Genomic DNA, 115,343 nt, shown 5'->3' with positions numbered 1-115,343 from the left:
GCCCGCTTCCATTTCCACCGCCGCCTGCACACGGTGGATTTCGACGCCGGCTATGCGCGCTTCATCGACGACCGCGACGACCAGCCGCACGACATCCACTTCGATACGCCCCTGGTCGGCGCCGACGGCGCCGGCTCGGCGCTGCGCGCGGCGATGAACCGCAAGTCGCCGCTGGGCGAACGCACCGAGTTCCTCGACCACTCCTACAAGGAGCTGGAGATCCCGCCCGGTGTCGACAACGGCTTCAGGATCGAAGCCAACGCACTGCATATCTGGCCGCGCGGCCGCTACATGTGCATCGCCCTGCCCAACGACGAAGGCACCTTCACCGTCACCCTGTTCCTGCCCAACGAGGGCGATCCGAGTTTCGCCACGGTGCGCAGCGGCGCCGAGGCCGAGGCTCTGTTCGCGCGCGAGTTCGCCGACGCGCTGCCGCTGATCCCGCACCTGCGCCGCGACTGGGAACAACACCCGCCCGGCCTGCTCGGCACCCTGCACCTTGACCGCTGGCACCTGGGCGGCAAGGCGGTGCTGCTCGGCGACGCCGCGCACGCGATGGTGCCGTTCCACGGCCAGGGCATGAACTGCGCGTTCGAGGACTGCATCGCGCTGGCGGACCTGCTGGAAAGGCACGAGGATCCCGCGCGGGCCTTCGCCGCCTTCGAGGCCGAGCGCAAGCCCAACGCCGCGGCGATCCAGCAGATGGCGCTGGACAACTACCTGGAGATGCGCGACCACGTCGCCGACCCGGTCTTCCTGCTGCAGCGCGAACTGGAACAGGAACTGCAGCGGCGCTGGCCCACGCGCTTCGTGCCGCACTACACCATGGTCACCTTCCTGCACACGCCGTACGCGGTGGCGCTGGAACGCACGCGGCTGCAGCAACGCATCCTCGCCGCGGCCAGCGCCGGCCACGCCACGCTGGAGCATATCGACTGGGCCGCGCTGGAGGACATCATCCAGGCGCAGTTGCCGGTGCTGGAAGGAGCGTACTGATGACCCGTGCCCGACAGGCAACGACGCCGTCGCCACGACCGGCGAAAACCACTGGCCGACGGTAAGACACCCATGCCCGATACCTTCCTGTTCTACGACCTCGAGACCTTCGGCCAGGATCCGCGCCGCACCCGCATCGCGCAGTTCGCCGCGGTGCGTACCGACGCGCAGCTGCAGGCCATCGAGGAGCCGGTCAGCTTCTTCGTCAGGCCGGCCAACGACCTGCTGCCCTCGCCCATCGCCACGCTGATCACCGGCATCACGCCGCAGTGCGCGCTGGCCGAGGGCGTGAGCGAGGCCGAGGCCTTCGCCCGCATCGCCGAGCTGATGGCGCGCCCGCAGACCTGCACGCTGGGCTACAACACGCTGCGCTTCGACGACGAGTTCGTCCGCCACGGCCTGTTCCGCAATTTCTTCGACCCCTACGAGCGCGAGTGGCGCGGCGGCAACTCGCGCTGGGATTTGCTGGACATGCTGCGGCTGGTGCATGCGCTGCGCCCGGACGGCATCGTCTGGCCGCAGCGCGAGGACGGCGCTACTTCGTTCAAGCTCGAGCACCTGGCCCTGGCCAACGACGTGCGCCAAGGCGATGCGCACGAGGCGCTGTCCGACGTGCATGCCACCATCGGCATGGCGCGGAAGTTCCGGCAGGCGCAGCCGCGCATGTGGGACTACGCGCTGAAGCTGCGCGACAAGCGTTTCGTCGCCAGCCTGCTGGACATGGTGGCGATGCAGCCGGCGCTGCACATCTCGATGCGCTACCCCGCCAGCCGCCTGTGCGCGGCACCGGTACTGCCGCTGGCCACGCACCCGCACATCGGCAACCGGGTCATCGTGTTCGACCTGGACAGCGACCCGCAGGCGCTGCTGGACCTGTCCGTGGAGGAGATCACGCAGCGCCTGTATACCCGCGCCGCCGACCTGCCCGAAGGCCAGCAGCGCATCCCGCTCAAGGAAGTGCACCTGAACAAGGTGCCGGCGCTGGTGGCCTGGAACCACCTGCGCGCCCCCGATTTCGAGCGGCTGGGCATCGACCCGGCGGCCGTGGAGGCGCGCGCCGCGCAGCTGCGCGCGCATGGGCCCGAACTGGCCGAGAAGGTACGCCGGGTGTTCGCCCGCGAGCGTCCGGCCGAGGGCCCGCCCGATCCCGACGGCGCGCTGTACGACGGTTTCCTCGCCGAGGGCGACCGCGCGCAGCTGGCGCGCGTGCGCACCTGCCCGCCCGACGCGCTGGCCGGGATGGAAGCGAACTTCCGCGACCCGCGCCTGCCGGAGCTGCTGTTCCGCTACCGCGCGCGCAACCATCCGCACACGCTGGATGCCGGCGAACGGGCGCGCTGGGACGACTACCGCCATCGCCGCTTCACCACGCCGGGCATGGCCGAACAGACGATGGACGAATACCTGGCGCAGATCAGCACGCTGCGCGGCGAACACCACGACAATCCCGCCTCGCTGGCCCTGCTCGATGCACTGGAGCAGTGGCGCCACACCCTGCAGGAAACGCCATGACCGCCTATTTCAGCGACGCCAGTTTCAAGTTCCTGCGCGGCCTCGCCCGCCACAACGAGAAGCCCTGGTTCGCAGAACACAAGCACCAGTACGAAGAACACGTGCGGCAGCCGTTCCTGCGCCTGATCGCCGACCTGCAACCGGACCTGGCGCAGGTCAGCGCGCATTTCCGCGCCGACCCGCGCACCGTCGGCGGCTCGCTGTTCCGCATCTACCGCGACTCGCGCTTCTCCAATGACAAGACCCCGTACAAGACCTGGCAGGGCGCACGCCTGTTCCATGAGCGCCGCAAGCAGGTGCCGGCGCCGTCGTACTACATCCACCTGGCGCCTGGCGAGAGTTTCGTCGGTGCCGGCATCTGGCATCCAGAGCCGGACACGCAGCGCCGCATCCGCCAGTTCATCTTCGACAATCCCGGCAGCTGGAAGGCCGCCGCGCATGCGCCGGCCACGCGCCGGCGCTACGAATTCGAGACCAGCGAAAAGCTGGTGCGCGCGCCACGCGGCTTCCCCGCCGATTTCGAATGCATCGACGACCTCAAGCATCGCAACTGGGTGCTGTGGCGCCCGCTGGACGATGCAGTCATGACCGGTCCGCGCCTGCGCCAGACGCTCGCCACCGACCTTGCCGCGCTGGGGCCGTTCGTCGATTACCTCTGCGCGGCGCTGGACCTGGAATTCTGAGGCGACCGGGTTCACGCCGGCCCGCCGGATTTGCGGCACCCTAGCCGGCAGTCGCCCAACGGAGCCGCCGCCATGGCCGCCATCCATCACCAGATCTGGATCGACGCACCGCTGGCCACCGTCCACGCCGGCCTGGCCACGGCCGGAGGCCTCGGCCGCTGGTGGATTCCCCATGCCAGCAGCGTGATCGACGGTGCCAGCGTGCTCAGCCACAACCCCGGGCCGGCGCATGGCGTGGTGGCGATGCAGGTACTCGACGCCCCCGAACGCTGCGTGCGCTGGGAAGTCATCAGCCGCCACCCGGCGCAGAGCCCGGCCTCGGCCTGGACCGGCACCGAGATCCGCTTCGAGCTGTCGCGCCGCGCCAGCCCCGGCGCCTGGCGCGGCCTGCCGCATGAAGGCGAACCGATGACGGTAGTGGAATTCCATCACCTGGGCTGGAACCCGGACAGCGAATTCCTGGGCTTCTGCAGCCAGGCCTGGGCCGAAACCCTGGTGATGCTGCGGCGCTGGGCCGAATCCCATCCCGAACTGCCGGTCTGAGCCGCGGAGCATGCGCATGAAGAAATGGCTGCTCCCGGCCTTCGCCGCGCTGCTGGTACTACTCGCCGCCTACGTCGCCGCTGGCCCCTGGCTGGCGATCCACGGCATCGGCAAGGCAATCGAACAGCGCGACGCGGCGCGTCTTTCGCGCTACGTCGATTTCCCCGCGCTGCGGGTCAACCTCAAGGCGCGGCTCGACGACCAGCTGGTGCGACGGGCCGGCAGCGACCTGCAGTCCAGCCTATTCGGGGTCGTGGCGCTGGGCGTGGCCGGCCGCCTGACCGGCGCGGCAGTGGACGTAATGGTCACGCCCGCCGGCATCGCCGCCCTGCTGCAGGGCCATGGCGTGTGGAAACGCGCCACCGGCGATACCGCCGACGGCGACACCTGGGGCCCGCCGGCGCCCGCGCGGCCGTTGCAGGGCGCGCGCGGGCGCTACGAATCGCTGTCGCGCTTCACCGCCACCCGGCGACTCGACGGCGGCGGCGAAGTAGTTTTCGTGCTGACCCGGCAGGGCCTGCGCTGGCGCCTTACCGACATCGTGTTGCCATCGGGCGACGCATCCGGCTGAGGACGCCGCGCTCGAAACCGGCACCGGCCGCGGCAGGCGCCGGCCCTGTCTCAGGCGATAAGCCGCTGCGGCTCCTCCAGCGTGCTTGCGGCCAGGAACGCTTCCAGCGAATCGTCCATCGCCTCCATCCACGGCGTGTGGTGCGGCGGCGCCAGCGTGCCGGTCAGCACCGAACGGTAGCTGCGGTTGCGGTAGCCGAGGATGTCGTCCTTCTTGTCGCGCTTCCATTGCTTGAACAGCGTCGCCACCGCTTCGACATCGAAGTCAGGATAGTCGCTGGCGCCGAGCAGGTCGCGCACGTAGGCGGTCTGGAAATCGATGTCGTCGTCGGCATTCCGGCAGGCTTCCTCGCGTTCCAGCCAGGCCCGGCTGTCGGCGCGCATCGCCGCCTCGTCCGGCAGCTCCATCGTGCCGAGGATCGCATCGCGCGCGCACCAGGCCTGCGCATCGAACATGTTGAAGGTGTAGTACTGGTCCTGCATGCCCAGGTACATCAGTTTCGGGTTGTCGATCCAGAACACGCCCTTGTACAGGTCGCCCGGATACAGCCGGTTGCGGGTACGCAGGGTCAGCGCGTCGGGCAGGAACGGGAAATGATGCTGGTAGCCGGTGCACAGGATGATCGCGTCCACGTCCCGGCTGCTGCCGTCAGCGAAATGCGCGGTATTGCCGTCCACCCGCAGCAGCAATGGCTTCTCGTCGAACGCGTCCGGCCAGTCGTAGCCCATCGGTACGCTGCGGTAGCTGAAGGTCACCGAACGCGCGCCGTACTTGTGGCATTGCGTGCCGATGTCCTCGGCCGAGTAGCTGCTGCCCACCAGCAGCAGGTCCTTGCCAGCGAACTCGCAGGCATCGCGGAAATCGTGCGCGTGCAGCACGCGTCCCGGGAAACGTTCCAGCCCCTCGAAGAACGGCGCGTTGGGCGTGGAGAAATGCCCGGTGGCGACGATCACGCGGTCGAATTCCTCGCTGACCAGTTCGTCCTTCTCCAGGTCGCGCACGCTGACGGTGAACCGGCCGCTCTGCTCCGAGTACTCCACCCATTGCACCGCCATCCTGAAGCGGATCTGGTCGCGCACGCCGCTCTTCTCGATGCGGCCCATGATGTAGTCGCGCAGCACCGCGCGCGGCGGGTACGAGGCGATCGGGCGGCCGAAGTGCTCCTCGAAACCGTAGTCGGCGAATTCCAGGGCTTCCTTCGGCCCGTTGGACCAGAGATAGCGGTACATGCTGCCGTGCACGGGTTCGCCATAGGCGTCCAGTCCCGTGCGCCACGTGTAGTTCCACATTCCCCCGAGGTCGGACTGCTTTTCATAGCAGACGATCTCCGGCACGTGTGCTCCGGCCCTGCGGGCGGATTCGAAGGCACGCAGTTGCGCCAGGCCACTGGGGCCGGCGCCAAGGATGGCGATACGCATGGTCATTCGGGTTGTTTCTCCTGTGTAGCCGTCGCCGCGCTGGACGCGACGACACTGCGCAAGGGCGCGTTATGCGCCGCGCGGGAGAAACAGCCGTTCAGTCCCACGCAGCGCGCGAAACACCCGGTGGCCGCCAGCAGGCGGCCATGGCGAGAGGATGGGAAGGCGCAGACGCCACCGGCCGGGGAACATGCCCCGCCCCTTCGTCACCGGGTGGGTGCTGTGCGGGGGGATCTGCCGCATTCGTGCAGACCAGGATGCGGCGAAGCGCCGCCGGGAATAACCCGCGAAAGCGTTTCCATCCTAATGTGATGCACCTGAAACGGCAACCGCGTGTACCGTGTCGACCATGGCCGGACACGGATCCGCCGCGACGCCATCGCCTGCATCGCCCAACGCCGTCCAGCACCGGGGATGCCCGCCATCCACCGCTGCGGCGGAACGATGTTCCTGCCATTCATCGCGCGCCGCCATGCGCCCGGCCCGAATTCCCCCGGTCAAACGGAGCCCCGGATGAGAACACTCAGGATCATCGAACACATCTCGCTGGATGGGGTGATCCAGCATTCAGCCGACGAAAGCGGATTCCCTTTCAGCGACTGGAGCGCGCCCTACCGGACGCCGGCTGGCCGCGAGGAAATCACCCTGGCCCATGGCAGCGGCTTCGATCTGCTGCTGGGACGGCGCACCTATGACATCTGGTCGGACTTCTGGCCACAGGCACCGCACGGCGCGCTGGCCGACAATCTCAACGCTGCGACCAAATACGTCGCCACCCATCGCCCGGCAAGCCTGGCATGGGGGCCGGCCGAAGGCATCGGGCCGGACATCCTCACCGACATCCGCCGCATCAAGTCCCAGGGTGTCCGCCCGCTGATCCTGTCGGGCAGCTCCACGCTCACATCGCCCCTGCTCGAACACGCGCTCGTGGACGAGGTACTGCTGGTCGTCTATCCGCTGCTGCTCGGCACCGGCAAGCGTTTCTTCGCGGACGGAACCCCGGCATGTACGTTCGAGCTGGCCGACTCGAAGGCGCTGCCGTCCGGCGTCGTCCTCAACAACTATCGGGTGGTCGGGCCATTGAAAGCCGGCAAACGCGGTGTCACCGGGTAATGCGCGCGGACACGGCCACCGGGCCTGATCGATGCGCTGCACGCCCACGTCGCCAAGCCTGCGTGAAGCCGCTCGTTCCCGCATGGTGCTAGCATGCCCATGCAGGCGATGCCTGCCACGCGCGCTCCGCGCAGCCGCCAAGGCAGTTGCCCGCTCCGCTCTCCTTTCCCTGCGCCATCGGCACCGGCTATCCGGACGGCCGCTCAATGGGAGCATCCTGTGCCCGCACGTTCGGTCTGCAAACCGGCAACGCGCCCGCGGTATCCCCTCCACATCCGCCCCGGCAGGCACCCGCTGGCCGCGGCCCGCCTGGTCCGCAAGCGGGTAACCACGGCGCGCGCCACGCCGTGCCACACGCAGCGAGGCATGCGTTGAAACCGTCCACCTGCCAGACGCCCACCGCTGTCCACTGCACGTCTTGCGATGCGGTGTGCTGCCGCCTGACGGTGGTACTGGGCAGCGAGGACAGCGTGCCTGCGCACCTGACCACGCGCCTGCATGGCCTGCCGGTCATGGCCCGCGATCCGGAGGGCTGGTGCGTGGCACTGGATGGGCAGAGGATGAATTGCCGGATCTATGCAAGCCGACCGGCGGTATGCAGATCCTTCGTCATGGGCGGCCCCTACTGCAAGGCCGTCCGCGAGGAATACGCGCATCCGGGAAGCCGCACCATTGAATCGACACTTGCATGAGGAATAAAGATGAGCACCATCCGCAAGTCAGGCATCGCAGCCCCCAGAAGAACCGGTTCGAGCTTCGCCAGCCCACCCCAGCAGGGCCCGCTGACCGGTGAGCGCATCGCCGAGGACCTGGTCGCATTCGGCAAGGCCGGGGGAAAGATCGAGGTACTCGGCAACACCCCCTTGCGTGGCAAGGCTCAAGCCGTGAAACCCGCCCCGACCGATCGCGGTGGCAAGGCGGTACCGGCAACCGCCGATACTCCCCCGGAAAAAGCCTGATCCTTCCCCTCCCCAACGGACGACAACTTTGGCCAAGATCAATTATTCATTCGAGAAACGCCAGCGCGAGCTGGCCAAGAAGAAACAGAAAGAAGAGAAGCTCGCCAGGAAGCGCACCGGACAGGGCACATCGACGACCGATGCCGCCGACCGCCCTGCATCCACCTCGTGAGGCATCGACCGCACCCATGCACCACATGCATGGGTGCCGCCATCGGCATCAATGCGGGATCGGCAATCGATACGTGGCCGCGCCGCGCTGATTGTTGATGGCGCGCATCCTGTACGCCACTTCGGACGGCTGCGCGGCGAGATGATCCTGCCGCTCTTTCAGTCACGCCGATCCAAGACATCCGGTCTGCAGCAGCGTTCACCACGCCTGCCGGACCGGAGATGGAAGCGATACGCAGGATTCCGCCAGCATGGTCATGCGGGCGGGAATCACGAGTTCTCCCCGTCATCTTCAACGTTGCATGCGGCCCTGCGGTCCAATGAAAAAGCCCGGCTCGAAGCCGGGCTTTTTCATCAAGCGATAGCCGGTCGGATCAGACCACGCGGACCTGGTCGGCCTGCATACCCTTCTGGCCCTTCACCGCCACGTAGGTGACCTTCTGGCCTTCCTGCAGCGACTTGAAGCCGGACGATTCGATCGAACGGAAGTGGACGAACAGGTCTTCGCCGCCGCCATCCTGGGTGATGAAGCCAAAACCCTTGGCGTCGTTGAACCACTTCACGGTACCGGACTGGGACTGGGACATTTCAATGCTCCTTGTTACGGATGAAGCCGCATTCGCGGCAGGGACGCTGATTTCAAGGAGAATTGAGAAGCGGGTGCAACAGTGTAGAGAAGGTATCTACAGCATCGGGCCACGATTCAAGGTGACCCTTGTAATTCAGCCCGTGCACCGTAGAGACTTTCCGCGCGCAAAGCAAATGCAGGCCGGGCCGCGATTCAGTTTGGGCTGCCGATGCCGGCGCAGCTGCGTTTTCCAACGCGTCGCCGGATCGTCGAACACTTCATGATCCGACACACCCCGCCCTTCCCGGCGATGCCCATGTCCGCCCCGCTGGCGTCAGCGGCAATCCGTCGACACGCTGTTGGCAGCGCGGCGCGGCGGAGCAGATACGGGGGCCTCCGCCGCCCGGCCGCAATGACCTGGCCGCCATACCGGCCGTGTACGCCACGGCATGCGTGAAACCACACATCGCCCGACGCATCGCTCAAGCCACCGCGGCCCTGCAGGCGGCCAGCGAAGGGGGACTGGCGGGCCACGCAGCGCGCCATGGGATCGAGCCCTTCAGCGCGCCGCCCGTTGCCAAGCCGCGGCCAATCGCCTGAATCCAGCCCGCAGCTGCCCGCGCGCCCCCCAGGGCAACGCCGCCAGCGCCGCATCGACCGGCCCCGGTTGCGGCCTGCCGTTCCAGGCGATAGCGACCTTGTTGCTCATGTCCGGTTCGTCCAGTTTCAGCACGTTGCCATGGAAACTGCGGCGCAGCCGCGCAAGGTGCGCGCGGGTGTCGGTGTCGTAAAGATTGCTGGCCATGACGCCGTCGGCGCCGAGCGCGGCGCGGCAGTCGTCGTAGAACGCCTGCGTGGACAGCGCCGCGGGGATCCCCTGCGCGTCGTAGGCGTCGAGCAGCAGCAGGTCGAAACAACCGCGATGACCGCGCAGCCAGCGTGCGCCGTCGACGCATTCGACATGCAGGCGCGCGTCGTCCGCCGGGATCTGGAATTCGCCGCGCAGGGCGATCACATCCGCATCATTCTCCGCCACGTCGATGCGCGCCGAGGGCAGATGCAGGTGGCAGAACTTGGTCTGGGCCCCGCCCCCCAGCCCGATGATGCCGATGCGGCGCGGATCCGGATGCAGCCACAGCGCGGCGAGCATGGTGCGGGTATAGCCCACGTGCAGCCGCTGCGGGAACCAGCGCGACATGCGCGTCTGGGTGACGTCGCCATGGAACTGCAGTTCCACATGCCGCCAGGTACGGCGGACGTGGGCGCCTACCCCGCCGCTCATTCCACGCGGTCGGCGTTGGCGATGCCGTGCGGCACGTGCCCGGCGGCGACGCTGTGATGCTGGCGGGCGCTGTCGATGTTGTGCTGGGAATCGTCGAAGAAGATGTCCGCGCCGAACGCTTCCAGGAACGGCCCCTTGTGGCGTCCGCCGAGGAACAGCGCCTCGTCCAGGCGCACGCCCCACTCGCGCAGGGTGCGGATCACCCGCTCGTGCGCCGGCGCCGAACGCGCGGTGACCAGCGCGGTGCGGATAGGCGCCTCCTCGCCCGCCGGGAACGCGGCCTGCAGCGCATGCAGGGCTGACAGGAAGCTGCGGAACGGCCCGCCGCTGAGCGGCTCGTGCGCGTTCTCGCGCTCGTGCCGTCCGAAAGCCTCCACGCCCTGCTCGCGTGAGATGCGCTCGCCCTCGTCGCCGAAAATCACCGCGTCGCCATCGAAGGCGATGCGCAGTTGCGTCGACGGGCGCCCGGTATCGGTGGCAGCGGCGGCGGCGGACACCTCGCCGGCGCCGCGCGGCAGGATGGTGGCCGCGGCGATGCCATGCACCAGCGCGCGCCGCACCGATTCGGGGTTCGCCGACAGGAACAGGTCGGTGCCGAACGGCTTGACGTAGGGCCAGGTCGGCTCGCCGGCGGTGAAGGTGGCGCGCACGATGCCCAGGCCGTAGTGCTGGATGGAATTGAAGATGCGCAGCCCGGTATCGGCCGAATTGCGCGAGAGCAGGATCACTTCCACCCGCGGCGTTTCCGTCGGCGTGCCACCGTTCAGGGCCAGCAGCTTGCGCACCACCGGGAAGGCCACGCCGGGCTTGAGGATGTCGTCCTCGTGCTCGCGCTGATAGGCCGCGTAGGCCTCCACGCCCTCGCTTTCGAACAGCGCATGCCCCTCTTCGAGGTCGAACAGGGCGCGCGAAGTCACCGCGACGGTGAGCAGTCTGGGAGTGTTGTCGCCCATGGATGGACCTGACAGGAAAAGCGGGGGGATGGGAGCCAGTCTAACCGGAAGCCCCGCTGCCGATGGCAGCCTCCGCAGAAGCGCCTCAGGTGTCGACGGACGTCACCGACAGAACCCCGTCGCCACCGGTGTCGCTTGTACGGAGCCCTCGCTTTGCGCTCAGAACTCGAACTGCTCGCTGAGGATGCGCTCTTCCAGGTTGTGTTCGGGATCGAACAGCAGAGTCACCCGCCGCTCGCGCGACTCGCGGATGGTCACTTCCACCACGTCGCGGGTCTCGTGCGAATCGGCGGTGACGCTGACCGGCCGCTTGTAGGGGTCGAGCACGCGGAAGCGCACCTCGGTCTCGGCCTTGAGGATGGCGCCGCGCCAGCGCCGCGGGCGGTACGGCGCAAGCGGCGTCAACGCGATGGTGTTCGAGCCCAGCGGCAGGATCGGCCCGTGCGCCGAGTAGTTGTAGGCGGTGCTGCCGGCGGGCGTTGAGACCAGCACGCCGTCGCAGATCAGTTCCTCCACGCGCTGCTGGCCGTTGAGGTCGATGCCGATATGCGCCGCCTGCCGCGTCTGCCGCAGCATCGACACGTCGTTGTAGGCCAGCGAGCCGACCGTGGTGCCCGACTCGGTGCGCGCGATCATCTCCAGCGGGCGCAGGTGCGCTGGTTCGGCCTGCGCCAGCCGCTGCGGCAGGTCGTCTTCGCGGTGGTGGTTCATCAGGAAACCGACCGTCCCCAGCTTCATGCCGAACACCGGTTTGCCCATGCCGCCGAAGCGGTGCAGCGTCTGCAGCATGAAGCCGTCGCCGCCCAGCGGGCACAGCACGTCGGCATCGTCGGGCGCATGGTCGCCGTAACGCGCGGCCAGCCGCTCGCGGGCCTGCTGCGCGGCCTCGACGGTGCTGGCGAGAAAGGCGATGCGGGGGGACATGGCCATCGTCGGTTGCTGGAAGGATTGCCGAGGATAACCCGCAACGGCGAACGCTGCCGCGGCACTCCAGCGCATGCTATCGATCCCGAACGCGGGCAAGCCACACGGCCAGAGCGCCCTCGCCTTCCGCCCCGCAGGAGCGGCTTCAGTCGCGATTGCCGCTGCACTACGCCCGGAAAGCACTCGCGGCTGAATCCGCTCCTGCAGCCGAAAGCACCGCGGCCAAGGCCGCTCCCACCGCAACGACCGTTGCTTTCGCAGGAGCGGCCTTGGCCGCGATGTTGTATCCAGCAGGTGCCTACCACCGGTCGGCCCCCTCTGCCATCCTTCTGGAGCAGAGCCCCCCTTTGTTAAGGGGGGCACGGCGACAGCCGCGGGGATAGGCAAACCGAGGGCGGTGCCGAAAGCCTGCATCGCAGGCTTTCGGGTCGGGCCGGTTTCACCGGCCCGACCACGGGGTCAAACCCCGTGTGCCGCCAGCTGGCCCAGGCGCTGCACCGCGACAGAGACGGTCGGGTAGTCCAGCGTCTTCTGCTCGGCCAGCTCGGCCAGCATCGCCAGGGTGAAGCGCAGGCCGCTGTCCTCGCGGCCCAGCCAGGCGGCGACCTTGGCCTCGGCACTGGCGCCCTTCATCGACAGCACCTGGCCGGCGAGGTTGCGCTGGTGCGCGGCCAGCTCGTCGCGCAGCACGCCGCGGGCAACGGCGTGCCAGCGGCCGTTGACCTCCAGCGCGTCGATCTGCTCGAACAGCCACGGCATCTGCAGGGCTTCGCCCAGGCGGAAGTGGACCTTGGACACGTCCACCGGCTTGAGCTTGCGGGTGCGGGCCAGTTCGATGATGTCGAACGCCGGTTCCAGGAACTGCAGCTCGGACAGCTGCTGCGCCAGCGCCGCCGGCAGGCCCTTTTCCTTCCACTGCTTGACGCTGGCCTCGTAGGCCGGGCGCTGCGAATCCGGCAGCACGCCCGAGGCGATGCGGATGTCGTTGAACGGCCCCTGGTAGCGTTCGACCGCGGCGGTGATGCCCGGCATCGCGCCCGGACGGTTCAGCAGCCAGCGCACGAACGCACGCTGCAGCTTCCAGATCACTTCCAGCGCGTCGACCTGCACGGCCTCCGGCAGGGTGCCGTCCAGCGCGTCGATCTGCGTCCACAGCGCGCGCGCGTCCAGCGTCTCGCGGCTGATGGTGTAGGCCTTGGCGACCTCGGCCACGCTGCGGCCGGTATCTTCCTGCATGCGCATCAGGAAGGTGGCGCCCATGCGGTTGATGGTCTGGTTGGTCACCGCGGTGGCGATGATCTCGCGCTTCAGGCGGTGGCCGTTCATCGCGTCGGCGTACTTCTTCTGCAGCGGCTGCGGGAAGTAGCGCAGCAGCTCCTTGGACAGGTACGGATCTTCCGGGATGTCCGATTCCAGCAGCTGCTGGAAGGCGACGATCTTGGAGTAGGACAGGATCACCGACAGTTCCGGACGGGTCAGCCCCTGGCCGCGCAGCTTGCGCGCGGACAGCTCGGCGTCGGACGGCAGGAACTCGATCTGGCGGTCGAGCAGGCCCTGCTGCTCCAGCGTGCGGATGAAATGCTGCTTGGAACCCAGGCGCTTGACGCTCATCCGCTCCATCAGGCTGATGGCCTGGTTCTGGCGGTAGTTGTCCATCAGCACCAGCCCGGCGACCTCGTCGGTCATCGAGGCCAGCAGCTTGTTGCGCTGCTCGACGGTGAGCTTCTTGGCGCGCACCACGTCGTTGAGCAGGATCTTGATGTTGACTTCGTGGTCGGAGGTATCGACGCCGGCGGAGTTGTCGATGAAGTCGGTGTTGAGCAGCACGCCGTTCTGCGCGGCTTCGATGCGGCCCAGCTGGGTCATGCCCAGGTTGCCGCCCTCGCCCACGATCCTGCAGCGCAGCTCGCCGCCGTTGACGCGCAGGCCGCTGTTGGCGCGGTCGCCGACTTCGGCGTTGGTCTCGCTGGCCGCCTTGACGTAGGTACCGATGCCGCCGTTCCACACCAGGTCCACCGGTGCCTTCAGCGCGGCGTTGATCAGGTCGGTCGGGGTCATCGACTTGATGCCGGCGTCGATGCCCAGCGCCTCGCGCACCTGCGGGGTGATCTCGATCGACTTGAGCGAGCGGGCATAGATGCCGCCGCCCTTGCTGATCAGCTTGGCGTTGTAGTCCGCCCAGCTCGAGCGCGGCAGTTCGAACAGGCGCTGGCGCTCCTTGAACGAGCTGGCCGCCACCGGGGTCGGGTCGAGGAAGATGTGGCGGTGGTCGAAGGCGCAGACCAGCTGCACATGCTCGGACAGCAGCATGCCGTTGCCGAACACGTCGCCGGACATGTCGCCGATGCCGACGCAGGTGAAGTCCTGCTTCTGGCAGTTGCGGCCCAGCGCACGGAAGTGGCGCTTGACCGACTCCCACGCGCCGCGCGCGGTGATGCCCATGCCCTTGTGGCTGTAGCCGACCGAGCCACCCGAAGCGAACGCATCGTCCATCCAGAAGCCATGGGCCCGGGCGATGCCGTTGGCGATGTCGGAGAAGGTCGCGGTGCCCTTGTCGGCGGCGACCACCAGGTACGGATCGTCCTGGTCATGGCGCACCACGCCTACCGGCGCCACGATCTTGTTGCCCACGATGTTGTCGGTGATGTCCAGCAGGCCGTTGATGAAGCGCTTGTAGCAGGCCACGCCTTCGGCGAACCATGCGTCGCGGTCGAGCGCCGGATCCGGCAGCTGCTTGGCGAAGAAACCGCCCTTGGAGCCGACCGGCACGATCACCGTGTTCTTCACCATCTGCGCCTTGACCAGGCCCAGCACCTCGGTACGGAAATCCTCGCGGCGGTCGGACCAGCGCAGGCCACCACGGGCCACGGCGCCGAAGCGCAGGTGGGTGCCTTCCACGCGCGGGCCGCACACCCAGATTTCGCGGTACGGGCGCGGCTTGGGCGCATCCGGCACCTTGGCGGCGTCGAACTTGAAGCTGATGTAGTCGGCCGGGCCGCCGTCGGCGCGCACGCCGTCCTTGCGCTGCATGTAATAGCTGGTGCGCAGGGTGGCTTCGATCGCGCCGATGAAGCTGCGCAGGATGCGGTCCTCGTCCAGGCTCGACACGCCGTCCAGCAGCTTGACCAGGGCGTCGTGCACCAGCGCCATGCGCGCGTCACGGTTGCCGCCGCGCGCCTTGACCAGGCCCTCGAGCAGCTTGACGGTGGCGGCGTCGCCGCCGGCCAGCGCCTTGAACTGCGCCAGCTGCGCGTCGGCGGTGGCCTTGTCGGTGGCCGGCGCCGGGTCGAAGCGGGCTTCGAACAGCTCCACGATCAGGCGCGCCAGCAGCGGATAGCGGTTGAAGGTGCCTTCGACGTAGGCCTGCGAGAACGGCACGCCGATCTGCAGCAGGTACTTGCAGTAGCCGCGCAGCATCGCCACCTGGCGCCAGTCCAGGCCGGTGGCCAGCACCAGGCGGTTGAAGCCGTCGTTCTCGGCCTCGCCGTGCCATACACGGGCGAAGGCATCGGCGAAGGCCGCGCTGGCGGCAGCCGCGTCGATGGCGCCGACGGTCGATTCGACCTCGAAGTCCTGCACGTAGACCGGCGCGTCGTCCACCATCAGGCGGTACGGACGTTCGGCGATCACGCGCAGGCCCATGTTCTCCATCATCGGCAGCACGTCGGACAGCGGGATGTCCTTGAGCTGGCGGTACAGCTTCATGCGCAGGCCATCGGCACCGTCGCGGTGGATCGGCTGCAGGCTCAGGCGCAGGTCGTCCGGGCCGGTCAGCGCGTCGAGCTGGGCCACGTCGGCGGCGGCGATCTCGGCGCTGGAGTCCTCGATGTAGCCGGCCGGCAGTGCCTTGCCGATGCGCGAGGCGATGCGCAGGCCTTCGCTTTCACCATGGCTGGCGACCAGCGCCTCACGCAGGTCGTCCTGCCAGTTGCGCAGGGCATGGGCCAGGCGCTTCTCCAGGCCCTCGGTGTCCAGGTCCAGGCTCTGCCCGGCCTTCGGGCGCACGATCAGGTGCAGCTGCGCCAGCGGCGAGTCGCCCAGCACCACGCTGGAATCGACGTATTCGCCCTGCAGCGCGTCGCGCAGCAGGGCCTCGATGCGCAGGCGCACATCGGTGTTGAAGCGCTCGCGCGGCAGGAACACCAGCGCGGAGATGAAGCGGCTGAACTTGTCGCGGCGCAGGAACAGGCGGCTGCGCACGCGCTCCTGCAGGCCGAGCACGCCCATCGCGGTGCGGAACAGTTCGTCCTCGCTGGACTGGAACAGCTCCTCGCGCGGCAGCGATTCGAGGATGTGGCGCAGCGCCTTGCCGCTGTGGCTGGACGGGCTCAGGCCCGAACGCTTCATCACGTTCTCGTAGCGCTGGCGCACCAGCGGGATTTCCCACGGGCGGCGGTTGTAGGCGCTGGAGGTGAACAGGCCCAGGAAGCGCTGTTCGCCGACGATCCTGCCCTTGGCGTCGAACTCCAGAATGCCGATGTAATCCATGTAGCCGCCGCGGTGGATGCGCGAACGGGCATTGGTCTTGGTCAGGATCAGCGCGTCGGTCAGGCCGCTGGTGGTGTTCAGGCCCTGCGCCGCCAGCCCCTTGACCGGACGCGCCACCGAGGTGTCCTTGCCGCGCATCAGCCCCAGGCCGGTGCCGTTCTGCGCGGCCAGCACGTCTTCCTTGCCCTGCTTGCCGACCTTGTATTCGCGGTAGCCGAAGAAGGTGAAATGGTTGTCCGCGGCCCAGCGCAGGAATTCCTGCGCCTCATGGCGCGACTCCTCGCTCACCGGCAGCGTGCGCTTGCCCAGGTCGTCGGCCAGGGCCAGCGCCTTGTCGCGCATCGGCTCCCAGTCCTTGACGATGGCGCGCACTTCTTCCAGCGCCTCGTTCACGCGCTTGGCCACCGCGTCCATCGCTTCGGCCGGCTGGCGGTCGATCTCCAGCAGCATCACCGACTCCGGCGAACCCTCGCCGACGCCGGCCAGCTTGCCGGCCTTGTCGCGGCCGAGCGCGATCACCGGATGGCCCAGCACGTGCACGCCAACGCCCATGTCGGCCAGCGCCAGCGAGACGGTATCCACCAGGAACGGCATGTCGTCGTTGACGATCTGCAGCACGGTGTGGGCCGACTCCCAGCCGTCCGTCTTCAGGACCGGGTTGAACACGCGCACGTTGGCCTTGCCCGGCTTGCGCACGCGGGCGAACTCCAGCATGCCGGCGGCCAGTGCCGCCCAGTCCTCGGCGCGATGCGCGTTGAACTCATCGGCTTCCATGCGCTTGTAGAAGGCCGAGGCGAATGCCACCGCCTGGGCCTGTGCCGCGGCGGGGTAACGCTTGCGCAAAGCCGCGAAAACCGGCTCCAGGGACAGGCCGGCCTCGGAAACACTCTGCTTGGCAGCCGGTTGGGATTTCGTTTTTGCGGACTTGGCAGCGTTGTTTTGCGATTTCATGGTTGAGCTTTCAGTGGGCTCCTGGGGAGGCGCGATTGTAGCCCCCGCTGTCCGAAGAGCATTGTTGCAGGGCCGCAATCAGGCTTTGCAAAAACCCTTCAAAACAAGCCCAACCAACTGTTTTAAAAAAGGTTTTCACCAAGAAGACCGTTCGCTGTCGATGCTCGGGAACAGCAGCGGGAAGCGCCTTTCCGCGCTGCTTTACCAATTGTGAACTGGACGGTATAGTCCAAACCGTGCACCCCGAGCCCCTCCAATACGCGCCTGCCGAGGCACGCGACCAGCGCGTGTTCGATGCCGTGCGCGAACTGCTGGCGACCCAGGGCATGCACCTGAGCATGGACGCGGTGGCCGCGCATGTGGGCTGCTCCAAGCAGACCCTCTACAGCCGCTACGGCAGCAAGCGCGAACTGCTCAGCCTGGCGATGCGCCAGCACGTCAGCATCGCCGCCGCGCCGCTGGCCAGTGGCGACGAGCGTCCGCTGCGCGGGATATTGCTGGATTTCGCCCTGCGCTACCTGGAGAACCGCAACCAGCCGCGCAGCCGCCAGGCCGCGCAGCTGATCGCCAGCGGCGCCCAGGAGTTCCGCGAGGAAGCCCGCGCGCTCTACCACAGCAGCGCCGATGCCCTGCGCGAACAGCTGGCTGAATGGATGCGAACCGAGATGGCCCGCGGTCGCGTCATCCATGACGATCCGCATTTCATGGCCGAAATGCTAATAAGCATGATCGCCGGTCAGGATTTCGAACGACAACGCTTCCATGCCCCCCACCGCGACGACCCGAAGGTGCGCCGCCGGTGGGCCGAATTCGCCGTCGATGCCTTCCTGCGCGCCTTCCCGGCGCCGCCGGCCGGCATCCCCGGCACTCGTTGAAAACAACCCCCGGAGTTTCCCCGATGACCTCCCCGCTCCGCATCCTCGCCCTCACCGGCGCCCTGGCCCTGGGCCTGACCGCCTGCAAGAAGCCCCAGGAACAGGCCGCTCCGCCGCCGCCGGATGTCGGTGTCGTCGAGGCCAGGCCGCAGACCCTGCCGCTGCAGCGCGAACTGGTCGGCCGGCTGTCGCCGTTCCGCTCGGCCGACGTGCGCGCGCGGGTATCCGGCGTGCTGCTCAAGCGCGCCTATGAGGAAGGCAGCGCGGTGAAGGAAGGCCAGCTGCTGTTCCAGATCGACCCGGCGCCGCTGCGCGCCTCGCTGGCCTCGGCCGAAGCGGCGCTGGCCTCGGCCCGCGCCAGCTACGCCAACGCCAGGACCACCGCCGAGCGCGCGCGCTCGCTGGCGCCGCAGAGCTACGTGTCCAAGTCCGACCTGGACAACGCCGAGGCCACCGAGCGCACTGCCGCCGCCGCCGTGCAGCAGGCGCAGGCCGCGGTCACCACCGCCCGCATCAGCCTGGGCTACGCCAATGTCACCGCGCCCATCGCCGGCGTGGCCGGCAAGCAGCAGGTGACCGAAGGCGCGCTGGTCGGCCAGGGCGAGGCGACCCTGCTGACCACCGTCGACCAGATCGACCCGCTGTACGTCAATTTCTCGATGACCGCCGACGAACTGAGCGCACTGCGCGCCGCCCAGGCCAAGGGCGCGGTGGCACTGGCCGGCGACGGCAAGACCACCGTGCAGGTCGACCTGCCCGACGGCACGCCGTACACCCATGAGGGCACGCTGGACTTCTCGGCGACCACGGTCGACCCCGCCACCGGCGCGGTTTCGCTGCGCGCGCAGCTGCCCAACCCCGAGCGCACCCTGCTGCCGGGCTCGTTCGTCAGCTTCAAGGCCAACCTGGGCGAGCGCAACAACGCGTTCCTGATCCCGCAGCAGGCCGTGCTGCGCGACACCCGCGGCGGCTACGTGCTGGTCGTGGGCGGCGACGGCAACGTGGCGCGCAAGGACGTGGCGCTGGACAGCCAGCAGAACGGCAACTGGCTGGTGTCCTCCGGCCTGGCCGCCGGCGACAAGGTCATCGTCTCGGGCGTGCAGAAGGTCAAGGAAGGCGCGCCGGCCAAGCCCTCGCCGTGGCAGCCGGCCGCCACCAAGCCCGCGGCCGCCGCGCCGGCGCCGGCCAAGTAAGGGAAACGGGAACCCGTCATGCCTAAATTCTTCATCGAACACCCGGTATTCGCCTGGGTGGTGGCCATCCTGATCTCGCTGGGCGGCGTGATCTCGATCCTCAACCTGGGCGTGGAGTCCTACCCCAGCGTCGCCCCGCCGCAGGTCACGGTAAGCGCCACCTACCCCGGCGCCAGCGCCTCCACCGCCGAGAAGTCGGTCACCCAGGTGATCGAGCAGCAGCTGACCGGCATCGACAACCTGGTCTATTTCAGTTCGTCCTCGTCCTCGACCGGCCGCGTCAGCATCACCCTGACCTTCGACAGCGGCACCAATGCCGACATCGCCCAGGTGCAGGTGCAGAACAAGGTGGCGCTGGCCACCCCGCGTCTGCCCGCCGAAGTGACCAAGCAGGGCGTCGTGGTGGCCAAGGCCAACGCCGGCTTCCTGATGGCCATCGGCGTGCGCTCGGACGACGGCTCGGTGGACCGCGACGCGCTCAACGACATCGTCGGCGCGCGCGTGCTCGACCAGATCTCGCGCGTGCCCGGCGTCGGCAGCACCCAGCAGTTCGGCTCCGAGTACGCCATGCGCATCTGGCTCAACCCGGAGAAGCTGCAGGGCTACCACCTGTCGGCCACCGACGTGTACAACGCCATCGGCACCCAGAACCTGCAATTCGCCGCCGGTTCGGTGGGCGGCGACCCGGCGCCGAACGGCCAGGCCTTCACCGCCACCGTCGCCGCCGAAGGCCGCTACAGCACGCCCGAGGAGTTCGAGAACACCATCCTGCGGGCCAACGCCGACGGCAGCGTGGTGCGGCTGAAGGACGTGGCCAGCGTCGCCTTCGGCGCGTCCAACTACGGTTTCGACACCCGCTACAACGGCAAGCCGGTGGCCGCGTTCGCGGTGCAGCTGCTGCCCGGCGCCAACGCCCTGGACGTGTCCAAGGCGGTGCGCGCCAAGATGGACGACCTCGCCCCCAGCTTCCCGGCGGGCGTGAGCTGGTTCACCCCGTTCGACAGCACCACCTTCGTCAACATCTCGATCAAGGAAGTGATCCACACGCTGGTGGAAGCCATCATCCTGGTGTTCCTGGTGATGCTGATCTTCCTGCAGAACTTCCGCGCCACGATCATCCCCACCCTGGTCATCCCGGTGGCCCTGCTCGGCACCTTCATGGGCATGCTGGCGATCGGCTTCACCATCAACCAGCTGACCCTGTTCGCGATGGTGCTGGCGATCGGCATCGTGGTGGACGACGCGATCGTGGTGATCGAGAACGTCGAACGCATCATGAGCGAGGAAAAGCTCGACCCGAAGCCGGCCACGCAGAAGGCGATGGGCCAGATCACCGGCGCGGTGGTGGCCATCACCGTGGTGCTGGCGGCGGTGTTCATCCCCAGCGCCATGCAGCCCGGCGCCTCGGGCGAGATCTACAAGCAGTTCGCGCTGACCATCGCCATGTCCATGGGCTTCTCGGCGCTGCTGGCGCTGAGCTTCACCCCGGCGCTGTGCGCGGCCTTCCTCAAGCCGACCCACAACGACAACCCGAACTGGGTCTACCGCACCTTCAACAAGTACTACGGCAAGCTCGAGAAGGGCTATGTCGGCACCGTCGGCGGCGTCATCAGGCACAGCCCGCGCTGGCTGATGGTGTTCGCGCTGCTCGTGGTGCTGTGCGGCTTCCTGTTCACCCGCCTGCCCGGCAGCTTCCTGCCGGAAGAGGACCAGGGCTATGCGCTGGCCATCGTGCAGCTGCCGCCGGGCGCGACCAAGGGCCGCACCACCGTGGTGTTCGACCAGCTGTACGGCATGATGAAGGACGACCCGTCCTTCGAAGGCATGATGCAGGTCACCGGCTTCAGCTTCGTCGGTTCGGGCGAGAACGTCGGCATGGCCTTCATCCGCCTCAAGGACTGGGCCGCGCGCAGCGAGACCGCGCCGGAATTCATCCAGAAGATGAACGGCAAGGCCTTCGTCGGCATCAAGGACGCACAGGTGTTCTTCGTCAACCTGCCGACGGTGCAGGGCCTGGGCCAGTTCGGCGGCTTCGACATGTGGCTGCAGGACCGTGCCGGCGCCGGCCAGGATGCGCTGATGGAAGCGCGCAACACCCTGCTCGGCGCGGCGATGAGCGACAAATCGCTGGTCGCGGTGCGCCCCAACACGCTGGAGAACTCGCCGCAGCTTCAGCTGAAGGTCGACCGCGTGCAGGCCCAGGCCATGGGCGTGTCGGTCAATGACGTCTACACCGCGATCCAGATGATGCTGGCGCCGGTCTACGTCAACGACTTCTTCTACGGCGGGCGCATCAAGCGCGTGAACATGCAGGCCGACGCCGCCTACCGCACCGGTCCCGAATCGCTGCGCAGCTACTACGTGCCCAGCTCGCTGAGCACGGACGCCGACGGCCAGCGCTCGATGATCCCGCTCAGCACGGTGGTCAAGTCCGAGTGGATCTACGCACCGCCCGCGCTGAGCCGCTACAACGGCTACTCGGCGGTGAACATCGTCGGCTCGCCGGCGCCCGGCGGCAGCTCCGGCCAGGCGATGGCGACCATGGAGAACCTGGTCCACAACGACCTGCCCAACGGCTTCGGCTACGACTGGAGCGGCATGTCCTACCAGGAAATCCTGGCCGGCAACGCCGCCACCCTGCTGATGGTGCTGTCGGTGGTAGTGGTGTTCCTGTGCCTGGCCGCGCTGTACGAGAGCTGGTCGATCCCGGTCTCGGTGCTGCTGGTGGTGCCGGTCGGCATCCTCGGCGCGGTGGTGTTCTCGATGCTGCGCAGCCTGCCCAACGACCTGTACTTCAAGATCGGCATGGTGACGGTGATCGGCCTGGCGGCGAAGAACGCGATCCTGATCGTGGAATTCGCCGTGGAGCAGCGCGCCGCCGGCAAGACCCTGCGCGAGGCCGCCATCGAAGCGGCGCACCTGCGCTTCCGCCCGATCCTGATGACCTCGTTCGCGTTCATCCTGGGCGTGCTGCCGATGGCCATCTCCACCGGCGCCGGCGCCAACGCCCGCCACTCGCTGGGCACCGGCGTCATCGGCGGCATGCTGTTCGCCACCGTCATTGGCGTGCTGCTGATCCCGCTATTCTTCGTCACCGTGCGCCGCGTGCTCGGCGACAAGCTGGACGAACAATCCAAGCAGTTCATCGAGCAGCACAAGGTGCGTACGGTGCAGCAGGATCGCTGATCCCGCTGCGCGGACCGCAACGACGAAGCCCCGGCATTGCCGGGGCTTCGTTTTATGCCTTCTGCCATTGGGAGAAGGGTGACCCGAAGGGACGGATGAGGGTACGGGCCAAGCCGCGTGCGGCCAGACATCGGCCGGGGCTTCGCCCCCTGCTTCAACCAACCCGCGCTCCGCGCTCGGGCCTTGCGCTGGCGCAAGGGCGTCCGAGGGGCGACGAACCGATGGTTCGCGGACTGCCCCTCACCCCGCAGGGAGAGGGGCGTGAAGCACTCAACGCACGCCGGTCTCGTTGCGGGCGATGACCAGGCGCTGGATCTCGCTGGTGCCTTCGTAGATCTCGGTGATCTTGGCGTCGCGGAAGTAGCGCTCCAGCGGCATTTCCTTCGAGTACCCCATGCCGCCGTGGATCTGCACGGCCTGGTGGGCGATCCACATCGCCGCCTCCGAGGCGGTCAGCTTGGCCACCGCGGCCTCGGTGGAGAAGCGCTTGCCCTGGGCCTTGGTCCAGGCCGCACGCAGGGTCAGCAGCAACGCCGCGTCCAGCTTGCACTTCATGTCGGCGATCTTGGCCTGGATCATCTGGAAGCTGCCGATCGGCGCGCCGAAGGACTTGCGCTCGCGCACATAGGCCAGTGACGCCTCGTAGGCCGCGCGGGCGATGCCCACCGCCTGCGAGGCGATACCGATGCGGCCGGAGTCGAGCAGGCTCATGGCGATCTTGAAGCCCTGCCCCTCCGCGCCGATCACGTCCTCGGCGCGGGCCACGTAGTCCTGGAACTCGATTTCGCAGGTGGCCGAGGCGCGCACGCCCAGCTTGGGCTCGGTCTTGCCGCGGCCGAAGCCGGCACGGGTGGTGTCGATCATGAAGGCGGTGATGCCGCGTGCGCCCTGCGACGGGTCGGTCATGGCGAACAGCACGATGTAGCGCGCCACCGGACCGGAGGTGATCCAGCTCTTCTGGCCGTTGATCAGGTAGGAACCATCGGCCTGCTTCACCGCGCGGCAGCGCATGGCGGTGGCGTCGGAACCGGACTGCGATTCGGTCAGGGCGAAGGCGCCGATCTCGCGACCCTCGGCGATCGCGCGCACGTACAGCTGCTTCTGCTCCTCGCTGCCATGGCTGAGCACCGCGTTGCAGAACAGCGAGTTGTTGACCGACATGATGGTCGCGTGCGCGGCATCGGCGGCGGAGACCTCGACGATCGCCAGCACGCTGGACACCGGGTCCATGCCGGCGCCGCCGTACTCGACCGGCACCTCGATGCCCATCAGGCCGTTCTCGCCGAGCAGGCGGATGTTCTCCAGCGGGTATTCGCCGGTCGCATCGTGGTGCTCGGCGCTGGGGCCGATCTTCTCTTGGGCGATGCGGCGGGCGACATCCTGCAGCATCAGTTGTTCGTCGGAAAAGCTGAAATCCACTGCACCCCTCCCAGGGCGTTACGAAGTTGCGATTGTAACTGTTGAGGCCGGAAACATAGGGGGAGCAGCCAGGAACATGGTGAATGCGGACGCCGTCGCCATCCGGCAGCAACGCCGTTCCCAACGGGTTGCCGGGTCCTACCCCGGGGGGCCTGCGCCTTGACCCTGCCGCGCCGCAGCAGCAGAATATCTCTCTATCTCGATAGGTAGATATTTATGGATCTGGAAGACTGGTCGACCCGCCTGAAGGTGTTCGCCGACGCCACCCGCGTGCGCCTGCTGACGCTGCTGGAGCAGGAGGAGCTGACCGTGGCCGAGCTGTCGGCCATCACCACGCTGGCGCAGCCGCGCGTGTCCACCCACCTGGCCCGCCTGAAGGAAGCCGGGCTGGTGCGCGACCGCCGCGCCGGCGTGTCGGCCTACTACCGCTTCGACGAGGCCGCGCTGGATCCGGCGCAGCGCGCATTGTGGCATGCGCTGAGCAACGGCAGCGACGATCCGCTGCTGCGCCAGGACGCCGAGCGCGTGCCCTCCGTACTGGCGATGCGCGCCGCCGACCAGAACTGGGCCGACAGCGTGGCCGGCGACATGGAGCGCCACTACTCCCCGGGCCGCACCTGGGAAGCGCTGGCGCGCAGCGCGCTGCCGCTGCTGGAGACCGGCGACGTGCTCGACATCGCCTCCGGCGATGGCGTGCTGGCCGAGCTGCTGGCCCCGCACGCGCAACGCTACGTCTGCGTCGACACCAGCGCGCGCGTGGTCGCCGCGGCCAGCGAGCGCCTGCGCAAGCTGCCCAATGTCGAAGTGCGCGAGGGCGACATGCACAAGCTGCCGTTCGACGACGGCAGCTTCGACCTGGTGGTGCTGATGCACGCCCTCACCTACGCCAGCAACCCGGCCAAGGCGGTGGCCGAAGGCGCGCGCGTGCTGCGCCCCGGCGGACGGCTGATGCTGTGCAGCCTCGCCCGCCACGAGCACAAGGCGGCGGTGGAGGCCTATGGCCACGTCAACCTCGGCTTCACCGGCAAGGACCTGCGCAGGTTCGTCGAGAAGGCCGGGCTGGAGGTATCCAGCCTGGAAACCGTCACCCGCGAGAAGCGCCCGCCGCATTTCGAGGTGATCTCGCTGATCGCCCACCGGCCCTGAAGCCTGGCGCGCACGCCTCCCTCTCCTCCCCGATTCCACGTCACGGTCCGCCCATGCACGCCCTCCCCTGGCTCCACCCCGAACGCGTCGCCAAGCTGCTGCGCGCCCTCGAGCAGCGCATCCTGGTCATCGACGGCGCCATGGGCACGATGATCCAGCGCCATGGGCTGGAGGAAGACGACTACCGCGGGCAGCGTTTCGCGCAGGGCTACGACAGCCTGCCGGCGGGCGACGGCCACGTGCACGGCCCCGGCTGCGGCCATGCCGGCCACGACCTCAAGGGCAACAACGACCTGCTGCTGCTGACCCGGCCGGAGATCATCGCCGGCATCCACACCGCCTACCTGGAAGCCGGCGCCGACCTGGTGGAGACCAATACCTTCAACGCCACCTCGGTCAGCCAGGCCGACTACCACCTGCAGCACCTGGTCTACGAACTGAACAAGGCCGGCGCGCAGGTGGCACGGCAGTGCTGCGACGCCGTCGAGGCGACGACACCGGACAGGCCGCGCTTCGTGATCGGCGTGCTCGGCCCGACCAGCCGCACCGCCTCGATCAGCCCCAACGTCAACGACCCGGGTTTCCGCAACACCAGCTTCGACGAACTGCGCACGACCTACCGCGAGGCCATCGACGGCCTGATCGACGGCGGCGCCGATACGCTGATGGTGGAAACCATCTTCGATACGCTCAACGCCAAGGCCGCGCTGTTCGCCATCGAGGAGGCCTTCGACGCGCGCGGCGCGCGCCTGCCGGTGATGATTTCCGGCACCATCACCGACGCTTCCGGGCGCACTTTGTCCGGGCAGACCGCCGAAGCCTTCTACGCCTCGGTCGCGCACGGCCAGCCGCTGTCGATCGGCTTCAACTGCGCACTCGGTGCGACCGACATGCGTCCGCACGTGGAAACGCTGGCGCAGGTGTCCAGCGGCTACGTCAGCGCCCATCCCAACGCCGGCCTGCCCAATGCGTTCGGCGAGTACGACGAGACGCCGGAGGAAATGGCCGCCACGCTGAAGGAGTTCGCCACCTCCGGCCTGCTGAACCTGGTCGGCGGCTGCTGCGGCACCACCCCGGCGCACATCAAGGCCATCGCCGAAGCGGTGGCCGGCGTGCCGCCGCGCGCATTGCCGCAGGCGCAGGAGCAGGCCGCATGAGCGCCACGCCCTACACCCGCCTGTCCGGCCTGGAACCGCTGGTCATCACCCCGGACCTGCTGTTCATCAACGTCGGCGAGCGCACCAACGTCACCGGCAGCGCGCAGTTCAAGAAGCTGATCAAGGAAGACCGCTATGAGGAAGCAGTGGACGTGGCGCGCCAGCAGGTCGCCAGCGGCGCGCAGATCCTCGACGTCAACATGGACGAGGGCCTGATCGACTCCGAGAAGGCGATGACCCGCTTCCTCAACCTGATCATGTCCGAGCCGGACATCGCCCGCATCCCGGTGATGGTGGATTCGTCGAAGTGGAGCGTGATCGAGGCCGGCCTGAAATGCCTGCAGGGCAAGAGCGTGGTCAATTCGATCTCGCTCAAGGAGGGCGAAGCGGCCTTCATCGAACACGCCAGGCTGGTGCGCCGCTACGGCGCCGCCGCGGTGGTGATGGCCTTTGACGAGGATGGCCAGGCCGACACCTGCGCGCGCAAGGTGGAAATCTGCACCCGTGCCTACCGCATCCTCGTCGAGCAGGTCGGCTTCCCGCCGCAGGACATCATCTTCGACCCGAACATCTTCGCCGTCGCCACCGGCATCGAGGAGCACGACAACTACGCGGTGGACTTCATCGAGGCCACCCGCATCATCAAGCGCACGCTGCCGCACTGCCATGTGTCCGGCGGCGTGTCCAACGTGTCGTTCTCCTTCCGCGGCAACGAGACCGTGCGCCAGGCGATCCATTCGGTGTTCCTGTACCACGCCATCAAGGCCGGCATGGACATGGGCATCGTCAACGCCGGCGCGCTGCCGATCTACGACCAGCTCGACCCGGAACTGCGCGAACGCGTGGAGGACGTGATCCTCAACCGCCGCAGGGACGGCACCGAGCGCCTGCTGGAAATCGCCGAACGCTACAAGGGCAGGAAGGGCGAGAAGAAGACCGAAGACCTGGGCTGGCGCCAGAAGCCGGTGCGCGAACGCCTGGCGCATGCGCTGGTGCAGGGGCTGGACGCATGGGTGGAGGAAGACACCGAGGAAGCGCGGCAGCAGGCCGCGCGGCCGCTGGACGTGATCGAAGGCCCGTTGATGGACGGCATGAACGTGGTCGGCGACCTCTTCGGCGCCGGCAAGATGTTCCTGCCGCAGGTGGTCAAGTCGGCGCGGGTGATGAAGAAGGCGGTGGCCTACCTGCTGCCCTTCATCGAGGCCGAGAAACTGCGCACCGGCGACGTCGGCAAGAGCAACGGCAAAATCGTCATGGCCACGGTCAAGGGCGACGTGCACGACATCGGCAAGAACATCGTCGGCGTGGTCCTGGCCTGCAACAACTTCGAGGTGATCGACCTGGGCGTGATGGTGCCGGCGCAGAAGATCATCGACACCGCGCTGGCCGAGAACGCCGACCTGATCGGCGTATCCGGCCTGATCACCCCGTCGCTGGAAGAAATGAGCCACGTCGCCCGCGAGATGCAGCGGCAGAACCTGAGCATCCCGCTGATGATCGGCGGCGCCACCACCTCGCGCGCGCACACTGCGCTGAAGATCGATCCGCACTACAAGTCGCCGACGATCTGGGTGAAGGACGCCTCGCGCGCGGTCGGCGTGGCCCAGTCGCTGATTTCAGACGAACTGCGCGGCCCGTTCGTCGCCGCCAACGAGGCCGACTACGCCGATATCCGCCAGCGCCACCGCAACCGCGGCGACGCCAAGCGGCTGGTGTCGCTGGAGCACGCGCGCGGCCAGCGCTTCACCTGCGACTGGGCGCAGTACACGCCGCCTGCGCCGAAGCGGCCGGGCCTGCACGTGTTCGACGACTGGCCGCTGGACGACCTGCTGCCGTTCATCGACTGGTCGCCGTTCTTCAGTGCCTGGGAACTGGCCGGCAAATTCCCGGCGATCCTGACCGACGAGATCGTCGGCCCGCAGGCCAGCGAGCTGTACGCGGATGCGCAGGCGCTGCTGGAGCGGATCACCAGGGAAAAGTGGCTGACGGCCAAGGCGGTGTTCGCGCTGTGGCCGGCCAACAGCCGCGGCGATGACGTGGTCATCCAGCATGGCGGCGAATCCACCACCCTGCACTTCCTGCGCCAGCAGGTCGACAAACCCGCCGAACGCCCCGACTTCTGCCTGGCCGACTTCATCGCCCCGGAAGACAGCGGCAAGCAGGACTGGATCGGCGGTTTCGCGGTCACCGCCGGGCTCGGCATCGAGCCGCACCTGGAGCGCTTCCGCACCGAGTTCGACGACTACAACGCGATCCTGCTCAAGGCGCTGGCCGACCGCCTGGCCGAAGCGCTGGCCGAGCGCCTGCACCATCGCGTGCGCACCGAATACTGGGGCTATGCCGCGGACGAGACGCTGGACAACGAGGCGCTGATCGCCGAGCAGTACGCCGGGATCCGCCCCGCGCCCGGCTATCCGGCCTGCCCGGAACACAGCGAGAAGCGCAGGCTGTTCGACCTGCTCGATGCCGAACGCAACGCCGGCATGATCCTGACCGAAGGCTTCGCGATGCTGCCGGCGGCAGCGGTGTCCGGCTACTACTTCAGCCATCCGCAGAGCCAGTACTTCGTGGTCGGCCGCGTATCCAAGGAACAGGTCGCCGACTACGCGCGGCGCAAGGGCGTGGACCGGGCGCAGGCGGAGAGGTGGCTGGCTTCGAACCTCGACTACGACCCGGAATGAAAGCCGCGGCGCTGCGGTGACATCCAGGCGCGCGGCGACGCGCTGCACGAACCGGCACCCTGCTCCTCCCGGCGCGGCTTTCAATCCGGGGCACGATCCCGGATGAGGACCGCCGCGGGGAGTGACGTCACGCTCGCGTGCGCTGCATGTGAGCGGCGCTCCGCGCGGCGCGATCGGCCAGCAACGAGGATGCGGCCCGGCGTGAAGGCCGCCGCCGCATGCGGCCAGGCCCCGGCAGGCAACGATATCGACTCGACTTCCATCCGGCTCCACTGCGCGGGCCGGCGCCAGCCATCGGCCAGTGCCGGGGCGAATGGCCCCCATCGCGATACTTCATTTCCGGTGGACGGATGCCGCGCCTATCGTGGCAGCCCCCATCCTTCCCCACGAAGCCGCCATGGTCGAGCAACTCTTCATCAACGCCGTCGGCCCCGACGGCCAGCCCCTGGAACTGGCCGTCGCCGACGGTCGTTTCGCCGCCATCGGCCCGGACCTGCCGCGCACCGAAGGCGCGGCACTGGTCGACCTGGGCGGCCAGCTGGTGCTGCCGGGCTTCGTCGATGGCCACATCCACCTGGACAAGAGCTTCGTCGGCGACCGCTGGCACCCGCATCGTCCGGCGCAGACCCTGCGCGAGCGCCTGGCCATCGAGAAGCAGGAGCTGGCGGCCGCGCCCTCCATCGTCGAGCGCGCCGATGCGCTGGTCGCGCAGGCCGCCGCATTCGGCACCGTGGCGATGCGCAGCCATGTCGATGTCGACGCGACCACCGGCCTGGACAACCTGCACGCGGTGAACGCGGTGCACGAACGCTGGCGCGGCATCGTCGATATCGAACTGGTCGCGTTCCCGCAGGCCGGCGTGATGTCCTGCCCCGGCACGGCCGAGGTACTGGAGGCGGCGATGCGCCAAGGCGCGCAGGTGGTCGGCGGCATCGACCCGGATACGCTCGACGGCGACAGCAAGGGCCAGCTCGACGTGGTGTTCGGCATCGCCGAGCGCCATGGCGCTAAGGTCGACATCCACCTGCACGAGCCCGGCCTGGGCGGCATCGAGCAGTTGCGGCGCATCGCCGAACGCACCCGCGCGCTCAGCATGGAGGGGCGCGTGGCGGTCAGCCATGCCTATTCGCTGGGCGAGGTGGACGAGGCGCAGGTGGACCGCATCGCCGCCGTGCTGGCCGATGCCGGCGTGGCGATCATGACCAACGCCCCGGGCGACCGTCCGTTCCCGCCGGTGCGCCGGCTGCGCGCGGCCGGCGTGGAGGTGTTCATGGGCAACGACAACATCCGCGACGCATGGTGGCCCTACGGCAACGGCGACATGCTGCAGCGGGCGATGCTGCTCGGCTACCGCTCCGGTTTCCATACCGACGAGGACCTGTGCATGGCGCTGAAGATGGCCACCGGCGCCAGCGCGCGCGTGATCGGCCTGCAGGGCTATGGCCTGGCCGCGGGCAACGAGGCCACCTTCCTGGTGCTCGACGCGCCCAACGCCGCGGCCGCGGTGGCCGGGGTTCCATGCCGTCGCCGCATCGTCCGCCGCGGCCGGTTCGTGCAGGACGCCGTTTGATCGATTCCGTGGGAACCAGCGCGCCGGTTTCTGCCGATGCGGGGGTGGCGCCCCGCATCGGGTTTTCCCGGCAGCCCCTGCGCAGGCCATCCCCGCAGCTGCGACGGATGGCCGGACATCACCGATCCGGTTTCCGTGGGTGCTGGCCGCTGCCGCGCCACGCGGTGCGAGCCGCGAGCGGCGGTTCTTCCGCATCAATCACGATGGCGCTTCGCCGGGAATGCCCCGGTCACCACTGAGACCGTTTCTACACCTGCGACTGGCCCAGCATCTCCACCAGCATGTCGGCCAGCACCCGTACCTCCGGGTCGGCCGATGACCGCATCAGGATCACCAGTTCGATGCTGTCGATCTCCGGCAAGCCGCTTTCCGCGCCCAGCACCACATGCGCCGGCGTCACCGTACGCGCCGGCAGCAGGCTGATGCCCAGGCCGTCGGCTACCGCCGCCTGAATGCCCCCCAGGCTGGAACTGGTGAAGCTGATGCGCCAGCGCCGGCCCAGCGCCTCGATCGCGTCGATCATATCGTCGCGGTACAGCCCGCGCGGCGGGAAGGCCACCAGCGGCACCGGATCGAGCGCGAACGCCGGGCTGGACGCGCTGTCGATCCAGCGCATCGGCTCGGGCCAGCAGGCCAGCGCCTCGCGGCTGCCGCGGCGCTGCTTGACCAGCACCAGGTCCAGTTCGCCGCGGTCGTAGCCCTCGGCCAGGGCGCGGCTCAGGCCGCTGCTCACTTCCAGCTTCACCCGCGGGTGCAGCCGACTGAAATCGGCCAGCAGGTGCGTGGTGCGGCCGCCGGCGAAATCCTCCGGCACGCCGAGGCGCAGGGTGGTGGCCACGCCCGCGCCGGACAGCGCCTCGCCCAGTTCCTCGTTCAGCGCCAGCAGGCGCCGCGCATAGCCCAGCACGGTCTCGCCGGTGTCGGTGGGGCGTACATCGCGCACCCCGCGGTCGAGCAGGCGATGCCCGGCCAGTTCCTCCAGCCGCCGCACCTTCTGGCTGATGGTGGACTGGGTGGAATGCAGGCGCGCCGCCGCCGCGGTGAAGCTGCCGCAATCGGCCACCGTCACCAACGCGCGCAGCAGGTCGAGGTCGAACAGCGCTCTATTCGATTTTGGACTGATATCCATCGTTACATTTCATTTCTGGATGGAAGAGACGGCTTGTAGCATCGACACCAGCCGGGCGCAAACGTCCGCCACCGCGATGCGCTCCACAGGCGCATCCGCACGCCGCAGAAATCAGGAGGCAGGCGATGTCCGCTCGACATTGGATCACCGCGCAGGTACTGGCCACGGCCATGCTGGCATCCTGCTCCGCCGGCGCCAGCGATCCTGCTCTGGCGCGGCAGTTGTTCCAGGCCGCCGAGACCGGCGACACGGAAGCGGTACGTGCCCTGCTCGCACAGGGCGCCGACACCCGCGCCCGCGACGCAAGGGGCCGCACGCCGCTGCTGGTGGCCGTCCACCGGCGGCAGACCGAAGCGGCGCGGGCCTTGATCGACGCCGGCGCCGACGTCAACGCCAAGGACGCGATCGACGACAGCGCCTATCTGTATGCCGGCGCCAGCGGCCAGCTCGACATCCTGCGGATGACCCTGGCCCACGGCGCCGATCCGCGCAGCACCAACCGCTATGGCGGCACCGCGCTGATCCCGGCTGCCGAACGCGGCCACGTGGAAACCGTACGCACGTTGATCGACGCCGGCGTCGACGTGGACCACGTCAACCGCCTCGGTTGGACCGCCCTGCTGGAGGCCATCATCCTCGGCGACGGCGGCACCCGCCACCAGGACATCGTGCGCCTGCTGATCGATGCCGGTGCCGACGTGAATCTCGCCGATGGCGAAGGCGTCGCGCCGCTGCGGCATGCCCGCCAGCGTCGGCAGACCGCCATCGAACGCATGCTGGCCGCCGCCGGCGCCCGCTGATCCCCTTTCTCCGTTGTGCGGCCCGCCGCACGCCACTGGAACCCACCGATGAAAACCACGCTTTCCCTCGCCCTGTCCTCCCTGCTCGTGCTGGCGCCGCCGGCGCTGGCCGCACGCTCGAATGCCGACGTCCTGGTCCGCCACGCCACCGTCGTCGACGTCGAGCACGGCCGTACCCTGCCCGGCCAGGCCGTGGCGATCCGCGGCGACGAGATCGTGGCGGTGGGCGAGGACAAGGCGCTGGCCAGGCAGTGGCGCGCCGCCACGACCGTCGACGCCAAGGATCACTACCTGATCCCCGGCCTGTGGGACATGCACGTGCACTTCGGCGGCGGCCCGGCGCTGGTCGAGGAAAACAAGGCGCTGCTGCCGCTGTACGTGGCGCACGGCATCACCACCGTGCGCGATGCCTCCGGCGACCTGCCCGGACAGGTGCTGTCCTGGCGCGGGCAGATCGCCAGGGGCGAACTGTTCGGCCCGCAGCTGTTCACCTCCGGTGCCAAGATCGAAGGCATCGCCCCGGTGTGGAAGGGCACCATCGAGGTCGGCGACAAGGCCGGCGTCGATGCGGCGCTGGACCGCGAACAGCGCGACAAGGTCGATTTCGTCAAGATCACCGACAGCACGCTGAAGCCGGAACTGTTCCTGTACGCGGTGTCCGAGGCGAAGAAGCGCGGACTGCGCACCTCCGGCCACATCCCGATGGCACTGACCGTCGGCCAGGCCGTGGATGCCGGCATCAGCTCGATCGAGCACCTGGACTATGCGTTCCAGGCCGGCATTCCGGACGAGGCGAAGATCACCGCCGATCTGGCCGCCGGCCGCATCGACCGCGCCGAGGCCAGCCGCCTGCTGCATACCGGTTTCGACCGCGACACCGCGATGGCCGCCTACCGCCGCTTCGCCGAACTCGGCGTGGCGGTCACCCCCACGCTCGACGGCGGCCGCATTCTCAGCTTCCTCGACGCCGAACCGCACGACAACGATGCGTACCTGGCCTACATCGGCCCGGGCCTGCGCAAGACCTACGCATGGCGCGTGGAGCGCGCGGCCAAGGCCACGCCGGAGCAGATCCAGGCACGCCACGAACGCTATGCGCAGGTCGCCTCGGTGCTGCCGATGCTGCAGGAGGCCGGAGTGCGCATCATGGCCGGAACCGACGCCGGCTTCCTCAACTCCTACAACTACCCCGGCATCGGCCTGCACAACGAACTGTCGCTGTATGTGCGCGAAGGCCTGACCCCGCAGCAGGCACTGGTCGCGGCCACCCGCAACGGCCCGGCCTGGTTCGGCAGGCTGGACCGCTACGGTGCGGTCCAAGCCGGCAAGGCCGCCGACCTGGTGCTGCTGGAGCGCAATCCGCTGTTGGACATCAACGCGACCCGCGCGATCGACACCGTGGTGATGCGCGGCAAGGTCTACGACCGCGCCGCGCTGGACGCGATGCTGGCCGAGACCAAGGCCAGGGTCGCCGCCTGGAACGCCGAAGCGACGCCCTGATCTCCCGCACCACCGTATCTTCCCCTTGCGGTGGAGCCATGCTCCGCCGCTTTTTTACGCCTGCGAGGCACAAGCCGGGGCGCTCCCGGTACAGCCCCAGCGGGGCGTTGCCCCGCTCTACAAGGCGGGCAGGTTCTGTAGCGCCGGGCGAAGCCCGGCGGGGGCATTCCCGGTACAGCTCCAGCGGGGCGTTGCCCCGCTCTACAAGGCGGGCAGGTTCTGTAGCGCCGGGCGAAGCCCGGCGGGGGCATTCCCGGTACAGCTCCAGCGGGGCGTTGCCCCGCTCTACAGGGCGGCAGGTTTTGTAGCGCCGGGCGACGCCCGGCGGGGGCATTCCCGGTACAGCTCCAGCGGGGCGCTGCTCCGCTCTACAAGATCGCGGTGCCTTCCTTGATGGAACGCACCGGGCACAATATGCGCCCCCGCTTCTGCGCTCCGTGCGCTCCCCATGACTTCCCCAACCACACCGCAACCGCCGGTCCCCGTCGCCCGGTTATCCAGCTTCTATTTCTTCTACTACGCCGCCCTGGGCGCGTTCACGCCGTACTGGAGCCTGTACCTGCAGTCGCGCGGCATGGGCGTGACCGCGATCAGCGTGATGATGAGCCTGTGGTATGCGACCCGCGTGGTCGCGCCCAGCACCTGGACCTCGCTGGCGGCGGTATCGCCGCGCCCGATCCGCTGGCTGCGCATCGGCTGCGTGCTGACCGTCGCCAGCTTCGCCGGCTTCCTGCTGCCGCAGCCGCAATGGACGCTGTATGCGGTGATGGTCGGCTTCTGCTTCTTCTACAACGCGGTGATGCCGCAGTTCGAATCCATCACCCTCACCCACCTGGGCAGCGACAGCCATCGCTACGGCATGATCCGGGTATGGGGTTCGCTGGGCTTCATCGCGGTGGTGACCTCGTTCGGCTGGGTGATCGAGCGGCACGGCGCCGGCCTGCTGCCGTGGCTGATGCTGCCGCTGTTCGTGCTGATGAGCGGCGCTTCCTTCCTCAACCGCTATGCGCGCCACGTCGGCACCCATGCCGCGCACGTGCAGGGCTTCTGGGCGATCGTGCGGCGGCCGCCGGTGCTGGCGTTCTTCATCGCCGCCTTCCTCGAGCAGCTCTCGTTCGGGCCGTACTACACGTTCTTCTCGCTGTATATGGACCAGCACGGCTACAGCACCTCGCTGCTGGGCCTGATGTGGACCGTGGGCGTGGTGTTCGAGGTGGCGGTGTTCTTCCTGATCGCCGGCTTCTTCAAGCGCTGGGATGCCAGCTGGCTGCTGATCATCTCCATGGCCAGCGCCGCGCTGCGCTGGTGGGCAACCGCCCTGTGGCCGGAAAACATCCCGGTGATGCTGGTGGCCCAGGCCACCCACTGCCTGGGCTTCGCCGCGTTCTTCGCCTCGGCGATGCAGCTGCTGGCGCGCTATTTCCCCGGCAACCTCAATGGGCACGGCCAGGGGCTGTTCTATGGGTTCTCGTCGGGACTGGGCGGCGTGCTCGGCGCGCTGATCGCCGGGCAGCTGTGGCGTTTCGGCGACGGCCGGGCCGCCTTCATCGCCGGCGGCTGTTTCGCCCTGGCCGGAGCGGTGATTGCGTTTTGTTTCGTGCCGGAAAGGCCGAAAGCAAGGAAACAGTGAAGCAGGACGAGCAAGGACGAAAAAGAAAAAAGCCGTCATTCCCGCGCAGGCGGAAATGACGGCGTTGGGCTTTGCGAGGACATCAGCAGCCTTGCTGCTTCCGCCCGCCATTCGTTGCTCGTTCCCCGCCTCTCCCTACCAGACCAGATCGTCCGGCACCTGGTACATCGGGTCGGCGTAGGGATCGGCCTCGGCAGGTGCGTCGGGATCGATCTTCAGCGCCACGGCCGGGGCGAAGACCGCCTCCGCCTCGGCCAGCAGTTCGGCCGTCACCAGCAGGTAGCGCCCGTTCTGCTGCAGCACGCCCAGTTGCCCGGCATTGAGCGCCTTGAGCTGGTCGGCGGTGACGTAGATGCGCTTGATCTTGCCGCCATAGGGAAAGTGGCGGGCGATGTCGGCGTCGGCGACGTTCAGCGCCTTGTCCTTGAGCAGTTCGTCCAGCCTGGCCTTCGCCTCGCGGCGCAGGCGCGCTTCTTCCTGCTTCTGGCGCTCGGCCTCGATGCGCTCGTCCTTCTCCCTCTGCGCGCGGATCGCATAGGCCTTGGCCAGGTCGATGTCTTCCTGCGAGCGTGGCTTGCGCGGGCCCTGCGGGCCAGCATGCGCGGGCTTGTTGCCGTGCGCGGGCTTGCCGGCATGGCCGGGTTTGTTGCCGGGTTTGTTGCCGGCCTGCGGACGGGCCTGCCCCGGCTTGCCCTGCGGGCGGCCGTCGCGGCGGGTTTCGGGCTTGCGCTCCGGTTTGGGCGCGGGCTTGAAGCCCAGCCCGAGGAGCTGATCGCGGAGAGTGTCGCTCATGCTTGCGGTACGTCGTATCAGTAGTGCGGGGGCGGCGGTTCGTTCGCCGGGTCGGAGGCGTTGAGCGCATTGCGGACCTTGCCCAGGTCTTCGAGCAGCACGCGCAGCACGTCGGCGTTGCGGCTGCCCTGCATGCGCGCGTCGGCCAGGGCCTCGCTCAGCTCGGCCAGCGCGTGTTCCTGGAAGGACACGCGCATTTCAAGTTCCACCAGGCGTTCTTCCAGGGCCTGTTCGCGGGCGCTCGGCAGCAGGTCAGACATGCAGGGAACGCCCCCGGCCGATGCCGTAATAAGCCAGTCCGGCCGCCTCGATCTCGCCCGGGTCGTACAGGTTGCGGCCGTCGAACACCACCGCATCGCCCAGGGCCTGGCGGATGCGCGCGAAATCGGGGCTGCGGAACTGCTTCCACTCGGTGACCACGACCAGCGCGTCGGCGCCTTCCAGCGCATCGAACGCCGATTCGCAGAACACCAGGTCGCTGCGCTCGCCGAAGATGCGGCGCGCCTCGTGCATCGCTTCCGGATCGTAGGCGCGCACCCGCGCGCCGGCTTCCCACAGCTGCGCCAGCAGGCGGCGACTGGAGGCTTCGCGCATGTCGTCGGTATTGGGCTTGAAGGCCAGCCCCCACACGGCGAAGGTCTTGCCGCGCACGCCCTCGTCCTCGCCACGGTCGTAGTGGCGCTGGACCAGTTCGAACAGGTGCCCCTTCTGCGCCTCGTTCACCGCTTCCACGGCGTCGAGCAGGCGCGGGGTGTGGCCGTGCTGCAGGGCGGTGCGGGCCAGCGCCTGCACGTCCTTGGGGAAGCACGAGCCGCCGTAGCCGGCGCCGGGGTAGATGAAGTGCCAGCCGATGCGCGGGTCCGAACCGATGCCCTGGCGGACCTGCTCGATGTCGGCGCCGACACGCTCGGCGATGTTGGCGATTTCGTTCATGAACGAAATCTTGGTCGCCAGCATCGCATTGGCGGCGTACTTGGTCAGCTCTGCCGAACGCACGTCCATTTCCACCACGCGGTCGTGGTTGCGGTTGAACGGCGCGTACAGGCGGCGCATCACCGCCACCGGTTCCTCGCTGGCTGCGCCGATGATGATGCGGTCCGGGCGCATGCAGTCGGCCACCGCATCGCCTTCCTTGAGGAACTCGGGGTTGGAAACCACCTCGAAGGCGATCTCCACGCCGCGCGCGGCCAGCTCCTCGGCGATCGCCGCGCGCACCTTGTCGGCGGTGCCCACCGGCACCGTCGACTTGTTGACCACCACGGTCGGCACCTGCAGGTGCCGGCCGATGGTGCGGGCCACGGCCAGCACGTACTGCAGGTCGGCGCTGCCGTCCTCGTCGGGCGGCGTGCCCACCGCGATGAAAACCACCTGCCCATGCGCGATCGCGGTTGCCGCGTCGGTGGTGAAGGCCAGCCGCGAAGCGGCATGGTTGGCCTTGACCATCGGTTCCAGCCCCGGCTCGTAGATCGGGATGATGCCCCGGTTCAGGCCATCGACCTTGGCCTGGTCGATGTCGACGCAGACCACGTCGTGGCCCACCTCGGCCAGGCAGGTCCCGGTGACGAGTCCGACATAGCCGGTACCGAAAATCGCAACGCGCATGGGTGCAGTGGCTCCGTGGCGGTTACTGCAGGATGCCCAGCAGCTCGACGTCGAAGGTCAGCGTCGCATCCGGGCCGATCGGGCCGCCCGGGGTGCCGTTGCTGCCGTAGGCCAGTTCGGACGGAACCCAGAAGCGGTACTTGGAACCGACCGGCATCAGCGCCACGCCCTCGGTCCAGCCCTTGATCACCTGGTCCAGGCCGAAATCGGCCGGCTGGCCGCGCTCGTAGCTGCTGTCGAACGGCGTGCCGTCCAGCAGCTTGCCTTCGTAGTTCACGCGCACGCGGCTGCTCGCCATCGGGCGCTCGCCGCTGCCGGCGCGCAGCACCTGGTACTGCAGGCCCGAGGCGGTGGTGACCACGCCCGGCTGGGCCTTGTTCTTGGCCAGGAAAGCGTTGCCTTCCTCGCGGTTCTTGCCGGCGGCGGCGGCCTGCTTGGCGGTGCTGAAGGCCTGCAGCGTGGACTGCGCCTGCTGGCGGTCCATCAGCGGCGTGCCCTTGGCGAAGATCGTGGCGATGGCCTGGAAAGTCGCGTCCAGGTCGATCTCGCCCTTGATCGGCGCCAGCGACGGGCCGACGGCATAGCTGCCCAGCATCAGGCCGACCTTTTCGCGGTCCACCGCCGGCGGCTGGCTGCCCGGCGCCATGCCCGGCACCTGCTGGCCGGAACGGGCCATCATCGCGATGCGCAGGGCCTGGTCGGTCTTCTGCGCCTCTTCCTGCGACAGCAGCGGCTGGCCGCCGGCGAAGGCGTTCTCCACTGCGCGGCGCAGCGCGGCGACGTCGACTTCCGAGGCGATGGGTTCGAACGAACTGGCGACGTCCACGCCGATGGCGTAGCCGATCTTTTCACGTTCCGAGGTCAAAACGGACTTCTCCTTGGTGGCCGCGGGGGCGGCAGGTTGTTGCGCGATCACGGCCGCAGGGACCGCCATCGCCAGAATCAGAAGCGACGCCACGGCGCCGCGCTTTCCCATCTTCATTCGCTGCTTTCCTGGAAGTGAACAGACGCCGCCATCGGCGCGAGGGGCGTCATTGTCGCATGCGCACCGGCGATGTCGAGGCGGTGCGCCGAGGCGCCGGTCAATGGTGGTTCGGCACCGGCCTGGCGAGTTCGCGCTCGATCGCCGCGCGCAGCTCCGGGTCGTCCGGGCGCACCTTGCTGGCGAACTGCGCCACCACCCGCCCGTCGCGCGATACCAGGTATTTATGGAAGTTCCAGCCCGGCGCGACGCCGGTCAGGCGGGTGAGGTCCTGGTACAGCGGCGTGGCCTCCGGGCCGATGACGTGCACCTTCTGGAACATGGGGAATTTCACCCCGTAAGTCAGCGTGCAGAACTCCTGGATCTCGGTCTCGCTGCCCGGCTCCTGGCCCTTGAAGTCGTTGGACGGGAAGCCCAGCACCGAGAAACCGCGCCCGGCAAGCTCCTGGTGCAGGGCCTCCAGCCCCTCGTACTGCGGCGTGTAGCCGCACTTGGAGGCGGTGTTGACCACCAGCAGCACCTTGCCGCCGTATTCGCGGTTCAGGTTTACCGGCTCCTTTCCGGCCAGCGGACGGTAGTCGCGATCCAGCAAGGCACCGTCGGCGGCGCTGGCCGCGCCCACCATCGACATGGCAAACGCCATTCCAATCAAATAGTTGCGAATGGACATCGGGATTCTCCTGGGTGTGGGCCGGCGTCGCTCGAAGACTAGGCCATCAGTTGGGTTACAGGGGAGTTGCATGTCGGCGTGTCGGTGTTATAGTTGCATACAACACCAGCCACCCTACACAGGGGGACCGCCATGAACCGAAGCCACCAACGACATCTTTTCCCGGCACTCACCGCTGCCGGCACGCTGTTGCTGATCGGTTGCACGCTGTCCCTGCCTGCCGGCCGTGGCCCGGTCCAGGATTATGCCGCCGGGACCACCGGCGAAGAGCAGGAGGCCAACGCGCAGGAGAAGACCAGGCGCCCCGTCCGGCGGATGCGGACCAGCCTCTCCCTGCCCTACTTCTCATTCGCACAGTCGCTGAATCCACGGAGCTGACCATGAGCGATATCCAGTGGAGCGATGGCGCTCCCATCTACCGCCAGCTGAAGGATCGCGTCATCGCGATGATGCTGGACGGCATCATCAAGCCGGGCGACGCCCTGCCCTCGGTGCGCCAGGTGGCCGCCGAGTACCAGTTGAACCCGATCACGGTCTCGCGCGCCTACCAGGAACTGGCCGATGAGAACCTGGTCGAGAAGCGCCGCGGCCTGGGCATGTTCATGACCGAGGAAGCCGCGCGCAAGCTGCGCGGCAGCGAGCGCGACCGTTTTCTCAACGAAGAGTGGCCCGGCGTGCTGGAACGCATCCAGCGCCTGGGCCTGACCTTGGAAGATCTGCTGCCACCGGGGACCACACCATGAATGCCGCCGTCGAAGCCGTCGTTTCCGCTCACAACCTGCGCAAGGTCTACAAGCAGAAGCCGGCACTGGACAACACCAGCTTCACCATCGCGCCGGGCCGCATCGTCGGCCTGATCGGCCCCAACGGCGCCGGCAAGACCACCGCGCTCAAGGCCCTGCTCGGCCTGACCTCGTTCGAGGGCGAACTGCGCGTGCTCGGCATGGATCCGCGCGCCCAGCGCAACGCGCTGATGAACGATGTGTGCTTCATCGCCGACGTGGCGGTGCTGCCGCGCTGGATCCGGGTCAAGGAGGCCATCGACTTCGTCGCCGGCGTGCACCCGCGCTTCGACCGCGCCCGCTGCGAGCGCTTCCTGGCCAACACCAAGCTGCAGCCGAAGCAGCGCGTGTCCGAGCTGTCCAAGGGCATGGTGGTGCAGTTGCACCTGGCGCTGGTGATGGCCATCGACGCGCGCGTGCTGGTGCTGGACGAGCCGACCCTGGGCCTGGACATCCTCTACCGCAAGGAGTTCTACCAGCGCCTGCTGGAAGACTACTTCGACGAGCAGAAGACGATCATCGTCACCACCCACCAGGTCGAGGAGATCGAGCACATCCTCACCGACGTGCTGTTCATCCGCGACGGGAAGATCGTGCTCAGCGCCGACATGGAAAGCGTGTCCGAACGCTATACCGAGCTGCTGGCCTCGGCCGACACCCTGCAGGCCGCGCGCGAACTGGGCCCCATCGACGAGCGTTCGCTGCCGTTCGGCAAGACCGTGCTGCTCTACGACGGCGCCGACCGCAGCCAGCTCGATGCCCTGGGCGAAACCCGCAACCCCGGCCTCGCCGATCTGTTCGTGGCCATCATGAAGGGAACCTACGCATGAACGCCGTCCATCACATCACCCCGCTGGGCAAGTTCAAGTGGCTGCTCAAGCGCGAATACTGGGAAAACCGCGGCGGCTTCCTGCGCGCGCCGCTGGTGGCCGGCGGCATCTCCCTGCTGCTGTCGCTGATGGCGATCATCGCCGGCCTGTTCGCCGCCCATCGCGCCGCCAACAATGGCGACCTGCACATCAACGGCGTCAACGTCAACGGCCTGGACCTGGGCATGCTGACCCAGCAGATGACGCCGGCGGACATGGTCAAGTTCGGCGAGGGCATGAACGTCACCCTGCTGCTGAGTTCGGCGTGGCCGTTCATCACCCTGGCCTTCGTGGTGTTCTTCTACTGCCTGGGCGCGCTGTACGACGACCGCCGCGACCGCAGCGTGCTGTTCTGGAAGTCGATGCCGGTCTCCGACACGCAGACGGTGCTGTCCAAGCTGGTCGGCGCGCTGGTCATCGCCCCGCTGCTGGCGGTCGCCGCCGCCATCGTGACGATGTTCGGCTTCATGATCATCATCAGCCTGGTGGTGCTGTTCCACGGCGGCAACCCGATCACCCTGATCTGGGCCTCGTCCAACCCGTTCTCGATCGCCGCCAGCCACCTGGCCTGGATCCCGGTCTATGCGCTGTGGGCGCTGCCCACCGCCGGCTGGCTGATGCTGTGCTCGGCCTGGGCCAGGAGCAAGCCGTTCCTGTGGGCGGTGATGCTGCCGGTGTTCGCCGGGGTCATCGTCAGCTGGTTCGACCTGATGAAGCTGTCCGGCCTCAACAACGGCTGGTTCTGGGGACACGTGGTCGGCCGCCTGCTGCTCAGCGCCACGCCGGGCATCGAACTGGCCTACCGCAGCCCCACGCCCAATGGCGAGTCGGTGAATTCGATGCTGCATGGCTTCTCGCCCAGCGTGCAGCTGGCCGGCCTGGCCAACCCCGAGCTCTGGATCGGCGTGGTGGTCGGCGCCCTGTTCATCGCCGCCGCGATCTGGCTGCGCCAGCGCCGCGACGAAATCTGACCGCCCTGCCTGTCCCACCGCGATTTCGAGGAAACCCGATGGACATCAAGCACGCAACGATCAAGCCCCTGCTGTTCGCCCTGGCGCTGCTGCCGGGCCTGGCCCTGGCCGACGAGCACTGCAAGTTCAGCCAGCCCAAGGCGCTGGAACTGGAACTGGCCGGCGTCAAGGCCGTGGTGTTCGAGGTCAACAGCCACGACCTGAAGCTGCAGGCATCGCCCGGCGCCCGCGCCGCGCTGTCCGGCCGCGCCTGCGCCTCCAGCCAGGACCTGCTCGGCCAGCTGTCGCTCACCCAGGAAAAGGCCGGCGACAAGCTCGTCGTCCGCCTGCAGCGCGAGAACCGCGGCATCAACTTCGGCTTCGGCTCGAACTACGCGTGGCTGGACATCGGCGGCACGCTGCCGGACGACATCCTGGTCCAGCTCAAGGTCGGTTCCGGCGACGCCACGCTCAGCGGCGCGCAGGCGATGAGCGCCGACGTCGGCTCCGGCGACGTGAAGGCGCGCGACATCAAGGGACTGGCCACCGCCGCGGTCGGCTCCGGCGACATCGAACTGGACAACGTGGGCGCCCTGCACGTGGTCTCGATCGGCTCGGGCGATGTCCGCGTCGACGGCGTGCGTGGCGATGCCAGGGTCGGCAGCATCGGCTCGGGCGACCTGGAACTGCACGAAGTGCAGGGCAACGTGGACATCGCCAGCATCGGCTCGGGCGACGTCGACGTCGGTGCCGTCCGCGGCGCGGTGAGCCTGGGCACGCTGGGCTCGGGCGATCTGCGCGTGCGCGCTGCCGGCAGCCTGCGGGTGCAGCGCACCGGCAGCGGTTCGGTCGACCATTCGGGCATCCGCGGCGCGGTCGAACTGCCCCGCAAGCACTGATTCCTCCCTCCTTGCCAGCAACGGAAGCACTCACATGAAAACGCTCAAAGCCCCCCTGTTCGCGCTGATGCTGTGCCTGCCGCTGCTTGCCTGCGGCAACCGTCCGCAGGCAAGTAACGATGCCGGCGGCGACACCAGCCTCGGCCAGAAGGTCCGCGAAGCCACCGACAAGGCGCGCAAGGAAATGGCCGTGAAGAACATTAGCGTTTCCAGCGACAACGGCGTCAAGGTCGAGATCTCGCCCGCCGGCGACCTGCTGATCGATGGCAAGGCGGTCGCCGTCGACGATGCCCAGCGCAAGCTGCTGCTGCAGTACCGCGGGCAGGTGATGCAGGTGGCCGAGGCCGGCATCGAGATCGGCGTACAGGGCGCCAACCTCGGCGTCCGTGCCGCCGGCGAAGCGCTCAAGGGCATCCTGTCCGGCGACACCGACCAGATCGAGAAGCGGATCGACGCCGAGGCGAAGAAGCTGGAGGAAAGCGCCACGAAGATCTGCGACCGCCTGCCGGCGATGCTTGCCACCCAGCAGCAGCTGGCCGCCGCCATCCCCGAATTCAAGCCTTACGCGAAGATGGACCAGAGCGACATCGATGAATGCCGCAAGGGCCACGTGACGATGCGCTGACCGTCACTGGCGGCGGGGGCGGTAGAATCGCCGCTCCCCCGCCGTACCGTTCCGCCACGCCATGAAGAAACTGCTGCTGCCCCTCCTGCTGGCCTGCATCGCCGCCGTCGCCGGTTGCGGCGACCGTGAGCAGTACGCCGCCCACCGCGCCGAGCGCAGCAAGCCGAAGATGGAAGTGGGGGCCACCATGGTGTCGGTGCGGCGCGCGCCCTACCCGAACCTGGACATCCTGCCCGACGGCAGGCTGCGCGTGGACGACATCGAGATTCCGCTCGACGAGGGCCAGCGCGAACTGCTGCAGACCAGCTTCGTCAAGCTGCAGATCCTGCGCCAGAACACGCTGACCGAGGCGACCGCACCGGCCGATGCCAGCGGCCGCACCGTACCGCTGGAAGTACCGGCGGGCGAAACGCCGTTCCCGCCGGACCTGGCCCAGCGCATTCCCGAATTCAAGGAATACGCCGAAGCGCTGGCCAACCCGCGCGCACTGCGCTGATTCCGCGCCCCAGGCGCGCGGCGCTGACCGTCAGGGTACGCGCCGCGTCCGGCCGGCTCCGCTAGGCGCCCCCCAGGGTGGCGAACAGCAGGGCCGCGAGCGACGCCAACCAGGAAATGCCTACGTAGAACCGTAGTTCCTGGGCACTCAGGGACGCAGCAAACCAATCGAACAGGAAGAAGGATTTCCATCCTTCCAGGGTGTCGGCACCGTCCGTGAAGACCACCCAGAAGCAGAACGCCGTATAGAGCCCGAAAACCAGAAACGCCATGAATCCCCCTGTCTTCCGTGGCGGTTGAACTCCCGTTTACCACACCGCGTCCCCACGATGGCGCCCGGCGCGATCCCACGCGCTGCCGGGCGATGGATCCGGGATGGGAAATCAATGGTCGTGGATGCCGCCCCGCGTCAATGCGGCCGGGTCCAGCAGGCGTTTCAGTTCCGCTTCCGGCAGGCCGCTGTCCTCGCAGGCCACCTCCAGCACCGGGCGCTGTTCCTTGTAGGCGCGCTTGGCGATGGCCGCGGCCTTCTCGTAGCCGATGATCGGATTGAGCGCGGTCACCAGGATCGGATTGCGCGCCAGCGCCTCGCGCACCCGCTCCTGCCTGACCACCAGGCCGGCGAACACCTTGTCGGCCAGCAGGTTCATCACGCTGGACAGCAGCTGGATCGAATCGAGCAGGTTGGCCGCGATCAGCGGCAGCGCCACGTTCAGCTGGAAATTGCCGGTCTGCCCGGCCACCGTGATCGCAGTGTGGTGGCCGATCACCTGCGCCGCCGCCATCACCGTCGCTTCCGGGATCACCGGGTTGACCTTGCCCGGCATGATCGAGCTGCCCGGCTGCAGCGCCGGCAGCTCGACCTCGCCCAAGCCCGCCAACGGCCCGGAATTCATCCAGCGCAGGTCGTTGGCGATCTTGATCAGCGCCACCGCCAGCGCGTTGAGCTGGCCGGACAGTTCCACCGCATCGTCCTGCGCGGCCAGTCCCTCGAACTTGTTCTGGGCGCTTTCGAACTTGGTTCCCGTCGCAGCCGAGAGCGCACGCGCCACCTTGCCGCCGAAGCGCGGATCGGCGTTGATGCCGGTGCCGATCGCGGTGCCGCCCAGCGGCAACCGGCGCAGCCGCTTCAACGCGTCCTCGATGCGGCCCTGCGCCGATTCCAGCTGCGCCGACCAGGCGCCGAACTCCTGGGCGAAGGTCAGCGGCATCGCATCCATCAGGTGGGTGCGACCGGTCTTGACCACCTTGCCCAGGCCGCGCCCGCGCTTGTCGATGGTCCGGCGCAGGTGCCTGAGCGCAGGCAGCAGCTTTTCCACCGTTTCCAGCTGCGCCGAGACGCGGATGGCGGTGGGGATCACATCGTTGGAACTCTGCCCGAGATTGACGTGGTCATTGGGATGCACCGGGGTCTTGCCCGCCTTGCCGGCGCCCGCTTTCATCCGCCGCGACGCGAGCGTGGCGATGACCTCGTTGGCGTTCATGTTCGACGAGGTGCCCGAGCCGGTCTGGTAGACGTCGATGGGGAAATGCGCATCGTGCCCGCCATCGGCCACCTCCAGCGCCGCCGCGCGGATCGCCCGGCCCACGCCCTTGGGCAACAGCCCCAGCCCGACATTGACCTCGGCGGCGCTGGCCTTGATCAGCCCCAGCGCGCGGATGAAGGCCCGCGGCATGCGCTGCCCGGACACCGGGAAATTCTGCACCGCGCGCTGGGTCTGCGCGCCCCACAGCGCCTCGGCCGGCACCTGCAGTTCGCCCATGCTGTCGTGTTCGATCCTGAAGCTCTTGCTCATCGTTCAACTCCACATTGTGTTTCGTACAGGGAAGTCGCAGCTGGCGGCGGCTGGCGATGCCGCACCACCATACCGCCGATGGCACCCTGCCGCGCACGCGGCCGTCATCGGCTAGACTCGGGCATCCGCATTTCCCTGCCTTCCCGCACACATGGGCGACGACCCCGACGGCTGTTGCGGCCGGACATTTCCCGGCCCCCGCTGCACCCTCCCTTCCACGATCCGCCATGACGGAGGGGAACCGTGATCGGCAACCTTGCCCTGCTGGCCGTGGCCCTGCTGCTGGTCCTGCTCAACGGCTTCTTCGTCGCCGCCGAGTTCGCCCTGGTCAAGCTGCGCCACACCCAGGCGCAGGGGCTGGCCGAGCACCATGGCTGGCGCGGCCGCCTGCTGCTGAACGTGCACGGCCACCTCGACGCCTACCTGTCGGCCTGCCAGCTCGGCATCACCCTGGCGTCGCTGGGGCTGGGCTGGGTCGGCGAACCGGCGTTCGCGCACCTGCTGCAGCCGCTGTTCGACCTGCTCGGCCTGGCGCCGGAAGCCGCGCGCCTGACCAGCTTCGTCATCGCCTTCAGCGTGATCTCGTTCCTGCACATCGTGCTCGGCGAACTGGCGCCCAAGTCGATGGCGATCCGCCGCCCGGAGCGGATGTCGCTGTGGACCGCGGCGCCGCTGTACCTGTTCTACTGGGCGATGTACCCGGCGATCTGGCTGCTCAACAACAGCGCCAACCTGCTGCTGCGGGCGCTGGGCTGGGGCGACGTCGAGCATGCCTCGCACCGCTATTCGCGCGAGGAGCTGAAGCTGATCCTCGGCGGCCAGCAGCGCAGCGGCGGCGACCACGAACTGGCGCTGATGAGCCATGCGCTGGAGCTGCCCGAACTGGTCGCCGGCGACCTGATGCGCTCGGCCGACCACCTGCACAGCTTCCGCGACGGCATGGACCTGCAGGCGGTGCTGGCCGGGTTCGCCGCCAGCCGCTACAGCCGTTACCCCTGGTTCGCCGCCGACGGCGAGCAGGTGCGCGGCATCCTGCACATGAAGGACCTGCTGGTGGAACTGGCGCGCGGCAATCCACGCCCGGACCCGCTCCCGCTGCTGCGCCCGGCCAACCTGATCGCGCTGGAAACCCCGGTGCCGCAGGTGCTGGAACGCTTCCGCACCGGCACCACCCACCTGGCCCTGTGCGTGGACGAGCACGGCCGCATCCTCGGCTACTTCACCCTGGAAGACCTGCTGGAAGTGGTGGTGGGCGATATCGAGGACGAGCATCCCCATGCCGTCGGGGACGCCCCGACCCGGGGCGCCGACGGCAGCGTGCTGGTCGCCGGTTCGACCTCGATCTTCCGGCTGGAACGCCTGCTCGGCCGCGACCTGGCCGCGCCCGCGCACGTCAACTCGGTCGGCGGGCTGATCCTGCACCAGCTGCAGCGCCTGCCCGAGGAAGGCGAGGCGCAGGACATCGACGGCTACCGTTTCACGGTGCGCCGCATGGCCGGGCACCGCATCCAGGCGGTCACGGTGGAACGGCTCCCGGCCCCGGACGGCGCGGCGGCGTAGAATACGCGCCCCTGCCCCTGCGCCAGCCTGCCCCTCATGACCGATCCGTCCCGTCCAGAAGCCGCCCTGCTCGCCCTGTCCCCGCTCGATGGCCGCTATGCCGGCAAGGTCGACGGGCTGCGCCCGATCTTCTCCGAGTACGGCCTGATCAAGGCACGGGTGAAGGTCGAGATCGAATGGCTGCTGGCGCTGGCCGCCGAGCCGGGCATCGGCGAACTGGCCGACTTCTCCGCCGCCGGCAAGGCCCGGCTGCGCGCCCTGGCCGACGGTTTCTCGGTGGCCGACGCCGCCCGCGTCAAGGACATCGAGCGCACCACCAACCATGACGTCAAGGCGGTGGAATACTTCATCAAGGAACGGCTCAAGGACGACGCCGAGCTCGCGCCGGCGCTGGAATTCGTGCACTTCGCCTGCACCAGCGAGGACATCAACAACCTGTCCTACGGCCTGATGCTGGCGCAGGCACGCAGCCAGGTGCTGCTGCCGACGCTGGAAGGCATCGCCGCCTCGCTGCGCCGGCTGGCGCATGAGCAGGCCGCGCAGCCGATGCTCTCGCGCACCCACGGCCAGACCGCCTCGCCGACCACGCTGGGCAAGGAGGTCGCCAACGTCGTCGCCCGCCTGGAGCGGCAGATCCGCCAGATCGGCGCGGTCGAGCTGACCGGCAAGATCAATGGCGCGGTGGGCAACTACAACGCGCACGTGGTGTCCTATCCGGACATCGACTGGCCGGCCTTCGCCGAAACCTTCGTCACCTCGCTGGGGCTGGTGTTCAACCCCTACACCACCCAGATCGAGCCGCACGACAACGTCGCCGAGATCGGAGATGCGACGCGCCGCGCCAACACCATCCTGATCGACCTGGCCCGCGACATCTGGGGCTATGTCTCGCTGGGCTACTTCAAGCAGAAGCTCAAGGAAGGCGAAGTCGGTTCCTCGACCATGCCGCACAAGGTCAACCCGATCGACTTCGAGAACGCCGAGGGCAACTTCGGCATCGCCAACGCGCTGTTCGAGCACTTCAGCGCCAAGCTGCCGATCAGCCGCTGGCAGCGCGACCTGACCGACTCCACCGTGCTGCGCGCGCTGGGCACCGCCTTCGGCCATACCCAGGTGGCGCTGGAGTCGCTGGCCAAGGGCCTGGGCAAGCTGGAAGTGAACCCGCAGCGCCTGGACGCCGACCTCGACGCGGCCTGGGAAGTGCTGGCCGAAGCCGTGCAGACGGTGATGCGCCGCCATGGCCTGCCCAACCCGTACGAACAGCTCAAGGCCCTGACCCGCGGGCAGGGCATCACCGCCGATTCGATGCGCGGGTTCATCGAATCGCTGGACCTGCCCGCCGACGCCAAGCAGCGCCTGCGCGAGCTCACCCCGGGCGGCTACGCCGGCCTGGCCGCCGGGCTGGCCAAGGCGATCTGACGCCGGAGCACGCAATCGCAGGATGCGCACCGGTAGTGGGCGGCCCTGGCCTGCAGGCACTGCCGGCCTTCCATCCGGCCCCTGGATTCACCCGGCAACGGCAGGCGCAGGCTTCGCCGTTGCCGCATCAAGCGATGGCATCGCGCCGGTCCGCCGCCGGCGGCGCGGGACCGGCCCGTGCATCGCCGTCGGTGACACCCGGATGCTCCGTGGCCGGCGTGACACAAGCCCCCGTATATCCCGGCCCCTGCGATCGCCCGTGGCCGCGGCCAGCGCGATTTCGCCCTGTCCGACCGTCCGGCGCCCTCGCGCGCTTCGCGCGACCGCAGCCCGGCCGGGCGCGTCCATCCACGCGAACAAGCGACGCCGCCGCCGTCTGCGCCGCTGCCCCGACGGGCCGCAACTGGAACAATCGCCGCCAATCGTGTAGAAAAGCCCGGTTGCGGTACCGCCACCGGCGGTAACCAGCTTTGCCGGGCAGGACGCAAGGGCCTGCAAGACGAAGCGCCAAGACAGCCACTCCCGGCGGGGTGGCTGTCTTGGCGCTTTTTTCATGCCCAGGTTTTCAACAGGGGGATTCATGGGTGCTGTCGAAACATCGCGGATGCTGCATCGGCGGGAACCGGCCATCGAGGCGGACCGGCTGTTCCTGTTGATGCTGGCGCTCCTGGGCTCGGCGGCACTGGCCCAGGCACTGCATTCGGGCAGGTGGGCCATGTTCCTGGCGCTCTGCCTTCCGGCGGCCGGATTGGCCGCGCTCCAGGCATGGCATGCACCGGGAACCCGGCGCGTGCGCGCCGCGATCGCCACGGCGCTGATACTGGCGCTGGCAACGCTGGCCGCCGACCACCCCGCCCTGGCGTATTCCGGCGAGCTGGCCGTCATCGCCCTGCTGCTGTCCTACCGCGACTGGTTGCCGGTGGCGCTGGCGGCGGCCGTCGCCCTCCTCTTCCAGCTGCCGATCCTCCGGGCGGAGGCGCATGGCGCGGCCATCGCCGCGCTCCCGCACATGGCATCGACCGCGGTGCTGGCCGCATTCGCCTGCGTGATCGCCATGCGGCTGCGCAGGCTCGATCCATGGACGCCCCCGTCCTCAAGCCAGACGCCCGCCACGCCTCCCGCGACCGATGACGCCGCCGCCAGCGGCTTCCATGTGGAGACCGCGCTGTGCGCCCTGCGCACCGGCATGATGATCGCCGACCCGGACCACCTCATCGTCTACGCCAACCAGGCCGTCATCGCGATCCTGCGCAACCAGCGGCAGGAACTGCTCAAGGCCTTTCCCGGCTTCGACCCCGATCGGCTGATCGGCGCCAGCATCCACTGCTTCCATCGCGATCCGGCGCGCATCCGCGCCCTGCTGGACACGCTCGACGGCACCCATTCCGGGCGCATCCATATCGGCGAGGCGCACTTCAGCCTGAACGTCACGCCGATGATCGACGCCGGCGGCCAGCGCCGCGGCTTCGTGGTCGAATGGCACGACCGCACCGCCGAGACCCGGATGGAGCACGACATCGCCGCCATCATCGATGCCGCCGCGCACGGCCGGCTGGACCAGCGCCTGCACGCGACCGGCGGCTCCGGCCTGATGGCCCGCCTGGCCGAGGGCGTCAACCGCCTGCTCGACGCCACGTCGGAGAGCGCCGATGAAATGCGCCGGCTGCTGTCCGCGCTGTCGCGCGGCGACCTCGGCCGGCGCATCACCCGCGACTTCGAGGGCGTGTTCGGGCAGATGAAGACCGATGCCAACGCCACCGCCGAACAACTGGCCGGCATCGTCGCCGGCATCCAGCAGTCGGCGGACAGCATCTCGGCCGCGGCGACGGGCATCGCCAGCGGCAACGACGAACTGTCCGCGCGTACCGAGCGGCAGGCGGCGACGCTGCGCGAGGCCGCCGCGTCGATGGAGCTGCTCACCGCCACCATCCGCGACAACGCCGAGTCCGCCCATCACGCCAGCCAACTGGCCGAAGGCGCCGCGGCGGTCGCCCGCCAGGGAGGCCGGGTGGTGGACGACGTCGTGCTCACCATGCAGGCCATCGAAAGCGCGTCGAGGAAGATCGGCGAGATCATCGGCGTGATCGACGGCATCGCCTTCCAGACCAACATCCTGGCGCTCAACGCCGCGGTGGAGGCCGCCCGCGCCGGCGACAGCGGCCGCGGCTTCGCCGTGGTCGCCGCCGAGGTGCGGACGTTGGCGCAGCGCTCGGCCACCGCCGCGAAGGAGATAAAAGGCCTGATCGGCGATTCGGTCGACAAGGTCGCCGACGGCTCGGCCCTGGTCGGCAAGGCGCGCGGCACGATGACCGAGATCGTGTCTTCGGTGCAGCGGGTCACCGCCCTCACCGCCGAGATCTCCGCCGCTTCGCGCGAACAGAGCGCCGGTATCGGGCAGGTCAACCAGACCATCGCGCAGATGGACCGGAGCACACGGCAGAATGCGCAGCTGGTGCAGGAGACCAGCCAGGCCACCCACGACATGGAACACCAGGCCGGCATGCTGGCCCGCGCGGCGGCGAGATTCCAGCTGGCCGGCCCGGCGGACGCTCCGCGCACGGCAGGCGACGCGCGGGCCACGGCATGACGAACCTGGCATCCGCACGGCGGCACGCGATGGCCAGGCCATTCACCAGAACATGGAACAGGAAGGGATGTTGAACATGCTCCACACCACAGCGGGCGATCCGGCGAACCCGGGACCGGACGCCACGCGCGCGGCGCTCCCGGCGGCACCAATGACAGGAATGCGGCATGGCCCGGATCATCTGCACTGACCCCGGCCTGGCCACGCGGCTGCGGCTGCTCCTCGCCGATGCGGACGAGGCGGAGGTCATCAACCAGAGCTGCGACTGCGAGCAGGCGCCGCTGTGCCGCTGGCTCGATCCCGACCCGCTGGGCCCCAGCGGACAGGTGCAGGCCGCGCTGTACGAGGCGATCGAAACGCTGGAACGCAGCAGGCATGCCTTCCGTTCCCGCGAAATGGGGCAACTGCGGCAACGCCTGACCCGCCTGCTGGAGGACCTGGCAGGAGCTGCATGACCCGCCCGGGTGCCGCGCATGGCGCGGACCCGCTTTGCCGGGCAGGACGCACGGGCCTGCAAGACGAAGCGCTACGGCAGCCGTTCCGGACGGAGCGGCCGCCGTGGCGCTTTTTCCATGCCCGTCTTCAACGCAAGAGGAAACCATGGGTGCCGTCGAAACACTGCAGGAACTGATGCGGCGCATCGGCCTGGAACAGGCTGAAATAGCCGAGCGCTACCGCCTGCTGGAATGGCGGGACGAGGATGCGCGGCGCCTCAACCAGGCCGCCGGACGCATGTCCGCCGCGCAGGCCGGATTCATCGAGAAGCTCTACCGCCACCTCGACGATTTCCCCGCGCCCGCCGCGCTGCTGGGCGACCAGACCACCGTGCACCGGTTGAAACAGCGGCAGCTGGAGTACTACCAGCGCCTCTGGCAGGGGCCGTACGACCACGACTATGTCGACAACCGCCTGCGCATCGGCCTGATCCACCATATCAACGGCGTCGAGCTGAAGTGGTACCTGGGCGCGTACCGTTTGTACCTGGAACAGATGCTGGTGCCGCTGTGCGGCGAGGGCGACGACGCGCGGCTGTTCTCCAGCCTGCTCAAGGCCGTGTTCTTCGACATGACCCTGGCCATCGACACCTACAGCGCCGCCCAGCGCAAGGCGCTGGAAGACAGCGAGGCGCGCTTCGCGCGCGCCCTGCGCGGCGCCCATGACGGCATCTGGGACTGGCATCCCGGTCCGGACACGCTGTACGTGTCCGAGCGCTGGGCCGAGATGATCGGGCTGGACCGCGCAAGCCTGGGCCAGACCAGCGACGCCTGGTTTTCGCGCGTCCATCCCGACGACCTGCCCGGCCTGCACCGCGCCATCAATGCGCACCTGCATGCCGAGTCGGACTCGATCCACCACGAATACCGCATCCGCTGCCGCAACGGCGAATGGCGATGGGTACTGAGCCGCGGCGTGGCCGAGGCCGACCGCGACGGCCAGCTGCGCATCACCGGCTCGCAGAGCGACATCGGCCGGCGCAAGGCCATCGAGCAGCAGCTGTACCACGCCGCCCGCCACGATCCGCTGACCGGGCTGGCCAACCGCCTGCGCCTGGACGAACTGCTCCTGCACACCCAGCGCCAATTGCACGAAACCGGCAGCGGCCAGGCCGCCGTGCTGTTCATCGACCTGGATCGCTTCAAACTGATCAACGACAGTTTCGGCCACCTGTTCGGCGATGACGTGCTGGTCGAAGTCGGCCGCAGGCTCGCGCAATGCCTGCGCGCGGACGACCACCTGTTCCGGTTCGGCGGCGACGAGTTCGTGGTGCTGCTCACCGACCTCGGCCCCGGCACGCAGGCCGAACACGTCGCCCAGCGCATCCTCGAACGGCTGCACCAGCCGATGCGCCTGGACGAACGCACCCTGGTGGTCAACGCCAGCATCGGCATCGCCAGCCTGCAGGCCAGCATCGACCTGCACGACGCGCTGCAGGCCGCCGATCTCGCCCTGCACCTGGCCAAACAGGCCGGCAAGGCCCAGTTCGCCCATTACAGCGCGGGGCTGCAGGCCAGCGCGCAGCGCCAGCTGGAACTGGAAAGCGCGCTGGGCCAGGCGCTGGGACGCGACGAATTCGTGCTGCATTACCAGCCGATCCACAGCCTCGACCCGGAAGACCCGCGGATGGTCGGGGTCGAGGCGCTGCTGCGCTGGCGCCACGACGGCCGGCTGGTGCCGCCGCTGGAGTTCATCCCCTCGCTGGAGGAATCGGGCGAAATCGTCCAGGTCGGCGACTGGGTGCTGCGCGAGGCCTGCCGGCAGACCCGCGCGTGGCAGCAGGCCGGGCATCGCCACCTCTACTGCTCGGTCAACCTGTCCCGGCGCCAGCTGCAGCAGGACGATTTCGTCGACCGGCTGGTCTGCATCCTGGATGCCACCGGCCTGCCGCCCGCCAGCCTGGTACTGGAGATCACCGAGACCCACCTGATGCAGGACAGCAACGCGACCCTGGGCGCGCTGCGCCAGCTGGCCGCGCTGGGCGTGCGCCTGGCGCTGGACGACTTCGGCACCGGTTATTCGTCGCTTGGCTACCTGAAACGGTTCCCGCTGCACATGCTGAAGATCGACAAGAGTTTCATCGGCGGGCTGCCCGGGGACGCCGAACTGGCCGTGATCAGCCGCGCCATCATCGGCCTGGGCCACAGCCTGGGGCTGGCGGTGGTCGCCGAAGGCGTCGAGCATGCGCAGCACCTGGAGTTCCTGCGCAGCGAAGGCTGCCTGCTGGCGCAGGGCTTCGGCTTCAGCCCGCCCTGCCCGGCCGCGGTGCTGGAACGCCTGCTCGATGGCGCGCCCGTGCCGGTGCCGCCGCCCGGCGGCCCCGCGGCGGCGCTAGGCGCTTCACCGGCGGCTGGGCGACAATGACGCTTCCGTCGGCTACCCACGCCGCCCCCGTTTTCCAATGGTATTGCGCGCGATGAAAAAGACCTCTTCCTCCCTGCCCATCGAGACCAGGACCAGCGCCCGCCATCCGCTCGGCATGCCCGCCGAGCGTTTCCTGCGCGACTACTGGCAGAAGCGCCCGCTGCTGATCCGCGGCGCTTTCCCGGATTTCCAGACCCCGGTGATGCCCGAAGACCTGGCCGGGCTGGCCTGCGAGGAAGGCGCGCTGGCGCGCCTGGTCACCCATGACCGCGCCACCGACGGCTGGAGCCTGCGCACCGGCCCGTTCCAGGAAGAGGACTTCCCGGGCATGCCCGACCACGACTGGACCCTGCTGGTGCAGGACGTGGACAAGTGGGACCCGGACGTGCGCGCCCTGATCGAGCACTTCAGCTTCCTGCCGCGCTGGCGCATGGACGATGTGATGATCAGCTTCGCCGCCACCGGCGGCTCGGTCGGCGCCCACGTCGACCAGTACGACGTGTTCCTGCTGCAGGCCCACGGCCACCGCCGCTGGCAGATCGACGCCAGCGAGTCGACCAAGGGCAAGCGCCCGCCGCTGGATTTCCGCCCCGACGTCGAACTGAAACTGCTGCGGAAGTTCAAGCCGACCCACGACTGGGTGCTGGAACCGGGCGACATGCTGTACCTGCCGCCGAACGTGCCGCACCACGGCGTGGCCGAAGACCCGTGCCTGACCTTCTCCTTCGGCATGCGCGCGCCGTCCTCGGCCGAGCTGATCAGCGACTGGCTGGACGACCTGGTAGCCGACGCCGACGAGGCCATCCGCTACCAGGACCCGGACCTGAAGCTGCCGGAAGACCCCAACGAGATCGATGCGGCGGCGATGAAGCGGGTGGTCGCCGCGCTCAACGCGCTGCGCATGAACGACCCGGACCGCCTCGGCGACTGGTTCGGCCGCTTCATCACCACCTACCGCGCCGCCGGCGACATCCTGCCCTCGCAGGCGCCGCCCGCCCCCGCCGAGGTCGAGACCGTGCTGGAGGAAGGCGGCCTGCTCGAGCGCCACCCGTGGGCGCGGCTGGCCTGGCGCCGCGCCACCCGCGGCGCCGCGCTGTACAGCAGCGGCCATGCCTTCCAGCTGCCGGTCAAGGACGCGCAGGGCCTGGCCGCCGCCGAGCGGATCGACGCGGTCATGTTCCGCAGACTGTCGGCCAAGGGCCGCAGCGCCGTGCTGGAACTGCTGGCCGGCGGCCATTACCAGCTGCTCGATGCCGAGACCCTGGCGGCGATGCAGGCCGAGCAGGACGCGCTCGAGGTCATGGAGGAAGAGTTCGACGCCGGTTTCGACGACGAAGCCGACGCCCCGGAACTCGAAATCGAGGTGTTCGAATACGCCCAGGCCGGCGAAGGCGAGCCGGCCAGCGGCGCCATCGACACCGTGCAGGTGAACGAGGAAGGCGTCGAGGTCGTGGTGATCTGCGACGACGGCGACGACGAGGACAGCCCCTCGGCATGACGTCCGCGGCGTTCCACGTCGAGGCGGCCGACTATGCCGTGCAGCACGCGCTGCTGCACGGCGTGCGCCATGCCGTGTTCGTCGGCGAACAGCAGGTGCCGCCCGAACTGGAGACCGACGAGCTGGACCCGCTCAGCCACCACGTCGTGGCGCTGGATGCCGATGGCCACGCCATCGGCACCGGCCGGCTGACGCCGCAGCGGCGCATCGGCCGCATGGCGGTCCTGTCCGGCTGGCGTGGCCAGGGCGTGGGCGAGGCGCTGTTGCAGGCGCTGGTGGCCGAGGCCGCCAGCCGCGGCTGGGGCGAGGTCTCCCTGCATGCCCAGGTCCATGCCCGCGATTTCTATGCACGCAACGGGTTCCTGCCGGAGGGCGCGGAGTTCGAGGAAGCCGGGATCGCCCACCAGACCATGCGCCGCCGCATGGACGGTGCCATGCGCGTGCAGGCGGCGGACCAGGTCGAGGCGGCGCTGTCGGCCGTGATCCACCGCGCCCGGCGCCGGCTGCTGCTGGGCTGCCGCGGCGGCGATGCCGCGCTGCTCGGCCAACCGGCCGTGCTGCAGGCGCTGCGCCGCTTCGCTACCGCACGCCACGACAAGCAGGCGCTGGTGCTGCTGCATGACGGCGACCCCACGACCCTGCCCCCGGCCCTGCTCGCGCTCGTCCAGCGCCTGCCCAGCGTGTTCCAGCTGCGCCAGCCGGCGGACCCGGCCGGACAGGCGCCGGCACCCGCCTGCGCGGTCAACGACAACGACGACTGCTACTTTCGTCCAATGGGCGAACGCGTCGAAGGCGAGCTGTCGCTGGACATGCCGGCCCGCGCCCGCCAGCAGGACGCGCTGTTCCAGCGCGCCTGGGACGATGCACGCGACTGCGAAGCGCTCAGGACACTCGGCATCTGAGCGCTGTCGGGCCGGGACAAGGCATGGCCCGACGTTAACCCAGTGGACAGAGTGTGTGCCCCTTCCTGTCCCCGCGAGGGTATAATTCAGGGGTTTCATCACGCCCGCGCGGCGTCCTGCTGCAAGGTCCCGCCGGTTCCAGAAGCCATACCCCACAAGCGAATCCGACTCTCCATCGTGGACAATCTCCTGAAGCAGTTTGCGCAGTCATCGCAACTCGCCGGCGGCAACGCCTCCTACATCGAGGATCTGTACGAGCAGTACCTCGTCTCCCCGGACAGTGTGGACCCCAAATGGAAGTCCTATTTCGATGGCTTCAAGGGCCGCGAAGCAGGTGATGTCCCGCATTCCGCCGTCATCGCCCACATCGCCGAGGCCGGCCGCAACGCATCCAGCGCCGCGGCCAATGCCGGCGGCGGCGACGAGCGCGAGCGCAACGTCGGACGCCTGATCACCGCCTACCGCTCGCGCGGCCATCTCGGCGCCAATCTCGACCCGCTGGGCCTGACCCCGCCGGTCAACCCGCCCGACCTCAGCCTGCCGTTCCACAACCTCAGCGATGCCGACCTCAACGACGAGTTCAGCACCGGTGGCGTGGGCGGCCAGCCGCGCATGAAGCTGCGCGACCTGCTGGCGCGCCTGAAGGCGACCTACACCGGCTCCATCGGCGCCGAGTTCATGTACATCGCCGAAGTCGAGCAGCGCCAGTGGCTGTACAAGCGCCTGGAACAGGCCGGCGGCAACTACAACCTCGATGCCGGCACCCAGCGCCGCACGCTCGAGCGCCTGACCGCCGCCGAGGGCCTGGAACGCTACCTGCACACCAAGTACGTTGGCCAGAAGCGCTTCTCGCTGGAAGGCGGCGATTCGCTGATCCCCATGATGGACACCATCATCCGCGACGCTGGCAAGGATGGCGTCAAGGACGTGGTGATCGGCATGGCCCACCGCGGCCGCCTGAACGTGCTGGTCAACACCCTGGGCAAGAACCCGCGCAAGCTGTTCGACGAGTTCGAAGGCAAGTTCGAGCACGACGACCGCGCCGTTGCCGGTGACGTGAAGTACCACATGGGCTTCTCGGCCGACGTCGCCAGCGATGGCGGTCCGGTGCACCTGGCCCTGGCCTTCAACCCGTCGCACCTGGAAATCGCCGACCCGGTGGTCGCCGGTTCGGTGCGCTCGCGCCAGGAACGCCGCAACGACACCGCGCGCAAGCAGGTGATGCCGATCCTGATCCACGGCGACGCCGCCTTCGCCGGCCAGGGCGTGGTGATGGAGCTGTTCCAGATGTCGCAGGCCCGCGGTTTCACCGTGGGCGGCACCGTACACATCGTCATCAACAACCAGGTGGGCTTCACCACCTCCAACCGCGACGACTCGCGCTCGACCCTGTACTGCACCGACATCGCCAAGATGGTCGCGGCCCCGGTCCTGCACGTGAACGGCGACGATCCGGAAGCGGTGGTGTTCGCCGCCAAGCTGGCCTACGACTTCCGCCAGCAGTTCCACAAGGACGTCGTGATCGACCTGGTCTGCTACCGCCGCTGGGGCCACAACGAGGCCGACGAGCCGGCGATCACCCAGCCGCTGATGTACCAGGTGATCCGCAAGCACAAGACCACCCGCGAGCTCTACGCCGAGCAGCTGGAAGCGGCGGGCGTGATCGCCGCCGGCGCCGGCAAGGAAATGGTCGACGCCTACCGCGAAAAGCTGGATTCGGGCGAAGTCACCACCGAGCTGGCCGTGGTCGAGAAGACCCCGACCACCAGCAAGATGTACGTGGATTGGCCGCGCTACCTGTCCGGCAAGCTGTCCGACCCGGTCAGCACCAAGGTCGAGATGGGCAAGCTGACCCGGCTGGCCACGATGATCAACACCATCCCGGACGGCGTGGAACTGCACTCGCGCGTGGCCAAGGTGTACGACGACCGGCGCAAGATGGCCGCTGGCGAGATCGCCGGCGACTGGGGTTTCGCCGAGAACCTCGCCTACGCCACCCTGCTGGACGAAGGCAACTGCCTGCGCCTGGTCGGCCAGGACGTCGGCCGCGGCACCTTCACCCACCGCCACGCGATCCTGCACGACCAGAAGACCGACAACTACTACCTGCCGCTGCGCCAGCTGGTCGAGTCGCCGGAACAGGCCACCATCATCGACTCGCTGCTCAGCGAAGAAGCGGTGATGGCGTTCGAGTACGGCTTCTCCACCACCGATCCCAACACCCTGTGCATCTGGGAAGGCCAGTTCGGCGACTTCGCCAACGGTGCGCAGGTCGTGATCGACCAGTTCATCGCCTCCGGCGAAGCCAAGTGGGGCCGCATCTCCGGCCTGACCCTGCTGCTGCCGCACGGCTACGAAGGCCAGGGCCCGGAACACAGCTCGGCGCGCCTGGAGCGCTTCCTGCAGCTGTGCGCACTGGAGAACATGCTGGTCTGCGTGCCGTCCACCCCGGCGCAGGCCTTCCACATGCTGCGTCGCCAGATGCGCATGACCACCCGCAAGCCGTTGATCGTGATGTCGCCCAAGTCGCTGCTGCGCCACAAGCTGGCCGTCTCGACCCTGGACGAACTGGCCAACGGCGAGTTCCAGCACCTGATCGGCGACGCCAACGCGGATGCGAAGAAGGTCAAGCGCGTCGTGCTGTGCTCGGGCAAGGTCTACTACGACCTGCTCGAAGACCAGACCAAGCGCGGCCAGGACGACGTGGCCATCATCCGCGTGGAACAGCTGTATCCGTTCCCGCGCCCGCTGCTGGCCGCCGAGCTGAAGAAGTACGGCAAGGCCGCCGACGTGGTGTGGTGCCAGGAAGAGCCGATGAACCAGGGCGCGTGGTACCAGATCCGCCACCACCTGCAGGCCTGCCTGGCCGACGGCCAGAACCTGCACTACGCTGGCCGCCCGCGTTCGCCGTCGCCGGCCGTCGGCCACATGGCCGATCACCTGCGCGAACTGCAGCAGCTGCTTGCCGATGCGCTGGTCAATCCCTTCAACGACCAGTTCGCTGAATAACTCTCCCCCTTTCACGAAGAATACGAACCAGGAAGCCCCTGCATGGCCACCGAAGTCAAAGCCCCGGTACTGCCCGAATCCGTCGCCGACGGCACCATCGCCACCTGGCACAAGAAGGTCGGCGACGCGGTCAAGCGCGACGAAAACCTGCTTGACCTGGAAACCGACAAGGTCGTGCTTGAAGTGCCGTCGCCGGTCGATGGCGTGATCAAGGAAATCAAGTTCCCCGAAGGCGCCACCGTGACCAGCAGCCAGGTAGTGGCGATCATCGAGGAAGGCGCCGTCGCCGCCGCGCCGGCCCCGGCTGCCGCCGAAGCACCGAAGGCCGCTGCAGCGGCTCCGGCCGCCGCTGCCGCCGCACCGGCCCCGGCCGCCAAGTCGGCCGCCGACGGTCTGCCCCCGGGCGCCCGCTTCTCGGCCATCACCGAAGGCGTGAACCCGGCCGATGTCGCCGGCACCGGCCGCCATGGCGCGGTGACCAAGGAAGACATCGTCAACTTCGCCCGCAACGGCGGCGTCGGCAAGGCCGGCGGCGCGCGTCCGGAAGAACGCGTGCCGATGACCCGCATGCGCAAGCGCATCGCCGAGCGCCTGATGCAGTCCAAGGAATCCATCGCCATGCTGACTTCGTTCAACGAAGTCAACCTGGCCAAGGTTTCGGCCGCGCGCAAGGAACTGCAGGACGAGTTCCAGAAGGCGCACGGCATCAAGCTGGGCTTCATGAGCTTCTTCGTGAAGGCCGCGGCCAACGCGCTGCAGCGCTTCCCGCTGGTCAACGCCTCGGTCGACGGCGACGACATCATCTACCACGGCTATTCGGACATCTCCATCGCCGTGTCCACCGACAAGGGCCTGGTGACGCCGGTGCTGCGCAACGTCGAGCGCATGTCCTTCGCCGACATCGAGCAGGGCATCGCCGATTACGCCAAGAAGGCGCGCGACGGCAAGCTGTCGCTGGACGACCTGCAGGGCGGCACCTTCACCGTGACCAACGGCGGCACCTTCGGCTCGCTGATGTCCACCCCGATCGTCAACCCGCCGCAGAGCGCCATCCTCGGCATGCACACGATCAAGGAGCGCCCGATCGCCGAGAACGGCCAGGTCGTGATCGCGCCGATGATGTACATCGCCCTGTCCTACGACCACCGCATCATCGATGGCAAGGACGCGGTGCAGTTCCTGGTCGACATCAAGAACCAGCTGGAAAACCCGGGCCGCATGTTGTTCGGCCTGTAAGACCCCGCCGGACCCCTCCTTCACCGGAGGGGTTCGTCGCTCCGGGGCCGGCCCAGCGCCCGCCCCTTCCCCGGCGCCCCGCGCCACCGGCTTCGCCCCGAAGCCGAAGGAAAGCACCAAGGAACCTCAAATGGCTGAACAATTCGACGTCGTCGTCATCGGTGCCGGCCCGGCCGGTTACCACGCCGCCATCCGCGCCGCCCAGCTGGGCCTGAAGACCGCCTGCATCGACGCGGCGCTGGGCAAGGACGGCAAGCCGGCGCTGGGCGGCACCTGCCTGCGCGTGGGCTGCATCCCGTCCAAGGCGCTGCTGGATTCCTCGCGCCAGTACTGGAACATGGGCCACATCTTTGGCGACCATGGCATCAGCTTCAAGGACGCCAAGATGGACGTCGAGAAGATGGTCGGCCGCAAGGACGCCATCGTGAAGCAGTTCACCGGCGGCATCGCCCAGCTGTTCAAGGCCAACAAGGTCGCCGCCTACTACGGCTTCGGCCAGCTGCAGGCCGGCAACATCGTCAAGGTCAAGCAGCATGACGGCAGCGAAGTCGAGCTGAAGGGCACCAACGTCATCATCGCCGCCGGTTCGGATTCGATCGAACTGCCGTTCGCCAAGTTCGACGGCGAGACCATCGTCGACAACGTCGGCGCGCTGGACTTCGCCGAAGTGCCGGGCCGCCTGGCAGTGATCGGCGCCGGCGTGATCGGCCTGGAACTGGGCAGCGTGTGGAAGCGCCTGGGCGCCGACGTCACCATCCTCGAGGCGATGCCGGAGTTCCTGGCCGCCGCCGACGCCGAAGTGGCCAAGGTCGCCGCGCGCGAGTTCAAGAAGCAGGGCCTGGACATCAAGCTCGGCGCCAAGGTCAGCAAGACCGAAGTGACCGGCAAGGGCAAGAAGAAGGAAGTGGTGGTCACCTACACCGACGGTGAAGGCGAGAAGACCCTGACCGTCGACAAGCTGCTGGTGGCCGTTGGCCGCCGCGCCGCCAGCAAGGGCCTGCTGGCCGACGGCACCGGCGTGCAGCTCAACGAGCGTGGCCAGATCGTGGTCGACGACCATTGCCACACCGGCGTCGACGGCGTGTGGGCGGTGGGCGACTGCGTGCGCGGCCCGATGCTGGCGCACAAGGGCTTCGAGGAAGGCATCGCGGTGGCCGAGCTGATCGCCGGCCTGCCGGGCCACGTCAACTTCGACACCATCCCGTGGGTGATCTACACCGAACCGGAACTGGCCTGGGTCGGCAAGACCGAAGCCCAGCTCAAGGCCGAGGGCATCCCGTACAAGGCTGGCAGCTTCCCGTTCGCCGCCAACGGCCGCGCCGTGGCGATGATGGAGCCGGCCGGTTTCGTGAAGGTGCTGGCCCATGCCGAGACCGACCGCGTGCTGGGCATGCACCTGGTCGGCGCCAACGTCTCCGAACTGGTGCACGAAGGCGTGCTGACCATGGAGTTCAGCGGCTCGGCCGACGACCTGGCCCGCATCTGCCACGCCCACCCGTCGCTGTCGGAAGTCATCCACGACGCGGCGATGGCGGTCAGCAAGCGCGCCATCCACAAGGCCAACTGAGCGACACCGGCCTGAACGAGAAGGCTCCGCCCCGGCGGAGCCTTCTTGCTTTTGCACTCCCCTGATCGCGTCCCTGTTCATCGGCGTGATCCGCCTACCTCCTTCCCTCCATCAGGAACGAACATGAAGTCCATCTGCGTCTACTGCGGCTCCAATCCCGGCGCCAAACCCGTCTATATCGAGCGCGCCACCGAACTGGGCCGGCGCATCGCCGCCGAGGGCCTGCGCCTGGTCTATGGCGGCGGCCGCACCGGATTGATGGGCGCGGTGGCCGATGGTGTGCTGGCCGCCGGTGGCGAGGTCACCGGCGTGATCCCGCAGCACCTGGTGGACATGGAAGTCGCGCACCAGGGCGTGACCACGCTGGAGGTCGTCGGCTCCATGCACGAACGCAAGTCGCGCATGTTCGACCTGTCCGATGCCTTCGTCGCCCTGCCCGGCGGCTTCGGTACCGCGGAGGAGATCTTCGAGATGCTGACCTGGCGCCAGCTCGGCATCGGCAAGAAGCCCTGCGCCTTCCTCGACATCGACAGCTTCTATGCGCAGCTGATCGGCATGATCGACCACATGGTGGAAGAACGCTTCCTGCACCCGGAGCAGCGCCAGGACCTGTGGTACGGGGACGATGCGGAGCGGATGCTGGCGTGGATGCGCGCGTATTCGCCGGCGCAGGCGGACAAGTGGTTCGACGAGAAGCTGCGCGCCGCGTTGCGGTAAGTCACCAACGCGTAGCGACGCGGCAGGCTTCATGGCACCCCGCTATCAGCGACGCGCGGTTCGAGGAGAAACTGCGCGCCGCGTTGCGGCAAGTCACCGGCGCGTAGCGACGCGGCAGGCTCCATGGCGCCCGGTTGCCAACAGGGCGCAGCTGGACGAAACGCTATGGGCCGCGTTGCCTTGGCGCGGGCGACTCGGACTGCGAACACCTGATCCAGCGCGCCGGGCCGCCCGCGACTTGCCTCGCTCCTGCATCGCTCCACGCGGGAGCGTGCTTCTCACGCATTCTTGTGCAGCGTCACCTCGCGCGGCAGCGGATAGCCGAGCAGATAGCCCTGGCCGAAATTGCAGCCCATCTCGAACAGGGCACGCAGTTGGCGTTCGTCCTCCACGCCCTCGCCTATGGTCTCGATCCCCAGCGTGCGCGCCAGCGACACCACCCCTTCGACCAGCGCCTGGGTGCTCTTGCCGTTGTCGGCATGCAGGCCGGCCACGAAGCTGCGGTCGATCTTCAGCGCGCTGATCGGGAACCGGTGCAGGTACGACAGCGCCGAATAGCCGGTACCGAAATCGTCCAGCTGCACCACGATGCCGCTCTCGCGCAGCTGGTGCAGGGTGCGCAACGTACGCGGGGCATCCTCCAGCAGCGCCATTTCCGTGATTTCCACCCGCAGCCGGCCCGGATCGGCGCCGGCCGCATCCAGCAGGCCAAGCAGTCGCGCGGCGAACTCCGACGAGCGGAAGTGGCGCGGCGACACGTTCACCGAGATATAGCCCGAAGCCGTACCCGCCAGATCGCGGACCACCTGTTCGTAGATCAGCCAATCCACCTGCTCGATCAGGCCGCTCTCCTCGCCCAGCGAAATGAACTCGCCCGGCAGCAGCAGCCCCCTGCCCTCGTGTTGCCAGCGCAACAGCGCCTCGTGGCCGACCACGCCACCGTCGGCCAGCGACACGATCGGCTGGTAGAACGGCAGGAAGTCGTTGTTGATGATGGCCCGGCGCAGGTCCGCCTCCAGTTCCAGGCTCTGCAGCGACTGCTCGCGCATCGCCTCGTCGAACACCACGCAGCGGTCCTGGCCCATGCCCTTGGCCCGGTACATGGCGGCATCGGCGTCGCGCAGCAGTTCGGCGCCGGAGGTGTAGCGCAGGTTCCACAACGCGATGCCGATGCTGCCCGACGGGAACAGCTCGCGCCCGTCCACCCACATCGAGTGTTCCAGCGAACGCAGCAGGCGCCGTCCGACCTCCATCGCCGCCTCGGCACCGTCGCAGCGCACCAGCAGCGCGAATTCGTCGCCACCCAGGCGCGCCACCACGTCGTCGCTGCGCAGCATACCGACCAGGCGCTGCGCCACTTCCACCAGCATGCGGTCGCCGGCGGCATGGCCGATGCTGTCGTTGACCCACTTGAAACGGTCCAGGTCCAGGAACAGCAGCGCGAACATCGGGCCCACACCCAGCTGCGCATGCTCGATGGCTTCTTCCAGCTTCTCCAGCAACTGCAGGCGATTGGGCAGGCCGGTCAGCACGTCGTGCATCGCCAGGTGGGTCAGGCGCTGCTCCACGCGCATGCGCTCGCCGATCTGCGCCAGCAGCTTCTGGTTGACCTCGCCCAGTTCGCGGGTGCGCTCGGCCACGCGCCGCTCCAGCTCGGCGTGCGCCTGCAGCAGCCGGTTGCGGTCGCGCTGGCGCGCCAGGCTGTTGCCGATGTTGCGCGCCACGAACGCGAGCAGCCGCTGGTCGTGCGCGGTGAACGCGACCTGCGGGTTGTAGCTCTGCACCGCAATCACGCCCACCACCTCGTCGTCGCTGAACAGGGGAACGCCCAGCCAGCACTGCGATTTGGCGCCGAACTCGCGCACCTCGCCGCGCGCGATCAGCCGGTCGATCTCCGCGCGTGTGACCAGCAGCGGCTGGCCGCTGCGGATGGTGTACTCGGTCAGTCCGCCGCTGAAGGAGCGCGAGGCGCGCACCCGGTTGAATTCATCCACCGAGTAGACGAAATCCAGCCCGTCGCCCTGCTCGTTCACCAGTGCGATGTAGAAATTGCTGGCGTCCAGCAGGCCACCGATCACCCGGTGCACTTCGGCATGGAACTCGGCCTGGCTGCCGCAGCTCATCGCCAGTTCGGAGACATTGAACAAGGCCGCCTGCAGCGCTTCGGCGCGGCGCCGCTCCTGGATCTCGTCCTGCAGGCTGGCGTTGGCCCGCTCCAGTTCCAGCGTGCGCCGCTGCACGTGCTGCTCCAGCTGCACGTGCGCCTGGCGCCGGTCCATCGCGGTCAGGATGTGCTTGGCCAGGAAATTGAGGACGGCGCGGTCCTCGTCCCCGTACTGCACGCCGGTCTCGTAACTCTGCACCACGATCGCGCCGCACACGGTGCTGTCGCGCCACATCGGCACGCCCAGCCAGTCGGCACTGTCCGGCCCGCTGTGCAACGAATGCTGCTGGTCCAGCACCTGCAGCAGTTCGCGCGACGGGCCGTGCATCGTCTTGCCCCTGCGCAGCACGGCGAAGGTCAGGCTGCCCTGCATTTCCTCGAAGTGGAAGCGCCGCTCCGGAGGTGGCGCGAAGTTGTCCAGCGTGTCGGCGAAATACAGGAAGCGCAGGCTGCCCTGGTGCTCGTCGCATTCGACGATGTAGCAGTTGTCCGCATACATCAGCGTGCACAGGATGCGATGGAACTGGGCCAGCATCTGCGGCATTTCCAGGTCGCTGCCCGCCAGGTCGGCGATCTCGAACAGGGCGCGCTGCAGGCGCTTGGCGCGCTCGAGCTGTTCGATCTGCACGCCCTGCCGCAGCGACACCAGCACCGCCGCGACCAGCGCATGCGCCGTGCCCAGCCAGGCCTGCCGCTGCGCTGCCGAGAAGGCGGGATCGGCCTCGGCCAGCACCACGATGCGTGCGCCACCGTCGCCGTCGGTCCAGCTCTCCATCAACGGCTGCCGCAGGCCATCGGGCAGCGGCGCTCCGGCCAGCAGCCCACGCACCACCTCGCGCAGCGCCTCGGCTCCCTGGCTGACGCAGTCGCCCTGGCCGAGTACGGCATCGTCCCAGGCCAGTGCCACGGTGCTGTCGCCCGGGAGCAGGCCATGCAGCGTCACCACCACGCGGTTGGCGGGCGAATCGGTGTCCACGCGTCCGTTACCGGCATGCACGTCGGATTGGCTGTGCGACATGATCTCCATGTTTTTTCCGGGTTCCGGTGGTCCGGAACTCCCCCCTGTCGCGCAGCATAACGCCGCAGCGCCGGCTCCGATGCACACGCCTCGACATTTCCTGAACGTCGCCCGGTCCGCGCCCGGACATGACTAGGCAGTGGCGTGGGCAACGCTTAGGCTGCGGCACGTGGATACCGCCGTCCAAGCTCCGACCGACGAAGCGCTGATGCTGGCCTACGCCGAAGGCGATGGCGAAGCGTTCGCCGAGCTGTACGCGCGCCATCGCGCGCGGCTGTTCCACTACCTGCTGGGCCAGCTGCGCGACCGCTCGTTGGCCGAGGAGCTGTTCCAGGACGTGTGGCAGCGGCTGGTCCACGCCCGTTCGGGCTGGAAACCGGAAGCGGCCTTCGCTACCTGGCTGTTCCGCATCGCCCATAACCGCCTGAACGACCATTGGCGCGCCGCTCGGCACCGGCCCGCGGCGCCGGACGATGCCGAGCAGCGAACCGCGCGCCTGGCCGACACCTGCACCCCGGAACTGCTGGCCGACGAGCAGGCGCAACGGCTGCGGCTGCGCCAGGCGATGGCCGAACTGCCGCAGGAACAGCAGGAAGTCCTCATCCTGCGCCTGGAACAGGAACTGAGCCTGGAGGAGATCGGGCAGATCACCGGCGTGGGCCGGGAAACCGTCAAGTCGCGGCTGCGCTATGCGATGGACAAGCTGCGCGCGAGGTTGAGCGAATGAACAGGTCCGAGCCACTGACCCCCGAAGAACGCGAACTGGCGCGGCTGCTGGGACGCCCCGCCGCGGACCTGGTGCCGTCGGCGCGGATCGACGCGGCCATCGCCGCGCTCGTACGCGAACCGGCCGCGTCGACGCCGGCGCCCCGGCCTTCCGCGCCTCCGCCGCCCTTCACCGTCGGCACCGCACCGGCCCGGCGTGGCCGCCGCCGTGGGCTGGTGTCGTCGCTGGCCGCCGCCGCGTCGCTGGTCCTGGTCGTCGGCCTGGCCTGGCAACTGCGGCCCATGCCGCCGTCGGCTCCGGTGCCCGCCCCAGCGGCCGCAACCGCGGCCGCGCCGGAAGCGCCGGCAGCGGTCTCCGCACCCGATGCGGCAGTACCGGCGTCGCCATCGGCCGCCACCGCGCGGCCGGCTCCGCCACCGCCCGCTGCACCGGTACGGGCCGCCAAGGCCGAGATCGCGCGTCCTTCCCGTATGCAGGAACCGGCACCGGCCGCCGTGCCCGCCCCCTCGCCCGCGCGTGCGGCGGTCGCTCCAGCGCCGCCGCCCGCCCCACCGGCGCCTGTCACCTACACATTGGAACCGGCCCCCATGGCCGCCGACGCAGCGCCCGTGACCGCGCAGCAGGCGGAACCGGCGGCAATGCGCCTGCGTTCCAGCGCGCCGCAGCCCTTTGCCGATGCGCCGGTACGTGCATCCGCATCCGGCCTGCACGAACAGGCCAAGAGCACGGTCATGGCGCCGACCAGCATCGACGAAGACGCCCGGCTCCCGCGCCGGAAATGGCTGGAGCGCATCCGCTCGCGTCGCGACAACGGCGATCTCGATAGTGCACGCGCCAGCCTGGAGCGTTTCGTGCTGGCCTATCCGGAAACCCGCATTCCGCGCGATCTGCAGCCGCTGCTCGCCGACTGAGGCCTGCCGCCGAAAAGCGCGGCAGCACCGGCAAGCACCGTTCGGGTTCCGGCAAACCAGCGTCCAGCCGCCTAGAATGTGCGCGATGCCCGATACCCTCGCCGCGCCCGCCAGCCACGTGCTGGAGATCAAGCACAGCCGCTTCCTCGCCCAGGCCTTGCCGATCGGCAGCGCGGCCGATGCGCTGTCCTTCATCGCCGGGGTCTCGGTGGCCGACGCCACCCACAACTGCTGGGCCTACCGCTGCGGCGGCGAATACCGTTCCAGCGACGACGGCGAGCCCGCCGGCACCGCCGGTCGCCCGATCCTGGCCGCGATCGACGGCCAGGGCTACGACCGCATCGCCGTGGTCGTGACCCGCTGGTACGGCGGCATCAAGCTCGGCGCCGGCGGCCTGGTGCGTGCATACGGCGGCACCGCTGCCGAATGCCTGCGTCTGGCGCCACGCCTGCCGCTGATGGCGATGCGCCAGCTGCGGCTGGCCTGCCCATTCGACGAACTCGGCACCGTGTACTCGCAACTGGCCGCGCACGCGGCGGACAAACTTGGCGAGGCGTTCGACGAGCACGGCGCGCAGCTGTCCATCGAATTGCCCGCCGACCGCGCGGACGGCTTGAAAACCCAGCTGCGCGACGCCACCCGTGACAGGGTGCGCTGGCTCGATGCCGGCGGCTGAGGCCGGTGCCGGCCCTCCCTCCTTCCGATGCCCCGCCCATGACCGATACCGCCCCTGCTCCCCCCTCTTCCGCCAAGGCACGGCTGGGCACGCTGCGTGCGCTGTGGCCGTTCGTGCGCCGCCACATGGGGTTGTTCATCGCCTGGCTGGTGGCGCTGGCGGTGGCCTCGGCGGCCACGCTGAGCTTCCCGGTCGCGTTCCGGCGCATGATCGACGACGGCTTCAGCAACGGCAGCAACATCGACCAGGTATTCCTGCTGGTATTCGCGGTGGTGGTGGTACTGGCCGCCGCGAGCGCGGCGCGTTTCTTCTTCGTCTCGCTGCTTGGCGAAAAGGTCGTGGCCGACCTGCGCCGGCAGCTGTACGCGCACCTGATCGGACTGGATGCGCAGTTCCATGACCGCAACCGCAGCGGCGAGCTGGTCTCGCGCCTGTCGGCCGACAGCGAACTGCTGCGCAGTGTGGTCGGCAGCAGCATGTCGGTAGCGCTGCGCAGCACCGTCACCGTGGTCGGCAGCCTGGCGATGCTGTTCGTCACCAGCCCGCGCCTGGCCGCCTTCACCCTCGTCGGCATTCCGCTGGCGGTGCTGCCGATCATCCTCGGCGCGCGCCGGCTGGAAAAAGTCTCGCGCGCCAGCCAGGACCGTGTCGCCGACGCCAACAACCTTGCCAGCGAAACCCTCGGCGCGGTCCGCACCGTGCAGGCCCACGCGCGCGAAGGCTACGAAACCGGCCGCTTCGCCGACGCGGTGCGCGTGGCGGTGGCAACCGCGCGCGGCCGCATCCGCACCCAGTCGCTGGTCACCGCCATCGTCATCACCCTGGTGTTCGGCGCGGTGGTGCTGGTGCTGTGGTCCGGCGCGCACGACGTGATCGCCGGGCGCATCAGCAAGGGCGAGCTGGGCCAGTTCGTTTTCTACGCCCTGATCGGCGGCGGCTCGGTCGGCGCACTCGCCGAAGTATGGAACGAACTGCAGCGCGCCGCCGGCGGCATGGGCCGCATCGCCGAACTGCTGCAGGAACGCCCCGGCGTGCGCGCGCCGGCCGCGCCGCTCGCCCTGCCCGCGCCGCTGCGCGGCGACATCCGTTTCGACGACGTGGTCTTCCACTACCCTCAGCGCCCGGGACAGCCCGCGCTGGAAGGCTTCACCCTGCACGTGCAGCCCGGCGAGACCGTGGCCCTGGTCGGTCCCTCCGGTGCCGGCAAGAGCACGGTGCTGTCGCTGCTGCTGCGCTTCCACGATCCCGACGCGGGCGCGATCAGCATCGATGGCGTCGACCTGCGCCAGGCCGAGCCCACCGCGCTGCGCGAACAGATCGCGCTGGTGCCGCAGCAGCCGGCCCTGTTCGCGTCCAGCGCCGCCGAGAACATCCGCTATGGCCGCCTGCAGGCCAGCGATGAGGAACTGCATGCCGCCGCACGCGCCGCCGAGGCCGACGATTTCATCCGCGCCCTACCCGAAGGCTATGCAAGCGAACTGGGCGAGCGCGGCGCACGCCTGTCCGGCGGCCAGCAGCAGCGCATCGCCATCGCCCGCGCCCTGCTCAAGGACGCGCCGATCCTGCTGCTGGACGAAGCCACCAGCGCGCTCGACGCGCAGAGCGAACGCGCGGTGCAGCAGGCGCTGGAACGGCTGATGGCCGGCCGCACCACGCTGGTGATCGCGCACCGGCTGGCGACCGTACTCAAGGCCGACCGCATCGTGGTCATGGACCACGGCCGCATCGTCGCCCAGGGCACCCACGAGCAGCTGCTGCGCGAAGGCGGTCTGTACGCGGAACTGGCGCGGCTGCAGTTCATCGACTGAGACGGATCGGCGATCCATGCTGCGCCTGGCGTGCGGGACGATCCGCGTGCGGTGAGGAACAGGCTCTCGACGCGGGGCTAACGCGCGGCGATGCAGGCTGGCCCGGCCGAACCGGGTTGGATGCCACGCAGGAGGTCGCCATGTCGTTCCGCCAGTTCCCCGCCACCGACAGCAACGGCGAGAGCCACATCATCATCGAGTTCATTCCCGAACAGGGAAACAAGGGTGCCGGCGACACCGCGCCGCGCTACGAACTGGACGATGGCCGCCATCTGCAGCGCAATGCGCGCGAATTCACCACGCTCGACGGCCAGTTGCGGCTGCGCATCTGAAACAGCGCGTCTTCCGCAGGAGCGACTTCAGTCGCGAACGGGGACGTCAGGAAGAATGCTCCATCGCGACTGATGCCATTCCTGCGGCCATGCACCCGCGTGCGGATCACGACTGGCCAAGAATTCACCAGCCATCTTGACAGCCTTGCGCCGCAAGGGCTGCCGGCGTTCATCCACAGGCTTGTGCGCAAGTCATCCACACCCGCTGTGGATGAATGCGCACATCGATGAACAACGGTTGTCGGCATTGCGGCGATGCATGCGCGATGGCGATGCTCGGCCGGCCACCCCGTCGGAGAAAAAGACTGGCGAAGAATTCGCCAGCCATCTTGACAGCCTTGCACCGCAAGGGCTGCCGGCATTCATCCACAGGCTTGTGCGCAGGTCATCCACACCCGCTGTGGATGAAGCGCACTCAGCGGTCGAGCACCCTGCCGATGCCGCTGCGGTCGATCTCGCGCGCGGCCGCCTCCAGCACTTCCGGTGCATAGCGCTGCACGAAGCCCATGCGGAAATGCACCTCGCCGCCCGGCGTGCGCGAGGAATGGATCGAAGACAGGCTGATGCCATGCCGTTCGAACACATGCAGCAGTTCGCGCAGCGAACCGGCCCGGTCCTCGGGCAGGTGCACGCTCATCGCGCGCGTGTCGGTCAGGTCCGCCAGCAGGTAGCCCAGCCGCTCGAAACTGTAGTTGCCCTCGCGCAGCGTCCGTTCGTCCACCGCGTCGCGGTTGTCGTCGAGGAACTGCCTGCGGAACGCCGCCCGCGCCGCGTCGCTGCCATCGGCCAGCTGTGCGCGCAGCCGCTGCAGCTGCTCCAGCAGGCGATCCAGCACCTCGCCCGCATGCGGGTTGCCGAACTGGATGTCCTCGTAGATCGCCGGGTTCAGCGACAGGATGCGCGAGATCACTGCCGCATCCAGTTCGAACGCGGTCGAGCGGTACGGCATCAGCGCCTGCAGTTCGCCGAGCAGCGGCGCATAACCACGCATCACCCCGGCCTGTGCCAGATGGGTGGCATGCACCATCGCCTGCACCAGCGCCATCACCCGGTCGTGGTGCTCGGGCGTGGCCGGCACGCATTCGGCCTCCAGCGCGGCATACAGCCGTTCCAGCCAGGGCTGCCAGCGCGCCTCCACGCGCGCCTCGCACACCACCATCACCCGGCCCTTGAGCGTGGGCGCCTTGGGCGGCGCGGTCATCGGATGCAGGCCGGCCACGCTGGCCTGCGAACGCAGCATCGCCGCCACCGGCGCGCTCTTGATCGAGGTCACGTCCAGCCACAGTCTGTCGCGCTCGCGCCCGGCCGAACGCCGCGCGTAATCGTCGATCAATGCCGGTGTATACCGGATCGGTGCGGAAAACAGCAGCACGTCGGCCCGTTCCAACAGCTGCTCCGGCGACTGCGAGGCGGCATCGACCGGATCGTGGCCGATCACTTCCAGGCCCATGCGCGACTGGAAGAAGCCGCGCAGCCAGCGACCATAGGCACCGCCGCTGCCGACGATGCCGATGACCGGCGCCATCGGCGCCAGCGCCGCGCTCACGCCAGCCGCTCGGCGCGGAAGCGGTACGGCGTGCCCAGCGCGGCCGGTGCGGCGGCCAGCACGTCGAACTCCTCCACCCCCTGCGCCAGCGTCGCTTCCAATGCGGCATGCACGCCGGCGATGGCGCGCCCAACCGCATCCTCGAAGCGATGGCCCTTGAGCAGGAACGCCACCAGCAACGACATCAGCACGTCGCCGGTGCCGGCCACGTCCACCGGCAGGTGCGGCGAGGTCCAGCGCCAGATTTCGTCGCGGCCGATCGCCAGCGTGACCAGTTCGCCCGGTACGCCGGACACCGAATGCGCGATCACCCACTGCGGGCCGCGCTCCAGCAGGACGCGCGAGGCGGCGATGGCATCGTCCTGCTGCAGCGCCGGCATGCCGGTCAAACGCCCCAGTTCGAAGGCGTTGGGCGTGACCAGCCATGCGTGCGGCAGCAGGCGTTCGGCGAATATCTTTTCCAGCCCGGGTTCGACATAGGGCCCCGTATGGGTGTCGCCGATCACCGGGTCCAGGCAGTAGCGCAGTCCCGGGCAGGAAGGCCGCGTTTCGTCCAGCCAGTCGGCGAAGGCGGCGCCGTTGGCGACGCTGCCGAAATAACCGGAAACCAGCGCGCCGGCGCGCTGCGGCAGGCTGCGTTCGCTGGCGCCCTGCAGCAGTTCGGCGAACCAGTCGGCCGGCAGCACGCGGCCGCGCAGCGTCGCGTAGAACGGCGCATTGCTGAGCAGGGTGGTGGGAATCTCCGCCACGCGCAGGCCCAGCGCGCGCAGCGGCGGCACCGCCGCGCTGTTGCCGGCATGGCCATAGACCAGCTGCGACTGTACGGAAATCACGTCCACCGGCGAGGGCCCATCCGGGCGTTGCCGGCGACCGTGCACGAGATGGCTGTGGTCGACGTCGTTCATCGCCGCATTCTACGCCTGCGGCCACCGCGGCCGACGGCATGGATGCGCACGCAACCAAACGCCGGAAACGAAGAAGCCGCAGCAAGCTGCGGCCTCCGACACTCCCGCAGGAGCGGCTTCAGTGGCGAAAAGGCTCTAGGGGGAGAGCCATCGCGACTGAAGCCGCCCTTACGGACAGGCAGGGACTCAGGGCGAGGTCATCCGGTCCCAGAAGCCCTTGACGCCATCCAGGAAGGTGGCCGATTTGGGCGAATGCTTGCGCGCCTCCTCGCCGACGAAGGTCGCCTCGAACTGTTCCAGCAGCTTGCGCTGTTCGGCGGTGAGGTTGACTGGCGTTTCCACCACGATGCGGCAGTACAGGTCGCCCTCGGTGCGGCTGCGCACCGACTTGACGCCCTTGCCGCGCAGGCGGAACAGCTTGCCGGTCTGGGTCTCGGCGGGAATGCGGATCTCCGCCTCGCCGCCCAGCGTGGCCACGCGCACGGCATCGCCGAGGGCCGCCTGCGAAATCCGCACCGGCACCTCGCAGTGCAGGTCGTCGCCGTCGCGGGTGAAGATGGCATGCTCGCGCACGCGCACTTCCACATACAGATCGCCCGGCGGCGTACCGGCCGGACCGGCCTCGCCCTCGCCCTGCAGGCGGATGCGGTCGCCGGTATCGACACCGGCCGGCACCTTCACCGACAGCACCTTGTCTTCCTCGACGCGGCCGTTGCCATGGCAGGTCTTGCATGGCTTGGCAACGATCTGGCCACGGCCACCGCAGTTGTGGCAGGCCTGCTGCATGGCGAAGATGCCGCGCTGCATGCGCACCTGGCCGCGGCCGCCGCAGACGTTGCAGGTCTCGACCTTGCCGTCTTCCGAGCCGCTGCCGTCGCAGTCGCCGCACTCGACCAGGGTCGGAATCTCGATGCGGCGCTCCACGCCGGCAACGGCTTCCTCCAGGTCCAGCTCCATCACGTAACCGATGTCGGCGCCGCGCCGCGCCTGGCGTGCGCCGCCCCCGCCACCGAAGATGTTGCCGAAGATGTCGCCAAAGATGTCGCCCATGTCCGGGCCGCCCGGACCGCCACCCATCCCGCCCATGCCGTGCTCGAACGCGGCGTGGCCGTGGGCGTCGTACATGCGCCGCTTGTTGCCGTCGGACAGGACCTCGTAGGCCTCCTTGCACTCCTTGAAGGCGGCCTCGGCCGCGGCGTCGCCCGGATTGCGGTCCGGATGATGCTTCATCGCGCAGCGGCGATAGGCCTTCTTCAGTTCCTCGTCGCCGGCGTCGCGGGAGACGCCCAGTACTTCGTAGTAATCGCGCTTGCTCATGCTTTACCTCTCCCTCCCCCTCCGGGGGAGGGCTGGGGTGCGGGTTCGTTGATGCGACAAGGGTCCGGGACCGCACCGCGGCCCCGAACCCTCGCCCCGGCCCCTCCCCGAGGGGAGAGGGCAATGGACATCAGGACTTCTTGTCGTCCTTGACCTCGGTGAACTCGGCGTCGACCACATCGTCGCCAGCCGGACCGGCCGCACCCGCGCCCGGGGCCGGGCCGCCCTGCTCGCCGGCCGAAGCGGCGGCATACAGCGACTGGCCGGCTTCTTCCAGCGCCTTCGACTTCGCTTCGATCTGCGCCTTGTCGTCACCCTTCATCGCGGTTTCCAGGTCGGCCAGGGCCGCCTCCACCTTGCCGATGACATCGCCGCCGACCTTGCTGCCATGCTCGGTGATGGCGCTGCGGGTGGCGTGGATCAGGCCATCGGCCTGGTTGCGGGCCTGCACCAGCTCCTGGAACTTCTTGTCCTCCTCGCGGTGCGTCTCGGCGTCAGCCACCATGCGCGCGATCTCGTCCTCGGACAGGCCCGAACCGGCCTTGATCTCGACCTTCTGTTCCTTGTTGGTCTTCTTGTCCTTGGCCGAGACGTGCAGGATGCCGTTGGCGTCGATGTCGAAGGACACTTCCACCTGCGGCAGGCCGCGAGGCGCCGGCTCGATGCCGGTCAGGTCGAACTTGGCCAGCGACTTGTTGTAGCGGGCCTGTTCGCGCTCGCCCTGCAGCACGTGCACGGTCACGGCCGACTGGTTGTCCTCGGCGGTGGAGAAGGTCTGCGAGGCCTTGGTCGGGATGGTGGTGTTCTTCTCGATGATCTTGGTGAACACGCCGCCCAGGGTCTCGATGCCCAGCGACAGCGGGGTCACGTCCAGCAGCAGCACGTCCTTGACGTCGCCGCCCAGCACGCCGCCCTGGATCGCGGCGCCCAGCGCCACGGCCTCGTCCGGGTTGACGTCCTTGCGCGGCTCCTTGCCGAAGAACTCGCTGACCGCCTGCTGCACCTTCGGCATGCGGGTCTGGCCGCCGACCAGGATCACCTCGTTGATGTCGCTCGAACGCAGGCCGGCATCGTTCAGCGCGGTGCGGCACGGCTCGATCGACTTCTTGATCAGCTCTTCCACCAGCGCTTCCAGCTTGGCGCGGGTCAGCTTGATGTTCAGGTGCTTCGGACCCGATGTGTCGGCGGTGACGTACGGCAGGTTGACTTCGGTCTGCTGCGCGCTGGACAGCTCGATCTTGGCGCGCTCGGCCGCGTCCTTCAGGCGCTGCAGGGCCAGCGGGTCCTTGCGCAGGTCGATGCCCTGGTCCTTGTTGAACTCGTCAACCAGGTACTCGATGACGCGGTTGTCGAAGTCTTCGCCGCCGAGGAAGGTGTCGCCGTTGGTGGCCAGCACTTCGAACTGCTTCTCGCCGTCGACGTTGGCGATCTCGATGATCGACACGTCGAAGGTGCCGCCGCCCAGGTCGTAGACGACGATCTTGCGGTCCTTGTTGTCGCCCTTGTCCAGGCCGTAGGCCAGCGCCGCGGCGGTCGGCTCGTTGATGATGCGCTTGACGTCCAGGCCGGCGATGCGGCCGGCGTCCTTGGTCGCCTGGCGCTGGCTGTCGTTGAAGTAGGCCGGCACGGTGATGACCGCCTCGGTGACCTTCTCGCCGAGGAAGTCCTCGGCGGTCTTCTTCATCTTCTCCAGCACCTTGGCCGAGATTTCCTGCGGCGCCATCTTGCGGCCGTCGCTGGTGGCCACCCAGGCATCGCCATTGTCGTGGGCGAGGATGCCGTACGGGACGTGGGCGATGTCCTTCTGCACTTCGGCGTCGGTGAACTTGCGGCCGATCAGGCGCTTCACCGCGTAGAAGGTGTTCTTCGGATTGGTGACGGCCTGGCGCTTGGCCGAGGCGCCCACCAGTACTTCGCCGTCCTTGGTGTAGGCGACGATGGAGGGCGTGGTGCGGTCGCCTTCCGAGTTCTCGATGACGCGGGCCTTGCCGCCGTCCATGATCGCCACGCACGAGTTGGTGGTGCCGAGGTCGATACCAATGATCTTGCCCATGGGGGACTCCTGAGGATTCGTGTGCCGGCAGCCGCCGGGTATGAACGGGATGTGGGGGATGGCCGGATGACATTCAAGCCACCCCCGGAACGCTGTTTGCCGATGGCCGCGCGCGTTAAGGCGGCGGCCAGCCGGCCGGAGGTCAGTCGACCCGGGCCACCACCACCAGCGCCGGCCGCAGCAGGCGCTCGTTGAGCAGGTAGCCCTTCTGGAACACGGTCACCACCGCGCCCGGGGCCACGCCGGCGGGGGCGTCGACCTGGCTGATGGCCTGGTGGTGTTCGGGATTGAACGCCTGCCCGACCGGGTCGAGCAGGGTCAGGCCGTTGTCGGCGGCGACCTTGAGCAGCTGCTTGTAGGTCAGCTCCAGCCCCTCGCGCAGCGGACTGGGGTCGGCGCCGGCCGCGACCAGCCCCGCATCCAGGCTGTCGAACACCGGCAGCAGTTCGCCCAGCAGCTTCTCGTTGGCGAACTTGCGCGCCTGCTCGATGTCGCGCGCCACGCGCTTGCGCTGGTTCTCCAGGTCGGCGCGCTCGCGCAGCGACTCGCCCTTGAGCTGCTCGATCTCGGTGCGCAGCGCCTGGACCTGCGCGCCCTGCGCCTCGGCCGCGTCGCCAGCGGTGCCCTCGGTCTCGAATTCGGGGTGGTCTTGGTTCATTTCCGGTTCCCTGGCGGTCGTTCTGCCGCCTGCCTGCTCCCCGTATGTGGGCTGCCCCCGGGGTTTCAAGGTTCAGGCTCATCCCCTGCGACCGGCGCGCATTAATCTGTGGCACCGGGCGCCATTCCCGGATTGACCTGCCGCATGCGCATGCTAGTTTTGCGCGGCCCCAACCTCTGCCGACCATGCTCAGACATCTTTCGATCAAGGATTTCGCCGTCGTCCGCGCCACCGAACTGGAGTTCGGGCAGGGCATGACCGTGGTTTCCGGCGAAACCGGCGCGGGCAAGTCGCTGATGGTCGACGCGCTGGGCTTCCTGTCCGGGCTGCGCGCCGACAGCGGCGTGGTCCGCCACGGCGCCGCCCGGGCCGAGCTTTCGGCCGAATTCGACCTCGCCGACGAGGCCCCCGCCCGCCACTGGCTGCGCGACAACGAGCTCGACGACGAGGATCAGTGCCAGCTGCGCCGGGTGATCCGCGCCGATGGCGGCTCGCGCGCCTTCATCAATGGCCGCCCGGTGCCGGTCTCGCAGCTGGCCGAACTGGCCGCCTTCCTGGTCGAGATCCATGGCCAGCACGACCAGCAGGCGCTGCTGTCGCGCCCCAGCCAGCTGGCCCTGCTCGATGCCTATGCCCGCAACGACGCCGAACGCACCGCGGTGCGTGCCGCCAGCGGCCAGTGGCAGGCGCTGATCGACGAGCGCGATGCGCTGTCGCAGCAGGGCGACGTCTCCGACCGCATCGCCTTCCTCGAACACCAGCTCGGCGAGCTGCAGCGCGAGGAACTGGAACCGGCGGCGCTCGTGGCGCTGGCCGCCAGCCATCGCCGCCAGGCGCACTCCACCGCGCTGATCGAGGCCTGCCAGTACGCCGGCAACGCGCTCAACGGCGATGAGGCCCCCGCCCTGCTCGGCCTGCTGCAACAGGTGCGGCACGAACTGTCGCGGGTCAGCCAGCACGATGCGCGGCTGGGCGAGATCGACGGCATGCTCGACGCCGCCGGCATCCAGCTGCACGAGGCCCTGGCCCAGCTGGACCGGGTGCTGGACGACCTGGACAGCGACCCGGAGGCGTTCGAGGAGATCGAGCGCCGGCTCGGCCGCCTGCACGACCTGGCGCGCAAGCACCGCGTGCCGATGGAAGAGCTGGCCGCCGCCCGCGAGCGCCTTGCCGCGGAACTGGAACAACTGCGCGGCGCCGACGAGCGCCTGTCGCGGCTGGCCGGCGAGATCGACACGGCCGCCGCGCGCTGGCAGGCGCAGGCCGCCCGGCTCACCGCCAGCCGCGCCAGCGCGGCCAAGGCCCTGTCGGACACCACCACCACCCTGATCGGCGAGCTGGGCATGGGCGGCGGCCAGTTCCTGATCGAACTGGAGCCCCAGCCGCAGCCACGCCCGGACCCGAACGGCGCCGAGCGGGTCGAATTCCTGGTTGCCGCCAATGCCGGGCAACCGCCGCGGGCGCTGCGCAAGGTCGCCTCCGGCGGCGAACTGTCGCGCATCTCGCTGGCCATCGAAGTAGCGGCGCTGGGCCTGGATGCCGTGCCGACCATGGTGTTCGACGAAGTGGATTCGGGCATCGGCGGCGCCGTGGCCGACATTGTCGGCAAGAAGCTCCGCGCCCTGGGCGAGCGCCGCCAGGTGCTGTGCGTGACCCACCTGCCACAGGTCGCCTCCAAGGGCCATGCCCATTACCGGGTCAGCAAGGCACCGGTGGAAGGCATGACCCAGAGCGCGGTGGAACTGCTCGATGCCAGGGGCCGCGAGGAAGAACTGGCGCGCATGCTCGGCGGCGCCGAAGTGAGCAAGGAAGCCCGCGCCGCCGCGCGCAAGCTGCTGGCCGAGGCCTGAGCCCCGGCACTGCCCACCCACTGCCGGGGCCGGCGAAGTCACCCACCTGCTGCGCCTCCATGTGGCACCGGCCGGCACCGGGGCGACTCCCCCGGCAATCTGCCGGCCACCAGCACACCGCCCGCAGACGAAAACACCGGCACGGGGCCGGTGTCGTCTTCCACGGTGCGGGCGCCTCAGCGCCGCTTCTTGCGCACGTACAGCACCAGCGAATGCTCTTCCAGTTCGTAGCCGTGCTCGGCCGCGATCTTCTTCTGCAGTTCCTCGATCTCGCGGCTCTCGAACTCGATGATCTTGCCGGTATCTACGTCCACCATGTGGTCATGGTGGCCGCCGCGGTCAAGTTCATAGACCGCCTGCCCACCTTCGAAGTTGTGCTTGAGCACCAGGCCGGCCGCCTCGAACTGGGTCAGGACGCGGTAGACCGTCGCCAGGCCGATCTCGTCGCCGCAATCGAGCAGCTGCCGGTAGATGTCCTCGGCGGTCAGGTGGTGGTGCGGGGTGTTCTGCTCAAGCAACGCCAGGATGCGCATCCGCGGATGCGTCACTTTCAGGCCGACTTTGCGCAGGTCGTTGGATTCCATGGCCATCGTGTTCATTGGCGGTTTAACGCCAGTTGCCTCCGGTCAGATCGCGCTGGGTGCCGGGGAGTGTATCATCGCCGGGATTTCCTCAATCGCCTGTCCCAATGCGCAACCTCCTGCTGATCGCCGTTGTCGCCCTGTCCACCGCCGGCTGCGGCATCATCTACAAGCAGCCCATCTACCAGGGCAACCTGCTGCAAGAAAAGTCCGTCGCACAGCTGCAGGCCGGCCAGAGCAAGCAGCAGGTCAACGCGCTGCTGGGGACGCCGTCCATTCCCGATCCGTTCCATGCCCAGCGCTGGGACTACACCTCCAGCCAGCGCGTGAACCGCCTGGGCAAGACCGAGGTGAAGAATTTCACCGTGTTCTTCGAGAACGACCGCGTCGCCCGCTGGGAAGGCGACTACTTCCCCAACCAAGATGCGGAACTGGCCCAGAAGAGCGTGCGCCAGTTCGGCCGCAACCTGGCCAAGGACAAGAAGAAGCGCGGCGGCCACTGAACCCGGGCGCCACGCACCAGATCAATCGCCGCCGCGCGCCCGCCGGCGGCGATTTTCTTTTGGGTCGGCCAACAACGGCCTGAGCAGTTCGATGCGATCCCCGTCATGCAGCGCCTGCTGCGGCCGCGCGAGCACGCCATGCACGGCCGTGGCCACGAACCCGCCATCGGTGTCCAGCGCCGCTGCCTCCAGCGCGTCGGCTACCGTGCAACCTTCCGGCAGGATCAGTTCGCGACGCAGGTAGCGCTCCGGCCAGGCCAGCACCACTTCCACGCGCATGGCTCAGCCCCCCTGCTCGGCCACGCGCACGAAATCATTGACCATGCGATCGGCCAGCCCCTGGAAACCCAGCGCAAGCGCCGGCCCAAGCAGGCGCGAGGTCGGCTCGAACTCGAGCTCGAGGCTCACCTTGCAGGCAGCATCGGACAGCGGCTGGAACTGCCAGCGGCCATGCAGGCGCTTGAACGGGCCATCCTTCAACTGCATGTCGATGCTGCCCGGACGCTGCAGCACGTTCTCGGTCATGAACCAGGTCCGGAACGAACCCAACCCCAGGTCCAGGCGGGCCACCAGCCGTTCCGGCCCCTGCTCCAGGATCTGCGCCGCCTCGCACCAGCGGAAACGCCGCGGATAGGCGGCGACATCGTTGACCAGATCGAACATGCGCTCGGCGGGCTGTTCGACCAGAGCGCTACGGCGGATGGTAGGCATGCGGAATACGGACGGATGTTCGGAACGCCTCCGAATCGGAGACAATAAGGGAATGAGCAAGAAACCCGGTAAGGATAAAGCAAAGAACGCGCAGGCCGACAAAACCATCGCGCTCAACAAGCGCGCGCGCCATGAATACCACCTGGAGGAACGCTTCGAGGCCGGACTGGTGCTGCAGGGCTGGGAGATCAAGGCCATTCGGGCCGGGCGCGGCAACATGACCGATGCCTACGCCTATGTGAAAGACGGCGAGATCTTCCTGATCGGCGCCCAGATCACCCCGCTGATCCAGGCCTCCACCCACACCGTTCCCGAGGACCGCCGCCAGCGCAAACTGCTGCTGCACCGGCGCGAGATCGACAAGCTGATCGGCCGCGTCGAGCGTGACGGCTACACCCTGGTACCCACCGCGATGTACTGGAGCAAGAACAAGATCAAGCTCGAGATCGCGCTGGCCAAGGGCAAGCAGAACCACGACAAGCGCGACACCGCCAAGGAACGCGACTGGGCCCGCGAGAAGCAGCGCGCAATGCGCGCCCACAACCGCAACGCCTGAGTGAAGCGGCGGGTCCACCCACCACCCCGTCTTCAGCCCAGCAGCAACGCCCGCCTGTCGCGCACGCGGGCATCGCACCTGCCCAGTGCGACATGCAGCGCGGCGAGCGGCACCGCCACCGCGAGCCGCCCTGCATCGCCGCCAGCACCCGCCATCCAGCGCCTCGCCTCCGCTGCCGCATCCGGTGGCAACAACGCCAGCAGCTCGACATCCTCCAGGGAATCGACAACCGCCTGGAGGCGCATGGAAAGGCCGACAACGCGCGCCGCATAGCTGCCCACATGCACCACGGCGATGACGACCGCCAGCCCTGCCGCGCCCCAGGCACCCCACATGCCCGTCGCGATGCCCAAGGCCGATGTCGCCAGCAACAGCAGCAGCACCGCAAACCCGGGATTCCCGAGGGGCGCCAGCGAGGGCCGCCGGAACGCCCGGCGGCAGAGCAGCGCAAGCGCCAGGACAGCCACCGCCTGCGCGCCCGGCTGTGCGGCCATGAGCGCAGCGCCCGCCGCCAGCACCAATCCCAAGCCGGCCCACGAAGACGGCATCGCCCGCCGGCGGAAATCAGCGCCAACGGTCGCAGCCAATCCACTCAGGCGATACGGACAAGGAGAATTCATCTGGCCATGCCATCACGGGAACATGGCAGCCATGGTCGACAGCCGCATGTCGCAGAATGGTCGCAGTGCCGTTAAGCCGTTCCGCCACGCGCTCCAGCATGCGGCACGACCACTGCAGCCCTTTGCCTTCAGACAAAAGAAAAGCCCAGCCGGTGAAGGCTGGGCTTTATAGATGGTGGAGGTGGGCGGAATTGAACCGCCGTCCGAAGGCACTCCATCCCCGGTACTACATGCTTAGCTCGCCGTTGCATCTCGTCCCGGAACAGCACGGCGCGCAAAGCGCATCCCGGAACCAGCCCGCTTTATCTAGCTTGGAGCTGACGGGCAGCCACCCCATGCGATTCCGTGATGATGACCCTACGCAGCGAGCACGGACACAAGCTGTTTCGGGGCTTAGACCTTAAGCGGCCAGAGCGTAGTTGTCGTCGTTGGCAACTATGAGTTTTGCAGCTGGATTTACGAGGAAAGCTACCCCCTCGGCATGCACCAAGCGACTTCACAACCCCCGTCGAAACCAGTGCACCCCCGATTTCTTCAAGAATCTTCAGTCTTCATCGTCCAGATCCGCGATGCGATCCGGTCGATGCTCGACGTCGGCCATGGTACGCGATGCCGCCAGCGTCGTCACCTCCGCGCATTTCCCTGGACACCCCGCAGTCAGGCGTCATCCGTGTCCCGGGGCAGCGATGCGGATCCATGTCCCTGAAATGAAAAACGTCCGCAAACCGAGGCGGTCTGCAGACGCTCTTCAACTGGCGGAGTGAGAGGGATTCGAACCCTCGATAGAGCTTTTGACCCTATACTCCCTTAGCAGGGGAGCCCCTTCGGCCTCTCGGGCATCACTCCGTTTTCTTTCGCCCTGCCGCGTGTTCCGTGGCAGGGCGCGAAGAATACCGTTTAACGGGGTGAAAGGTAAACCCTTATTCGGAAGTTTCTTCACTTCCCGGTGCAGCCGGCTCGTCGCCGCGCTGGATACGCTGGAAAATTTCCTCACGGTGCACCGCCACGTCCTTCGGCGCGGTGATACCGATACGTACCTGGTTGCCCTTGACGCCGAGCACGGTCACGCTGACCGAGTCACCAATCATCAGGGTTTCGCCTACACGGCGAGTCAGGATCAACATTGTGCGAATCTCCATGGAACCAGTGGGGGCTTCCCACCGGCATTGGCGCGCCAAGTACCTGCGCCCCACGACAAAGGGAAAAGACCCCCAATGTTAATGGCAGGGCGCCGGCGCCTTCAAGGCGCGCGGTTGTCTACGTTCATGCCAAGTGTGGCTTGATCCATTCCAGCACGCCTTCGAGCGCGGCGACCAGTTTGGGACCGTCTTCACCACCACCCTGCGCCAGATCGGGACGACCACCGCCCTTGCCACCGATCTGACCGGCGACATGGGACAGCAGTTCCCCGGCCTTGACCCTGCCCATTGCCGAGCCGTTCACGCCAGCGACCAGGGATGCCTTTCCATCCTGGATGCCGGCCAGCAGGATCACCGCGTCGCCCAGCTGCTGCTTCAGGCGGTCCATGGCATCGCGCAGCGCCTTGGCGTCGAAGCCTTCCAGGCGCGCAGCCAGTACCTTCACGCCACCGATCTCGACTGCCGACGCGCCGAGGTCGGCGGTCGCGCCCGAAGCCAGCTTGGCCTTGAGGGCTTCCAGCTCGCGCTCGAGCTTCTTCTGCCGCTCGCCGAGCTGGCGGATCTTCTCGACCACGTCGGTCGCCGCGCCGCCCAGCAGGCTTGCGGCCTCGGCCAGACGGGCTTCCTCGGCATCCACATGGTCCAGCGCGCCCTGCCCGGTCACCGCCTCGATGCGGCGCACGCCGGAGGAGACGCCACCTTCGGAGGTGATCTTGAACAGGCCGATATCGCCGGTGCGCGATACGTGGGTGCCGCCGCACAGTTCGGTGGAGTAGTCGCCCATCTTCAGCACGCGCACGTTCTCGCCGTACTTCTCGCCGAACAACGCCATCGCACCGAAGTCCAGCGCCTCCTGCATGCCCATGTGGTGCACTTCGGCGGCGTTGTTGGCGCGCACCTGCTCGTTGACCTTGCGCTCGATGATCGCCAGTTCATCCGCGCCGATCGGCTGGAAGTGCGAGAAATCGAAGCGCAGGCGGTCCGGCGCCACCAGCGAGCCCTTCTGCTGCACATGGGTGCCGAGCACCTCGCGCAGGGCGGCATGCAGCAGGTGGGTGGCGGAGTGGTTGAGGATGGTGGCGCTGCGGCGGGCGTTGTCGATCGTGCCGGACAGCACGTCGCCGAGCTTGATCGCGCCCTGGTTCAAGATGCCGACATGACCGTGGAACTGCCCGGCGAACTTCTGCGTATCGGACACCGCCACCTGCGCGCCGTTTCCGGACAGCGTGCCGGTGTCGCCGACCTGGCCGCCCGACTCGGCATAGAACGGGGTCCTGTCGGTGAACAGGATCACCTCGTCGCCGGCCTGCACGGCATCCACCGGGCGTCCGTCCTTGAGCAGCGCGACCACCTTCAGGCCGTCGGCCTGGAGCTGGTCGTAGCCAAGGAAGACGGTCGGCGACAGCGTGGCGACAAGTTCCGCCGGCAGCTGCACGCCGCCACCGAACTTGCCGGCGGCGCGCGCCATTTCGCGCTGGTGCTCCATGGCGGAGTCGAAGCCGGCCATGTCCACCGTCATGCCGCGCTCGCGGGCGATGTCGGCGGTCAGGTCGACCGGGAAGCCGTAGGTGTCGTACAGACGGAAAGCATCGGCGCCGGGAATGACGCCGTCGCCGACCTTGGCCGCGACGTCGTCGAAGATCTTCATGCCGGCATCCAGCGTCTCGGCGAAGCGCTCTTCCTCGGCCAGCAGCGCCTTCTGTACCGTCGCGGCCGCGGCCGGCAGTTCCGGATAGGCCTCGCCCATCAGCTCGACCAGGGTCGGCACCAGCTTGTGGAAGAACGGCTGGCGCACGCCCAGCATCCAGCCGTGGCGCAGGGCACGGCGGATGATCCGGCGCAGCACATAGCCCCGGCCTTCATTGGACGGCAGCACGCCATCGACGATGAGGAAGGAGCAGGCGCGGATGTGGTCGGCGATCACGCGCAGCGACTTGTTCTCCAGGTCGGCGGTGCCGGTCAGCCCGGAAGCCTTGCGGATCAGCGCCTGGAACAGGTCGATTTCATAGTTGGTGTGCACGTGCTGCAGGATCGCCGCCAGGCGCTCCAGGCCCATGCCGGTATCCACGCACGGCGCCGGCAGCGGCACCAGCGTACCGTCGGGCTGGCGGTCGAACTGCATGAAAACCAGGTTCCAGATTTCGATGAAGCGGTCGCCATCTTCATCCGGAGAACCCGGGGGACCGCCGGCGATATGCTCGCCGTGGTCGAAGAAAATCTCGGTGCACGGACCGCACGGGCCGGTATCGGCCATCTGCCAGAAATTGTCGGAGGCGTACGGCGCGCCCTTGTTGTCGCCGATGCGGACGATGCGCTCTTCCGGCACGCCGATCATGTCGCGCCACAGCGCGTAGGCCTCGTCGTCGTTGTGGTAGACGGTGACCAGCAGGCGCTCGGCCGGCAGCTTCCAGACCTGGGTCAGCAGCTCCCAGGCCCAGGCGATGGCGTCCTTCTTGAAGTAATCGCCGAAGGACCAGTTGCCCAGCATCTCGAAGAAGGTGTGATGGCGGGCGGTGTAGCCGACCGAATCGAGGTCGTTGTGCTTGCCGCCGGCGCGCAGGCAGCGCTGGACGTCGGCCGCGCGCACGTAGCTGCGCTTCTCCGCGCCCAGGAACACGTCCTTGAACTGCACCATGCCGGAGTTGGTGAACAGCAGGGTCGGATCGTTGCCCGGCACCAGCGGCGCGGACGGCACGATGGTGTGGCCCTTCCCCTTGAAGAATTCGAGGAAGTCGGCACGGATCTGTGAGGTAGTGAACTTTGCGGGTGTATTCATGAGGACTGGCGATAGGCGGGCTGGCGGCAGCCGGCTCCCCACGCGGTTCGTGGATCCGGAACGGCCGAAACCCTGAAAGGGTATCAGGCCCGGTCCATTCAGTCCTCAGGATCGTAGCGGGTGGCGCTGCGGATGCAGCCCCCGTCGAAGCCGCGCCGGGCCAGCATGTCCGCGGCCTTGCGCCGCTGCGCCAGATCCTGCGGCCCCTCCGGACCGAAACGCCGGCAGACCAGTTCCCGGGCCAGTTCCGCCCAGTCGCCTTCGAAGGTGGCCATCGCGGCCTCGATCCGCTCGCTGTCCAGGCCATGGGTGCCGAGTTCGGCACGGATATGCAGGGGACCATAGCCTCCCCCGGACCGGTTGCGCACCAGGGCCTCGGCGAAACGGGTGTCGTCCTGCCAGCCCTCTTCGGCCAGCTTCGCTACCGCGGCGTCGACTTCGTCCGCATCCACGCCCCGGGCCTTGAGCTTGCGTCCCAGTTCCTTGCGCGAATGCTCGCGCCTTACCAGCAGCCCCAGAGCACGCTGCAGCGGCGTCTGTTCACGCGGCCGCCGGCTGCGGCGGCCAGGCCGGTCTTCGCTGTCGTTCATCGCCTGCCATCACCCTGCGCCGGCGCAGGGCCAGCCCGATACCGGTGAAAACCGCGGGAACGGGACGGCGTCACTGACGATGCGCCGCCCGTTCCCGCGGGAAAATCATTCCTCGTCTTCGCCGTCACCCGCTTCGCGGGCGGCGTCGGCCGGCTGGAACTTCTCGCGCAGTTCGGCCTCGAGCCTGGCCGCTACCTGCGGGTTGTCGCGCAGGTAGCCGCGGGCGTTGTCCTTGCCCTGGCCGATGCGCTCGTCGCCGTAGCTGTACCATGCGCCCGCCTTCTCCACGAGCTTGGCATCCACACCCATATCGATCAGTTCGCCCTCGCGGCTGATGCCCTCGCCATAGAGGATCTCCGTGATCACCTGCTTGAACGGAGGCGCCAGCTTGTTCTTGACGACCTTGATCTTGGTCTGGTTGCCGATGATCTCGTCGCCCTTCTTGATCGCGCCGATGCGGCGGATGTCCAGGCGCACCGAGGCGTAGAACTTCAGCGCGTTGCCGCCGGTGGTGGTTTCCGGGCTCTGGCCCGGCATCATCACGCCGATCTTCATGCGCAGCTGGTTGATGAAGATCACCAGCGTGTTGGAGCGCTTGATGTTGCCGGTCAGCTTGCGCAGCGCCTGGCTCATCAGGCGGGCCTGCAGGCCCGGCAGCTGGTCGCCCATCTCGCCTTCGATTTCGGCCTTCGGGGTCAGCGCGGCGACCGAGTCGATCACCAGGATGTCGACCGAGCCCGAACGCACCAGCATGTCGGCGATCTCCAGCGCCTGTTCGCCGGTATCAGGCTGCGACAGCAGCAGGTCGTCCACGTTCACGCCCAGCTTGGCGGCGTAGATCGGGTCCAGGGCATGCTCGGCATCGATGAAGGCCGCGGTGCCCCCCATCTTCTGGCATTCGGCGATGGCCTGCAGGGTCAGGGTGGTCTTGCCCGAGGATTCCGGGCCATAGATCTCAACGACGCGCCCCTTGGGCAGGCCGCCGATGCCCAGGGCGATGTCCAGCATCAGCGAGCCGGTCGGGATGGCCTCGACGGGCTCGACCACGCGGTCGCCCATGCGCATCACCGAGCCCTTGCCGAACTGCTTCTCGATCTGGCCCAAGGCTGCGGCAAGAGCACGCTTCTTGTTCTCGTCCATCAGGTCGTTCCTCGCGGGGGATTTGGATTTCGTCATGGGGTTCACTGTAGCGGGGCCGTATCGCATAGGCTGAGACTGGTTGCGACGCGGCCAGATTATCGGGCCGGGAAGGATACCGGCAGCGACGCCACCGCCCTTCTTCCGTAGGAAAACCATCGCGCCTGCGATGGGAAAAACACCGTCACCGGTTGGGCCTCAGCAGGCCGCAGTACAGCCCTTCGATGGCGAAATCCTGGTCCGGCAGAACCTCGATGGGCGCGTAGTCCGGGTTGCGCGGCAGCAGGCGGATGCGGTCCTTGCCGACCTTGAGCAACTTGACGGTGATCTCGTCGTCGATGCGCGCCACCACGATCTGCCCGGAACGCGCGTCGCGGGTCCGGTGCACGCCGATCAGGTCGCCATCGAAGATGCCCTCGTCGATCATCGAATCGCCCTGCACCTTCAACAGGTAGTCCGGCGCGGGCGAGAAGAACACCTTGTCCAGCACCACGAAGTCGTCCGAGCCGATGTCCGCGCCGATCGGCAGGCCGGCGGCGACCCGCCCCAGCACCGGCAGGCGCAGCACCTGCTCTTCGGCCAACGCGGCGGCCGGCAGCGCGGCGGCATCCGCCTCGTCGGCCGGGCGTACGAGGCGGATGCCCCGTGCCCGGCCCGGCACCCGCTCGATGGCGCCGGCCGCTTCCAGCGCATCCAGGTGGTATTGCGCCGAGCGCACCCCCTTGAAGCCGAAGGCACGGGCGATCTCGGTCTGCGAGGGCGGCACGCCCTCGCTGTCGATGCGCTCGGCGATCAGGTCGAGGATGGCCTGCTGGGTATCGGTCAGGTTCATGGTTAGTAGTAATACTACTAACTGACATAAGGAATCAAGCGATTGACACCTTCGGATTGATTAATTTATGTTTTACATAAATTAATCAAAAGGAAATGAAATGGCTTTCTTCCCGAAAGACCAAGTGCGTGTCCATGGCCGGACTCTGGTCACGCTTGGCACGTTGGGCATCACCTGCGTCGCAGCCATGGGGTTCATGTTGACAATGATGTCGTGGCTGCCGGACTGGGCCCCCCAAGCCTCGGTATGGACCATTGCCGGAATCGAATGGAAGCAGGCAGTCGTCATGAACACGACCGGCAAATGGCTGTTGAGCACGGCCGGAATGCTGTGGACGCTGGCCTATCTGACCCCGTTGATCGCTCTGCGCCGGCTGGGTCGCTGCCTTTACGCGAATGAGGCCCTGAGCCGGCCGGTAGCTGATGCCTTCCGGTGGCTGGCGCATTCGGTGCTGGGGTTCGCCCTGTTCAATGCCGGCAGTATCGTGCTGGCCGCCATCGCCGCCGAAGGCAATCACGTGCCACAACACGACATCTCCATCAGTGTCGCTGGTTGCTACCTGTTCCTCATCGCCTGTCTCTGCCTGTACAGCGTGGCGCACCTGATGCAGTTGGCGACCGAGGCAGCCGACGACGCGCAGAGCATCGTCTGATGCCGATCATCGTCAATCTCGACGTGATGCTGGCCCGCCGCAAGGTGAAATCAAAGGAACTGGCGGAGCGCGTGGGCATCAGCGAGACCAATCTTTCCCTGCTCAAGCAGGGCCATGTCAAAGGTATCCGCTTCGCTACATTGGAGGCGATCTGCCGGGAACTAAAGTGCCAGCCGGGGGAACTGCTCGAGTATCGCGTCGACAGATATCCGGCCGGAAGCGAAGGCTGAGCGGCTCATGACCGCTTCCCGCTGCGCCAGATCGAGAACAGGATCCATACCCCGCACAGCCCGGCGCCGAGGAAGCCGGCCACACCCAGCGCCAGCAGCCAGCGGTTGGTGCCGCTGCCGATGCTGTTCATGACGATGGACGAGCCGATGATCAGGGCGGCGGTGACGATGCCGACGGTGAGCCGGTTGGCGGCCCGGTTGACCTGGTCGCCGAAGCCTTTCAGCGCGGGGGTATCCACCATCAGCTGCATGCGCCCGCGGCGGGCCGCCTGCAGCAGCCGGCGCAGGTCGCGCGGCAGATCTCCGGCCAGATCGAGCGCACCGAGCAGACTGCGGCGGCCGCGCCGCAGCACGGCCCGCGGCGCATACCGGCGGCGCATGATCCGTTCCAGGAACGGACGCGCGGCGCCGGCCATGTCGAAATCCGGATCCAGCTGCCGCCCCATGCCCTCCAGGGTCAGGAAGGTCTTGATCATCAGCGCCAGGTCGGCCGGCAGGGTCAGGCCGTACTGCCGCAGCAGCGCGGTCACGTCGCCCAGCATCAGGCCCACGCGCAGGTCCTTGAGCGGCACGCCGCGGTACTGGTCGACGAAACTGCCCAGGTCGTGCTGCAGGCGCGATTCGTCCACCTCCACGCCGCCGGCCCATTCCAGCAGCACGTCGGTCACCGCTTCCGGATCCTGCGACACCAGCCCGTGCAGCAGCCGCGCGACCTGGAACCGGCGCTGCTCGGACAGCCGCCCGACCATGCCGAAATCGATGATGCCGATGCGGCCATCGCGCATGTAGAAGATGTTGCCCGGGTGCGGGTCGGCGTGGAAACAGCCGTCGTCGAGCACCATCTTCAGGATGATCGCCGCGCCGGTATGCGCCAGCGCCACGCGGTCCAGGCCGGCCGCATCGACGGCGTCCAGGTCGCGCCCGGGGATGCCGTCGACGAAGTCCTGCACGTTGAGGCTCTCGCAGGTCCATTGCCAGTGCACGCGCGGGATCAGCACCTCCGCATGACCGGCGAAGTTGCCGGCGATGCGCTCGGCGTTGCGGCACTCGGCGGCGAAATCCAGTTCGCGGCGCAGCGACTGGGTGAACTGCTGCACCACTTCCGAGGGCCGGTAGCGGCGCAGGTCCGGCAGGCGCGCCTCGATGATCTCGGCCAGGCGCGCCAGCAGGCGCAGGTCGGCCTCGACCACGTCGCGGATACCTGGGCGGCGGACCTTCAGCACCACCGACGTGCCGTCGTGCAGCCAGGCACGGTGCGCCTGCGCCAGCGAAGCGGCCGCCATCGGCCGCTCTTCCAGCCGGGCGAAAGCCTGTTCCGGGGGCTCGCCCAGGTCGGCCTCGAGCTGCCCGCGCACCTGTTCGTACGGCAACGCCGGCACCGCGTTCTGCAGCTCGCTGAACTCGGCGATCCATTCCGGCGGAAACAGGTCCACGCGCGTGGCCAGTACCTGCCCCAGCTTGACGAAGGTCGGGCCGAGGTCTTCCATCGCGCGCCGCACCCGCACCGGCGCCGACATTTTCAGGATCTGTCCGGGGTCGTTCCAGTGCAGCAGGCGGCCGGCGCGCTGCAGCACGTCGGCCATGCCGATGCGGCGGACGACGTCGCCAAAGCCGTAGCGGATCAGGACCGCAGCGATCTCCTGCAACCGGCCGAGATCGCGCACGGTACCCAGGGCTTCCCACATCAGCTGCACCCTCCGCATCCCGGGCCGCACCGCGACATCACAGCAGGGCCTCCAGCCCCTCAAGCGCGCGCGCCACGGTCTGCCGCCGCACTGCATCGCGGTCGCCGTCGAAATGGAACAGTTCGGCATGCGTGTAACCGCCGCGCCGCTTCCAGCCGATCCACACGGTACCGACCGGCTTGTCGGCGCTGCCGCCGCCCGGCCCGGCGATGCCGGTGACGGCGACGGCGACGCTGGCGCCGGAATGCACCAGTGCACCGGACACCATTTCGATCACCGTTTCGCGGCTCACCGCGCCCTGGCTTTCCAGCGTCTGCGGGCGCACGCCCAGCAGCGCCTGCTTGGCCTCGTAGCTGTAGGCCACCATGCCGCAATCGAACCAGTCCGAAGAGCCGGCAACGCCGGTCATCGCCTTGGCGATCCAGCCGCCGGTACAGCTTTCGGCCGTGACGACACGGTCGCGCGCGACGCGCAGGCGTTCGCCCAGACGGGTGGCCAATCGCTCCAGTTCAAGATCGTCGACAGGGGGGGACATGCTGGCGCCCATGCAAAAAACGGCCCTCCGTTTTAGCGCAAAAACGCGCCGGGCGCCGGGTTCGTTGCGCCGGCCTGCAGCATACCGACGGATTGGCCGAGGCCATCGCCAGGCAATGTTGCCGTTCGCGCTCCGCATCGACCAGCCGCTGCCGCGCCGGATCGGATGCGTGCCGGAGCGGCGCGCCCAGCGCTGCGGCCGTTGTCCGGAACCAACGCCGGAGCCTGGTTCGCCCAGCGCGCCCTACCAGTGGCATGGACTGCGCATGCCTCCCGGCCATAGGCGACGCGGCCGCCGACGCCTCGCGCCGCGGCCTCAGCGCGAACAGCCTTCCAGCTTCAACGCCTGCCCCGGCTTGATCGCATAGGCCGGCGCGCGCAGTCCGTTGGCACGTGCCAGGGCCGGCACGTCGCACTGGAAGCGCGTGGCGATGCGGCCGAGCGTGTCGCCCTTGGCGACCTTGTAGCTGCGTGCGGCCGGACGGGGCGCCGGGCGCGCCGGCGCGGTCGGCGCCGCGGCGGCAGGCTGGCCCGACTGCATCGACTGCACATCGCCCACCGCCACGTTGCCGGTGTAGGCCGCGGCCTGCGGCCGCTTGATCGCGGCATTCAGGTCGGCGGTGATCAGCGCCCTGGCCAGGTCCGCGCGCGGCCCGCTCACGCATTGGCGGTTGTACAGCCCGGCGATGCGGGTGGTGGCATTGATGGTAGTGCCGGCCGGAATCCAGCCATCGGCCTCGTAACGCGGATTGAGGTTGCGCAGCACGCGCATGTAGCCGTCGCGGGTGCCGGCGCTGCCCAGGCAGATGGTCAGTTCGTAGATCGTGGTGGACCTGGCCAGGCGGATCGTGGCCGGCTGCGCGTTGACCTTCGGGAACTCCACGCCGTACTGCTGCGGGTGCAGGAAGATCCAGGCCGCGGCGATCACCATCGGCACGTAGTCCTTGGTCTCGCCGGGGAACTGGTTGTAGATCGAATCGGTCCAGAAGCTCTGTCCGCCGCCCTGGTTGAACACCCGCTGCGCCCTGCCCTCGCCGCCGTTGTAGGCGGCCAGCGCCAGCTCGATATTGCGGTTGAGCTGGCCCATCCGCTCGTTCATGTAGGCGGCACTGGCCTCGGCGGCGCTGCGCGCATCGAAGCGGGTGTCGAAGCCGGTGCCGTCCGGGCCGAGGCCGAAGCGGCGGCCGGTGGCCGGCATGAACTGCATCAGCCCGGCCGCACCGGCGCGCGAGGAGGCATGCACGCGGCCGTTGGACTCCTTGGCCATGATGCCGAACAGCAGCCCCTCGGGCAGGCCGCGCTTCTCCCACTCCGGCCACATCACCGCGCGCAGGTTCATGTAGTTCTCATAGCTGGTCAGCAGCGCCGGGCGCATGTCGGTCAACCAGCGGCGGATGCCGGCCTGGATCGCCGGGTTGTATTCGACCATCTCGTCGAAGGCGTGGCGGTGGTCGTTGAGCAGCGCCGCCGCGCGCGCGGCTTCCGGCACATCGGCGACCAGCGGGCCGACATGGTCGGGATCGGCCTCCAGCGTATCGCCGGCTTCGTCGGCGGCATCGCCGGCGCTGTCGTCGGCCTGCTTCTTCAACAGCCGCTTGTAGGTGGACAGCAGGGTGCCGACCTGGCAGCCCTTCTGGCCGATGCAGGCGTCGATCACGTCCTCCATGTCCTCCAGCGCCGCATTGCCCTCGGCGGTGCCCTTGGGATCGGCGTTGGCGACCAGCAGCAGCGCGTCGGTGTAGCGCTTCTCCGCTGTCGCCATGCGCTGCTCGATCGCGTCGACCTTGGCCTTGTCGCGGGCGGACACGCGCTGCGCGTGGGCGGTGGGAACGGCAACCAGCAGCGAAGCGGCGACCAGCAGGGAGCAGCGGCGGACAGTCGGAACGGAAGCGGGCATCAGCGGCATTACGGACGGAAAGGCTGGCAGGGTAGCCGCCGGCCTTGTCCGGCGGCAACCGGCGCGCCGAGGCGATACAGTCGGCCGTTAGAATCCCCTCACGCCTCCCTCCAAGAGCTCCCCCATGGACCCCATCCTGATCGGCAAAGGCACCACCGACGACATCGCCGTCACCCTGCTCCCGCAGTTCGGCAACCGCCATGGCCTGGTGGCCGGCGCCACCGGCACCGGCAAGACGGTGACGCTGATGACCCTGGCCGAGGGCTTCTCGCGGCTGGGCGTGCCGGTATTCATGGCCGACGTGAAGGGTGATGTGGCCGGCCTGGCGGTACCCGGCGACATCAGCGAGAAACTGGCCGCACGCGCCGCCGAGATCGGGGTCGATGGCTACACCGCGCAGGCCAGCCCCACGATTTTCTGGGACCTGTACGGCCAGCTCGGCCATCCGGTGCGCACCACGGTCAGCGAGATGGGGCCGACCCTGCTGGCGCGCATCCTCGAGCTCAACGACACCCAGGCCGGCGTGCTCGACATCGTGTTCAAGCTGGCCGACGACCGCGGCCTGCTGCTGCTCGACCTGGACGACCTGCGCGCCCTGCTCAACCTGATCGCCGAAGAGCGCAAGGACGTATCCACCGGATACGGACTGGTCAGCGCGCCTAGCATCGCCGCCATCCAGCGGTCGCTGCTGCGCCTGTCGCAGGACGGCGGCGAGAACTTCTTCGGCGAACCGGCGCTGGAACTGGCCGACATCATGCGCGTCAACCACGATGGCCACGGCGTGATCGGCATCCTCGCCGCCGCGCAGCTGATCCTCAAGCCGCGCCTGTACTCGACCTTCCTGCTGTGGCTGCTGTCCGAGCTGTTCGAGAAGCTGCCGGAAGTGGGCGACCTGGAGAAACCCAGGCTGGTGTTCATCTTCGACGAGGCGCACCTGCTGTTCAACGACGCCCCGGCCGCGCTGGTGCAGCGCATCGAACAGGTGGTGCGGCTGATCCGCTCCAAGGGCGTGGGCGTGTACTTCTGTTCGCAGTTCCCCGACGACGTGCCGGCCAACATCCTCGGCCAGCTCGGCAACCGCGTGCAGCATGCGCTGCGCGCCTTCACCCCGCGCGACCAGAAGGCGGTGAAGACGGCCGCGGAGACTTTCGTGCAGAACCCGAAGCTGGACGTGGTGGCCACGCTGTCGCAGCTGGGCACCGGCGAGGCGCTGGTTTCGACGCTGCAGGACAAGGGCATCCCCGCGCCCGTGCAGAAGACGCTGGTGGCGCCGCCGCGTTGCCGCATGGGCTCGATCAGCGAGTCCGAACGCATGCAGGTACGCGCCGGCAGCCCGGTCGGCAGCCGCTATGACACCGCCATCAACCGCGAATCGGCCGCCGAGATCCTCGCCGCCCGCGCCCAGCAGGCCGCCGAGCAGGCGCAGGCACCGGCCGCGCAGGGCGCTGGACAGGGCGGAATCGGCCAGAAGATCAGCGAGCTCCTGTTCGGCAGCGGACGCAAACAGGGCATGGTCGAATCGGTGGCCAAGCAGACCACGCGCAATGTCGGCGGCTCGATCGGACGCAGCGTCGGCAGCTCGATCGGCGAATCGGTGATGGGCAAGACCGGCAAGAAGTACGGCGGCCAGATCGGCAACCAGATCGTGCGCGGCATCCTCGGCGGCATCTTCGGCGGCAAGCGCTGAACGCATGTCGCGCTGGCGCCCCCCCGCGGAAAAAAGCACCGCCCTGATCACCGCGCAGGGCCATGCGCGGCTGAAGGCCGAACTGGACGAACTGTGGCGGCAGCGCCGGCCAGAGGTGGTCAAGGCGCTGGCCGCGGCCGCGGCCGAGGGCGACCGTTCGGAAAACGCCGAGTACACCTACCGCAAGAAGCAACTGGGCGAGATCGACCGGCGCGTGCGCTACCTGAGCAAGCGCCTGGAAGCGCTGCGGGTGGTGGACACGCGCCCCAGCGACCCGGAAGCGGTGTTCTTCGGTGCGACGGTGGAGCTGGAGAACGTGCAGTCCGGCCAGACCCACGTCTACCGCATCGTCGGCCCGGACGAGACCGACGCGACGGCCGGCTGGATCAGCATCGATTCGCCGCTGGCCCGCGCCCTGCTGAAAAAGCGCATCGACGACGAATTCGAGGTGGAACTGCCGGGCGGACGGCAGGCCTTCGCCATCGTCGGCATCGACTACGCGGTGGGTCCGCAGGGGCCGGCATAAGCTCCCCGGGGCGCCCGCCCAGCGCGGCGACCGCGGCCGAATCCCGCGCACGCGGCACATACGCCAGCGCATGCGGACAACCGGCCCGCATTGTGGAATCAAGCCACTAGGCAACGTCGTCCGGAACATACCCGGACGTATTTGACGCGCCTTCATTGGCCTGTGTATTGCTCTCCGGTTGCCCATGTCGCCACGGAAGAAACATGCACGCGCCCGAAGCCACGGCCCCCACCCTCGAACAGGACGTCACCAGCCAGCGCCGGCCGGCACGTACCGGCATCGTCATCGATGCGTCCTGCGACGTATCGGCCGATTTCATCGCCCATCCCGACGTGGCGGTGATCCCCATCCCGATCCGCATCGGCCCGGTCACCTATGTCGACCAGCACGACGCCGACGCCACCAGCCGCTACATGCGCGAGAACGCCAACGGCGAGGGCGTGACCGGCCAGTCGATCCCGCTGGACGCGGCGCAGATGAGCGCATTCTTCCTCGAACGCTTCGCGCTGGAGTACGACTCGGTGTTCTGCCTGACGATCACCGCCAGCCGCAGCCCGATCCACGACGCCGCCCGCCACGGCAGCACTTTGGCGATGAATGCCATCCGCACGCTGCGCCAGGCATCGGGCATCACCCGGCCGTTCCAGTTCCGGGTCATCGATACCCGCAACATGTTCGCCGGCTCCGGCGTTCCGGCCATGGCCTTGATGGACATGCTGCGCGCGCAGGTGCCGCCCAAGGACATCCGCGATCCCCTGCAGCGCATCATCGACACCACCCACACCTATTACGTCCCGGACAACCTGGGCTATGCGCGCACCCGTTCGCGCGTGCGCGGCGACCGCAGCATCAAGCTGCTCAACGTGCTGCTGGGCAGCGCGCTGGACATCAAGCCGATCATCCTCGGCCGCAACGGCGACACCCATCCGGTCGCCCGCTTCCGCGGCCGCGACGAAGCCTGGAGCCGCCTGTTCGCCCATGCCGGGGCGCAGGTTCGGCGCGGGCTGTATGCGCCGCACCTGGTCGTTTCCCATGCGGGCCCGGTGCAGGAGGTGCTGCAGCTGGAGGCGCTCGCGCGACTGCGCGATATCTGCGAGAAAGAGGGCGTGCACCTGCACGTGCTGCCGATGAGCATCACCGGGATGATGAACATCGGCCCGGGCGGGCTCACCCTGGCCTTCGCCGGCGAGCCGCAGGACGGCCGTTTCTGATCGCCGGAAAGCCGTAGAGGAACGGGCCCGCCCTATGGGGCAGCGCGCAGCGGCGACGGATACAGCCGGCCTGCGCGCAGCGGCCGGAAGTAGCCGGCCTGCGCATGGAAAGCGGCATCCTGCCGTGGGTGCCAGCCCGGTATGCCGGCCAGCGGCAGCGGCCTCAGCTCCAGTGGATCTTCGAGAATTCCTCCGTCCGCGATCGCTTCGGCGACGCGGGCCACGCAGGCCGCGTCGTCCCCGCCCTGCACCACCACGCACCGCCCAACCAGCAGGCGCCCGGGCACCAGCGCCTGTTCCATCAGCGCATGCCCCATCACCGCGGCAATGGCGATGCCGCCATCGTGCCAGCGCGCGGCCTGGGCGACGAACAGTTCATGCCAGCGATGGCCGTCCCACAGCGGCAGCAGCGCCGGATCGGCGACGCGCACGACCACCCCGCATTCGTCGAACTGGGTCAGCGCCTGCTGCGCTCGGTTGCGCCGCTGCGGCCCCATCGCGGCGATGTGCAGGCACTGGCGTGCGTTGAGCGCCGATTTGACCGCCGGATGACGCGCCCAGACCAGCGCATTGAACAGGTCGTGCCAGTTCTCCGTGCGGGTGGCGATGCGGCCATGCGTGGCGATGCGCGTCTCGTAGTGCAGGCCATCGCCGAGCAGCGCCGGGTCCTGCGCGGTGAAACACAGCCCGGGCAGCGGCAGCGCCGCGTTGAGCGCGTCGATGCCGGGCCACGCCGCAGCCGTCAGCAGCTCCCGATACTCGGCGTACCGCTCGAACAGGGGGTGACGGAAACACGCCGGATCGACCTGCCCGCGCGGCGGTGCGACGAAGCGGCGCCGATCGGCAGCGGCATCAGCGCCGGCATCGTCCAGCGCCGGCCTGCCGTCCATGCCATCCGGCTGGCCGGTCACAGCACCTTGAGGTCGAACGGCTGGGCGACCGGCTTGACCAGCGCGTCGCCGAACAGGTCGTGCTCATCGCTGTCGGTGATTTCCACATCGACGAAGTCGCCTACCCGCAGTCGAGCCTCATCGGCATTCTGGATATGCACCAGGCCGTCGATCTCGGGGGCGTCGGCCTTGGAACGCGCCACCGCGATGCCGTCCTCGAGGGCGTCCACCAGGCATTGCTGCACGCTGCCGATCTTCGCTTCGAGCTTGGCGGCGGAAATGGCGGCCTGCTTCTCCATGAAGCGCGCCAGGCGCTCCTGCTTCACCTCTTCCGGCACCGGATCGGGCAGGTCGTTGGCGGTGGCGCCCTGCACCGGCGAATAGGCGAACGCGCCCACGCGATCCAGCTGGGCGGCATCGAGGAAGTCGAGCAGCTGTTCGAACTCGGCCTCGGTCTCGCCCGGGAAACCGACGATGAAGGTCGAGCGCACGGTGATGTCCGGGCTGATGTCGCGCCAGCGCAGCACCCGCTCCAGGGTCTTGTCGACCGCGCCCGGGCGCTTCATCAGCTTGAGGATGCGCGGGCTGGCATGCTGGAACGGGATGTCCAGGTACGGCAGGATTTTCCCTTCGGCCATCAGCGGCACGACATCGTCCACATGCGGATACGGATAGACGTAATGCAGGCGCGTCCATGCATCCAGCTCGGACAGGCCCTCGCACAGCGCCTTCATGCGCGTGGCGTATTCCCTGCCGCGCCAGGTGCCTGGCGCATACCGGCGGTCCACGCCATAGGCCGAAGTGTCCTGCGAGACCACCAGCAGTTCGCGCACGCCGCCCTTCACCAGGCGCTCGGCCTCGCGCAGCACGTCCTCGACCGGGCGCGACACCAGGTCGCCGCGCATCGAGGGGATGATGCAGAAGCTGCAACGGTGGTTGCAGCCCTCGGAAATCTTCAGGTAGGCATAGTGGCGCGGCGTCAGCTTGATGCCGTAGTCCGGCACCAGGTCCACGAACGGGTCGTGCTTCGGCGGCAGCGCCGCGTGCACCGCATCCATCACGCTGGTGTAGTCCTGCGGCCCGGATACCGACAGCACGTCCGGGTACTGCTCGCGGATCATCTCCGACTTCTTGCCCAGGCAGCCGGTGACGATGACCTTGCCGTTCTCGTTCATCGCCTCGCCGATGGCGTCCAGCGATTCGGCCACCGCCGAGTCGATGAAGCCGCAGGTGTTGACCACCACCACGTCGGCCGAGTCGTAGGACGGCACGATGTCGTAGCCCTCCACCCGCAACTGGGTGAGGATGCGCTCGGAATCGACGAGGGCCTTCGGGCAGCCAAGGCTGACGAAGCCGACTTTGGGGTTCAGCTGGGACATGGGGTCTGCGGTTCTGGGGGCCGGGGATCGGAATGACCTGGGGCCGGAAGCGTGGCGATTATACCGGGCCGGCCATGAACTCCCTGCCCCGCCTCCACCCTCCCCCCGCAGGAGCTGTTTCAGTCGCGATGGAGCTTTCCCGAAGCGCCCCTCACGGGGATTGCCGCATCGCGACTCAAGCCCTTCCTGCGAAAGGCGCGCCAGTCCTGCCCGGCGCGATAATCCCGCCCCATGAACTCCCTGCCCCGCCATGTCCCAGTGGATAACTCTCGACACCGCCCACGGCCCGGTACGCGCCTGGCAGGCCCTGCCCGCGGGCCCCGCGCGCGCCGGCCTGGTGGTGATACAGGAAATCTTCGGCGCCAACGCCCATATCCGCCACGTCGCCGGACAGTACGCCGCCGACGGTTATGCCGTGCTTGCGCCCGCGTTCTTCGACCCGCTCGAACCGGGGCTGGAACTGGACTACGACACCGCCGGCACCGACCGCGGCAAAGCGCTGGTGGCCGAACTTGGCGTGGACCGCGCGGTAGACATCGTGGAGGCAGCCGCCCACGCCCTGGCCGGCCATGGCAAGGTCGGCACCGTGGGCTATTGCTGGGGCGGCACCATCGCCCTGCTCGCCGCGCAGCGGCTGGGCCTGCCCTCGGCCAGTTATTACGGGGCGCGCAACGTGCCGTTCCTGGATGCCCCGTTCAAGGCCCCGGCCATCTTCCATTTCGGCGCACAGGATCCCTCGATCCCATCGGCCGCCGTTGCAGCGCATCGTGAAAAGCAACCGTCGATGCAGGTATACGTGTATCCGGCCGGCCACGCCTTCAACCGCGAGGCCGGCATGCACTACCACGCTCCGAGCGCCGCGCTGGCGCGCGAACGCACCTTGGCCTTCTTCAGCGAGAACCTGCGATGACCGAAGTTGTGACGTCCGATTTCGAGCTTGACACCCGCCTTGCCGCCGACAGCGTCCTGATCGCTGACGGCCCGCTGTCCCAGATCCGCCTGATGAACGACGACCGCTTCCCCTGGGTCGTGCTGGTCCCGCGCGTGACCGGCGCCAGCGAATGGATCGACCTGGACGGCAACCAGCAGCGCCTGCTGCTGGCCGAGATCAACCAGATCTCCCGCCACCTGAAGCAGAAACCCAACGTCACCAAGCTCAACATCGGCGCGCTGGGCAACATCGTGCCGCAGCTGCACATCCACCTGATCGGCCGCCACGAAGGCGACGCCGCCTGGCCCGGACCGGTCTGGGGCAGCGGCCCGGCGCAGCGCTTCGACCCGGGCGTGCTGGCCGAGCGTGTCGAAATCTGGCGCCAGCGGCTACGATAGCCGCCACCTCAACCAAGGACCTGCAAGTCGATGCGCTCCAATCTGATCGCCGCCCTGATCCTGATCGTCGTCGGCCTGTTCTTCCTGGCCAAGAACCTGGGCTGGATCAACGGCAACATCGGCTCGATGCTGGCCACCTGGTGGCCGGCCATCCTGGTGGCCGTGGGCATCGGCATGCTGTTCGGGCGCGGCAAGTAAGCCTGGCCGCCGCTGGAAACGAAAAGGGCGCGGATTCCGCGCCCTTTTCATTGCTGCGACCGCAGCGGCGGCTCAGGTGCGCGGCAGGGTCACGCCGGTCTGGCCCTGGTACTTGCCGCCGCGGTCCCGGTACGAGGTCTCGCAGACATCGTCCTTGTCAGCCTGGAAGAACAGCATCTGCGCCACGCCCTCGTTGGCGTAGATGCGCGCCGGCAGCGGCGTGGTGTTGGAGAACTCCAGGGTCACGTGGCCTTCCCACTCCGGCTCCAGCGGCGTCACGTTGACGATGATGCCGCAGCGCGCATAGGTGCTCTTGCCCAGGCACACCACCAGCGTGTCGCGCGGGATGCGGAAGTACTCCACCGTGCGCGCCAGCGCGAAAGAATTCGGCGGGATGATGCACTCGCCGGCCTCGATGTCGACGAAGCTCTTCGGGTCGAAGTGCTTGGGATCGACGATGGTCGAGTTGATGTTGGTGAACACCTTGAACTCGCGCGAGCAACGCACGTCGTAGCCATAGCTGGACGTGCCGTAGCTGACGATGCGCTGGCCGTCGACCTGCTTGATTTGCCCGGCCTCGTACGGCTCGATCATGCCGTGCTGCTCGGCCATGCGGCGGATCCAGCGGTCGCTCTTGATGCTCATTCGGTGTCCTGGCGGATCGGGTGGAAAGCGTGATTCTAGCCGGTAGCGCCGGGCGCTGGCCGGTACGCGCCAGGGCTGCGCACTGTCGCCCCGCGGCCTGGACCGCAGACCGCGGGCTCCGACTCCTGCCAGCCACACCCCGCATCCTGGGCGCCCCCATGGCCAAGGGGATTCAACATGAGAGTGCCAGCCGCAGGCCGGCATCTGCGCCGATGCCCGGAATCCGGGGGGTCCAGCCAGCTGGCAGGCGCCAGCCGGCATATCAGACCAGCGAGGAAACGATGGGAATCCCCGCACGCGGGCGCTTGCCCAGCTCCTCGACCATGCGCTGCGCCGCGGCCACATAGGCCTTGGCCGCCGCCGACTCCGGCGCCGCGACCACGATCGGCGAGCCGGCGTCGCCCTGCTCGCGGATGCCGATCTCCAACGGCAGTGAACCCAGCAGCGGTACGCCGTACTGCGCGGCCATGCGCTGGCCGCCGCCCTCGCCGAACAGGTGCTCGACGTGGCCGCAGCTGGAGCAGGTATGCACCGCCATGTTCTCGATGATGCCCAGCACCGGCACCTCGACCTTCTCGAACATTTTCAGCGCCTTGCGCGCATCCAGCGTGGCGATGTCCTGCGGCGTGGTCACGATCACCGCCCCGGCCACCGGAATCTTCTGCGCCAGGGTCAGCTGGATGTCGCCGGTGCCCGGCGGCAGGTCGATCAGCAGATAGTCCAGATCGCCCCAGCGGGTGTCGTTGAACAGCTGGGTCAGCGCCGACGTCGCCATCGGCCCGCGCCAGATCATCGGCGAATCCTGCTCGACCAGGAACCCGATCGACATGGTCTCAACCCCGAACGCGCGCATCGGCTCGATCGACTTGTTGTCCGGACTCTCCGGGCGCCCGCTCAGCCCCAGCATCGCCGGCATGCTCGGCCCGTAGATGTCGGCATCCAGCACCCCCACCCGCGCGCCCAGCTGCTGCAGCGCCACGGCCAGGTTCACCGCCGTCGTGGACTTGCCCACCCCGCCCTTGCCGGAGCCCACAGCGATGACGTTGCGGATGCGGGGGTGGGGAGAAAGCCCCTTCTGGACGGCATGGGCGGCAACCCGTGACATTGGCTGGGACATGATCAAGGACCGTACTGGGGGGCTGGAAATGGTAGCAGCCATGCCCGTCGTGCCAGACGGAGTTGCCCGCGCACGCCGCCAATGCGCACCGCATCGGCGAAAAACCGCAACCTGATATGCCCAAAAATCATCACGCCGGTGCCGGAAGACCCTGTGGCAATGCCGGCACCTGTCATTACAGGCGCTTGAGCTCGACGCCAGAACAGAATTCGCCGCGCTTATACCTGTTCACATAAAAAAAATGTGCATAACTTGCCGCGACAACGTGCACATATCGTTAAAGTCATGTTACGTTCAACATACAGCCGGCTGCCGTTCAGCTATTCCCGTGATTCCGGAACGCTTCCGGCCCGGTGCTGTCATCCTAGCCAACTTCAGGGGATTCACTAAAGTGATTCGCAAAACCACATTCAAGCGTACCGTTCTGGCCAGCGCCCTGCTGGGCGTAATGAGCGCACCCGCCGCATTCGCGCAGGACGCAACCGCTCAGGCCGGCAAGGCTTCCGCCGAGCGCGCCACGAACCTCGACAAGGTCACGGTCACTGGCTCCCGCATCAAGCGTGCCGACGTCGAAGGCCCGACTCCTGTCGTGGTCCTGACGGCTGCGGACATCGAGAAGGAAGGCTTCAACACCGTCTATGAGGCGCTCACCACCCTGAGCCAGATCACCGGCGACGTGCAGAACGAGCTGACCCAGAGCGGCTTCACCCCGAACGCCCAGTTCCTGAACATGCGCGGCATGGGTCCGGGCTATACCCTGATCCTGATCAACGGCAAGCGCATGGCGGACTATCCGCAGCCTTACAACAGCCGTTCGAACGCGGTCAGCCTGAGCAGCATCCCGGGTGCGGCCGTCGAGCGCATCGAAGTGCTGACCGGCGGCGCCTCGGCCATCTACGGCTCCGACGCCGTGGCCGGCGTGGTGAACATCATCACCAAGAGCAACTACGACGGCAACGCGGTCAAGATCCGCGCCGGCACCTCCACCCGTGGCGGTGGCGACACCGGCCTGTTCCAGTTCACCGGCGGCAAGAGCGGCGACAACTGGAGCGTGACCTACGCGGCCGAGTACCTGAACCGTGAAGAGATCCAGGCGTCGCAGCGCGACTTCATGGATTCGTACTACGACAACCCGGATTTCAAGGGCCGCCCGGACTTCGCCACCGCCACCAGCGGCGTGTACCTGTACCGCAATACCGGCGCGCAGTACGTGTGGAAGGGCAGCGACGGCAGCATCAACAATTCGGTGAAGAACCTGCGCGAAGCCTGCGCGGCCACCTCGTCCGAATTCACCCCGTACAACAGCTCGGCCAGCGTCTCCAACAGCACCCCGAACCGCTGCGGTTACTTCGGCTACCCGGCGACCCAGTCGGTGCAGAACTCGTTCGACAAGCTCTCGGGCTACGTCGCCGGCACCTATGACTTCAGCAATGGCCTGCAGGCATACGCCCAGGCGCTGGTCACCGACAGCACCAACAAGGGCTACAGCTCCACGCAGTTCTGGCAGACCCCGGGTTACGTCTACGACCCGACCCTGGGATACGTCCAGGCCCAGCGCATCTTCACCCCGGAGGAAGTCGGCGGCCCGCAGGCCACCGTCTATGACGAAACCTCGATCAACGTGGTCGGCGGCGTGCGCGGCATCATCGCCGACCGTTTCGACTGGGATGCCAGCATCTCGCACTCCAGGTTCGACTACGACACCACCCGCCCGCGCTTCCTGACCAACAAGATCAGCGACTACTTCCTGGGCCCCAAGCTCGGCATGCAGGGCAGCTACCCGATCCACAAGATGAACGTGGATCGCCTGTTCAGCCCGCTGACCCCGGACGTCTACAACTCGCTGATCACCGACGTGCGCAACAGCGGTTCGTCGAAGAACACCACGGGTAGCTTCACCATCAGCGGCGACCTGTTCGACCTGCCGGCCGGCCCGCTGGGTGCGGCGCTGGTGGTGGAAGCCGCGACCCAGGAGTACACCCTGGATCCGGACATCCGCTCCACCGTCACTTACACCGGTGCCGACAAGATCTACAACCTGACCGCCACCGGCGGCGGCGGCGAGCGCGACCGTTACGCGATGGGCCTGGAACTCAGCATCCCGATCTTCGATTCGCTGAAGGCAAGCGTGGCCGGCCGCTTCGACAAGTACGACGACGTCACCAACGTCGACGGCGCTGGCACTTGGTCGGCCGGCCTGGAATGGCGTCCGTTCAACAGCCTGCTGCTGCGCGGCAACTACTCCACCAGCTTCCGAGCGCCGGACATGCACTACGTGTTCGCCGGTCCGTCGGGCTCGTATTCCTACATCGTCGACCAGCTGCGCTGCCGCCAGGCGAACCTGGACCCCAAGTCCACCGCCTGCACCGGCAACACCGACTACTACTACCAGGTGTTCAGCACCCGCCAGGGCAGCCGCGCGCTTGAGGAAGAGACCGGCAAGTCGTTCACCGTCGGCTTCGTGTGGGACATCATCGATGACCTGGCGATGACCGTCGACTACTACAACATCAAGCTGGAAGGCGCGGTTTCCGACATCGACTCCGATTACCTGTTCCGCAACGAAGCGGACTGCCTTCTGGGCAAGGACATCAACGGTAATCCGGTCGACGGCAACTCCCAGGCGTGCAAGTACTTCACCAATCTGATCACCCGCGACAACACCGACCTGGGCACCAACAAGGTGACCGAGAAGCTGTCGGTTCCGTTCAACCAGGCCATGATGCGCACCTCGGGCATCGACGCCTCGCTGGACTACAAGTTCGACACCGATCGTTGGGGCCGCTTCTCCTTCGGCATGAAGTACACCCATGTCCTGAAGCTGGAAGAGCGTGACCTGCCCGACAGCGAACTCCACAACGCCCGTGACGACCTGCAGTACTTCAACTACCGCAGCAAGGTCACCCTGAACAGCGCGTGGAGCAAGGACGACTGGAGCGCCTCGGTGTACGGCACCCGTGCCGGCTCGCTGCCGAACTGGGCCGAAACCGGCCGCGTTTCGCCGTACTTCACCTGGAACCTGACGGTGAACAAGAAGATCACCAACAAGGCTTCGGTGGGCATCCAGGTCGTCAACCTGTTCGACAAGGCCGGCGGCAACGACGACACCTTCAACTCGTACCCGTACTTCTGGCGCGCCTACTCGGCAGTGGGCCGCCAGATCTCGGCCGAGCTGAACTACAAGTTCTGATCGTACGAGAGTACCTGGCAACAAGGAGAAAGCCCGGCCCCCGCCGGGCTTTCTCTCATGCGCACGCGGGGGCTTCAGCAACGCCCGCATTGGCGGCACGCCGCGCCAGCCCCGCCTCTGTTTCGAGACAGAAGATTGCAAGGAGCACACATGAGAATTCGCAGCAAGGCACTGCTGTGCCTGGCGGCCTGCATCGCGCCGGCCCTGGCAACCGCCCAACAGCCGATCGCCGACTTCGTCGGCCGCCCCGCCTACGGAACCGCCAAGATCTCACCTGATGGCAAGTATCTGGCCATGACCGTGGACAAGGGCGAGCAGGACGTGCTGGTGGTACTCCGCACCGCCGACATGGGCCCCATCAAGATCAACCAGTTGCCCGACAAAAAGAGCATCGGCGACTTCCACTGGGTCAGCGGCGAGCGTTTGATGTTCACCGCCATCAAGAAGATGGGCGGCTATGCCCAGCCGTTCAGCACTGGCGAGTGGTTTGCGGTCAACGCCGATGGTAGCCAACCGCGGCCGCTGGTGTTCTATGGAACCCGCGACGCCACCCAGGCAAGCAAGGCCGTTGGCAACGAGCGCTATTCGTTGGTCGATACGCTCCGCAACGACGACCAGTACGTCATCATGGAGGCGACCAGCGCGCGCTCCAACGAAGGCGTCGGTACCGAACTAGTGAAGATGGACGTCCTCAACGGCCGCCGGACATCGCTGGGCCGGGCCCCCAAGGAAAACTGCAGCGTCACGCTGGATGCCACCAAGCAGCCGCGATTTGCCGTCTGTTCCTCGACACGCGACGAGTTCGGCGAGTACGAGGAACGAACCGAACTGTATCGCCGCGACGACCAGTCGTGGACACTGGTCAATGCTTCCAAGACCGCGGGCAAGCACCTCAGCGTCCTGCGCACCACCGAGAACGGAACGGTCTACGCGATGCAGAGCGACAACAAATCGCCTGCTTCGATCGGAACCCTGGATACCAGCAGCGGCGAGTACACGCAGCTGTTCAGCGACCCGGTAGCGGAGGTATCGCAACGGATCTGGTCCACCGACCAGACCACCCTGCTCGGCGTGGTGACCGAGGCCGGCGCCCCGAAGGTCACGCTGCTGGACGAGGAACACCCCGACGCCGCGTTGTACATGTCCCTGGCCTCGGCGTTCGAGGGACAGAAGGTGGATTTCGCCAGCTATACCAACGACGGCAGGAAAATCCTCGTTTCGGTGACCAGCGACCACAACCCCGGCCAGCTGTACCTGTTCGACCGCGACGCCGGCACGGCCCGTCCGCTGCTGGCACGCAGGCCGCAGATCGACCCGAAGAAGATGGCGCGCACCATGCCGTTCTCCTTCACCGCGCGCGATGGACGCCTGATCCATGCCTACCTGACCCTCCCGCAGGAATCGGAAGGCAAGCGCATGCCGCTGATCGTCAATCCGCACGGGGGCCCGATCGGCCCGCGCGACGACTGGTCGTTCAACCCCGAAGCCCAGCTGTTCGCCAGCCGCGGTTACGCCACGCTGCAGGTCAACTTCCGCGGCTCGAGCGGTTACGGCAAGGAGTTCCAGGACGCGGGCCATCGCCAGTGGGACGAAGGCATCCAGAACGACATCCTCGACGCCACCCATTGGGCCATCGATCGTGGCTACGTCGACAAGGAGCGGATCTGCATCTACGGTGGCAGTTTCGGCGGCTATTCCTCGCTGATGGCGCCGATCCGGGAGCCGGGATTGTTCAAGTGCGCTTTCGGCTACGTCGGTGTCTACGACGTGCCGATGCTGTTCACCAAGGGTGACATCCCCGCACGCGAGTCGGGCCTGCGCTACCTGCGCCGGACCCACGGCAGCGACAAGGCCGACTGGACCCGCGCCTCGCCGGCGCAGCGTGCCACCGAAGTCAAGATCCCGGTCTACTTGGCAGCCGGCGCCCGCGATGCGCGTGCGGTGCCGGAACAGACCGAGTTGATGGGCAAAGCCCTGGCCGCGGCCGGCAACCCGCCCGAAGGCATGATCATCCAGCCGGGCGAAATGCACGGGTTCTATGGCGACGAGGCACGCCTCAACCTCTATAGCGAGATGCTCGGCTTCTTCAACCGGCACATCGGCGGGAAGCGCTGAGGTCGCCGCACCTGCCATCGGCCCCAACTGATGGCAGGTGTCCTGCCCAGGGTGATCTGCAAACCTAGCAGGACTGCGACCACTCCCACGGCCGCCCACACAGGAACAAGTACACATGACAGTGAAGTCATCGCTGGCGGCGGCTCTCCTGCTGGCCTGTATCGCGGCCGCACCGACCGCCAGTGCCGCCCAACCAGGCAAAGCGCCGCCGGACCCTACCCGCGATCCGCTGATGACCACCGCGGGCTTTCTCTCCAGCCACCCTGACCTGCGCTACCGCTTGCTGGGCCTGGAGCGCATGCGCGACGGCAAGGCCAAGGAAGCCTTCGAGTTCTTCAAGCGCGCCGCCTACTATGCAGACAAGCCGGCGCAGGGCATGGTCGCGGAGATGCTGTGGAACGGTCAGGGAACCGAGGCCGATCCGGCCCTGGCCTATGCCTGGATGGACCTGGCCGCCGAGCGGGGCTACAAGGGATTCGCCGGGTTGCGCGAGCGGTACTGGTCCAAGCTAGACGAGCAGCAACGCGCGCGCGCCGTTGAAGAAGGGCGGACCGTCTACGCAACCTATGGCGACGAGGCCGCCAAGCCTCGCCTAGCCACCGTGCTGCGGCGCGAGCGTATGCGCATGACCGGCAGCCGGCTGGGTACCGTCGGTAACCTCAAGATCTATGTTCCCGGCCCAGACGGCGAAGGCATAGCGATCGATGGCTCCAAGTTCTACGACGAGCGCTACTGGAATCCGGACAAGTACCTGCAGTGGCATGACGACATCTGGATGGAACCGCGTATCGCCAAGGTCGACGTGGGCGAACTGACCCAGGTCGAGCAGCCCAAGCCGGAAAGCCGCATTCCCGAGGTTTCCCCGATCATCGATGCGGAGGAACCGAAAACAGAGGACGCGATGCCCCGGGTGGGCGACAAGCCCTGATCCCCCAACGGCCGCGTCAGCGGCCGTTGTCTTTCAGTATCTCCCGCGCAGCATTGTGCCCCGGTGCCCCGGTCACGCCCCCGCCGGGATGCGTGCCCGAACCGCACAGATACAGCCCGGGAAGCGCGCCGCGGTAGTCGGCCTGGCCCAGCATCGGGCGGGCGCTGAACAGCTGGTTGAGGCTCAGCGCACCGTGGAAGATGTCGCCGCCGACCAGGCCGAAAGTGCGCTCCAGATCCAGTGGACTGAGGATCTGCCGGCCCAGCACCGAGGCGGCGAAGCCGGGGGCGTGCTGCTCGACCGTGGCGATCATCAGGTCGGCCACTTCCTCGCGGTGGTCGTCCCAGCTGCGCCCGTCCGGCAACTGCGGGGCGACGTGCTGGCAGAACAGGCTGGCGACGTGCTGGCCGGGCGGCGCCAGCGAGTCGTCCAGCGTGCTGGGAATCAGCATCTCCACCACCGGTTCGCGCGACCAGCCATAACGGCGCGCATCGAGGTAAGCGCGATCCATGTAGTCCAGGCTGGGGGCGATGATGATGCCGGCGGTGAGATGGTCGCCCTGCCCCGGCAATACGCTGAAATCGGGCAGGCGCGACAGCGCCACGTTCATGCGGAAGGTGCCCGAGCCGCAGCGCCAGTTCGCCATACGTTCGCGGATCGCGGCAGGCACGTCCGCCGGATCCAGCAGCCGCTCGTACAGCAGCTTGGGGTTGACGTTCGCGACCACCGCCCGGGCGTGGATGACCTCCCCGGCATCGGTCACCACGCCGGTCGCCCGCCCGGCCTCCACCAGCACCCGCTCCACCCCGGTGCCGGTGCGGATCACCGCGCCGGCCTCGGTCGCCGATCGCGCCATCGCCTGGGTGATCGCGCCCATCCCGCCGATGGCGTGCCCCCAGGCGCCCTTGACGCCATTGCTCTGCCCGAACACATGGTGCAGCAGCACGTAAGCCGTGCCCGGCGCGTATGGGCTGGCGTAGTTGCCGACGATGCCGTCGAAGCCGAACAGTGCCTTGATCGGTCCGCTTTCGAACCAGCGATCCAGGTACTCGGCCGCCGAGATCGTGAACAGGTCCAGCAGTTCCTGCTTCAGGCCGGCGTCCAGCCCCTGCAGGCGCCGCCCCAGCTGGCCGGCCTTCCACAGTTCCGGCAACGCGCGCAGCCAGCCGCCTTGGCTCACGTTCGGCGGGGGCTGCAGCGCCACCGCGCGCAGTACGTCGGCGAATACCTCCAGGCGCTGTTCGTACGCGGGCAGGCGCGCGGCGTCACGGGCCGAAAACTTCGCCACCTCCTCGCCGGTGCGCCCTCCACCCGCCAGCAGGTAGCGGCCATCGGGCAGCGGCAGGAAGTTGTTGATCCGCCGCGGCACCACGCGCAGGCCATGGCGTTCGAGCTGAAGGTCCTCGATCACCCTGGGCTGCAGCAGGGACACCGTGTAGGACGCCACCGAATTGCGGAAACCGGGGTGGAATTCCTCGGTGACCGCGGCGCCGCCGACCACGTCGCGACGCTCCAGCACCAGCACCCGCTTGCCGGCCTTGGCCAGGTAGGCCGCGCAGACCAGCCCGTTGTGTCCGCCGCCGACCAGCACCGCATCCCACTGCCGCGAAGTGTTCTCTGCCATGGACCTTGTATAGCACTCGCCGGCCATCGCCGCCCCTGGCAGCCGGCATGACCTTCGACACCCTTTCCATGACGGTTACAGGCGTATCTTCTGCGCACGCCCCCGTGATCGGGGTCTCACCCCATGCACCGAATCCGGCCTGGAGGCCTCCCGTGATCGTTCGCAAACCCCAGATTCTCCTGCTGACCCTGGCCGTCTCGGCCGCGCTGGTCGGCTGCAAGAAAGAAGAAACCCCGGCAGCCGCTGCCACCGCGCCGGCTCCCGAGGCCGCCGCCGAACTGAAGCTGGACGAGTCCAAGCTGCCGGCCTACAACGCTTTCACCGCGGCCGACCTGGACCCGAGCAAGGACGTCTGCACCGACTTCGGCGGCTACGTCAACGACAAGTGGCTCAATGCCAACGAGATCCCCGGCGACCGCACCAGCTGGGGCGCCTTCACCATCCTGGACGAGCGCTCGGTCGCCGTGCAGCACCAGCTGGTCGAGCAGGTCGCGGCGATCAAGAACGCCACCGGCGTGGAGAAGATCGTCGGCGACTTCTGGGCTTCGGGCATGGACGAAGCCAAAATCAACGCGCTGGGCATCGCGCCGCTGAAGGCCGATCTCGAAGCCATCGACGCACTGGCCGACAAGGACGCCATCGCCAACTACCTGCGCACCAGCGCGGCCAAGGGCGAAAACGTGCTGTTCGGCTTCGGCCCGGAAGCGGACTTCAAGAATTCGTCGATGAACATGGCCTACGCCAGCCAGGGTGGCCTGGGCCTGCCGGACACCACCTACTACACCGACGCCAAGAAGGCCGACAAGCTCAAGGCCTACCAGGCGCACGTGGCCAAGGTGCTGGAACTGTCCGGCGTGGCCGCGGCCGACGCCACCAGGCAGGCCGAGGACGTGGTCAAGTTCGAGACCCGCCTGGCCAAGGCATCCAAGTCCAGCGTCGAGCTGTCGCGCGACGTCTCGCTGTACTACAACCCGGTCACCGTGGCCGACGCCGACAAGCTGACCCCGAACTTCAGCTGGAGCAGGTTCTTCGAGGCCCAGGGCATCGCCGCGCCGGAGAAGTTCTCGCTGGCGATCCCCGGCTTCCACCAGGAAGTGAGCAAGATGCTGGGCGACACCGACCCGGCCATGTGGCGCGCCTACCTGCGCTTCCACACCATCGACGGCGCCTCGCCGTACCTGAGCGATGCCTTCGTGCAGGAGAACTACGACTTCTACGGCAAGGCGCTCAACGGCCAGAAGGAGATCAAGACCCGCTGGAAGCGCGTGCTGGGCACCATCGAAGGCGAGGCCGGCGACGCGTTCGGCCAGCTGTACGTCAAGGTCGCCTTCTCGCCGGAAGCCAAGGCCAAGATGGAAGAGCTGGTGAAGAACCTGGCCGCCGCGCTGAAGGAGCGCATCCAGAACCTGAGCTGGATGAGCGATGAGACCAAGGCCAAGGCCATCGCCAAGTGGGAGACCTTCACCCCGAAGATCGGCTACCCGGACAAGTGGCGCGACTGGAGCGGCCTGCAGACCACGCATGACGACTACCTGGGCAACATCCGCGCCGCCACCGCGTTCAACTACAAGTGGGAACTGTCCAAGATCGGCCAGCCGGTGGACAAGACCGAGTGGGGCATGACCCCGCAGACGGTCAACGCCTACTACAACCCGATGCAGAACGAGATCGTGTTCCCGGCCGCCATCCTGCAGCCGCCGTTCTTCGACCCGAACGCCGACGACGCGCTGAACTACGGCGGCATCGGCGCGGTGATCGGCCATGAAATGACCCACGGCTACGACGACCAGGGCGCGCGCTTCGGGCCGACCGGCAACATGGAAGACTGGTGGACCCCGGCCGACGCCAAGGGCTTCGCCGGCCGCACCGGCAAGCTGATCAACCAGTTCAACGAGTACAAGGTGGGCGACCAGCATGTCGACGGCAAGCTGACCCTGGGCGAGAACATCGCCGACCTGGGCGGCCTGGCCACGGCCTACGACGCCCTGCAGAAGGCCAGCGCCGGCAAGGAAGACCCGAAGGTCGACGGCTTCACCCGCGACCAGCGCTTCTTCTTCAACTGGGCCACGGTGTGGCGCAGCAAGTACACCCCGGAGAACGCCAAGGTCCGCCTGGCCACCGACCCGCACGCTCCGGCCCAGTTCCGTGCCATGGGCGCGCCGTCGAACCTGCCGACCTTTGCCGCCGCGTTCCAGTGCAAGGCCGGCTCGCCGATGGTCCGCACCGGCGACAAGCAGGTGGTGATCTGGTAAGCCGCCGCTGAGGCTGCACGTTGTCGACGAAGGCCCGGGAAATCCCGGGCCTTCGTTTTCTGCGCGTCGCCGGAATGCCATGCGTGGGTGCCGGGATGCAGGGCTTGCCCTGCGCAGCAACAGCGGGAACATGCCGTGCCGTGCCAGTCACGTGCTGCATTGCCAGGCGCTGCGGAACGCTGCCCCCTGCGAAGCGGGTGGCGCCCCGCCGGGGTATTTCCCACCCGGCCAGCCATTCCCCCGCGCCGTGGTCTTCTCCCTGCATTCCCCGCTGGTAAACTCCGCCCACTTCCAGTCCTTGATGGATTCGCTGCACATGCCCAACGTTCGCCCGCTTCCCCTGGCACTGGCCTTCGGCCTTGCAGCCGTGCTGTCCGCGCCAGGCGCCGATGCCGCCCGCAAGAAGGCGGCTCCCGCGCCGGTGGTCAGTCCCGCCTGCACCGATTTCCATGACCAGGCCAACGCGGACTGGCTCAAGGCGAATCCGGTGCCGCAGGTCGGCGCGGTGACGGCGCTGGGACAGCTGGCCGACAACGCCCGCAACCAGCAGCGCCAACTGCTCGAGCGCGCGATGAGCGCACCGCAGGGCAATGTGCAGAAGCTGCTGGGCGACTTCTGGGCCAGCGGCCTGGACGAGGCGGCGGTGGAGGCGGACGGCTCCAGGCCGATCGCGCCGCTGCTGGGCCGCATCAACGCGATCAAGAAGGCCAAGGACATCCCCGCCTCGATCGCCGCGCTGCACCAGGTCGGCATCCCGGTGGCGTTCAATTTCGCCCCGGACGTGGACCTGAAGGCGCTGGACCGCCACATCGGCTACTTCATGCAGGGCGGCATGGGCCTGCCCGACCCCGCGTTCTATACCCGCACCGATGCCGACACGGTCGCGCTGATGGGTCGCTACCGCGCCTACGTCAAGCAGATCCTGGCGTTGACCGGCACCCCGGCCAACAAGCTCGACGCCGAATCGGCGCTGGTGATCCAGCTGGAAACCGAGCTGGCGCGCAACGCGCAGCCGCTGGCCGGCATCAACAACCCGTTCAACAACTACGCGCCGGTATCCACCAAGGACCTGACCGGCCGCTACAAGAACCTGCAGCTGGACGCCTTCCTCAAGGCGCAGGGCGTCAACGACGACCTGGTGTCGCTGTCCGATCCGGCGCTGTTCCAGCAGCTCAACGGCCTTATCACCCGCCTGCCGGCCGACCAGTGGAAGGCCTACCTGCGCTGGCGCGTGGGCGATGCGATGGCGCCCTACCTGTCCAAGGCCTACCGCGACGCCGAGTTCGAGTTCCGCGGCCGCGTACTGCGCGGCCAGACCATCGCGCCGACCCGCCCGGAGCAGGTGCTGGAGGCGATCAACGTCGCCGCCGGCCCGATGCTGGGCCACGAATACGCCGCCGCCTATGTCAGCCGCGATGCGCTGCGCCAGGCCGGCCTGATGGTCGACCAGATCCGCGAAGCGCAGATCGCCGCGGTCAAGCGCAGCACCTGGATGAGCGCCGAGGCCAAGAGTGAAGCCGAGGCCAAGCTGGCCGCGCTGAAGATCGAGATCGGCAAGCCGCTGCGCGACCTGGACTACACCGTGCAACCGATGGGCCGCGGCAGCTTCGGCGGCAACATGCTGATCGCCTCGACCTGGCGTCATGCCCAGGAGATGAAGCGCATCGGCAAGGGCAACGCCGACCGTCGCTGGGATGTGCTGCCGCAGCAGCCGGCGCTGTCCTACGACCTGGCGCAGAACCGCCTGATCGTCACCGCCGCCGCGTTGCAGGGCCCGATCTTCACCGATGCCGCCGGCGTGCCCGGCAAGTTCGGTGCCTATGGCGCGCTGGTCGCACACGAGATCAGCCGCGCCATCGACGCCAAGGGCGCGCTGGTCGACGCCAGAGGCGAGCTGCGCAGCTGGTGGACGCCGGCCGACAAGAGCGCCTGGACGCTGATCGGCAACCGCGTCGCCGCGCAGTACGGCGGCTATGCGTTCCCGGGCGTGAAGGATGCCAAGGTCAACGGCGAACTGACCCGCGACGAGAACATGGCCGACATCTCCGGCGTGGAAATCGCCTGGGACGCCTTCACCGCCGCGCAGCCCGACGCCAAGCCGGCCGACCGCCAGGCCTTCTTCCGCGCCTGGGCCTCGCTGTGGCCGCAGCAGCTCTCGCCCAACGAAGCGGTGCAGCGCCTGACCTCCGAGCCGCGCGCACCGGGCCGCTGGCGCACCAACGGCCCGCTGGCCAACCTGCCGGCCTTCGGCGCGGCATTCCAGTGCAAGCCGGGCCAGCCGATGCAGCGCACCGAAGCCGAGCAGATCAAGGTCTGGCGCTGATCCGCCAGCCCTTCTGAAAACGGAAAAGCCGCGGTTTCCCGCGGCTTTTCCGTCTCTTCGCGCCGTAAGGGAGCCCCCCCCCCCACGGGGCCAGGCAACGCCCCGTGGGGCATCACCGATAAAGCCCGCCGGGCGCTGCCCGGCGCTACAGAGCGCTGTACCTCGTAGAGCGGGCCAACGCCCCGCTGGGGCATCACCGATAAAGCCCGCCGGGCCCTACCCGGCGCTACGGGACGCGCTTTCTGTCGCCCGGGGCAAAGTGGTGGGCCCGCCACGCACGGCCCCCC

96 protein-coding genes, 1 tRNA gene, 1 other RNA gene and 1 pseudogene (1 of these 99 running past the window's edge) are annotated in these 115,343 nt (G+C 68.1%); 59 read left to right on the top strand and 40 right to left on the bottom strand.

Annotated features, from left to right (window positions below):
• From ABB22_RS08420 to ABB22_RS08400, 5 genes are all read left to right on the top strand, one after another.
• Positions 1-996: the 3' portion of an FAD-dependent monooxygenase gene (locus tag ABB22_RS08420; protein WP_055764868.1), read on the top strand. The gene continues 378 nt to the left of window position 1, outside the view; only the last 996 of its 1,374 coding nucleotides appear in the window; its start codon lies beyond the left edge, outside the window; its stop codon occupies positions 994-996.
• Between the two features lie 72 nt (positions 997-1,068).
• On the top strand, positions 1,069-2,508 hold the full coding sequence (gene sbcB / locus ABB22_RS08415) for an exodeoxyribonuclease I (RefSeq protein WP_055764866.1): 1,440 nt from the start codon (positions 1,069-1,071) through the stop codon (positions 2,506-2,508).
• Complete coding sequence (locus ABB22_RS08410) at positions 2,505-3,191, top strand: DUF2461 domain-containing protein (protein ID WP_055764864.1); 687 nt, start codon at positions 2,505-2,507, stop codon at positions 3,189-3,191. The genes sbcB and ABB22_RS08410 overlap by 4 nt, the downstream gene beginning before the upstream one ends.
• A 72-nt stretch (positions 3,192-3,263) precedes the next feature.
• Positions 3,264-3,734 (top strand): SRPBCC family protein, encoded by a 471-nt coding sequence (locus ABB22_RS08405; protein WP_055764862.1) that lies wholly within the window; start codon positions 3,264-3,266, stop codon positions 3,732-3,734.
• 16 nt (positions 3,735-3,750) lie between these two features.
• Positions 3,751-4,305, top strand: a complete 555-nt coding sequence (locus tag ABB22_RS08400) for a DUF2939 domain-containing protein (RefSeq protein WP_055765423.1) — start codon at positions 3,751-3,753, stop codon at positions 4,303-4,305.
• 50 nt (positions 4,306-4,355) lie between these two features.
• On the opposite strand, the gene ABB22_RS08395 is transcribed toward ABB22_RS08400, so the two are convergent.
• The gene (locus ABB22_RS08395) at positions 4,356-5,729 is read right to left on the bottom strand and encodes an NAD(P)-binding domain-containing protein (protein WP_055764859.1); all 1,374 of its coding nucleotides are present in this window, start codon (positions 5,727-5,729) and stop codon (positions 4,356-4,358) included.
• 327 nt (positions 5,730-6,056) lie between these two features.
• On the opposite strand from ABB22_RS08395, the gene ABB22_RS08390 reads away from it, so the two are divergent.
• The 4 genes from ABB22_RS08390 (at position 6,057) to ABB22_RS18545 (ending at position 7,967) form a co-directional block, all read left to right on the top strand.
• Complete coding sequence (locus ABB22_RS08390; RefSeq protein ID WP_235504210.1) at positions 6,057-6,836, top strand: dihydrofolate reductase family protein; 780 nt, start codon at positions 6,057-6,059, stop codon at positions 6,834-6,836.
• Between the two features lie 371 nt (positions 6,837-7,207).
• Positions 7,208-7,528 carry a YkgJ family cysteine cluster protein gene (locus ABB22_RS17785; protein ID WP_235504209.1) on the top strand — a complete coding sequence of 107 codons (321 nt, stop codon included), beginning with the start codon at positions 7,208-7,210 and terminating at the stop codon, positions 7,526-7,528.
• A 9-nt stretch (positions 7,529-7,537) separates the two neighbouring features.
• A complete protein-coding gene (locus tag ABB22_RS18500) occupies positions 7,538-7,795 on the top strand; it encodes a hypothetical protein (protein WP_082443468.1) in 258 nt (85 codons plus the stop codon).
• 28 nt (positions 7,796-7,823) lie between these two features.
• Positions 7,824-7,967, top strand: a complete 144-nt coding sequence (locus tag ABB22_RS18545; protein ID WP_162838911.1) for a hypothetical protein — start codon at positions 7,824-7,826, stop codon at positions 7,965-7,967.
• A gap of 373 nt (positions 7,968-8,340) precedes the next feature.
• Here ABB22_RS18545 and ABB22_RS08385 read toward each other — a convergent pair whose 3' ends face one another.
• The 5 genes from ABB22_RS08385 to ABB22_RS08365 form a co-directional block, all read right to left on the bottom strand.
• On the bottom strand, positions 8,341-8,553 hold the full coding sequence (locus ABB22_RS08385; RefSeq protein WP_055764855.1) for a cold-shock protein: 213 nt from the start codon (positions 8,551-8,553) through the stop codon (positions 8,341-8,343).
• Between the two features lie 540 nt (positions 8,554-9,093).
• Entirely contained in the window at positions 9,094-9,816 is a 723-nt protein-coding gene (locus ABB22_RS08380; RefSeq protein ID WP_055764853.1) for a spermine/spermidine synthase domain-containing protein, read from the bottom strand.
• Positions 9,813-10,769: a 5'-nucleotidase gene (locus tag ABB22_RS08375; protein WP_055764851.1), complete on the bottom strand. Its 957-nt coding sequence runs from the start codon at positions 10,767-10,769 to the stop codon at positions 9,813-9,815. Before ABB22_RS08375 ends, ABB22_RS08380 begins: the two co-directional genes overlap by 4 nt.
• A gap of 159 nt (positions 10,770-10,928) precedes the next feature.
• Positions 10,929-11,699, bottom strand: coding sequence for an NAD kinase (locus tag ABB22_RS08370; RefSeq protein WP_055764849.1), 771 nt, complete (start codon positions 11,697-11,699; stop codon positions 10,929-10,931).
• Positions 11,700-12,152: 453 nt separating this feature from the next.
• Positions 12,153-17,132, bottom strand: coding sequence for an NAD-glutamate dehydrogenase (locus ABB22_RS08365; protein ID WP_055764847.1), 4,980 nt, complete (start codon positions 17,130-17,132; stop codon positions 12,153-12,155).
• On the opposite strand from ABB22_RS08365, the gene ABB22_RS18730 reads away from it, so the two are divergent.
• The 4 genes and pseudogenes from ABB22_RS18730 to ABB22_RS08350 all read left to right on the top strand — a co-directional run bounded on the left by ABB22_RS18730 (position 17,074) and on the right by ABB22_RS08350 (position 22,386).
• The gene (locus ABB22_RS18730; protein WP_235504241.1) at positions 17,074-17,346 is read left to right on the top strand and encodes a hypothetical protein; all 273 of its coding nucleotides are present in this window, start codon (positions 17,074-17,076) and stop codon (positions 17,344-17,346) included. The genes ABB22_RS08365 and ABB22_RS18730 overlap by 59 nt on opposite strands.
• Before the next feature lie 22 nt (positions 17,347-17,368).
• Positions 17,369-18,007, top strand: coding sequence for a TetR/AcrR family transcriptional regulator (locus ABB22_RS08360; RefSeq protein ID WP_055764845.1), 639 nt, complete (start codon positions 17,369-17,371; stop codon positions 18,005-18,007).
• Positions 18,008-18,030: 23 nt separating this feature from the next.
• Positions 18,031-19,194, top strand: a pseudogene (locus ABB22_RS08355) (efflux RND transporter periplasmic adaptor subunit); the annotation flags it as partial.
• 24 nt (positions 19,195-19,218) lie between these two features.
• Positions 19,219-22,386 (top strand): multidrug efflux RND transporter permease subunit, encoded by a 3,168-nt coding sequence (locus ABB22_RS08350; RefSeq protein ID WP_055764843.1) that lies wholly within the window; start codon positions 19,219-19,221, stop codon positions 22,384-22,386.
• A gap of 270 nt (positions 22,387-22,656) precedes the next feature.
• Here the strand turns inward: ABB22_RS08350 and ABB22_RS08345 are convergent, their stop codons facing one another.
• Positions 22,657-23,805, bottom strand: a complete 1,149-nt coding sequence (locus tag ABB22_RS08345) for an acyl-CoA dehydrogenase family protein (protein WP_055764841.1) — start codon at positions 23,803-23,805, stop codon at positions 22,657-22,659.
• 216 nt (positions 23,806-24,021) lie between these two features.
• Between ABB22_RS08345 and ABB22_RS08340 the strand changes: the two genes are divergently transcribed.
• From ABB22_RS08340 to ABB22_RS08325, 4 genes are all read left to right on the top strand, one after another.
• Positions 24,022-24,951 carry an ArsR/SmtB family transcription factor gene (locus tag ABB22_RS08340; protein WP_055764839.1) on the top strand — a complete coding sequence of 310 codons (930 nt, stop codon included), beginning with the start codon at positions 24,022-24,024 and terminating at the stop codon, positions 24,949-24,951.
• Between the two features lie 53 nt (positions 24,952-25,004).
• Complete coding sequence (locus ABB22_RS08335) at positions 25,005-26,108, top strand: homocysteine S-methyltransferase family protein (RefSeq protein WP_055764837.1); 1,104 nt, start codon at positions 25,005-25,007, stop codon at positions 26,106-26,108.
• Entirely contained in the window at positions 26,105-28,789 is a 2,685-nt protein-coding gene (metH, locus tag ABB22_RS08330; protein ID WP_055764834.1) for a methionine synthase, read from the top strand. The genes ABB22_RS08335 and metH overlap by 4 nt, the downstream gene beginning before the upstream one ends.
• A 397-nt stretch (positions 28,790-29,186) precedes the next feature.
• Entirely contained in the window at positions 29,187-30,359 is a 1,173-nt protein-coding gene (locus ABB22_RS08325) for an amidohydrolase family protein (protein ID WP_055764832.1), read from the top strand.
• Positions 30,360-30,606: 247 nt separating this feature from the next.
• Here the strand turns inward: ABB22_RS08325 and ABB22_RS08320 are convergent, their stop codons facing one another.
• On the bottom strand, positions 30,607-31,488 hold the full coding sequence (locus ABB22_RS08320) for a LysR substrate-binding domain-containing protein (RefSeq protein ID WP_055764830.1): 882 nt from the start codon (positions 31,486-31,488) through the stop codon (positions 30,607-30,609).
• A 125-nt stretch (positions 31,489-31,613) separates the two neighbouring features.
• Between ABB22_RS08320 and ABB22_RS08315 the strand changes: the two genes are divergently transcribed.
• The 3 genes from ABB22_RS08315 to ABB22_RS08305 all read left to right on the top strand — a co-directional run bounded on the left by ABB22_RS08315 (position 31,614) and on the right by ABB22_RS08305 (position 35,418).
• Positions 31,614-32,288 carry an ankyrin repeat domain-containing protein gene (locus tag ABB22_RS08315; protein ID WP_055764828.1) on the top strand — a complete coding sequence of 225 codons (675 nt, stop codon included), beginning with the start codon at positions 31,614-31,616 and terminating at the stop codon, positions 32,286-32,288.
• 48 nt (positions 32,289-32,336) lie between these two features.
• Positions 32,337-33,788: an amidohydrolase family protein gene (locus ABB22_RS08310; RefSeq protein WP_055764826.1), complete on the top strand. Its 1,452-nt coding sequence runs from the start codon at positions 32,337-32,339 to the stop codon at positions 33,786-33,788.
• A 448-nt stretch (positions 33,789-34,236) separates the two neighbouring features.
• Positions 34,237-35,418 carry an MFS transporter gene (locus ABB22_RS08305; RefSeq protein ID WP_055764824.1) on the top strand — a complete coding sequence of 394 codons (1,182 nt, stop codon included), beginning with the start codon at positions 34,237-34,239 and terminating at the stop codon, positions 35,416-35,418.
• A 135-nt stretch (positions 35,419-35,553) separates the two neighbouring features.
• On the opposite strand, the gene ABB22_RS08300 is transcribed toward ABB22_RS08305, so the two are convergent.
• The 5 genes from ABB22_RS08300 to ABB22_RS08280 form a co-directional block, all read right to left on the bottom strand.
• Positions 35,554-36,210 (bottom strand): DUF2058 domain-containing protein, encoded by a 657-nt coding sequence (locus ABB22_RS08300; protein ID WP_055764822.1) that lies wholly within the window; start codon positions 36,208-36,210, stop codon positions 35,554-35,556.
• Positions 36,211-36,227: 17 nt separating this feature from the next.
• Complete coding sequence (locus ABB22_RS08295) at positions 36,228-36,470, bottom strand: SlyX family protein (RefSeq protein WP_055764820.1); 243 nt, start codon at positions 36,468-36,470, stop codon at positions 36,228-36,230.
• The gene (locus tag ABB22_RS08290; RefSeq protein ID WP_055764817.1) at positions 36,463-37,812 is read right to left on the bottom strand and encodes a UDP-glucose dehydrogenase family protein; all 1,350 of its coding nucleotides are present in this window, start codon (positions 37,810-37,812) and stop codon (positions 36,463-36,465) included. Before ABB22_RS08290 ends, ABB22_RS08295 begins: the two co-directional genes overlap by 8 nt.
• Positions 37,813-37,834: 22 nt before the next feature.
• Positions 37,835-38,794: an FKBP-type peptidyl-prolyl cis-trans isomerase N-terminal domain-containing protein gene (locus ABB22_RS08285; protein ID WP_055764815.1), complete on the bottom strand. Its 960-nt coding sequence runs from the start codon at positions 38,792-38,794 to the stop codon at positions 37,835-37,837.
• Positions 38,795-38,894: 100 nt separating this feature from the next.
• Positions 38,895-39,437: a glutathione peroxidase gene (locus tag ABB22_RS08280; RefSeq protein ID WP_152984091.1), complete on the bottom strand. Its 543-nt coding sequence runs from the start codon at positions 39,435-39,437 to the stop codon at positions 38,895-38,897.
• Between the two features lie 159 nt (positions 39,438-39,596).
• Here ABB22_RS08280 and ABB22_RS08275 point away from each other — a divergent pair, with 159 nt between their 5' ends.
• The 7 genes from ABB22_RS08275 (at position 39,597) to ABB22_RS08245 (ending at position 44,085) form a co-directional block, all read left to right on the top strand.
• Positions 39,597-39,842 (top strand): hypothetical protein, encoded by a 246-nt coding sequence (locus tag ABB22_RS08275; protein ID WP_057505179.1) that lies wholly within the window; start codon positions 39,597-39,599, stop codon positions 39,840-39,842.
• 2 nt (positions 39,843-39,844) lie between these two features.
• The gene (locus ABB22_RS08270) at positions 39,845-40,207 is read left to right on the top strand and encodes a GntR family transcriptional regulator (protein ID WP_055764809.1); all 363 of its coding nucleotides are present in this window, start codon (positions 39,845-39,847) and stop codon (positions 40,205-40,207) included.
• Entirely contained in the window at positions 40,204-41,076 is an 873-nt protein-coding gene (locus ABB22_RS08265) for an ABC transporter ATP-binding protein (RefSeq protein ID WP_055764807.1), read from the top strand. The genes ABB22_RS08270 and ABB22_RS08265 overlap by 4 nt, the downstream gene beginning before the upstream one ends.
• Positions 41,073-42,086 carry a hypothetical protein gene (locus ABB22_RS08260; RefSeq protein WP_055764804.1) on the top strand — a complete coding sequence of 338 codons (1,014 nt, stop codon included), beginning with the start codon at positions 41,073-41,075 and terminating at the stop codon, positions 42,084-42,086. The genes ABB22_RS08265 and ABB22_RS08260 overlap by 4 nt, the downstream gene beginning before the upstream one ends.
• A gap of 38 nt (positions 42,087-42,124) precedes the next feature.
• Complete coding sequence (locus ABB22_RS08255; RefSeq protein ID WP_055764802.1) at positions 42,125-42,964, top strand: DUF4097 family beta strand repeat-containing protein; 840 nt, start codon at positions 42,125-42,127, stop codon at positions 42,962-42,964.
• A 34-nt stretch (positions 42,965-42,998) separates the two neighbouring features.
• Entirely contained in the window at positions 42,999-43,589 is a 591-nt protein-coding gene (locus ABB22_RS08250) for a DUF2884 family protein (RefSeq protein WP_055764800.1), read from the top strand.
• A 61-nt stretch (positions 43,590-43,650) separates the two neighbouring features.
• Positions 43,651-44,085 carry a hypothetical protein gene (locus tag ABB22_RS08245; RefSeq protein WP_055764797.1) on the top strand — a complete coding sequence of 145 codons (435 nt, stop codon included), beginning with the start codon at positions 43,651-43,653 and terminating at the stop codon, positions 44,083-44,085.
• Positions 44,086-44,146: 61 nt separating this feature from the next.
• Here ABB22_RS08245 and ABB22_RS08240 read toward each other — a convergent pair whose 3' ends face one another.
• On the bottom strand, positions 44,147-44,356 hold the full coding sequence (locus ABB22_RS08240) for a hypothetical protein (RefSeq protein ID WP_055764795.1): 210 nt from the start codon (positions 44,354-44,356) through the stop codon (positions 44,147-44,149).
• Between the two features lie 111 nt (positions 44,357-44,467).
• On the bottom strand, positions 44,468-45,880 hold the full coding sequence (locus ABB22_RS08235) for a class II fumarate hydratase (protein WP_055764794.1): 1,413 nt from the start codon (positions 45,878-45,880) through the stop codon (positions 44,468-44,470).
• A gap of 243 nt (positions 45,881-46,123) precedes the next feature.
• On the opposite strand from ABB22_RS08235, the gene ABB22_RS08230 reads away from it, so the two are divergent.
• From ABB22_RS08230 to ABB22_RS08180, 11 genes are all read left to right on the top strand, one after another.
• Positions 46,124-47,440, top strand: a complete 1,317-nt coding sequence (locus ABB22_RS08230) for a hemolysin family protein (RefSeq protein WP_055764792.1) — start codon at positions 46,124-46,126, stop codon at positions 47,438-47,440.
• A gap of 36 nt (positions 47,441-47,476) precedes the next feature.
• The gene (purB, locus tag ABB22_RS08225) at positions 47,477-48,859 is read left to right on the top strand and encodes an adenylosuccinate lyase (protein WP_055764790.1); all 1,383 of its coding nucleotides are present in this window, start codon (positions 47,477-47,479) and stop codon (positions 48,857-48,859) included.
• Between the two features lie 604 nt (positions 48,860-49,463).
• A complete protein-coding gene (locus tag ABB22_RS08220; RefSeq protein WP_055764789.1) occupies positions 49,464-51,446 on the top strand; it encodes a methyl-accepting chemotaxis protein in 1,983 nt (660 codons plus the stop codon).
• A 167-nt stretch (positions 51,447-51,613) separates the two neighbouring features.
• Positions 51,614-51,901, top strand: coding sequence for a hypothetical protein (locus ABB22_RS08215; RefSeq protein WP_055764787.1), 288 nt, complete (start codon positions 51,614-51,616; stop codon positions 51,899-51,901).
• 145 nt (positions 51,902-52,046) lie between these two features.
• On the top strand, positions 52,047-54,305 hold the full coding sequence (locus ABB22_RS08210) for a putative bifunctional diguanylate cyclase/phosphodiesterase (protein WP_082443465.1): 2,259 nt from the start codon (positions 52,047-52,049) through the stop codon (positions 54,303-54,305).
• 52 nt (positions 54,306-54,357) lie between these two features.
• A complete protein-coding gene (locus ABB22_RS08205; RefSeq protein WP_152984087.1) occupies positions 54,358-55,803 on the top strand; it encodes a ribosomal protein uL16 3-hydroxylase in 1,446 nt (481 codons plus the stop codon).
• Complete coding sequence (locus ABB22_RS08200; RefSeq protein ID WP_055764783.1) at positions 55,800-56,705, top strand: GNAT family N-acetyltransferase; 906 nt, start codon at positions 55,800-55,802, stop codon at positions 56,703-56,705. The genes ABB22_RS08205 and ABB22_RS08200 overlap by 4 nt, the downstream gene beginning before the upstream one ends.
• A 177-nt stretch (positions 56,706-56,882) precedes the next feature.
• The gene (locus ABB22_RS08195; RefSeq protein WP_055764781.1) at positions 56,883-59,714 is read left to right on the top strand and encodes a 2-oxoglutarate dehydrogenase E1 component; all 2,832 of its coding nucleotides are present in this window, start codon (positions 56,883-56,885) and stop codon (positions 59,712-59,714) included.
• 42 nt (positions 59,715-59,756) lie between these two features.
• Positions 59,757-60,950: a dihydrolipoyllysine-residue succinyltransferase gene (gene sucB, locus ABB22_RS08190; RefSeq protein WP_055764779.1), complete on the top strand. Its 1,194-nt coding sequence runs from the start codon at positions 59,757-59,759 to the stop codon at positions 60,948-60,950.
• A gap of 130 nt (positions 60,951-61,080) precedes the next feature.
• A complete protein-coding gene (gene lpdA, locus ABB22_RS08185) occupies positions 61,081-62,517 on the top strand; it encodes a dihydrolipoyl dehydrogenase (protein WP_055764777.1) in 1,437 nt (478 codons plus the stop codon).
• Between the two features lie 123 nt (positions 62,518-62,640).
• The gene (locus ABB22_RS08180) at positions 62,641-63,234 is read left to right on the top strand and encodes an LOG family protein (protein WP_055764775.1); all 594 of its coding nucleotides are present in this window, start codon (positions 62,641-62,643) and stop codon (positions 63,232-63,234) included.
• 278 nt (positions 63,235-63,512) lie between these two features.
• Here the strand turns inward: ABB22_RS08180 and ABB22_RS08175 are convergent, their stop codons facing one another.
• Positions 63,513-66,416: a putative bifunctional diguanylate cyclase/phosphodiesterase gene (locus tag ABB22_RS08175; RefSeq protein WP_082443485.1), complete on the bottom strand. Its 2,904-nt coding sequence runs from the start codon at positions 66,414-66,416 to the stop codon at positions 63,513-63,515.
• Positions 66,417-66,585: 169 nt separating this feature from the next.
• Between ABB22_RS08175 and ABB22_RS08170 the strand changes: the two genes are divergently transcribed.
• The 5 genes from ABB22_RS08170 to ABB22_RS08150 all read left to right on the top strand — a co-directional run bounded on the left by ABB22_RS08170 (position 66,586) and on the right by ABB22_RS08150 (position 70,870).
• Positions 66,586-67,143, top strand: coding sequence for an RNA polymerase sigma factor (locus ABB22_RS08170; RefSeq protein ID WP_055764773.1), 558 nt, complete (start codon positions 66,586-66,588; stop codon positions 67,141-67,143).
• Complete coding sequence (locus tag ABB22_RS08165) at positions 67,140-68,054, top strand: hypothetical protein (RefSeq protein WP_055764771.1); 915 nt, start codon at positions 67,140-67,142, stop codon at positions 68,052-68,054. Before ABB22_RS08170 ends, ABB22_RS08165 begins: the two co-directional genes overlap by 4 nt.
• Positions 68,055-68,139: 85 nt before the next feature.
• A complete protein-coding gene (locus ABB22_RS08160; protein WP_055765418.1) occupies positions 68,140-68,730 on the top strand; it encodes an IMPACT family protein in 591 nt (196 codons plus the stop codon).
• Between the two features lie 38 nt (positions 68,731-68,768).
• Complete coding sequence (locus ABB22_RS08155; RefSeq protein WP_055764770.1) at positions 68,769-70,538, top strand: ABC transporter transmembrane domain-containing protein; 1,770 nt, start codon at positions 68,769-68,771, stop codon at positions 70,536-70,538.
• 140 nt (positions 70,539-70,678) lie between these two features.
• Positions 70,679-70,870, top strand: a complete 192-nt coding sequence (locus tag ABB22_RS08150) for a hypothetical protein (protein ID WP_055765416.1) — start codon at positions 70,679-70,681, stop codon at positions 70,868-70,870.
• Between the two features lie 415 nt (positions 70,871-71,285).
• Here the strand turns inward: ABB22_RS08150 and ABB22_RS08145 are convergent, their stop codons facing one another.
• From ABB22_RS08145 to grpE, 5 genes are all read right to left on the bottom strand, one after another.
• On the bottom strand, positions 71,286-72,395 hold the full coding sequence (locus ABB22_RS08145; RefSeq protein WP_055765413.1) for a prephenate dehydrogenase: 1,110 nt from the start codon (positions 72,393-72,395) through the stop codon (positions 71,286-71,288).
• 17 nt (positions 72,396-72,412) lie between these two features.
• Positions 72,413-73,321: a pyridoxal kinase gene (gene pdxY / locus ABB22_RS08140; protein WP_055764768.1), complete on the bottom strand. Its 909-nt coding sequence runs from the start codon at positions 73,319-73,321 to the stop codon at positions 72,413-72,415.
• Between the two features lie 186 nt (positions 73,322-73,507).
• The gene (gene dnaJ, locus ABB22_RS08135) at positions 73,508-74,638 is read right to left on the bottom strand and encodes a molecular chaperone DnaJ (RefSeq protein WP_055764766.1); all 1,131 of its coding nucleotides are present in this window, start codon (positions 74,636-74,638) and stop codon (positions 73,508-73,510) included.
• 130 nt (positions 74,639-74,768) lie between these two features.
• Positions 74,769-76,691, bottom strand: coding sequence for a molecular chaperone DnaK (gene dnaK, locus ABB22_RS08130; RefSeq protein ID WP_055764764.1), 1,923 nt, complete (start codon positions 76,689-76,691; stop codon positions 74,769-74,771).
• A 142-nt stretch (positions 76,692-76,833) separates the two neighbouring features.
• Positions 76,834-77,349 (bottom strand): nucleotide exchange factor GrpE, encoded by a 516-nt coding sequence (gene grpE, locus ABB22_RS08125; protein WP_055764761.1) that lies wholly within the window; start codon positions 77,347-77,349, stop codon positions 76,834-76,836.
• A gap of 185 nt (positions 77,350-77,534) precedes the next feature.
• On the opposite strand from grpE, the gene recN reads away from it, so the two are divergent.
• Positions 77,535-79,199: a DNA repair protein RecN gene (recN, locus tag ABB22_RS08120; protein WP_055764759.1), complete on the top strand. Its 1,665-nt coding sequence runs from the start codon at positions 77,535-77,537 to the stop codon at positions 79,197-79,199.
• Between the two features lie 176 nt (positions 79,200-79,375).
• On the opposite strand, the gene fur is transcribed toward recN, so the two are convergent.
• The gene (gene fur / locus ABB22_RS08115; protein ID WP_055765410.1) at positions 79,376-79,783 is read right to left on the bottom strand and encodes a ferric iron uptake transcriptional regulator; all 408 of its coding nucleotides are present in this window, start codon (positions 79,781-79,783) and stop codon (positions 79,376-79,378) included.
• Positions 79,784-79,887: 104 nt separating this feature from the next.
• Here fur and ABB22_RS08110 point away from each other — a divergent pair, with 104 nt between their 5' ends.
• Positions 79,888-80,283, top strand: coding sequence for an outer membrane protein assembly factor BamE (locus tag ABB22_RS08110; protein WP_055764757.1), 396 nt, complete (start codon positions 79,888-79,890; stop codon positions 80,281-80,283).
• Between the two features lie 21 nt (positions 80,284-80,304).
• On the opposite strand, the gene ABB22_RS08105 is transcribed toward ABB22_RS08110, so the two are convergent.
• Both ABB22_RS08105 and ABB22_RS08100 read right to left on the bottom strand, forming a co-directional pair.
• The gene (locus ABB22_RS08105; RefSeq protein WP_055764755.1) at positions 80,305-80,562 is read right to left on the bottom strand and encodes an RnfH family protein; all 258 of its coding nucleotides are present in this window, start codon (positions 80,560-80,562) and stop codon (positions 80,305-80,307) included.
• A gap of 3 nt (positions 80,563-80,565) precedes the next feature.
• Entirely contained in the window at positions 80,566-80,994 is a 429-nt protein-coding gene (locus tag ABB22_RS08100) for a type II toxin-antitoxin system RatA family toxin (RefSeq protein WP_055764753.1), read from the bottom strand.
• A 52-nt stretch (positions 80,995-81,046) separates the two neighbouring features.
• On the opposite strand from ABB22_RS08100, the gene smpB reads away from it, so the two are divergent.
• Positions 81,047-81,550, top strand: coding sequence for an SsrA-binding protein SmpB (gene smpB, locus ABB22_RS08095; protein ID WP_055764752.1), 504 nt, complete (start codon positions 81,047-81,049; stop codon positions 81,548-81,550).
• A 32-nt stretch (positions 81,551-81,582) separates the two neighbouring features.
• Here the strand turns inward: smpB and ABB22_RS08090 are convergent, their stop codons facing one another.
• The 8 genes from ABB22_RS08090 to lexA all read right to left on the bottom strand — a co-directional run bounded on the left by ABB22_RS08090 (position 81,583) and on the right by lexA (position 88,644).
• On the bottom strand, positions 81,583-82,170 hold the full coding sequence (locus ABB22_RS08090; RefSeq protein ID WP_152984086.1) for a hypothetical protein: 588 nt from the start codon (positions 82,168-82,170) through the stop codon (positions 81,583-81,585).
• 173 nt (positions 82,171-82,343) lie between these two features.
• Positions 82,344-82,697: a transfer-messenger RNA gene (ssrA, locus tag ABB22_RS17770) on the bottom strand.
• Between the two features lie 226 nt (positions 82,698-82,923).
• Positions 82,924-83,016, bottom strand: a tRNA-Ser gene (locus tag ABB22_RS08085).
• 74 nt (positions 83,017-83,090) lie between these two features.
• Positions 83,091-83,294 (bottom strand): carbon storage regulator CsrA, encoded by a 204-nt coding sequence (gene csrA / locus ABB22_RS08080; RefSeq protein ID WP_055765406.1) that lies wholly within the window; start codon positions 83,292-83,294, stop codon positions 83,091-83,093.
• A 139-nt stretch (positions 83,295-83,433) separates the two neighbouring features.
• Positions 83,434-86,085, bottom strand: a complete 2,652-nt coding sequence (gene alaS / locus ABB22_RS08075; protein WP_055764747.1) for an alanine--tRNA ligase — start codon at positions 86,083-86,085, stop codon at positions 83,434-83,436.
• 98 nt (positions 86,086-86,183) lie between these two features.
• Positions 86,184-86,675 carry a recombination regulator RecX gene (gene recX / locus ABB22_RS08070; protein ID WP_055764745.1) on the bottom strand — a complete coding sequence of 164 codons (492 nt, stop codon included), beginning with the start codon at positions 86,673-86,675 and terminating at the stop codon, positions 86,184-86,186.
• A gap of 105 nt (positions 86,676-86,780) precedes the next feature.
• Positions 86,781-87,815: a recombinase RecA gene (gene recA / locus ABB22_RS08065; RefSeq protein WP_055764743.1), complete on the bottom strand. Its 1,035-nt coding sequence runs from the start codon at positions 87,813-87,815 to the stop codon at positions 86,781-86,783.
• 181 nt (positions 87,816-87,996) lie between these two features.
• Positions 87,997-88,644, bottom strand: coding sequence for a transcriptional repressor LexA (lexA, locus tag ABB22_RS08060; RefSeq protein WP_055764740.1), 648 nt, complete (start codon positions 88,642-88,644; stop codon positions 87,997-87,999).
• 100 nt (positions 88,645-88,744) lie between these two features.
• Between lexA and ABB22_RS08055 the strand changes: the two genes are divergently transcribed.
• Entirely contained in the window at positions 88,745-89,296 is a 552-nt protein-coding gene (locus tag ABB22_RS08055) for a hypothetical protein (RefSeq protein ID WP_055764738.1), read from the top strand.
• A complete protein-coding gene (locus ABB22_RS08050; protein ID WP_055764736.1) occupies positions 89,296-89,526 on the top strand; it encodes a helix-turn-helix domain-containing protein in 231 nt (76 codons plus the stop codon). The genes ABB22_RS08055 and ABB22_RS08050 overlap by 1 nt, the downstream gene beginning before the upstream one ends.
• A 5-nt stretch (positions 89,527-89,531) precedes the next feature.
• Here the strand turns inward: ABB22_RS08050 and ubiB are convergent, their stop codons facing one another.
• From ubiB to ABB22_RS08035, 3 genes are all read right to left on the bottom strand, one after another.
• Positions 89,532-91,211: a 2-polyprenylphenol 6-hydroxylase gene (ubiB, locus tag ABB22_RS08045; protein WP_055764734.1), complete on the bottom strand. Its 1,680-nt coding sequence runs from the start codon at positions 91,209-91,211 to the stop codon at positions 89,532-89,534.
• 37 nt (positions 91,212-91,248) lie between these two features.
• Positions 91,249-91,746: a CinA family protein gene (locus ABB22_RS08040; RefSeq protein WP_055765403.1), complete on the bottom strand. Its 498-nt coding sequence runs from the start codon at positions 91,744-91,746 to the stop codon at positions 91,249-91,251.
• Between the two features lie 315 nt (positions 91,747-92,061).
• Positions 92,062-93,642 carry a transglycosylase SLT domain-containing protein gene (locus ABB22_RS08035; protein WP_055765400.1) on the bottom strand — a complete coding sequence of 527 codons (1,581 nt, stop codon included), beginning with the start codon at positions 93,640-93,642 and terminating at the stop codon, positions 92,062-92,064.
• A gap of 124 nt (positions 93,643-93,766) precedes the next feature.
• Here ABB22_RS08035 and ABB22_RS08030 point away from each other — a divergent pair, with 124 nt between their 5' ends.
• The 3 genes from ABB22_RS08030 to ABB22_RS08020 all read left to right on the top strand — a co-directional run bounded on the left by ABB22_RS08030 (position 93,767) and on the right by ABB22_RS08020 (position 97,066).
• Positions 93,767-95,329 (top strand): helicase HerA-like domain-containing protein, encoded by a 1,563-nt coding sequence (locus ABB22_RS08030; RefSeq protein WP_055764731.1) that lies wholly within the window; start codon positions 93,767-93,769, stop codon positions 95,327-95,329.
• Between the two features lie 4 nt (positions 95,330-95,333).
• A complete protein-coding gene (gene greB, locus ABB22_RS08025) occupies positions 95,334-95,855 on the top strand; it encodes a transcription elongation factor GreB (RefSeq protein ID WP_055764729.1) in 522 nt (173 codons plus the stop codon).
• Positions 95,856-96,058: 203 nt separating this feature from the next.
• Positions 96,059-97,066: a DegV family protein gene (locus ABB22_RS08020; protein WP_055764727.1), complete on the top strand. Its 1,008-nt coding sequence runs from the start codon at positions 96,059-96,061 to the stop codon at positions 97,064-97,066.
• 32 nt (positions 97,067-97,098) lie between these two features.
• Here the strand turns inward: ABB22_RS08020 and ABB22_RS08015 are convergent, their stop codons facing one another.
• Both ABB22_RS08015 and rimO read right to left on the bottom strand, forming a co-directional pair.
• A complete protein-coding gene (locus ABB22_RS08015; protein WP_055765399.1) occupies positions 97,099-97,956 on the bottom strand; it encodes a DUF3025 domain-containing protein in 858 nt (285 codons plus the stop codon).
• 17 nt (positions 97,957-97,973) lie between these two features.
• The gene (gene rimO, locus ABB22_RS08010; RefSeq protein ID WP_055764725.1) at positions 97,974-99,335 is read right to left on the bottom strand and encodes a 30S ribosomal protein S12 methylthiotransferase RimO; all 1,362 of its coding nucleotides are present in this window, start codon (positions 99,333-99,335) and stop codon (positions 97,974-97,976) included.
• A gap of 250 nt (positions 99,336-99,585) precedes the next feature.
• Here rimO and ABB22_RS08005 point away from each other — a divergent pair, with 250 nt between their 5' ends.
• Genes ABB22_RS08005 through ABB22_RS18540 form a run of 3 tightly spaced genes read left to right on the top strand, consistent with a single transcriptional unit; the run spans position 99,586 to position 100,862 of the window.
• Entirely contained in the window at positions 99,586-100,245 is a 660-nt protein-coding gene (locus ABB22_RS08005) for a dienelactone hydrolase family protein (RefSeq protein WP_055764723.1), read from the top strand.
• Positions 100,242-100,664: an HIT domain-containing protein gene (locus tag ABB22_RS08000; RefSeq protein ID WP_055764720.1), complete on the top strand. Its 423-nt coding sequence runs from the start codon at positions 100,242-100,244 to the stop codon at positions 100,662-100,664. Before ABB22_RS08005 ends, ABB22_RS08000 begins: the two co-directional genes overlap by 4 nt.
• 30 nt (positions 100,665-100,694) lie before the next feature.
• The gene (locus tag ABB22_RS18540) at positions 100,695-100,862 is read left to right on the top strand and encodes a LiaI-LiaF-like domain-containing protein (protein ID WP_162838910.1); all 168 of its coding nucleotides are present in this window, start codon (positions 100,695-100,697) and stop codon (positions 100,860-100,862) included.
• A 72-nt stretch (positions 100,863-100,934) separates the two neighbouring features.
• On the opposite strand, the gene dcd is transcribed toward ABB22_RS18540, so the two are convergent.
• Together dcd and apbC are read right to left on the bottom strand one after the other, a co-directional pair.
• Complete coding sequence (gene dcd / locus ABB22_RS07995; protein WP_055764718.1) at positions 100,935-101,507, bottom strand: dCTP deaminase; 573 nt, start codon at positions 101,505-101,507, stop codon at positions 100,935-100,937.
• 262 nt (positions 101,508-101,769) lie between these two features.
• Positions 101,770-102,624 (bottom strand): iron-sulfur cluster carrier protein ApbC, encoded by an 855-nt coding sequence (gene apbC / locus ABB22_RS07990; RefSeq protein WP_425477795.1) that lies wholly within the window; start codon positions 102,622-102,624, stop codon positions 101,770-101,772.
• Between the two features lie 391 nt (positions 102,625-103,015).
• Between apbC and ABB22_RS07985 the strand changes: the two genes are divergently transcribed.
• The 3 genes from ABB22_RS07985 to ABB22_RS07975 all read left to right on the top strand — a co-directional run bounded on the left by ABB22_RS07985 (position 103,016) and on the right by ABB22_RS07975 (position 108,857).
• Positions 103,016-105,814 (top strand): TonB-dependent receptor plug domain-containing protein, encoded by a 2,799-nt coding sequence (locus ABB22_RS07985; RefSeq protein ID WP_055764715.1) that lies wholly within the window; start codon positions 103,016-103,018, stop codon positions 105,812-105,814.
• Positions 105,815-105,964: 150 nt separating this feature from the next.
• Positions 105,965-107,929, top strand: a complete 1,965-nt coding sequence (locus tag ABB22_RS07980) for an alpha/beta hydrolase family protein (RefSeq protein WP_055764713.1) — start codon at positions 105,965-105,967, stop codon at positions 107,927-107,929.
• A 121-nt stretch (positions 107,930-108,050) separates the two neighbouring features.
• Complete coding sequence (locus ABB22_RS07975) at positions 108,051-108,857, top strand: SEL1-like repeat protein (protein WP_152984085.1); 807 nt, start codon at positions 108,051-108,053, stop codon at positions 108,855-108,857.
• Between the two features lie 16 nt (positions 108,858-108,873).
• Here ABB22_RS07975 and ABB22_RS07970 read toward each other — a convergent pair whose 3' ends face one another.
• On the bottom strand, positions 108,874-110,481 hold the full coding sequence (locus ABB22_RS07970; RefSeq protein ID WP_055764708.1) for a phytoene desaturase family protein: 1,608 nt from the start codon (positions 110,479-110,481) through the stop codon (positions 108,874-108,876).
• 155 nt (positions 110,482-110,636) lie between these two features.
• Between ABB22_RS07970 and ABB22_RS07965 the strand changes: the two genes are divergently transcribed.
• Positions 110,637-112,733, top strand: coding sequence for a M13 family metallopeptidase (locus tag ABB22_RS07965; protein WP_235504231.1), 2,097 nt, complete (start codon positions 110,637-110,639; stop codon positions 112,731-112,733).
• Positions 112,734-113,049: 316 nt separating this feature from the next.
• Positions 113,050-115,056 (top strand): M13 family metallopeptidase, encoded by a 2,007-nt coding sequence (locus ABB22_RS07960; protein ID WP_055765396.1) that lies wholly within the window; start codon positions 113,050-113,052, stop codon positions 115,054-115,056.
• Positions 115,057-115,343: the final 287 nt, after the last annotated feature.

The organism is Stenotrophomonas nitritireducens (genome assembly GCF_001431425.1).
GTDB lineage: Bacteria > Pseudomonadota > Gammaproteobacteria > Xanthomonadales > Xanthomonadaceae > Stenotrophomonas > Stenotrophomonas nitritireducens.
This window is presented reverse-complemented; position numbering and strand designations above follow the sequence as displayed.

Coding starts and splice junctions, on each gene's coding strand:
- ABB22_RS08340 (WP_055764839.1), top strand. CDS start 24,022: ATGGATCTGGAAGACTGGTCGACCCGCCTGAAGGTGTTCGCCGACGCC.
- lexA (WP_055764740.1), bottom strand. CDS start 88,644: ATGAACCTGACCGATACCCAGCAGGCCATCCTCGACCTGATCGCCGAG.
- ABB22_RS08280 (WP_152984091.1), bottom strand. CDS start 39,437: ATGGCGTTTGCCATGTCGATGGTGGGCGCGGCCAGCGCCGCCGACGGT.
- ABB22_RS08050 (WP_055764736.1), top strand. CDS start 89,296: ATGCCGATCATCGTCAATCTCGACGTGATGCTGGCCCGCCGCAAGGTG.
- ABB22_RS08250 (WP_055764800.1), top strand. CDS start 42,999: ATGAAAACGCTCAAAGCCCCCCTGTTCGCGCTGATGCTGTGCCTGCCG.
- recN (WP_055764759.1), top strand. CDS start 77,535: ATGCTCAGACATCTTTCGATCAAGGATTTCGCCGTCGTCCGCGCCACC.
- ABB22_RS08365 (WP_055764847.1), bottom strand. CDS start 17,132: ATGAAATCGCAAAACAACGCTGCCAAGTCCGCAAAAACGAAATCCCAA.
- ABB22_RS08240 (WP_055764795.1), bottom strand. CDS start 44,356: ATGGCGTTTCTGGTTTTCGGGCTCTATACGGCGTTCTGCTTCTGGGTG.
- ABB22_RS08285 (WP_055764815.1), bottom strand. CDS start 38,794: ATGAAGATGGGAAAGCGCGGCGCCGTGGCGTCGCTTCTGATTCTGGCG.
- ABB22_RS08290 (WP_055764817.1), bottom strand. CDS start 37,812: ATGCGCGTTGCGATTTTCGGTACCGGCTATGTCGGACTCGTCACCGGG.
- ABB22_RS08385 (WP_055764855.1), bottom strand. CDS start 8,553: ATGTCCCAGTCCCAGTCCGGTACCGTGAAGTGGTTCAACGACGCCAAG.
- alaS (WP_055764747.1), bottom strand. CDS start 86,085: ATGAATACACCCGCAAAGTTCACTACCTCACAGATCCGTGCCGACTTC.
- ABB22_RS08030 (WP_055764731.1), top strand. CDS start 93,767: ATGGACCCCATCCTGATCGGCAAAGGCACCACCGACGACATCGCCGTC.
- ABB22_RS08410 (WP_055764864.1), top strand. CDS start 2,505: ATGACCGCCTATTTCAGCGACGCCAGTTTCAAGTTCCTGCGCGGCCTC.
- ABB22_RS08255 (WP_055764802.1), top strand. CDS start 42,125: ATGGACATCAAGCACGCAACGATCAAGCCCCTGCTGTTCGCCCTGGCG.
- recX (WP_055764745.1), bottom strand. CDS start 86,675: ATGAACGACAGCGAAGACCGGCCTGGCCGCCGCAGCCGGCGGCCGCGT.
- smpB (WP_055764752.1), top strand. CDS start 81,047: ATGAGCAAGAAACCCGGTAAGGATAAAGCAAAGAACGCGCAGGCCGAC.
- ABB22_RS08110 (WP_055764757.1), top strand. CDS start 79,888: ATGCGCAACCTCCTGCTGATCGCCGTTGTCGCCCTGTCCACCGCCGGC.
- ABB22_RS08155 (WP_055764770.1), top strand. CDS start 68,769: ATGACCGATACCGCCCCTGCTCCCCCCTCTTCCGCCAAGGCACGGCTG.
- fur (WP_055765410.1), bottom strand. CDS start 79,783: ATGGAATCCAACGACCTGCGCAAAGTCGGCCTGAAAGTGACGCATCCG.
- ABB22_RS08005 (WP_055764723.1), top strand. CDS start 99,586: ATGTCCCAGTGGATAACTCTCGACACCGCCCACGGCCCGGTACGCGCC.
- ABB22_RS08405 (WP_055764862.1), top strand. CDS start 3,264: ATGGCCGCCATCCATCACCAGATCTGGATCGACGCACCGCTGGCCACC.
- ABB22_RS08395 (WP_055764859.1), bottom strand. CDS start 5,729: ATGACCATGCGTATCGCCATCCTTGGCGCCGGCCCCAGTGGCCTGGCG.
- ABB22_RS08210 (WP_082443465.1), top strand. CDS start 52,047: ATGGGTGCCGTCGAAACACTGCAGGAACTGATGCGGCGCATCGGCCTG.
- ABB22_RS08020 (WP_055764727.1), top strand. CDS start 96,059: ATGCACGCGCCCGAAGCCACGGCCCCCACCCTCGAACAGGACGTCACC.
- ABB22_RS08260 (WP_055764804.1), top strand. CDS start 41,073: ATGAACGCCGTCCATCACATCACCCCGCTGGGCAAGTTCAAGTGGCTG.
- ABB22_RS08040 (WP_055765403.1), bottom strand. CDS start 91,746: ATGTCCCCCCCTGTCGACGATCTTGAACTGGAGCGATTGGCCACCCGT.
- ABB22_RS08175 (WP_082443485.1), bottom strand. CDS start 66,416: ATGTCGCACAGCCAATCCGACGTGCATGCCGGTAACGGACGCGTGGAC.
- ABB22_RS18500 (WP_082443468.1), top strand. CDS start 7,538: ATGAGCACCATCCGCAAGTCAGGCATCGCAGCCCCCAGAAGAACCGGT.
- ABB22_RS08335 (WP_055764837.1), top strand. CDS start 25,005: ATGCACGCCCTCCCCTGGCTCCACCCCGAACGCGTCGCCAAGCTGCTG.
- dnaJ (WP_055764766.1), bottom strand. CDS start 74,638: ATGAGCAAGCGCGATTACTACGAAGTACTGGGCGTCTCCCGCGACGCC.
- ABB22_RS08215 (WP_055764787.1), top strand. CDS start 51,614: ATGGCCCGGATCATCTGCACTGACCCCGGCCTGGCCACGCGGCTGCGG.
- ABB22_RS08235 (WP_055764794.1), bottom strand. CDS start 45,880: ATGAGCAAGAGCTTCAGGATCGAACACGACAGCATGGGCGAACTGCAG.
- ABB22_RS08400 (WP_055765423.1), top strand. CDS start 3,751: ATGAAGAAATGGCTGCTCCCGGCCTTCGCCGCGCTGCTGGTACTACTC.
- ABB22_RS08205 (WP_152984087.1), top strand. CDS start 54,358: ATGAAAAAGACCTCTTCCTCCCTGCCCATCGAGACCAGGACCAGCGCC.
- pdxY (WP_055764768.1), bottom strand. CDS start 73,321: ATGAACGACGTCGACCACAGCCATCTCGTGCACGGTCGCCGGCAACGC.
- recA (WP_055764743.1), bottom strand. CDS start 87,815: ATGGACGAGAACAAGAAGCGTGCTCTTGCCGCAGCCTTGGGCCAGATC.
- ABB22_RS08270 (WP_055764809.1), top strand. CDS start 39,845: ATGAGCGATATCCAGTGGAGCGATGGCGCTCCCATCTACCGCCAGCTG.
- ubiB (WP_055764734.1), bottom strand. CDS start 91,211: ATGTGGGAAGCCCTGGGTACCGTGCGCGATCTCGGCCGGTTGCAGGAG.
- ABB22_RS08165 (WP_055764771.1), top strand. CDS start 67,140: ATGAACAGGTCCGAGCCACTGACCCCCGAAGAACGCGAACTGGCGCGG.
- purB (WP_055764790.1), top strand. CDS start 47,477: ATGACCGATCCGTCCCGTCCAGAAGCCGCCCTGCTCGCCCTGTCCCCG.
- ABB22_RS08145 (WP_055765413.1), bottom strand. CDS start 72,395: ATGGCGCCGGTCATCGGCATCGTCGGCAGCGGCGGTGCCTATGGTCGC.
- ABB22_RS08100 (WP_055764753.1), bottom strand. CDS start 80,994: ATGCCTACCATCCGCCGTAGCGCTCTGGTCGAACAGCCCGCCGAGCGC.
- dcd (WP_055764718.1), bottom strand. CDS start 101,507: ATGAGCATCAAGAGCGACCGCTGGATCCGCCGCATGGCCGAGCAGCAC.
- ABB22_RS08325 (WP_055764832.1), top strand. CDS start 29,187: ATGGTCGAGCAACTCTTCATCAACGCCGTCGGCCCCGACGGCCAGCCC.
- ABB22_RS08305 (WP_055764824.1), top strand. CDS start 34,237: ATGACTTCCCCAACCACACCGCAACCGCCGGTCCCCGTCGCCCGGTTA.
- ABB22_RS08350 (WP_055764843.1), top strand. CDS start 19,219: ATGCCTAAATTCTTCATCGAACACCCGGTATTCGCCTGGGTGGTGGCC.
- sbcB (WP_055764866.1), top strand. CDS start 1,069: ATGCCCGATACCTTCCTGTTCTACGACCTCGAGACCTTCGGCCAGGAT.
- csrA (WP_055765406.1), bottom strand. CDS start 83,294: ATGTTGATCCTGACTCGCCGTGTAGGCGAAACCCTGATGATTGGTGAC.
- ABB22_RS08375 (WP_055764851.1), bottom strand. CDS start 10,769: ATGGGCGACAACACTCCCAGACTGCTCACCGTCGCGGTGACTTCGCGC.
- ABB22_RS08265 (WP_055764807.1), top strand. CDS start 40,204: ATGAATGCCGCCGTCGAAGCCGTCGTTTCCGCTCACAACCTGCGCAAG.
- rimO (WP_055764725.1), bottom strand. CDS start 99,335: ATGTCCCAGCTGAACCCCAAAGTCGGCTTCGTCAGCCTTGGCTGCCCG.
- ABB22_RS08380 (WP_055764853.1), bottom strand. CDS start 9,816: ATGAGCGGCGGGGTAGGCGCCCACGTCCGCCGTACCTGGCGGCATGTG.
- ABB22_RS08105 (WP_055764755.1), bottom strand. CDS start 80,562: ATGCGCGTGGAAGTGGTGCTGGCCTGGCCGGAGCGCTACCTGCGTCGC.
- ABB22_RS08150 (WP_055765416.1), top strand. CDS start 70,679: ATGTCGTTCCGCCAGTTCCCCGCCACCGACAGCAACGGCGAGAGCCAC.
- metH (WP_055764834.1), top strand. CDS start 26,105: ATGAGCGCCACGCCCTACACCCGCCTGTCCGGCCTGGAACCGCTGGTC.
- ABB22_RS08035 (WP_055765400.1), bottom strand. CDS start 93,642: ATGCCCGCTTCCGTTCCGACTGTCCGCCGCTGCTCCCTGCTGGTCGCC.
- ABB22_RS08245 (WP_055764797.1), top strand. CDS start 43,651: ATGAAGAAACTGCTGCTGCCCCTCCTGCTGGCCTGCATCGCCGCCGTC.
- ABB22_RS08015 (WP_055765399.1), bottom strand. CDS start 97,956: ATGGACGGCAGGCCGGCGCTGGACGATGCCGGCGCTGATGCCGCTGCC.
- sucB (WP_055764779.1), top strand. CDS start 59,757: ATGGCCACCGAAGTCAAAGCCCCGGTACTGCCCGAATCCGTCGCCGAC.
- ABB22_RS08055 (WP_055764738.1), top strand. CDS start 88,745: ATGGCTTTCTTCCCGAAAGACCAAGTGCGTGTCCATGGCCGGACTCTG.
- ABB22_RS07960 (WP_055765396.1), top strand. CDS start 113,050: ATGCCCAACGTTCGCCCGCTTCCCCTGGCACTGGCCTTCGGCCTTGCA.
- ABB22_RS08220 (WP_055764789.1), top strand. CDS start 49,464: ATGCTGCATCGGCGGGAACCGGCCATCGAGGCGGACCGGCTGTTCCTG.
- ABB22_RS08090 (WP_152984086.1), bottom strand. CDS start 82,170: ATGAATTCTCCTTGTCCGTATCGCCTGAGTGGATTGGCTGCGACCGTT.
- ABB22_RS08320 (WP_055764830.1), bottom strand. CDS start 31,488: ATGGATATCAGTCCAAAATCGAATAGAGCGCTGTTCGACCTCGACCTG.
- greB (WP_055764729.1), top strand. CDS start 95,334: ATGTCGCGCTGGCGCCCCCCCGCGGAAAAAAGCACCGCCCTGATCACC.
- ABB22_RS08300 (WP_055764822.1), bottom strand. CDS start 36,210: ATGAGCGACACTCTCCGCGATCAGCTCCTCGGGCTGGGCTTCAAGCCC.
- ABB22_RS07980 (WP_055764713.1), top strand. CDS start 105,965: ATGAGAATTCGCAGCAAGGCACTGCTGTGCCTGGCGGCCTGCATCGCG.
- ABB22_RS08295 (WP_055764820.1), bottom strand. CDS start 36,470: ATGTCTGACCTGCTGCCGAGCGCCCGCGAACAGGCCCTGGAAGAACGC.
- ABB22_RS08315 (WP_055764828.1), top strand. CDS start 31,614: ATGTCCGCTCGACATTGGATCACCGCGCAGGTACTGGCCACGGCCATG.
- ABB22_RS08200 (WP_055764783.1), top strand. CDS start 55,800: ATGACGTCCGCGGCGTTCCACGTCGAGGCGGCCGACTATGCCGTGCAG.
- ABB22_RS08275 (WP_057505179.1), top strand. CDS start 39,597: ATGAACCGAAGCCACCAACGACATCTTTTCCCGGCACTCACCGCTGCC.
- ABB22_RS08370 (WP_055764849.1), bottom strand. CDS start 11,699: ATGGCCATGTCCCCCCGCATCGCCTTTCTCGCCAGCACCGTCGAGGCC.
- ABB22_RS18540 (WP_162838910.1), top strand. CDS start 100,695: ATGCGCTCCAATCTGATCGCCGCCCTGATCCTGATCGTCGTCGGCCTG.
- grpE (WP_055764761.1), bottom strand. CDS start 77,349: ATGAACCAAGACCACCCCGAATTCGAGACCGAGGGCACCGCTGGCGAC.
- ABB22_RS08310 (WP_055764826.1), top strand. CDS start 32,337: ATGAAAACCACGCTTTCCCTCGCCCTGTCCTCCCTGCTCGTGCTGGCG.
- ABB22_RS08180 (WP_055764775.1), top strand. CDS start 62,641: ATGAAGTCCATCTGCGTCTACTGCGGCTCCAATCCCGGCGCCAAACCC.
- ABB22_RS08000 (WP_055764720.1), top strand. CDS start 100,242: ATGACCGAAGTTGTGACGTCCGATTTCGAGCTTGACACCCGCCTTGCC.
- ABB22_RS07970 (WP_055764708.1), bottom strand. CDS start 110,481: ATGGCAGAGAACACTTCGCGGCAGTGGGATGCGGTGCTGGTCGGCGGC.
- lpdA (WP_055764777.1), top strand. CDS start 61,081: ATGGCTGAACAATTCGACGTCGTCGTCATCGGTGCCGGCCCGGCCGGT.
- ABB22_RS08160 (WP_055765418.1), top strand. CDS start 68,140: ATGCCCGATACCCTCGCCGCGCCCGCCAGCCACGTGCTGGAGATCAAG.
- dnaK (WP_055764764.1), bottom strand. CDS start 76,691: ATGGGCAAGATCATTGGTATCGACCTCGGCACCACCAACTCGTGCGTG.
- apbC (WP_425477795.1), bottom strand. CDS start 102,624: ATGTCCCAGCCAATGTCACGGGTTGCCGCCCATGCCGTCCAGAAGGGG.